The following is a 115343-nucleotide window of genomic DNA, read 5'->3' as shown; positions in this document are numbered from 1 at the left end:
AGTGTGGGCCGCAGGCCCAGCGAACCGACCAGGGCGTTCAATACGACGTCGGCGTCGGTGCGGCGCACGAGTTCGGTGCAGGCGTCCGGGCCGCTCAGGTCCACACCGAGAGCCGCGGCGGCGGCCGGGTCGGCGACCGCGACATTGCGGGTGCCGGTGGCGGCGATCTGTTCGGCCAGCAGCTCGGTGTTCCCGCCGCGCGCGGCCAGTCCGACGACCTCGAACCGGTCGGGGTTCGCGGCGATGACCTCCAGCGCCTGCGTACCAATGGAACCGGTGCTGCCCAGCAGCAGGACTTTCACGATGTCGGACACCGGTTCATTCTCCCGTAGCGCCGATCCCGCCGTACACGTGGGACACCCGGTTCACCCCGCTGGCTACGACGCACAGTCGTATGCCACCATAGGGACGAAACCGTATGCCGCGCGCTCGATGCGGCATCCTCGAACTGATGGGAGCGAACGTGGCCGCCACGGAACTGGAACCCGCCAAGAGCGCCGTCGTCACGAAGGTCGACCCCGCCGAGGTTCCGTCCGCCGCTTGGGGTTGGAGCGGCGAGTCCACGAAGGCCATGAACATCGCCGGCTGGGTGGTCGTGGTCATCCTGCTGTGCATGCTCAAGGGCAATCACAAGGGGCACGTCGAGGACATCTACCTCGTCGGCTTCGCCGCCCTGATCAGCATCATCCTGATCCGCGGCCAGATCCTGAAGCGCAAGCCGCGCTAGATTCGCTCGAACTGCTCCGATGGGGTGGCACCGCACTGCGGTGCCACCCCATCGGAGTATTCGGCTACCGGGACCGGCGCCGGGTGGATCTGGCGGGCTTGGCCCGCGTCGCCTGCCGGGGCTTGGCGGCCCGACGCGGCTGTTGCGTTTGGGCGCGCGGCTGCGGGGTGCGGGAGCTGTTCACCGTGCGGCCGCGGACGATCCCGATGAAATTCTCGGTGCGCTCGTCGTCGGACGCGGCCGGCCAGGCCAGTGCGATCTCGGTGGGTGCGACGTCGGTGACGGTGCGGTACACCAGATCCCGGCGGTGGTGCAGTCGGGCCAGCGAGTGCGGCACGATCGCCGCGCCGCCGACGGCGGCGACCAGGTCCAGGGTGGCGGCGATGTCGTCCAGGTCGGACGCGTCCTGCATGCGTTCGGCGGCCAGGTCCGCGGTGACCACTTCGTCGAACAGCGAGATCGGATGATCCTTGGGGACCACCGCGACGGCCAGTTCCTTGTACAGCGGAATGGCGTGCAGGCCCTCGCGATCGATGGGCAACCGCACCAGGCACATGTCGACCCGGCCGTCGCGCAGGGCGGCGAGCTGCTCGGCCTGCGGGATTCCGATCAGCTCCAGGGGCTCGTCGGGATAGCGTTCCGCCCAGCGGTCGGCCCACTTCGACATGGTCACGCCCGGCACGTAGCCGACCCGGAACGCACCCGGGCCCGCCGGAATGTCTTGGGCCACAGTCTCTTCCGAGCGGGCGAGGATTTCGCGGGCGGCCGCGAGGGCCTGCTCCCCCGCGGCGGTGAGCCGGGTCGACTGCGCACCGGGAACGAACAGCGGGCGGGCTAGTTCACTCTCCAGTTCGGTGACCGTGGCGCTCAGCCGCTGCCGCGAGATGCCGAGCGTCCGGGCGGCCCGGGCGAAATGCAATTCCTCGGCTACCGCGACGAACCAGCGCAGACGGGTCGTATCGATCGTTTCCAACTGGTCCATCCGGTAATACTACCGGCGAGTCACCCCGCCGTCCGACCCCCAGTCCCGGCGGTAGGCGGCCCAGTCGTCCGGGGTCGCGGTGTAGTCGACATACAGTGCGACACCGACATTCTGCCGATCCGGGGCAGTCCGGCCCAGGCCCAGCCGGATCCCACGCAGCGCGGCCGGCACGGTCTCGGCGGAACCGTGGTGGCCGTAGTCCTCGGCCCAGTAGGCGGGAACCCCCATCAGCAGGTCCACTCCCGGCGGGGTGACCGCGAGCGCGAGGGCGGTCTGGCGGGCCACGTAACCGCTGTACAGCTCGGGTGTCGGCATCCAGGTGTCGTAGGACATCACCGCGATCTGGTCGACCCGGCTCGCGACCTGCGCGAAATACCGCTGGGACCAGAACTTTCCGTGCGGGCCGAGCGCGGCGCCCACCAGATGCAGTCCGGGCAGCGGGTCCAGCTGCGGCGCCGACACCGACAGCCGGACGCCGCGGGCGCCGGTCAGGGCGTGCGCGCGATCCAGGATGGCAAGGTAGTCGGGCGATCCCGAGTGAACGGGCTCCAGATCGAAATGGACACCGTCGAATCCGAGGTCGAGCACCTGAGTCACCGCGCCCGCCACGTGGTTTCGCGTCTGCGGGTTCGCCATGTCGAGCGCGTCGTGGGTGGGCGCCACCAGGTCACCGAGCCACGCCTGCACCCGCAGCCCGGGCGCGGCCCGGTGTACGGCCGCGACGAACCAGCCGGCCCGCGGCGCGAGATCGGCGGGCAGGCTGCCGTCGTCGGCGAGCGGTCCGGTGTGCACGAAGACATCGGCGACCCCCGTCCCGGCGAGCTGGGCCGCGAGCGCGGTCACCTCGGCCTCGGTGGCACGGCCGTCGACCCAGCGGTGCCCGATCCAGTACGCATCGTGGCCGCGGGTCCGGACATCGGCGCGCGGCGTGCCCACATCCGCCAGCCGCAGCAGCACCACCGGCGAAGCGGCCGAGACCAGCACCAGCACCATGACCACACCCGCCACCCGGGCGGTCCGCGACCAGCGCGACCAGCTCCGCCACCGGGCGCGAAACCCGGCACCGATCCGCCGCACATCCCCCATCCGCATGCCCGGACCCTACCGGCGCCGACCCGGAACCGTTGCCGGGCAGAGCTTCCCGTGAGCCACGGTTCGCGGCCGGGGTGGTCAGTGGAGTGTGGCCGCGGGGGTGAGCAGGCGGTTGTAGCGGGTGGGGTCGACGGCGATCTCGGTGCAGAGGGCCAGCAGGATCTCGCGTTCGGTGCGGTCGAGGTCGCGGCAGATCACCAGGCGGGTGCCCAGGACGGGCACGGCTGGGGCGAGTCCGGTGCGGTCCCACCAGACGTAGGTGTGCCCGGCCGCGTCCACCGTGTGGCCGCGGGCCCAGCCGGCGGGGGTCCGCACGACCTCGGTGCGGGCGAATTCGGTTCCGCACGGGTCCAATACGGACAGGACGTCGACGTCGGGGGTTGCGGGGGCGGGGTCGGCGACGAGGTGGCACACGGTGCCGCCGGGCTCGGCGACGGCGGTGACGGACGTGCCGTGCAGCAGTACTCCGGCTTGGGCGCCGTTCTCGCGCAGGACCGTGGTGCGGGCGCGGTCGCGGCCGTCCAGTTCCAGGATCGAACCGTCGGCGCCGGTGATGCGGTGCCGCGCCGCCCGACCCCGCCACGGCAGCTTCGATTCCGGGCCGCGCTCACCGACCGCGAGTAGCTGGCCCGGGCCGGTGCGGAACAGGATCCGGACAGGGTGCGACGCGTCGCGCACCACCCGGCCTTCGACCATCCTCGACATGTTCCACGGCCCCGACATCCATGAATGGTAGTTCGGGTCCGATTGGGACCGTTGCCCTATCACCCCGGCGGCGTACCCGCCCGGTCAGGCGGAGGGGTCCAGCCAGGCGAGGGCGGCCGTGGTCATGGCCGTGACGCCGACGTCGATCGCGTCCAGGGAGGGCGCGTAGGTGGCGGAGTGTGGACTGGGGACGCTCTTGGCGTCGATCGTGCCGGTGAGCAGCGCGGTCAGGCCGGCGACCGGGTCCGGGCTGCCGAAGCGAGCCGGGTCCAGCACGCCGAACAGCCAGTAGCACAACGGAACTCCGGCCTCGGTCGCGAAGATCCCGGCATCCTCGCTGCCGGTCACCCGGCCCGGGTCGATGATCCGGTCCCTGCCGAAGACCGCGGCCAGGGCGGCGGAGGTCTTCTCGACGGCGGCCTCGTCGTTCGACAGCACGGGGAAGGTGGTGATCTCACTGATCTCGGGATCCCATTGGGCCCCGGACGCCACGGCCTCGGCCTTGACGATCCGGTGCACCGCCGCCAGGACGGTCGAGCGGACCGCGGGATCGAAGGTGCGGATGTTGAGCTGCAACTCGGCGTCGTCGGGAATGACATTGTGCGTAGTGCCGGCGTGCAGCGAGCCGACCGTCACCACCGCGGCGTCACCGGCGGGGATCTCGCGGGAGACGACGGTCTGCAGGCGCATCACGGTGGCCGCGGCCATCACCACCGGGTCGACGGTGGCCTCCGGGCGCGATCCGTGCCCGCCCTTGCCGTGCAGCACCACCCGCAGCGCGTCGGTGGCGGCGAAGAACGGCCCCGAGTGGGTGCCTACCACGCCGACCGGGAAGGGCCCGGTGTGCTGGGCGAGCACCACGTCCGGGGTGGCGAACCGATGGTAGAACCGGTCGTCGATCATCGCCTGTGCGCCCGTGCCGGTCTCCTCGGCCGGCTGGAACACCGCGAGCACGGTCCCGGACCAGCCGGAACGAGAGCCGGCGAGCAGTTCCAGCGCGCCGAGCAGGCAGGTGGCGTGCAGGTCGTGGCCGCAGGCGTGCATGACGCCGTCGGTCCCGGAGGCGTAGGACAGGCCGGTCGCCTCGGTCACGGGCAGGGCGTCGATATCGGCGCGCAGCAGGACGGTCGGCCCACTGCCGTTGGCCAGTACCGCCACCACCCCGGTACCGCCGACCCCGTCGGTCACCGAACAGCCCAGTGCCGCGGCACGATCGGCCAGGATGGCGGCCGTGCGATGTTCGGCGCCGGAGAGTTCGGGATGCGAATGCAGGTCACGGTAGAGATCGGCGAGCCGGTCGCGCAGCCCCGGCACGCCCGCGAGCGCAGTGGATAGGACCGAGGTCGCTGCCGTCATCCGAACTCCTGAGCCGCCGCCGTCGAGATAGGACGTACTACCACTACCACCCGACCAGGCAGGAACCGGACGAACGCGCCGGTGCGGCCGCCCGATGATTCGGACGGCCGCACCGGGGACGGCTCAGTCGTCGGCGAGGGTCAGCGTGACCTCGACGTTGCCGCGGGTGGCGTTGGAGTACGGGCAGACCTGGTGCGCCTTCTCGGTCAGCGCGAGGGCTTCGTCGCGAGTGACGTTGGGCAGCGAGACCTCCAGGGTGACGGCGAGGCCGAAGGCGCCGGTGTCCGCGGTGCCCAGCGAGACGCGGGCGCCGACGGCGGAGTCGCTGACATCGGCCTTCTCGGCGCGCGCGACCAGGCGCAGCGCGGAGTGGAAGCAGGCCGCGTATCCGGCGGCGAACAGCTGTTCCGGGTTGGTGCCGGCGCCGTCGCCGCCCATCTCGACGGGCATGGACAGGTCGACGTCGACCTTGCCGTCGGTGGTGCGCGCGTGGCCGTTGCGGCCGTCGCCGCTGGCCAGTGCTTCCGCGGTGTACAGGATTTTCATCGTTCGTCCCTTTCGGTTCGCTCCAGCGCGGCGGTCAACCGCACCAACAGGTTTCGCAATGTCTCGAGGTCCTGGGCCGGGAGGCCGACCTCGCGGGCCATGGCCGCCGGGATCGGGCACGCCTGCTCCCGCAACTCCCGGCCCTCGCCGGTGAGCCGGACCTCGACTCGTCGTTCGTCGTCGGCGCTGCGGGCGCGGGTCACGAACCCGGCCGCTTCGAGACGCTTCAGCAGTGGTGAGACGGTCCCGGAATCGAGGGCCAGTTCGCCGCAGATCTCCCCCACCGTGCGCCCGTCCCGTTCCCACAGCGCCAGCATGACCAGGTACTGCGGATAGGTGAGCCCGAGCGCTTCCAGCTTCGGCCGGTAGCGCGCGGTCATGGCGCGCGACGCGGCGTAGAGCGGGAAACACAGCTGCTCGTCGAGTGCCAGTGGGTTCGTCATGCACGATAATGTAGTACGCAATTAAGTTGTGCACAACCTATGTGTGAAACAGCACTCACACCGGAACCGGCGCTCCCGAGTGCCGAGGACATCACCGGTGTTCTCGATCCGCTCAGCGTCGCCGGATTTGCCACTTCGTCGTGTCGCACTGACCGTCGTCGTTGTTGCCGGCCGCGAGAACAACTCCGTCGCCCCGCAATCCGAGAGTGTGAGTCGACCCGGCGGCGACGGCCACGACGTCGCGCCACGACGACACATCGCATTGCCCATGGCTGTTGTGCCCGGCGGCCCAGACCCGGCCTCGGATGTCGACAGCGACCGTGTGATAGCTCCCCGCGGACACTCGTGACACGTCACGCCAGTCGGATACCGCCACGCCACCACACGACGGGTCTCCAGCGACATGCACCCGTCCGTCCTCGGTGACGGCCACGGTGTGGAGATAGCCCGCCGCGACCGCACGCACGTTGCGCCAGCCGGTTACCCGGCACTGTCCTCGTCTGTTGCTTCCCGCCGCCACGACGGTGCCGTCAGCTCGAAGACCCACGGAATGCCAATCGCCGGCGGCGATGTCGACGATCTCGCTCCACGTGCCGACGTCGGCCGCTCCCTCCTTGTCCCGTCCGACGGCACGGACCGTACCGTCGGCGAGGACCGACAACGTGCGACGCCAGCCGGCTGCGATGCCCACGACGCCTGCCCAATCAGCGACATCGCACTGACCGTCCCCGTTCCAGCCGACGGCAAGTACCGTGCCGTCCGCGCGCAGGCCCACCGTGTGCGAGCGGCCGGTGTTCGAGAACGTGTGCACATTCCCCGCGGCCACGGCCACGATGTTGTTCCAGGTGCCGACTCCGCACTCCGGCGCCTCGGGAATCCCCGCTGTCACCACCGACCCATCGGAGCGCACTCCGACCGAGTGGCGCCGCCCAGCGGCGATCGACGATCGAGTACTTGATGCCGTGCGTGACAAGGTCATTGCGGTCCTCGGGTCGAGTCACGCCGCAGCCGCGCGTCGAGTTCGCCCATCACCGAAGCAATCTCCCGGCCGCGGTGGCGGACGCGCGGGTAGCGCAGCAGCACCTCGATTACCTGCGCGGTCACGTACCCGAGGACGTTCTCGATTGCGTCCGGGCGCGTCAGGGGCTCCACAGCTCGGCGCTGTTGAGCAAGGACGCAGTGGGCGGGTCCCCGCAGAATGTGGCCTACCTGCGCGCCGTCCGCGAGCGGGTGCAGATAGGCGGACGCCGCTGCGTCGCCGGCGGCCATCGCAGCGTGTGCTGCGGGCGGTTCGGCTCCTTTCGCTGCGCGGTGGGCGGCAAGCGCGGCGACGCGCTGCTCGTTGGACCGAGACCCTCCGCGGACAAATGCCCGCGCCGCGTTCAGCGCGGCTCGTGGCCGGGCATCGGTGGGGTGCGCTTGCTCGAAGAGATCGATGACCTGTTCGGCGCAGGCGACATTGAAGGCGCTGACCGCTCTGAGCTCGTCCAAGGTCAGCACGAAGTCTGGTGCCCGTGGCGGGCGTGGATTCTCGGCTGTGCTCGGTGACATGCCTTGTTATCGTAACTCTGAATCAACGGTGGAAGGTTTGACACCGAACTGCCGTGAAAAATCCAGAAAACCTTCAAACTATGGAGCGATGAGACCGATCGATCTGGCACGCGCGGCGGGCGTGTCTCAACAGGCGGTGCGCAACTACGAGGCCCAGGGCATCATCGACTCGGCCGCTCGCACCGCGCACGGCTATCGCGTCTACGAGCAGCGGCATCTCGACCAGCTACGTGCATTCGTCGCGCTGTCCCGAGCGGTCGGCCACGCCACCGGCGCCTCGATCCTCACGGCCGTCGTCAGCGGCAGGACCGCCGATGCACTCGACGCGCTCGACCGCGCGCACGGTCGAATCGTCGCCGACCGCGAAACCATCCACCAGCTCGACGGTGTACTGCGGGCCGCCGCTCACTTGCCGCCCGACCCGGAGCCGGCTCGCGTCCCCCTGACCGTCGGCGAGGTTGCCCGCCACATCGGCGTCACCGCCGCGACGTTGCGGAGCTGGGAACGAGCCGGTGCGCTGCGACCCCGTCGGCACCACACCGGACACCGCGAGTACACGCCACGGGACGTCGCCGATGCGCGGCTCGTCCATCTACTCAGGCGCGGCCACTTCCCACTGCCACAGATCGCTCTGGCGATCTCCCGCATCCACGGCGACGGGGACGCGACGACGGCCCTGCAACAGACAGCAGACTGGCGACAACGCCTGAACGAGCAGTCCCTGGCACTACTGCATGCCTCCGCCGAACTCGCGAAGTGTATCGGTCCGAGGCACTTCGGGTCAGTGCCGCAGCACCTCGATCGAAGCCAGGGCTAGCTGACTACTCCGTGGCCCGACAGCGGGCGCTCCTCGGCAGCCGCCCGGACCAGACCGGCGAACCCCGGACCGAACAGCATGGTGTGCACCAGCGCGAGATGGAGTTGATGCACGCCGACGCGTTCCGCCCAGCCGTCGGCGAGCGGATACACCTCCTGATAGCCGGCCAGGATCCGGTCCAGGTGGGCCGGGCCACCGAACAGGTGCAGGGTGGCCAGGTCGGTTTCGCGGTGGCCACCATGCGCGGCCGGGTCGACCAGCCAGGCGGAACCGTTGCCCCACAACAGATTCCCGGGATGAAGGTCGCCGTGGATGCGGGCCGGTGGCTCCGGCGGCACGACCGTGCGGTCCAGGGCCGCCTCCACCGCGGCGGCGTCGGCGGCGGTGATCGCGCCACGGTCCCGGGACAGCCGCAGATACGGTTCGATGCGGCGCAGCCGGTACCAGCTGAGCCAGTCGAGACCGGCGCCTGCCGTGTTGTCCAGTGGTGCGGTGCCGATGAACCCGGGCTGCTCGCCACCGAAATCCGGGCACGGCGCACGATGCAGGGTCGCCAGCCGCCGCCCGAAATCCTCGGCCACGCTCGGCGCGGGCGCGCCGTGCTCCACCCAGGCCATCGCGATCACCTGCTCGTCCACCGCGATCAGCTCCGGAATCGCGGGACCACCGGGCACCGAGAGCCATTGCAGCCCAGCGGCTTCCGCGGCGAAGAACCCGTCCGGAGCCGACACCGGCAGCCGTTTGGTGAAGATCTCGCTGCCGTCGTCCAGGGTCAGCCGCTCGGCCACACAGATATCCCCGCCCGGCACCGGCGTCACCCGGATCCGCTGATGCGTCAGCATGATTCCCAGGTGCCGCGGGTTGGCACGCAGCCACTCGAGGTCCATGGATGCGACGCTACCGCCGGTTCCCCCACAGCGGATCCGGAATGCCGGAGGTACGGCCCAGTTCGGCAGCCTCGATCGCGACATGTCCGCCGGGGTGGCGATCAGCCCGGCCGCAGCGCACAATCATCGCCCGGAACCGGCAAGCCGAACATTGTGCACTCAGGCCGGATGCTCAGCGATCCCGGCGAGCAGACTGCGGGGACACCAGCCCAGGACGGCGCAGGCGGCGGACCGCGGCGGCCTGGATCCCGGCGAGTTCGGCGGCGATCCGATCCCAGGTCGTCGCCGCTGCCGCTGCGTGGTAGCTCGGGGTCCCCGGGCTGAGGTAGGCGTGCGGGACGCCACCCTCCAGCACGATCAGTTCGCCGACTCCACTGTCGGACAATGCTTTTCCGATCAGCTCGCGATCGACGGCGGAGACGACATGGTCGGCGTCGCCGACGAGGTAGACGAGCCGGCCGGAGATCTCCGGCGCCAGATCCAGTGTGGGGGTGGGTCCGCCGACCGGGAGCTCGGTGCCGGTCAGCCAGCCGCCGTACAGGACGACGGTGAGCGCGATCGGCAGCCGGGCGGCGGCCAGGAACGCCAGGTGGCCGCCCATGCTGACGCCGAGCGCCGCGATCGGTCCCTGGTGCTGCCCGGACAGCCAGTCCGTCACGGCCCGGAAGTCCGCCACCACGCCGTCACGGGTGAGCGTGCCCAGCAGCTCGAAACCCTGGGCACGCCCGGCATCGTCGACCGGCAGCGCGATGCCGGCACCGGCTCGGTGATAGAAGTTCGGCGCGATCGCCAGATACCCGTCGCCCGCGAGCCGGTCGGCGAATTCGCGGATGTCGGACGTGACACCGAACAGCTGATGCGCCACGATCACCGCACCCCGGACCGAGCCGGACGGACGGGCCACGTACGCGTCCAGCGGGCCGTCAGCCGTATCGAGCACGAGCGACTCCCCCGCGACGCGGTCCGCCCCGGCAGGCGCGGTCGCCATCTCCTCCGCTACGCGGTCCGAACCGGCGGGCGTAGCCACCTCCCCGGCCACACGATCCGAACCCGCAAGCGCGGCCACCTCCTCCGCCACGCGATCCGAACCTGCGGACGCGGCTCCCTCGGCCCGGTCGGAGCTGAGGGCGGCCACGACCTGCTCGGCTACCCCGCGGGCGGATGCTGGGTTCTGGCCGGTGATCAAGCGGCCGTCGGCGACCACGTGTGCGGCGAACGTGGCGGCTGGGCTGTGGTGGGCGCCGGCGGCTTCGAGTCGCTGGGCGAGCAGGAACGGGACCACGTCGGTGAGGCCGACGGCCGCTTCCTCCGCGTCGGTGAAGGCGGCGACCCGCTTGCCGGCGACCAGCGGTGTGCCGTCGGAGAGGGTGGCGCCGAGCAGGGCGGCCGGGCCGTGGCAGACGGCGGAGACGATGCCGCCGGCCTCGTAGATCTCCCGAGCCAGGCGGGCCAGCGCCGGGTTGTCCGGGAAGTCCCACATGGTGCCGTGGCCGCCGGAGAAGAACACCGCGCGGTAGCGGGTGGTGTCGATGCGGTCGGGGGTGGGGGTGTCGGCGAGCTGGGCGGCAATGTGCGGGTCGGTCAGGAAGCGTTGCTGCAGTGGGTCGGCGGGGTCCTCGCCGTCGCGCGGCGGGCGGCCGCCCGCGACGCTCACCACGTCCACCGCGTAGCCGGCGGCGGTGAAGACGGCCCACGGTTCGGCGGCCTCGGCGACGTAGAAGCCGGTCGTGCGGCCGGTGTGGCCCAGCTCGGCGTGGCTGGTCAGCGCGATCAGAATTCGTCCGGGCATCGGATCGATCTCCTTGTGACTGAAGCTCTTCCGCGCCCGGATCGGCGCGGTGCCCTCGATCCTGGACCGTCGTGCCATCGGAAACCAATAGACCGATAGGGGTGCCGCCATCGGAATCCTGATAGATATGAATTCATGCGCGGTGTGTCCCTGGATCTCCTGCGAACGTTCCTGGCGGTCTACCGCAGCGGTTCGGTCTCGACCGCCGCCGCGCTGCTGGGCCTCTCGCAACCGACCGTCACCGCCCAGGTGAAACAGCTCGAGACCCGGATCGCACGCCCCCTGTTCAACCGGATGCCGCGCGGCATGGCCCCGACCGCGGCGGCCGACGAACTCGCGGCGCGCATCGCGCCCGCCCTCGACGACCTGTGCGAGACCGTCGACACGAACCTGCTGGGCGGCACCGAACGCTACGGGCACACCGTGCATCTCGGCGGACCCGCGGAACTGCTGTGCACCCGGGTGCTTCCCGCGCTGGCCGAACCGGTCCGGCAGGGTCTGCGGCTGCGGGTCGAATTCGGTCTGCCCGAGGGCTTGCTGGCCGCCCTGATCGGCGGTTCGCTGGACCTGATCGTGTCCACGACCCGCCCGCGGGCCCGCGGCGTGCGCGTGATCTCGCTGCTGGACGAGGAATTCGCGCTCGTCGCCGCGGCCCCCTGGACGCTCGCCGATCTCGGTCACGCCCCGCTGATCGCGTACGCCGAGAATCTGCCCATCCTGCGCCGATATTGGCGGACGATCTTCGGCACCCGGTTGACGCGCAGTCCCGCCGTGGTGGTTCCGGATCTGCGGGGCGTGCTGGCCGCGGCGGTGGCGGGCGCGGGCATCACGGTCCTGCCCACCTACCTGTGCGCGGCCGAACTGGCCGACGGCCGGCTGTACCGGCTCGAGTCGCCGGAGGTGCCGCCGCTCAACACGCTGTTTTTGGCGGGCCGGGCCGGGCCGGAGCAGCCCGCGGTCACCGAGGTGCGCGATCGGTTGCGCGCCAGCGCAACCGGCTGGGGATGACGCGGCGACCCGGAGTGCGCCGGCCACGCTGCGTGCCGTGCCGGCGCCGACCGCACCCCTCCGGCGGTCGGAACAGATTCGGCGAACGCAGCGCGCCCGGGTCGCGGCCTCCGAGGACCGCTGCCAGAACCGTAAGTCCGTTTCCGCCGGATTCACAGCCGACGTCGCACTCGTACACCCTGTTTCGCCTGATCACGGCACTCGGTCCGGTTTTCCGGTCCGGAAAGCCGCACACCTCCGGTGGGCCGCCCCGCCCGACCTGCGGCGGCTCGGGGCTCGGCGCCGACGATCCGGAGCGGAGAGCGTTTTTCCGGTCCGGAAACGGTTCCGACCTGGTGGTCGGACCGGCCGCCCGGACCGCGCGCCTGACAGCGCCCGGCCACTGTCGCTACGGTTGCACGGTGTCGGGGTGTGGACGCGGTTCGGAGGTGGGGATGGCACTGGTCGGAGACCCGGCGCGGTTCGCGATCGAATTCGAGGTGGAACCGGCACCGGATCCGGAGGCCGCGCCGTGGATGTTCGGCCGGACCCGATGGTGGTGCGGCGGTACCGCGGTCGGGCGCTACGAGCCGCACACCGTCCTGCCGGACGTGACGCGGGCCCTCGAACTGATCCTCACCGGTGAGCCGGACCGGACTCGCCGCCCGGATCTGTTGGAGCTGCCCGCCGCCGACGTGGCCCGCATCGTCGGTCAGGCCCTGTACGCCGACAGCGAACGCAGCGACGCCCAGATCGCCGCGGACGGTTCGCACTACGGCCCGTTCTTCGTCAGCCCGCGGACCTCCACCTTCGACCTGTGGGACGTGTTCGTGGTGGAGGGCCTCCGCAGCGCCCGGCTGATGTGGTGTCCGGTCGGCAGCGCCGAGATCGGTGAATGCGAGCTGCGGCCTGGTGAATTCGCGGGTGTTTTGGCAGGATTCCTGCAGGCGATTCGGTCGGGCGAGTACGGAGGTGACCCCTGTGGGCAGACCGCCGTCCACCTCGCGTCTGGCCCGGGGGACGCAAATCGGCGGGGTGGTGGCGAATCAGGCCTGGCGTAAACGACGCGCCCGGCTCGCCATGATCGGCCGTTCCGCCGAGGTCCGGGCCCGCATCGCCGACGAACAGGTGCTGGCCATGGCCACCCAGATGGTGCGTGTGCTGGGCGATCTGAAGGGCCTGGCCATGAAGTTCGGCCAGTTCCTGTCCATGTTCGATCTGGAACTGGTGCCGCCCGAGCATCGGGAGGGTTTCCAGCAGCAGCTCGCCGCGCTGCGCGACCGGGCACCGGCCGTCGACTTCGCCGCGATCAGCGCTGTGATCGAGGAGGATCTGGGGGCGCCGACGGAACACTGGTTCGCCGACTTCGATCCGGTGCCGATCGCGGCCGCCTCGATCGGTCAGGTGCACCGGGCCCGGCTGGCCGACGGCACCGAGGTCGTGGTGAAGGTGCAGTATCCGGGCATCGATCAGGCCGTGCGCGCCGATCTGCGCAATATCGGCCTGCTGCGCGGCATGGTGGCCCAGCTGGTACCCGGATTCACGGTGGCGGTGTTCGACGAGTTCCGCACCCATATCGAGAGCGAACTGGACTATCTGGCCGAGGCCCGCACCCAGCAGCATGTGGCCGAGCTGTATCGCGATCATCCGTTCATCTGTGTGCCGCAGGCGTTTCCGGAGTTGAGCAGCCGTCGGGTGCTGGTCACCGAGTACGCGCCCGGGCTGGATTTCGCGGCGATGCGCGAACTGCCCGCGGCGGAACGTGATCGGATCGGCGAGATCGTCTACCGCTTCTATGTGGGCTCGCTGTTCGAGCTGTCGGAGTTCTGCGGTGATCCGCACCCCGGCAATATCCTGCTGCGCGACGACGGCCGGGTGGTCTTCCTCGATTTCGGGCTGTACAAGCGGATGGACGCGGCGGCACTGGATGTCGAGCGCACCTGTCTTCGGGCGGCGGCCGAGGAACGCGTGGCCGACCTGTACCGGCTGCTGGTGGCGGCCGGCATCGTCGACGAGTCCGCCGGCGTGAGTGCGGCGGAGGCGTTCGACTACGTGCTGTCGGCCTCACAGTGGTGCCTGGTCGACGACGAGCTGCCGATCACACCCGAACTCGCTTGCGGGGCAGTGCTGTTGGCGATCGACCCCCGACTGGCGCAGTTCGCGGGCATGAAACGACAGAACCTGCCGCCGGAACATCTGCTGTCCCGCCGCGCCGACCTGCACACCTTCGGGCTGCTGGGCCAGTTGCGCGCCACCGCCAACTGGCACCGGATCGCGCGAGAGTGGCTCTACGGCGACCCGCCGCAGACCGAATGCGGTGTGCTACACCAGAATTGGAAAGCGGCACGCACACCGCAGCCGGTGGACTGATCAGCGCTGAGTGTCGGGCACCGGCAGATCCCGCCAGACCCGCCGCTTCTTCCAGCGCACCTGAACCTCCCGAACCAGCCGCAGCGCATCGATATAGGCGACCACCGGACTGAAACCCTGTGCCTCCTCCCACAAGTCGCCGATGCGCGCGAACATGTCGGCTCGGCCGGGATGCTGGTCGATCTCGGCGAACAAGCCCAGCATCCGCTGCACCAGGTCGGCGGCACCCGAATAGTCGCCCGACTTGAACCGCACCAGACCGAGTCCCATGAACGCGTACGCCTCGCCGAGCCGGTCGCCGATCTCACGGAAGATCTCCGGGGCGCGCTCGACCAGTTCGGTGGCGGCCGCGTAGTCGCCGTCCTGATACCGCAGGATCCCCAACGCGATATAGGTGTAGGCCTGGCCGACGCGGTCGCCGATCTCGAGGAAGATGTCCGACGCCTGCTGGGTGGCGGCCACCGCCGCCGAGAAGTCGCCGGCGCCGTGGTGCAGCATGGCGCGGCCGCCGAGCGCGTAGGCCTGGCCGAACCGATCACCCACCGCCACATAGATTTCGAGGGCCTGTTCCATCAGGTCGGCGGCACCGGCCGGGTCGCCGCCGGTGAAGCACAGCCGAGCCAGGGTGGTCAGCGCGTACGCCTCCCCCACCCGGTCGCCGATCTCGCGGAACAGCACCAGCGCCTGACGCAGCTGGGCGGATCCGGCCGCCGCCGCGCCGGTGGCGCCGCGTAACCGGCCCAGGCTGCACAGCGCGTACGCCTCGCCGACCTGATCGCCGACCTCCCGGAACAGGGTCAGCGCCCGCGTGAACGCGGTATCCGCGTCGTCGAAATCCTCACCGGCGTAACGGATCAGGCCCACGACGATCAGCGCGTACCCCTGCCCGACGCGGTCGCCGATCTCGGTGAAGATCGCCAGTGCCCGGGTCATGCCCTCGGTGGCGGCGGTGTACTCGCCGGTCGAGTAGCTGACCATGCCGAGACTGTGGTGGGTGTAGGCCTCGCCGACCCGGTCGCCGATCTCGCAGAAGATGGTCAGCGCCTCGTTCATTCGGGCGACCGCGCCCTGCGAGTCACCGGTGGCCAGCCGGGTGACCCCGAGTTCGTTGCGCACGTACGCCTCGCCCAGCCGGTCGCCGATCTCCTGGTGAATCGTCAATGCCTGCTGGCGAATTGCCGCAGCACCACCGTAGTCGCCGACGGCGAACCGCACCGACGCCAGGTCGTGCAGGGCATAGGCCTCGCCGAGCCGGTCACCGAGATCGCGGTGGATGCTCAGGGCGTTTTCGAGCGCCTCAGTCGCCCCGGCGTAGTCGGCGATGGCGTGCCGGAGCACACCCAATTCGTTGACGGCGTACGCCTCGCCGAGACGGTCGCCGGTGTCGCGGAAGATCCGCAGCGCCTGCTCGAGCAAGATGGCCGTGCCCGGATAGTCGCCGGTGGCGTAGCGCACGACGCCGAGACCGGCCAGCGCGTAGGCCTCCCCGGTGCGGTCGCCGACCTCCAGATAGATGGCCGAGGCCTGCCGCATCAGGTCGGCGGTGCCGGGATAGTCGCCGGTGGCGTAGCCGAGCCGGCCGAGACTGCCCAGGGCGTGCGCCTGGCCGATCCGGTCGCCGGTCTCGCGGTAGATGGTGAGTGCCTGCCGGACCAGTTCCGCGGTGCCCGGGTAGTCGCCGAGCGCGTAGCGGATCATGGCCAGGTCGTTGAGCGAGTCGGCGGTGCCGATCCGGTCGCCGCTGTGTTCGGCGACGGTGGCGGCCCGGCGGTGCAGCCGAGTGGCCAGCGGCCACGGGCCGTCGAGGCGGAGCAGTCCGGACAGGATGGCGGTCAGGCCGACGACGCGGGCCGATTGATGTTGCGCCGCAGCCGATTCCAGGCAGGCCAGCAGGTTGCTGCGTTCGGTCCGCAGCCAGGTCAGGGCCTGGACGCGGTTGGCCAGCGCGGGCGCGCCGACCAGTTCCACGTCGTCGTCCGCGGCGCCGGGGCGCGCACCGAGCGCGAGGTGCCGGTCGGCGATCGCACCCAGATGCTGGTAGTGGTCGAGTAGCCGGTCGACGGCGTCGCGGCGGTCGTCGGCGGGGTCGGCGGCGGCGAGATCCTGGGCGTATTCGCGGAGCAGGTCGTGCATTCGGTAGCGGCCGCCGGACACCTCGTCGAGCAGGTGGTCGGTGAACAGCTCGTTCAGTTCGCGGCGGGCGTCCGCGGGAGTGATATCGGCGACCACCGCGGCCGCGTAGCGGTCGATCTCCGGTCCCGGATGCAGCCCCAGCCGCCGGAACAGCAGCTGCCGAGCGGGCGGCAGTTCGCGGTAGGACATGGTGAACGCGGCCTGCACCGCGCGCTGGCCCGCCTCCAATTCACCGAGCCGGTCGGAGGCGGCGGCCAGTTCGGCGGCGGTCTCGGCGATCGTCCAGGTGCTGTGATGCGCCAGCCGGCCCGCGAGCAGCACGATCGCCAGCGGCAAACAGCCACACAGCGCGACGATCTCGGCGACCGCGGCCCGGTCGGCGTCGGTCTGGGTGCGCCCGGCGAGCGCGAAGAACAGTTCGGTGGCCCGGTCCGCGTCCAGGGTCGGCAGCGCGGCCGAACGCGCCCCGTCCAATGCGACCAGCCGCCGGCGGCTGGTGATCAGGGTGAGGCAGCCGGGCCCGTTCGGCAGCAGCGGCTCGATCTGTTCCGGATCGGCCGCGTCGTCGAGCACCAGCAGCACCCGCTTGCCCACCAGCTGGCTGCGCCACAGGTTGCGCCGGTTCTCCGGGCTGTCCGGGATGTTGCGCGGGTCGAGGCCGAGGTCGATGAGCAGTCCGGCCAGTACGTCCGCGGAACGCACCGCGGGCTGCCCGGGCGAATGGGCGTGCATGCTGACGAAGAAACAGCCGTCGGGGAACCGGTCGGCGAGCCGGTGCGCGGCGCGGGTGGCGAGCGCGGTCTTGCCGACGCCGGGCATGCCGTCGATGGTGTAGATCGACGCCCCGCGCTCGACGGTCTCGATGATCCGCTCGAGTTCGACGTCCCGGCCGACGAGCAGGTTGACGTCGTGCGGCAGGGTATTGGTGACCACCGGCCGGGCCGAGGGGATCTCGCGGGCGGCCGGCGCGGGCTCGGCGCGCACGGCACTCTCGTCGGCCTCGGCCGCCGCCGCCGCCCACAGCTGATGCCAGACGGTGGTGCTCAACAGATCTCCCGGCTGCACGCCGGGACGTTGCCGCGCCTGATGATTCAAGGTGGTGAGCACCGGCTGCAGCGAGGCGAACTTGGCGGGCACGTTCCGCCCCGACCGCCAGTCACTCACCCGCTGAATCGTCGGCAGCCCACGGGTACCGGGCAGCCGCGCCCGCGTATTGCGCACAACCTGATTCAGCGTCGGACTCCCGGCCGCCACGAACAGCTCGGACAGCCGCCGCGCGAACTCCGCGCGCGCGGAACCACGCCTGACTTCTCCGCGCTCGACGGAACTCGTTGCCACCGAATCAGACTAACGGTACGGCAGAACACCGGTTCGTCGCCGCGGGGCTACTGCCTGGTCAGGGCGAATTCACCTGTGCGCCTGGGGACCGAAACGGTGCAGCGGACCGATGAACGCCGGGCGCGGCGCGCCGAGCGGCGCGCGGGTCAGCTCGCGCAGATGCGGGCGAAGCGCGACTTCGTGTGAGCCGGGCGATGCGCGGACGGGTGAAAACTCAAGCGGCCGAGCGCATCAGGCCCTGGGCGCTCACCGAGGCGACGAGGTCGCCGGCCTGGGTGAAGACCTGGATGCGGCCGTACATGCGGCCGGCGCCGGCGAACGGGCTCTCGCAGCGGAGCAGGAGCCAGTCGTGGACGGTGAACGGGCGGTGGAAGGTGACGGTCTGGGCGAGCATGGCCGCCTTGCCGCGGCCGCCGCGGTCGAGGATCTGCGCGCGCGGGTAGGGGCGGGTCGCGACCGGGCCCAGGAAGGCCTCCGTGCCGTGGGCCAGCAGCGCTCGGGACAGGACGGGCACGTCGGGGGCCTTGGTGCAGCGCATCCACACGTCCAGGGTCGGCGGGCCGGCGAGGTCGAAGGCGAGGGCGTCGGCACCACCGAGGGTGCGGACCTCCCAGGGCAGCAACGCGCACGGGAGGTCCGCGCAGTCCTGCGGGCCGGGCACGTCCGCGGGCAGGCGAGTGCCGTGGGCGAGGAAGTCGGGCTCGTCGACACTCAGCATGGCCAGCGCCCGGGCGTGTTCGCGGCCGTCCTGCCGGAATGTCACCTGCACGGTCGCCAGCGCGCGCCCGGACTGCACGACCTCGACCGCGACGTCGACGTCCCGGTCGGCGAATCCGCCGCGCGGGAACACGCCGTGCAGGGATTGCACGGCCATGTCCGGCACCACCCGCTCGGCGGCGACGACCGCCTGGGCGAGGGTCTGGCTACCGAGCGTGGTGGGCAGGGTCGAGGTGACGTTGCGCGCCCGGAACCACCGAGCGGGCTCGACCTCGGCGAGGTCGAGGACGTCGAGCAGGTCGGCCAGGTCGACGACCGGCCACATATCGGTTCCACCAGCCATGCCGCGATGCTCGCATACCGCCCGTAACCGGAGCGCGCACCCCCGGCGACACCGCAGCTACGGCGGGCGGCTACGTCCCCGCCATGGCGAACAGTTCGAGCTGCAGGCCGTCGGGGTCGCGGAAGCACAGCACCTTGCCGAACGGGGTATCGGCCACCGGCGACCAGGTGACCCCGTGCTCGTCCAGGAAGGTCGCCCACTCGTCCAGCGCCGCAGTGCTGTTCACGCTGAACGCCAGGTGATCGAGTCCGTGCCGGCTCGGATGGTAGGCCGCTCCGCCCTCGAGGTGCTGCTGGAACGCCAGGATCGTGCCGTTCGAGTCCATGCAGATGGTCTCCAGGTAGTCGTCGCAGTCGAGCGTGGCGACGGGCTGGAAACCGAGCAGCTCGCCGTACCAGGCGACGCTGTCGTCGCGGTTGCCGACGGAGAGGGACAGGTGGGAAATGCCGGTGATCTGACGGGACAAGGCGCACTCCAATACTCCGAATCGGAGCATTACGATACTCCGGATCAGAGTATCGTGACAAGACGTGGCGCTCACTACGACCTCGTACGCGATCCTGTCCCTGCTCGCCGTCCGCCCGTGGACCACCTACGAGCTCAAGCAGCAGATGGACCGCAGCCTGCGCGCACTGTGGCCGCGGGCGGGCAGCGTCCTCTACGACGAGCCCAAAAAGCTTGTGGCACATGGGCTCGCGGTCAGCCGGGTCGAGTACACCGGGCGGCGCAAGAGCACGGTGTACGAGATCACCGACGCGGGCCGGCAGGCGTTGCGGGACTGGCTCGACGTGCCCGGGGCCGGCCCGGTCCTGGAGTTCGAGGGCCTGCTCAAGGTGTCGTTCGCCGACCACGGCGACCTCGACCAGCTCCGCGCCAATATCGCCCGGATCAAAGCCGAAGCCGAATACCGGATGGACGCCGTCGACGAACGGATGGCCGAATACGCGGAAACCGGTGGCCCCTACCCCGAGCGGCTCCCGGTCATCGCACTCGGCGCGCGCTTCCTGCGCGAACAGAACGAACTCCTGCTCCGCTGGGCGGAGTGGGCCGAACAGGAGACCGGCCACTGGACCGGAACCACCCTGGCGACCGGCGCCCGCGTCCCACCGGACGCATTCACCGACCCGGAGTGAACAGCCCTGCCCCCAGGGGGCAGGGCTGTCCCCGATTCAGTTCTGCTCGAATTCGTAGGTGTAGAACATGATTCCGTCGCCGATCCGGTGGACGTCGGTCAGGCGCACGGCGTGGGCCGCGGTGAGTTCGCCGAACAGGCGACGGCCGCCGCCCAATACGACCGGGAACACCGACACCCGGAGCTCGTCGGCCAAGTGGTGTTCGAGCAGGGTGCGGATCAGGGTGTAGCTGCCGTAGACCAGGATCTCACCGTCCAGCTTCGCCTTGAGTTCCGAAATCCGCTGCACCGCATCACCTTCGAGAACGGTGGCATTCCGCCAAACGGGCGCGTCACCGGTGCTGGACACCACGTACTTCGGCATCGCGCCGGCGCGATCCGCCCACGCGCCCGGGCGCTCCCGGGTGCCGAACCAGATGTCGCTGTTCCGGCCCAGCAGTAGCGCTTCGGCGTTTTCGGCCTGCGCCGCCGATCGGGCATCCCATGCCGGGACATCGGCCGCAGCGAAGCGGTAGAACCAGCCACCGCGGTCGAAACCCTCCTGGCCGTCGGGGTCCTCGACGACGCCGTCGAGAGTTGTGTTGGCATTGATCACGATCTTGCCCATGGGTTCGTCTCCTGTGTCGGTTGCTGCCTTCACTCGGGTAGACGTCTGCGGCGCGGCGGATCGGGCGATCGGCGAGAATCGATGGATGTCGACTGCTTTCCTCACCTGTCCGCTGTGTGAGGCCACCTGCGGCCTGGAGCTCACGATCCGGGCGGAGGAGATCCGGGTCCGGGGTGATCGAGAGGACGTGTTCAGCCGCGGCTACGTGTGCCCGAAGGGGACGTCGATCGGCGCACTGCACAGCGATCCGGATCGGCTGCGGCGCCCACTGATCAAGCGCGACGGCGTGCACGTCGAGGTGAGCTGGGACGAGGCGTTCGCCGAGATCGAGGCCCGGCTGCTGCCGATCGTGCGCGAGCAGGGGGCCGACGCGGTCGGGGTGTATTTCGGTAATCCGACGGCGCATACGCTCGCGGGCGCGCTGTATCTGCGGGCGCTGCTGAAGGCGGTGGGCACGAAGAACGTGTTCAGCGCGGGCAGTGTGGATCAGATCCCGAAGGTCTTCAGCAGCGCCTACCTGTACGGCGATCCGGCGACGATCCCGGTTCCCGATCTGGACCGCACCGACCATCTGCTCGTGCTCGGCGGAAATCCGTTGGTGTCCAACGGGAGTCTGATGACCGCACCGGACATGCGCGGGCGGATCGCGGCGATCCGGGAGCGCGGCACGGTGGTGGTCGTCGACCCGGCCCGCACCCGCACCGCCGAGGCGGCGACCGAACACATCGCGATCCGGCCCGGGACCGATGCGCTCCTGCTGCTGGGGATGCTGCACACGATCTTCGCCGAGCGGCTCGACGACCTGCGCGACGCCGCCCCGCACGTCACCGGTGTCGACGAGGTGCGGCGGATCGCGGCGGACTACGCACCCGAAATCGTTGCCGCGCATACCGGTATCGACGCGGAGACGATCAAGCGCCTGGCCCGCGAGCTCGCGGCTGCCGAGCGGGCGGCGGTGTACGGCCGAATGGGCACGACCACACAGGAATTCGGCACACTGACCAGCTGGCTGGTGGACGTGCTCAATACCGTCACCGGCAATCTGGACCGTCCCGGCGGGATCATGTTCCCGCTCGCCGCGGCCGGTCAGCCGAATTCCCGCCCCGGACGACGTAAACCGTTCCGGCACGGCCGCTGGACGAGCCGGGTGACCGGGTTGCCGGAGATCATGGGCGAATTCCCGGTGGCGACCTTGGCCGACGAGATCGATACTCCTGGTGCCGGGCAGGTGCGGGCCCTGATCACCATGTACGGCAACCCGTGCGTGAGCGCCCCCAATGCCGGGCGCGTCGACGCGGCGCTGGCCGGCCTCGATTTCATGGTGAGCCTCGACGTCTATCTCAACGAGACGACCCGGCACGCCGACGTGGTACTGCCCGGTCCCACCCCGCTCGAGCGCGGCCACTACGACCTGCTGCTGTACCAGTACGCCGTGCGTAATATCGCCCGCTGGTCCGAGCCGGTGTTCGAGACCCCGGTCCCGCAGGAGTGGGTGACCATGGTGCGCCTGACCGGTGTGCTGCTGGGCCTGGGTCCCGATGCCGACGTCGCCGCGCTCGACGCCGCGATGGCGGCGCAGGTCGCCCAGCTCAGCGGCAAGTCACCGGCCGAGGGTCTCACCGGTCCCGAGCGCCTGCTCGACATCCTGTTGCAGGCGGGTCCTTACGGCCTGACGTTCGCCGAGGTGCGGGCCGCCGAGCACGGCATCGATCTCGGGCCGCTGCGGCCCCGGCTGCCCGGCGTGCTGGCCACGGCGTCGGGCAAGGTGGACCTGGCCCCGGCCGCGATCACCGCGGACCTCCCGCGGCTGGCCGCGATGCTGGCCGGGCCGCCGGCCGCGGGCATGGTGCTGATCGGCCGCCGTCATCTGCGCTCCAACAATTCCTGGATGCACAACCTGGCCGCGCTCAACGGCGGCAGCAACACCTGCACGGTCCACATTCACCCCGACGACGCACACCGCCTGGGCCTGTCTACCGGCGACCGGGCCGAACTGACCACCCGCACCGGGAAAGTGCTTGCGCCCGTGGAGGTCACCGACGGGATCCGGCCCGGCGTCGTCAGCCTGCCGCACGGCTGGGGCCACGACCTGCCCGACACCCGAACCGCGATCGCCACCGCACGGCCCGGTGTCAACAGCAACCTGCTCGGCGACGACGAGCGCCTCGACGTCCCCACCGGAACCGCCGCGGTCAACGGGATCCCGGTGCGGGTGGCCCCGGCGTAACTTTGTCGCCGGCGGTCGCCGATCGGCCGAACGCATGCGGGAGGTCGCGGTCTGACCGCCTCTTGTTTCGAATTGATACCAACGGGTAGATTTCCTCGGAATGCAGTGCCGGAGCCGGGTGAGACGCCGCAGCGCGGTTCACCGCGGCGCAGCACCGGCCGTCTCTTCCGATTGGAATCATTGAAGCATGCTCGACCCGATGAACCGTCTGACCGCCGACGACGATCTGTTCGTCAAGCTGCACCACATGTACCCGAACCTGCTCGCTACACAGGTCGCGTGGGTGTTCGACGAACCGCTCCCCCGCGAGTTCTGGCAGAAGTTCACCGACCACCTCGCGCACGGATTCGTGGCCCGGCGGGTGCGCAAGACCCGTATCCCGTTCGCGCGGCCGTGGTTCGACCAGCTCCAGATCCCGATCATCGTCAACGAGGACACCGAGCCGGTACCCGCCGACGGCTACCTGGACTGGCTGTGGCAGAAGGGTGACTTCGAGGTCGACCCGTACAACGGCGTCATCGCCAACGTCTGCATCGCGCCCACGACCGACGGCGGCCAGATCGTCACCTACGTCGTGTCGCACATCATCGCCGACGGCGGCGCCGGCCTGCGGGCCCTCAAGGACGCCATCGCCCGGTTCGACGCCGACCTGCCGGTCTCCTACGAGGAGAGCTCGGGCAAGCAGGTGGGCACCACACCGGACTCCAAGCTCGTCGAGGTGCGCGGTCACCTGGTCGACGCCGGCCGCCAGCTGCGGGCCGCCGGGATCGGCCTCGGCCGGGCCTGGAAGGCCCGCCATGTGACCGGCAAGCCGCGCAACCCGCGCCCGGCCGAACCCCGCCTGCACTTCGACGGCGAGTGGACGCCCGCCTCGGTCATCCTCGAGGTGCCGGTGGCCGACGTCGAACGAATCGCGGAGCAGCGCGGCGGAACCGTCAACGGCGTGATGGTCGCGCTGTGCACCGGCCTGCTCGGCCGCAGCGGCCGAGTCACCGAGGGCACCAAGGTGCGCGTCGAGGTCCCGCACGCCCTGCGCTCCGGCGACGGCGACGCGAGCGCCAACAACACCACCGCACTGCCGATCCAGGTCACCTACCGCTCCGGCGGCAAGATCGACCTCGTCGAGATCCGCGACGCGATCCGCACCGCCGGGCAGGCCTACAAGGACCCGTCGCGCACGCCCCCGATCCAGCACCTGCAGCCGATCCAGATGATGCTGCCCCTGCCCGTGCTCCGCTACCTGTCCCGGACCGCGAAGAACCCCGAGGCACTGGTCTCCAACATGGGCGAGGTCATCCAGAGCGTCTCCACCATCGGCGGTGTGAAGGCGCGCATCGTCGTGGGCCGTCCCCGTCTGGGTCTGGCTCCGGTGGACCTGTACCGCTCGCTCGAAGCCGGCGTGAACCTGTTCACCGGCAACGACGGCAAGACGATGATGCTCAACATCAACGGCTGCGACCCCGACCGTTTCCCGACCCGGGAATCGCTGCAGAAGATGATCGTCGACGAATTCAACGACTGGGGTCTGACACCCAATTTCTGGGGCTGCTGACGGTCGGCCCGTACATCGAGAGCCCAGGTCGCTTCACGTACCGAAGAGACCTGGGCTCAATGCATTCCGCTGCCTGCCGAGTATTCAGTCACTGACGGCGCTTCCCGTCCTCCGCGGTCACCAGACCGACCGGTTCCGCCCCCGGATAGGCGCGCGCCAAACGAAAGTCTGTCGTCAACAGCGGCACGCCGAGCTGATCGGACAGTTCGACGTAGATCGCGTCCGCGAAACGAATGTTCGCTCGACGCTGCCAGGCTCCGCGAATCAGATTCACCGGCAGGTGACGCTGAATCGGCGCGCGTGCCAGGCGGCCCAGGGCCACTTCGACTTCTTCGTCGGACAAAGTCCCGGCACGACCGAGTCGACCCAGGGCAGAGAGGACCTCGAGGTCGACGTGGGCCGGGGCATGCATCACCGTCTGCGCGATGCGGTCTCGCACCTGTGCGGCCAAGTCCGTGTTCGCCAGCAGATCGACCAGGCAGCTCGCGTCGATCACTACCTCTTCGGCAGACATGTATCACCAGCCCAGTTCGTCGCGGGCCGCGTCCAACGCGTCCAGAGCTGTCGCATGGGTACTGTTCGGACGGTCGGTGTGAACCGGGATTTCAGCCAACCAGTCCGCGGTCGCGTTCCGCGCGAGTTCCGCCGTAACCGCCGCCTGCGCCAGCGCGGAGATATTCAAGCCGCGCTCGCGAGCACGCTCTGCCAGCTCGTCGGGCATGTAGATATTCAACCTCGACATACACACCATGGTACACACATGCCATCGCCCGCATCGGGGCCTCTCCGGGCCGACTATTCGGCGACCAGTTCGGCTTCCGTGTCGAGGGCTCGCTGGGTGTCCTCGGGAACGCGGGTCGCGCCGGGACGGTAGGTGACAGCGCGCAGGTCACCGGTGTAGCGATAGACACCGTGGCGGGCGCGCAGGTCCCAGTCGACCGGGCCGCGGGCGTCGAGGCCGACCGAGATTCCGGTCCACGGGGACATGCCCACCAGTTGAACCCGGTTCGGCAGGTCGGCGACGACCTGTCCGTCGATGTGCAGGGTGAAGTCCCAGCGCAGCTGCGGACGGACCTCGGCCGAGACGGTCAAACGTTTACTGTCCGCGGGGATTTCGCCGGCGTCGACGGAGGTGTACCGGCCGTACGCGTTGTATCCGAAGACGAGGTGCCCGGATTCCACATACAGGAGGTAGCCGCCCAGCGGGTCACCGTGCGCGACCAGGACACCCTCGTCGCCCGGGCGGTAGCCGGCGAGTTCGATGTCGATCGTGAAGTCGCGGTAGGCGATCAGACGCTGCGCGCGGTAGCGCTCCAGGGTCGGGGTGCCCGGCAGGATCCGGACCGCCGCACCGAGGCGGGCCTCCTGGGGTCGGCGGACCGCGAGGTCCTTGCGGGTGACGAGCGGGAAAACCGTGTTGCGCCAAGCCGCTTCGTCCCAGGCCGCCGCGAGTTCGGCGACCTTGCCCGGCAGTCGCGCCGAAAGATCGTGCAGCTCGGTCGGATCGGAGCGTACGTCGAACAGCTGCCAGCGCGGGTTGTCGATGCCGCGCTCGGGTTCGAACAGCGACAACAGTTTCCATCCGTCCCGGTAGAAACCGCGGTGGCCGGTCATTTCGGAGTACTGCTCGACGTGGGTGGATACCGCGCCGGGATCACGGAACACGGCTGCCGCCGACGTCCCGTCGAATTCCTTGGCCGGCAGTCCGTTACGGCGCTCGGGGACCCGCAGGCCCGCCAGTTCCAGCAGGGTCGGAGCCAGATCGGTGACGTAGACGTACTCCTGCCGCACCCCGGAATCGCCGTGTGCGCGAGGCAATCCTCGGGGCCAGGACACGACGAAGGGTACCCGCACCCCGCCGGCGAACGTCTGTCCCTTGTAGAACCGGAACGGGGTGTTGGACGCCTGCCCCCAGCCGCGCGGATAGTGCACGCCCAGCCGTTCTGTCCCGATGAGTTCGTCGTCGTGGGGCACGTCGCGTTCCCAGCTCGGCTCGTCCACCTGGGCGAACTGGGCGAAATAGGTTCGGGTGCCCTCGGGTCCGCCCTCGGCGGTGCCACCGTTGTCCGAGGTGAACACGATGATGGTGTTGTCGAGTTCGCCGAGCTGCTCGAGGGTGTCGACGATGCGCCCCAGGCTCTGGTCGATGCTGTCGACCATGCCCGCGTAGACCTCCATGTAGCGCTCGAAGCGCGACCGCTGCTCGGGCGTCAGTGAATCCCATTCGGCGGCTTCGTATCCCGGCTCGGTATTGCGCGGTTTCTGCTCGGTGCCCGCCGGGAACAGACCGGCCGCCAACTGTGCGGCGAATCGGCTCTGCCGCAGGCGATCCCAGCCCTCCCGGTAGCGGCCGCGATATTTGGCGCGATCCGCCGGCTTCGCCTGCAGCGGCCCGTGCATGGCGGTGTGCGCGAAGTAGAGGAAGAACGGCTTGACCGGGTCGTGTGCGCGCAACTCCTTCAGATAGCCGACGGCTCGATCGGTGTAGTCGTCGGTCAGGTAGTAGCCCGGTGGATATTCGTCGATGTCCACCGGCGAGGAGTCCGACACGAGCTGATTCGGATGGAAGAACGAATTCAATCCCTCCAGCGATCCGTAGTAGCGGTCGAAGCCGCGGTTCGTCGGCCAGGAATCCCGTGGCGCGCCCGGGTGCATGGTGGCATCGCGGACCAGGTGCCACTTTCCGACCGCGTAGGTGGCATATCCGTTGGCACGCAAGATCTCCGGCAGCGTCAGTACATCGTCGGCGAGTTCCAGGCGCAGTCCCGGATATCCCGGGTCCGCGTTGGCCACGAACCCGAAGCCCGCACGGTGGGAATTGATTCCGGTCAGCAGGGCGGCACGCGACGGTGAGCACAGCGGGGTGGTGTGGAAGTTGGTGAGCCGCAGCCCGTTGCCGGCCAGCCGATCCAGGGTCGGCGTGTCGATTTCCGAGCCGAACGGGCCGATGTCGCTGTAACCCATGTCGTCGACGAGCACGACGACGATGTTCGGGGCACCGTCGGGAGCGGTCGGCGGGTGGATCCACTCCGGCGTCGACTCGGCCGTCGTGCGGCCGATCTCGCCGCCGAAGTCTGCATAGCCACGGGCATACGGTGGGACTGACATGCCGTCGAGTACACGAGGAAAAAGCATCCGTGACCAGGGTTTGGCTCGCGATGTACGCAACCGGAGCCCGACACCGTCGCGCCGAATCCCGCGATGAAGGGACAATCGACCGGTTTCCGGGGAGGATGCACTCCGTGGCCGATCAACAGAGCGGATCCGAAACGAACACCGCGGACGCCGTCCCGCTGAGCGGGCACCGGCCTGGGGCGGCCGAATCCGTGCGTCCCGCAGTGGTACTCGGTGCCCTGGGGGTCGTATTCGGTGATATCGGAACCAGCCCGATCTATACGTTCCAGACCCTGTTCGATCCAGCCGACCCCCACCCGGTGCCGGTGACATCGGACAACGTCTACGGCATGGTGTCGTTGATCTTCTGGTCGGTCATGGTGATCGTCACCGTCACCTATGTGCTGCTGGCCATGCGCGCCGACAACAACGGCGAAGGCGGGATCATGGCCCTGATCACGCTGCTGCGCCGCTGGACCGCGCCCCGGGGCAAACGGGTCGCCTTCGGGCTCGCGGCGGTCGGCATCTTCGGCGCGTCACTGTTCTTCGGCGACAGCATGATCACCCCGGCGATCTCGGTGCTCTCCGCGGTGGAGGGGCTCGAGGTGGTGCGGCCGGGACTGCACGAGCTGGTCGTGCCGATCACCGCCGTCATCATCGTGGTGCTGTTCCTAGTGCAGCGGCACGGGACCGCCGTCGTCGGCCGGATGTTCGGACCGGTGATGGTCGTCTGGTTCGCGGTCATCGGCCTGTGCGGGATCGGCGGCATCACCCGCCACCCGCAGATACTGCGGGCACTGTCCCCGACCTACGCCCTCGGCTATGCGGCCGGGCACCCGGCCACCGCGTTCTTCGCGCTGGCCGCCATCGTCCTCGCGGTGACCGGCGCCGAGGCGCTGTACGCCGATATGGGCCACTTCGGCCGGCGGGCCATCACCCGGGCCTGGCTGTGGTTGGTGTTGCCCGCCTGCGCCCTCAGCTATCTGGGTCAGGGTGCGCTGATCCTCGACGATCCCGCCAACATCCGCAGCCCGTTCTTCCTGCTCGTCCCCAGCTGGGGCCGGGCGGGCCTCGTACTGCTCGCGACCGCCGCCACGGTGATCGCCTCGCAGGCCGTGATCACCGGCGCCTACTCGGTCGCGTCCCAGGCCGCCCAGCTCGGCTACCTGCCCCGCTTGCGCATCACCCACACCTCCGAGCACACCATCGGGCAGATCTATGTGCCGTGGATCAACTGGATGCTGATGGTGTCGGTGCTGACGCTGGTGTTCGCGTTCCGCAGTTCGTCCGCGCTGGCATTCGCCTACGGCATGGCCGATATGGGCACCATCACCATCACCACACTGCTGTTCTTCTTCGTCGCGCACACCCGCTGGAACCGGCCGTGGTGGCAGCTCGGCCTGGTGGCGATCCCGTTGCTGACCGTCGACCTGCTGTTCGTCGCCGCCAACCTGACCAAACTGGTGCACGGCGCGTGGCTTCCGCTGCTGATCGGCCTCACCGCGTTCACCGTCCTGATCACCTGGCAGCGCGGCCGGCGGATCGTGACCGCGGAACGGCTGCGCCACGAAGGATCCCTGCGCGAGTTCATCGAGAGCCTGCACCACGACTCCTCGGAAACGACGCTCGTGCCCGGCACCGCGGTGTTCCTCAACCGCGGCAAGGAAACCGCTCCCCTGGCACTGCGAGCCAATGTGGAGCACAACCACGTTCGGCACGTGTACATCGTGATCCTGTCCGTGGAAACCGAACCCGTGCCCTTCGTCCGCCACGAGGACCGCGTCCGAGTCGATTACCTCGGCTATTCCGATGACGGCATCAGCCACATCTCGGCCCACTACGGCTATATGGAGGCGCCGGACATACCCGCGCTCCTGGCCACCGTGGACACCACGGCCCTGGCGACCGCCGACACCGCGGTCCCGGCGGAGCCGATCGACTTCGATCAGGCGTCGTTCTTCCTGTCCAAGATCGACCTGCGCGCCGGCAAGAAACCCACCATGCCGAGCTGGCGCAAACGCCTGTTCATCGCCACCTCGTATGTGACAGCCGACGCCACCGAGTATTTCGGGCTGCCCTACGACCGCACGGTCATCATGGGTGCGCGCATCGAGGTGTGAGGCGACCGGCTCAGTCCACCGACGCGGGGACCTCCGGCTCTCCGAGCGTGAGCATCAACCGGTTCGCCCAGGTGAACGAGGCGGCCGACAGCGTCAGATCGTAGATGTCGGAGTCGGAGAAACCCTGGACCCGTAGGGAATCGATGTGCCGCTCGGTGGCACGCGGTGGCGTCGCCGCGAGCGCGTCGACGAAGTCGATGATCGCGTCCCAGCGAGCATCGATGCGGACGGTGTTCCCCTCGTCGAGCAGGCGTTGCACATCGGCCTCCCGCTTGGACAGTGCCGAGGTCAGCCGCGAGTGCACGGACGCGCAGTAGGCGCAGCCGGTGTGCCGCGACGTGACGGTGGCGGCGAGTTCACGTTCGGCGCGGCCGAGCCCGGCCTTCCCGTAGAAGATCTCCTTGTCGTTGGCGCTGCGCGCGGCCAGCACGCGCGGATTGCGTGCCAGCAGGCGGAAATACGGCCCCTCGCCACGGAATCCTTCGAGCAGCGGCAGCTGCTCGTCGTCGGCGTCGGCCAGCAGGATCGGCTCGACCCAGGCGGCCCACCCGAGCACATCCTGGGTGAACCCGGCGGGCCGCCGATCCGCGTCGACACTGCGAACCTCAGTCATGGGATGCTCCGATCAGGGTGAGGCCGGCCAGCAACCGAACCTGGTAGTTGACGTAGCCGATCAGCTGGGACAGCGTCACGATGTCGGCCGTGGACAGTCCCGCGGCCGTGAGCGCGTCGATGTCGACGCGGGTCGCCGCACTCGGCTGTGTCGTGACGAGCAGTGCGTGGCGCAGGAGGACGGCGAGCACCGGATCGCCGGACACCGGCGCGGCGGCCTGGCGCCGATAGAAGGCCGCGAGATCGGGTGCACCGGCCAGCTCCGCCACCGCCGCCGCCACGGCCGTCAGCCGCTGCGGTCCGAGTCCGTCGGCCGCAGAGCCGGTGAACAGGGCCTCGAACACCTCTTGGGTGTGGGTGGCGACGGCCGGCCTGGCCGCGCGCAGGTCCCGCACGGTCGCCGCCCGGTCGCCGAGGACGGACTCGATGACGTCGGTGTCGCTCACTGGAAATCTCCTGTCGGGATGCTCGATGTCCCCCGCAGCCGCGGGACGACCTCGGTGGCCAGTAGTTCGATCGACCGCAAGGTGGCCGCCTGGCCCGGATCGATCGGATGGACCTGGACGATCAGGTCCGTTGCTTGCGCGACCACGGTGTCCGCGGCCAGTTGCTCGGCGACCTCGTCCGGTGTGCCGATGTAGGAGTCACGCAGGACCTCGTCGACCGTGCCGGCCAGCGCGGTCGCACCGGTGTCCCGGAGGTGGTCGAGAAATCGCCGGGCGCCGTGCTGCGCCGCGGCCCACGCGGTGTGGTGGTCGTCGGCCACGAAGACACTGCGCGAGGCTCCGATCCGGGGGGTGACTCCGGCGGGCAGGGCCGCACGGTAGGCCGTGAGCAAAGGCTGTTGGATCTCCACCAGGGTGGCGGCCTGCCCGTGCGGATCGCGCGGCTGGCTGCGTGACAGCAGCAGGCCGTCACCGGCCGCGCCGGCCCGGACCGCACCGGAGCCCGAGAAGGTGGCCTGCCAGGTGCGGGCCCGCAGTCCGGCCGCCGGCGGATGCAGCGTGCGCGCGCCGGCCAGTGGTTCACCGGCGAACGCGGCGGTCACGCGTTCCAGCTTGGTCGCGTAGGTCCGCGTCCGGCTGTAGCCGTCGACTCCGAACAGTTCGAACGAACTCGCGGAACCTCCTGCCCCGAAACCCAATTCGAGCCGACCGTCCGAAAGCGCGTCCAGGACCGCGGCATCCTCGGCGACCCGGATCGGATCCTCCAGCGCCAGCGTGACGATGGCGGTACCCAGCCGGATCCGGTGGCAGCGGGCCGCCACGTGAGCGAGGAAGACGAACGGGGAGGGCAATCCGCCCTCGGCCGCATCGATGTGATGCTGGGCCACCCAGGCGGTGTCGTAACCGAGGCGTTCGGCCAGGGCGATCTGTTCGAGTGCGTCGCGGTAGACCGACGCGGCGTCCTGCGTGTCGTTCGGGCGCACCAGCCTGCTGAACAGACCGAGACGCGACGGGCCGGCCGTCATTGCGTTTCTCCCTTCTCCGGTTGTGCCGCACCGAGATAGGCATCCCGGACGGCGGGGTCGTCGATCAGGTCGGCGGCGCGGCCGCGCAGTACTATCTCACCGCCGCGCAGCACATTCGCGGTGTGCGCGATGCTCAGCGCCAGCTCGGCCTGCTGTTCGACGATGAGGATGGCCAGGCCCAATTCCCGGTTCAGCCGCGAGATTTCGTCGAGTACCCGGTCGACGAACAGTGGCGACAGTCCCATGGTGGGTTCGTCCATGCAGATCAATCGCGGCCGCGACATCAGGGCGCGCGCGAAGGCCAGCATCTGCTGTTCGCCGCCGGACAGCGTGCCGGCATGCTGACGGCGGCGCTGCGCCAATCGCGGGAAGTGCTGGTACAGCTCGGCGGCGCGGGCAAGTGACACCTTCCGGCGCTCGGCCCGGATATGGGCGCCGACCAGCAGGTTCTCCTCGACCGTCAGGGCCGGGAACACGCGCCGAGCCTCCGGCACCGAGGCCAGTCCCGCGGCGATGCGGGCCGCGGGGGTGGTGCCGGTGACGTCGATCCCGTCGATCCGGACCGTTCCGGCGGTCGGCCGCAGCAGTCCGAGCGCGGTCTTCATCGTGGTGGACTTGCCCGAGGCGTTGCCGCCCAGCAGCGACACGATCTCCCCCGGCCGCACGACGAGGGAGACCTGGTTCAGTGCCGACGACGGCCCGTAATGCACGTCTACGCGGTCGAATTCGAGGATCGGCGGCTCAGCGGCCGGAACCGTCGCCGTGATGTTCACGGCCGGGGTTCGGATCTCACTGTCCAGCATGCGCGGGCACCTCCCGTTCGGCCGCGTCCGCCACTCGGTTTGCGGCCGAACCGGTTTCGGTCCGGCGCCCCAGATAGGCCTCGACCACCCGGGGATCGTCGAGGACCTGATCGGGGCTTCCCTCGGCGATGACGCGCCCCTCGTCGAGCACGATCACCCGATCCGACAGTGCTCGCACCAGCGTCATCTTGTGCTCGATCAGCACGATCGTCTGCCCCTGCGCCTTCAATTCGGCCAGCTGCGCACCGATTTCGGCGGTCTCGGTCTGGTTCATGCCGGCGGCCGGCTCGTCGAGCAGCAACACCACCGGGTCGGCGATCAGCGCCCGGGCGATCTCGGTGCGCCGGCGGTTGGCGTAGGACAGGGTGTGGGTGGCGTGGTCGGCGCGCGGGGTCAGCCGGTCGCCGAATCGGGCGAGTTCGGCGTCGATGCGGCCGGCCGCCCGTGCACGTTCGGCCCGCACCCCGGGCAACGGAACCAGGGCCACGAACAGTTCGGCAAGCAGCCCGGCCCACCGCAGCACCGGGACGCCGGCCAGGGCGCGCAGCGGGAGCGCGGCCCGCACCGTCGTCTGCAGGCCGACGTCGACGTTCTCCCGGATGCTCAGGTCGCCGAACACGCGGCCGTTCTGGAAGGTGCGCGCGATGCCCGCCCGGGCCGCCGCCTCGGGCCGGCCGGGCCGCACCACCGTCGATTGCACCCGCACCGTCCCGCTGTCCGGGCGGAGCACGCCGGACACGAGGTTCACCGTGGTCGACTTCCCCGACCCGTTCGGACCGATGATCGAAACGAATTCGCCTGCCGCAACATGGAATTCGACACCGTCGACGGCCTGTACGCCGCCGAACGAACGCCGCAGGCCGGTGACGGTCAGCACTGGTTCACGCTGGGATTGCGACACGATGACTCCTCGTCAGAAGGCCCTGCGGACGGAACCGGATGATCACCAGCAGCACCGCACCGTAGAGCAGAATCCGGGCGGACGGGGCGAGGCGCAGCGCCTCCGGCAGGCCGATCAGCACCACCGAACCCAGGACCGCACCGTATGGGGACGCGGTGCCACCCAGTACCAGGATCGTCACCGCCAGCAGCGACATCGGCAGGTTGAAGACGGTCGGGTCGATGTAGCCGTACTGGTGGGCCAGCAGGGCGCCGCCGATACCGGAGAAGAACGCCGCGACCGCGAAGGCGAGTGCCTTGTAGTCGCGGGCACGGATCCCGGCCGCCCGCGCCGCTGTCTCGTCGGCTCCCACCGCGCGCAGCACGAGTCCGAGCCGGGACCGCGTGACGGCGAGGACCACCAGCAGCGTGAGGCCCAAAAACACCAGATCGAGCCGGAAAAGTGCACGGCTGGTGTCGAATTCGATGCCGAACAGTCGCGGTGCGGGAATTCCGAAGATGCCGTAGCTGCCGCGTGTGACCGGCTCCCAGATCCGGATCAGCGCGACGGTGACGATCCCGATGCCGAGCGTGGCGATCGCGACGTAGTGACCACCGAGCCGCCACAGCGGCGCCGCCAGGACCGACGACAGCACGGCGGCCAGCACTCCCGCCGCGACCACAGCCGGCAGGAACGACCACCCGTGGCCGACGGTCAGGACGGCGCTGGTGTAGGCGCCGATCGCGATGGGCCCGGCCTGGCCGATGACCAGCTGCCCGGCCGCACCGGCCACCAGCGTCATCGACACCGCGATGACGGCGTAGGCGAGGATCTGCGTACCCACCGACATCGCGTAGCTGTTCGACACGACCGGCAGCACGGTCAGCGCGAGCAGGAACACCACCCCGGCCTGCCAGTCGCGCACCGGCAGCTGCCGTCCGGAACCCAGGAAGGTCCCGGTCATCGGCTCGGACTCGACGGCCGGCGGCCGGGTCAGCAGTCCGCCCGGGCGCAGCACCAGGAACAGCACCAGCAGACCGAAGGTCAGCAGATCGCGGTAACCGTCACCGAGCCAATAGATTCCGAAGGCCTCCACCAGGCCCAGAACGAAACCGCCCAGTACCGCGCCGGGAATCGAGCCCAGCCCGCCGACGGTCGCGGCGACGAAACCGGTCATCCCCACGACGCTGCCCGAGGTCGGCGAGACGTTGGAGTTGTAGAGGCCGACGAAGATGCCCGCCAGTCCGCCGAGCCCGGACGCCACCGCGAACGCCAGTGAACGCACCCGGGCCACCGGAATTCCCATCTGCGCCGCGGCATCGGGATCCTGCGCGGTCGCCCGGATCGCCAGCCCGTAGCGCGCGAACCGCAGGAAGCCCCACAGCCCGGTCATGACCGTGAGGGTGATCACGAACATCACCAGGTCGGAGGTGCCCAGCCGGATCCCGCCGACCGGAATGTCGTCGGTGGCCAGAACTTCCGGGAACGGCCGGGTGTCCGGCCCGAACCCGATCGCGGCGAGATTCTCGATGATCAGGCCCGCCGCGACCGTGGCCAGTAGTGCCGCGACGGCCGGGGCCCGGCGCAGCGGCTGTACCGCGATCACGTCGATCAGCACGCCCACCAGTGCGGTGGCGGCGACCACCAGTACCGAGGCGAGCCACCAGGGCAGATGATGCTGGGCGATGAGCCACCAGCCGAGCACGGACCCGAGCGCGAACACCGAGCCGTGCGCGAAGTTGACGACGTTGGCGACCCCGAAGATCAGGGTGATGCCGACCGCGACGAGCGCGTACGCGTTGCCGTGCACCAGCCCGGAGACGAGGGTGTCGAGCATCAGCGGTTACCGGTCGGCGTGAATTTGCCGTCCTTCAGGGCCAGTTCGAACGGCTTCACGCCGGTGGGCCGGCGGGTCTGCTGATCGAAAGCGAAGGTGCCCAGGCCGATACCGTGGAAGTCCTTTATCTCGCGCAGGCCCTTCAGGATTCCGTCGCGGGTCGCGCCTTCCTTACGTGCGGCCTGCACGACCACCTGGACGGCGTCGTAGGCGTAGACGTTGAAATCACCGGGGTCGGCACCGAACCGGTCGCGGAACTTGGCGACGAAGTCCTGGACTTCGGGTCGGCTGTCCTGCGGGGAGAAAGTGCCGTTGACGATGTCGCCCTCGGCGGCCGCGCCGGCCAGTTGGACGAATTGAGGGGTGTTCTGGCCGCCGAGGAACGGGCCGGTGAAGCCGACGTCACGCAGTTGCTTGACCACCAGCGCACCGTCGGGACCGTACCCCAGGTGCACGACCGCGTCCGGTGCCGCGTCGCGGGCCTTGATGAGCACGGGCCGGAAATCGGTGGAGTCGGGCAGGATCGACGACGAGTAGGCGATGTCGATCCCCTTGTCCTTCGCCGACTGCTGGAAGTCCCGGAATGCTTCCTTGCCCCAGTCGGTTTCGAGATAGACGACCGAGACCTTCCGGTAGCCGCGCTGCGCCGCCCACTGTGCGGTGCGCTCCTGGTAGATGTCCTGCGTGATCGACGGGCTCCACGAATAGTCCCCGCCCTTGGTGAATTCGCCCGAGGAGTTGGTGAATCCGTACTGCACGAGCTTGCCGCGGTTGTACACCGGGGACGCCGCGATGGAAGCCGGCGAGGAGAAGTCGCCCAGCTCCGCGATGATCGACGAATCGGCGACGAACTTGGTCGCGATCGGGACCGTCTGCTTCGGGTCGGACTGAGAATCCTCCCATTTCAACGCGACCTTCTTGCCGTCGATCCCGCCCGCGGCATTGATCTGTGCCAGTGCCAGGTCGAAACCCTGCTGCCACAACCGGCCGTACTCGGCGTTCGGGCCGGTACGCGGCCCGGACACGCCGAGGTACACGGTGTCGCCGGCGCCCGCGGATCCGCTGTCACTGCAGGCGGTGAGCACTCCGGCCACCGCCGCCACCGAGAGCACCCCGGCGAACACCCGGCGTCCCCGCCACGACCCGAACCACGAAGTGCTCATCAACTCATCCTTCAAAACCGGGTGCCTGGGCACGCGAAACTTCCGGCACGCGGTTGCGTGCCGGTTCATCTGCGGCGGTTCGCTCCGAGAACTCGGAAACCACAGCGCTTGCGTACCGGGGAATTCCGGTTCGCCGGGTCGTCACCCGGGGCACCCCACCGCTGGGAGGGTTGCCGATCAGCAAGCCGGGGCTACAGAACGCTGATACTCGTGACCTTCACCGGGGAAATTACGCAGCGCCGCGTTGCGACGCACCGGTTGCACTCAGGTTGACGCCAACTCGGAGGTCAGGACCACCCGGCCGAAATGAGCCGACATCGCGAACCGGTGAGCTCGGGACGGCGAACGGTTATGCGCCCCTTGGCTGTTCGAGTATCCCGGTCTGCCGCTCGATCCCGGCGAGATCACACGGCGCGAAGTACGCGTTATCCGGTGGTCAACTCGGGCGAGTGGGCTGTGGCGGTCGTCGAGCGGTACTGGTGACTCGGCTTTCCCAGGTTCGGATGGCTCAGAGCCCAGGCGGCACCGTCGAGGATCGACGACTTGACGCGTGCGGCCGTCCGGCCACGCAGGGGCCGCGGCTTCGTTTGCCCGGCCCGGTCGACGAATTGGTAGATCGCGTCCTTGCGGCCGAGGCTGATGTGGTTGCCGGTGTACGACATCGTGATCGCCGGGATCTTGCGCCCGGTCAGGTCCCCGATGATCGCGGCCGTCGCCTGCTTGGCGGTCGGTGCCGTCGACGCGCAGGACATAGGCAACGGCAGACCGCTCTCGGCGATGACGAAGGCACTGTCACCGGCGACGTAGACATTCGGGTGCGAGACCGATCGCATCTGACGGTCGACCGTGATCCGGCCGTCGGTTTCGACGGCGAGGCCACTGGCGGCGACGATCGGGTGGACGGCGAAGCCGGCGGCCCACACGGTTGCATCGGAGGCGAACCGGGTGCCGTCGGCGGTGAACGCCGCCGCCTGCTCGACACGTTGGATGGTGGTGTGCTCGTGGACCGCGATGCCGAACCGGTCGAAGGCACGCAGTAGGTGACGGCGGCCCTTGGTGCTCAGCCAGCCGCCCAGTTCGCTCCTCGTGACGAGGCTGACCCGAAGTCCTGGACGGGATTCGGCGATCTCGGTGGCGGCCTCGATCGCGGTCAGGTTGCCGCCGACCACCAGAACCTCACCGTCCGTGCCGAGTTCGTCCAGGCCTGCGCGCAGACGCAGCGCGGCCGGCCGCGCTGCGACATGGAAGGCGTGCGCACCGACGCCGGGAACGCCGTGGTCGGCGACGGTGCTACCGAGGGTGTAGAGAAGAGTGTCGTATTCGAGCCGGTCGATGCCGTCGCCGTCGGTGACGGTGACCGCCCGGTGCGCGGTGTCGACGCCGGTCACCCGCGCCACTCGCAGCCGGATGCCGGTGCCCGCGAACACCTCCGGCAGCGGCCGGTGCCGCAGATCCTGCCCGGCGGCGAGCTGATGCAAGCGCAGCCGCTCGACGAAATCGGGTTCGGCGTTGACGACTGTGATCTCGAAGTCGTCGGCGTGCAGTTGGCGTGCCAGGTATCCGGCGGAGAAGGTTCCGGCGTATCCGGCTCCGAGGACGACGATGCGGTGCTTCATGGTTCGCTCCTGAATGGATTGCGTATTTCCTGAACGAGACGGCCGCCGAAATCCCTACGGCCGCAATCAGTGACGTGGATCTCCGGAGGCTCGCTCGACGAGCTCCGGTTTCACCGCAGGGTGAGCGGCGTTTCGGATTCGATGCGGGTCAGGCTTCTGCGGGTTGCGGACGAAGTAGACAGCAGCGATGCGGGTGTTCTCGACATGCAGTGCCATGACGCCGTCGAATACTCCGTCGACGTGCAGCGCCAGTGCTGGGCTGCCGTTGACCGTCGTCGGCTCGACGGTGAGTGCGATGTCGCTCTTGGCGAGACCACCGACGATGAAGCGGGCCACTCGGTCGGCGCCGATGACCGGGCGGGGTGTGGCCTGTTTGATCCCGCCGCCATCGCTGGTCGCCACGACGTCGGGTGCGAGCACCGCGAGCAGGCCGTGCAGGTCCCGCGTCTCCAGTGCGCGCCGGAAGGCCACGACAGTGGCCTCGGCCTGGCTCGCGGTGACCGCTCGGCGGGGCCGGCGGGCTTCGACATGGCGGCGGGCGCGGTGGGCTATCTGATGTACGGCGGCAGGGGTCTTGTCGACCGCGACCGCGATCTCGTCGTAGCCGAACCCGAATGCCTCCCGCAGCACGAACACCGCACGTTCGGTCGGGGTCAGTGTTTCGAGCACGAGCAGCAGCGCCATCGATACGCTTTCGGCGAGTTCGACGTCGGCCGCCACATCCGGGGTGGTGAGCAGTGGCTCCGGCAGCCAGGAGCCCACGTAGGTCTCTCGGCGGCGCTTCAGCGACCGCAGCCGGTTGATCGCCTGGCGGGTCGCGATCTGAACCAGATAGGCGCGGGGCTCGTCGACGACGGCCGCGTCGACCGTGATCCATCGCAGCCAGGTTTCCTGCAGGATGTCGTCGACGTCGGCCACCGATCCGAGCAGTTCGTAGGCGACGGTGAACAGCAGCTTGCGGTGTGCGAGAAACGTTTCGGTCGCCTCGACCGCGGCGTGCTCGCCACCTGCGGGGTCCGCCGGCCGGCCGTCGGCCCGCCGCTGTGCACCGAGTTCGCGTGTGTCCATGGAGTGCCTCCTTCACTCGACCGCGAGGGTTCGAGCACTAGACACCGCACCGGAGAATTTCCTGACAGTAGGTGACGCAGATCACTCATGCAGCCCGGATTCGGCTCGTGTCCCAGTGCCCATCGCGGACAAGCGCGTACTCGATCGACCGGTTCGGCCGACCGGTCGCCGATGGGCTCGGTGATGGCGAACGGTATTGCGCCCCTCGACTATTCGAGGATGCCGGTGGGCCGCTCGATCCCGGCGAGATCACACAGCGCGAAGTACGCGTCCCGGATCGTCGTCGAATCGACGACGCCGGTGACATTGCCGTCCGCGTCGAGATCGACGAAGGCGCCCTCGACGATGAACAGAACGTCGGAATCCGCTGCGACAGTGAGGGTATGGACGGAACCGGCGGGTTCGTGGATGAACGTGCCCGCGGTGTAGTGGATCCCCTGCTCGGCATAGAACCAGTCACCGGAGAAGGTGTAGGCGTTCACCGCCCCGGTGTGCTTGTGCGTGGGCAGACTGAACCCCGCCTTGAACCGATTGCGCAGCACGAAGCCCGAGGGCGAGACCCGCAGCAACTGCAGACCGACATCACCGGCCCACACCCACGGGATATCGGCTTCGTTGACATGCCCGACCAGCGGTTGTTGCAGCATGAAGCAAACGCTAGGTCAAGAACCCTTGCGGCGCAGGGAAACCCCTGATCCGGCGTCGAGGGTCGATGGCACCGACATTGCCCGGGCACTGGGGCGGACGGGTACTGCCGCGATGGAAGCGCGGGTTGCGCGCTGTCGCGGATGGGGTCGAGCGGGATCTGGACGACCTCGGACTTTCCACCTGTCACATCGTCGGCAACTCACTGGGTGGGCGGGTCGGCTTCGAACTCGCCCGCCGTGAACGCGCCGAGTCGCTGGCGACGATCAACTCCTCCGTCGGATCCCGACGGTTCGACTACGACATGTTGCGGCTGGGAACCGAATTTCTGAAGCAGTACCGCATCGCCCTGCGGGCCCGCTTGCACGGTGAACACATCGTGGCGGACCGACGGCTGCAGGCACCGGTGCTCGCCAACTGCGTTCGAGATGTCACCGCTGTCGCACCGGAAGACGCCGAGACCATGCTGCGCGCCATCGCACGCTGCCCGACCTACCTGTCGTCACTGGCCGCCTTCGGCTGGGACGAAATGGCCATCGACCTCGACTGGGCCCAGGTCCCGACGTCGATCATGATCTCCGAGTTCGACGTCTACCCGAATCACGCACGCCACGTCCGCCGGGTTCTCGACGATCTGCCGGACCACATCCGGGAGGTGACTCCGCCGGGTGTCGGGCATATTCCCTGGCTGGAGGACGCCGAGCCTGGTCGCGAGCGCGCTGCGCGAACATCTCGCGACTGCCACAGCGGCCACATAGCCCGTTACGTCCGGAGGACGACCACCCACACCGCGATGCAGTGGCTGGCCGCGGCGGCGACGGTCGCGGCATGGAAGAACTCGTGATGGCCGAAGCTCCGCGGCCACGGGTTGGGCCATTTCGTCGCGTAGAGAATCGCGCCGGCCGAGTAGAGGACGCCACCGACCGCGAGGAGCACCAGCGGCGCGGCGCCGATGGTGTGCAGGACCGCCGGGACGAACGGCACTATCGCCCATCCGAGCAGAAGATAGAGCAGCACCCCCACCCAGCGAGGAGCGGTCGGCCACAACAGTTTCAGCAGTACGCCCGCCAGTCCGCCGAACCACACGACGTCGAGCAGAGCGGATCGGCTCGCTCCCGGCAGGCCACCGAGCACGACGATCGGCGTATAGGTCCCGGCGATGAGCACGAAGATCATCGAGTGGTCCGCCCGTTTCATCCACATGCGGTGGCGCGGGTCGGTCCAATACACGCGGTGATAGACGGCGCTAGTGCCGAACAGACCCGTCACGGACACGCTGTAGACGGCTGTCGCAACGGTCGCGGACAGCGAAACGCCGGCCGCTACCGCGACCAGAACGATCCCGGCAACGGCCGAAATCGCGCACGCCCAGACGTGTATCCAGCCCCGAAACCGAGGCTTCGACGGTGATTCGCATTCGATGGTGGCTGTTTCCGGCACCAACCTACGGTAGCGTAGGTTGGTGCCGTCCAGGCTGGCCGACAGGTGAATCGGTGGCGAGCATCACCCGGCCGAGCGGTGCCTACACCGGCCGCGACATTCGAGCATCCAAGCTAGACCTCCGATCAAGTAGTAACATTGCTACTAAGGAGGGCGTCATGACCATCACCACGTTCAGCAGTCGCGAGTTCAACCAGGACACCGGACAGGCCAAGACCGCCGCGAAGCTCGGCCCGGTCTTCATCACCGACCGCGGCCGGCCGGCTCACGTTCTGCTCAGCTACGACGACTACCTTCGTATCGCAGGCGGGGGGCCGAGCATCGTCGATCTGCTGGCAGCCCCTACCGACGCCGGCACCCTGGATGTCGAATTCCCGCGTATCGCGGACCTGCCACGCGCCGCGGACCTGGACTGAGCATGTTCATTCTGGACACCAACGTCGTATCGGAGCTCCGCAAGGCACGACACGGGCGTGCAGATACCAACGTCGTCGCATGGGCTGCCGACGTACCGGCTGCCGCCCTGTTCGTCTCGGCGATCACCGTCCACGAGCTGGAACTCGGAGTTCTGCAACTCGAACGCAAAGATCCGACCGCAGGCGCAGCGCTGCGCCACTGGCTCGACAACCAGGTCATGAGCGCCTTCGCCGACCGCATCATCGATATCGGCCCGACGATCGCCCGACGCAGCGCGGCACTCCACGTGCCAGTCACCAGACCCTTCCGAGACTCATTGATCGCAGCCACCGGACTGGTCCACTCGATGCCGGTCGTCACCCGCAATACCGCAGACTTCGAGCACACCGGCGTCGAGGTCATCAATCCGTGGCTCCGAAACGGGTAGCCGTGCCGTCCGGGTCGAGGCCGACCAGGACGGTACACAGCGACTCAGGCCGGAAATGCGAGGGTGGTCAGCCGAAAGAGATCGACCGGACCGGCGGGGTCGGTCATTACTCCCAGCAGGCCCTGGCAGGAGTGCTCGTCGTAGAAGAAGATGCCGGTTCCGCCACCCAGTGACCGAAGCCCGTGCCAGAACTCGAGTTCGGGGATGCAGATGGTCGGCTCGTTACCCGGTGGCCGATCCCAACCGCGCGTCTGCGCGATCTGCTCGATTGCCGCGTCGATTAGCGGACTGGTAGCCCAGCCACCCGTGCTCAGGAAGTTCGGATTCATCGCCAATTCATCGTGGAAATACCTCCACGGGACGACGAAATCCTTTGCTGTTCGCAGAATTTCCCGCAGCTGGACAACTCGGTCTTGCAGGGCGGTGAAGGATTCACCAACCATGATGCGGCCCCCCTGGTTATCGATGGACTCCCCTTGGTCAACCTCGATCGCCACCATAGCTCGGCCCACCGACACCAACTGTGCACCGGCAACCAGCCGCACAGGTCTACCCCCGCTTCGCCGCCTTCCTGAATTCACCGGCCTAATCCCGAATTCCCAGGATCGAAACAGACGTAGCCGGGCGAGGTAGCAGAAGTTCTCAGCCCTCGACGGCCCGATGACGAAGACCTGGCAGACGTGAAGCTCCTCGTCGAAACGGTCACTCTTGGTGCCGACGGGCCACCAACAGTGCGGTTCGCCCTTGATCGGCCAGATGTCAAGAAGCGATTGGAGATTGCCGATCTAGGCCGGAGGAGTTGCGGCAGTTGCCATCGATCCACCCCACCGACACATCCACGATTCGACGGTAGACGATGCCGTATGCGGCCGAGAGCCTGAGCCATGGAACGATCCGCTCCGTACATCTGTACTGGAGAGCATGAACAACAGCTACCGCATCGCCACCCTCGTCGCGGCCGTCGTCACCACCGGCTTGCTCGCCGGCCTGTACTATGGTTACGCCTGCTCCGTCATGGGCGCGCTCGGCCAGTCCGACGACAAGACCTTCGTCGAGGTGATGAATCGCATCAACGTGGTGATCGTCAACCCGTGGTTCATGATCAGCTTCCTGGGTTCGGCCGGCCTCTCGGTGCTGGCCGCGATCTTCTATCGCGCACCCGACCAGCGGCGAGTTCTCCTGTGGATCGCTATCGGGCTGGTGCTGAATGTCCTGAGCTTCCTGATCACGTCCGGCATCAACGTGCCGCTGAACAACCAGCTGGCCGCCACCGGCGCGCCGAACCAGGTGCCCGATTTCGTCGCCCTCCGGAGCCAGTTCGAGTCGTCCTGGGTGCGCTGGAATATCGTGCGGATGGCCGCCAACCTGGGTGCGTTCGGCGCCCTCACGTGGGCGGCGGTCATGTCCGGCCGCCGGTAGCCTGCGCCGCGAATTTCACGCCGCTCTCCCTGAATTCACCGGCCCCATCCCCGAATTCCCGGGAGTGAAACAGTTGTAGCCGAGCGAGGTGGAAGATCTCAGCCCTCGGCGGCCAATTGCCCACAGGCAGAGGCGATTTCGCGGCCGCGAGTGTCGCGGACCGTGCACGTGACGCCCTGCGCGATCACACGGCGGACGAACTCGCGCTCCACCGGCTTCGGGCTGGCGTCCCACTCGCTGCCCGGGGTCGGGTTCAGCGGGATCAGGTTCACGTGAACCAGGGAACCCAGGGCCTTGTGCAGCTTCTGACCCAGCATGTCCGCACGCCAGGGCTGGTCGTTCACATCGCGGATCAACGCGTACTCGATCGACACCCGCCGCCCCGACTTGTCCGCGTAATACTGTGCGGCGTCGAGAACTTCGGACAACGACCAGCGATTGTTGACCGGTACCAACGTGTCTCGCAGCTCGTCGTCCGGAGCATGCAGGGAGACAGCCAGAGTCACCGACAAGTCCTCGTCCGCCAGCTTGCGGATCGCGGGCGCCAAACCCACCGTCGACACAACAACATTCCGCTGCGAGATACCGAAACCGTCCGGCGCCGGCGACGTGATCCGGCGGACCGCGGCCACCACCCGCTTGTAGTTGGCCAAGGGCTCACCGCTCACCACCGTTTTACAGACGCGTTGGCCTGGGAAAATAGCGACTCCACACCGAGCGGACCATCTCTGCCGTGACCCAAACCACCCACCATTTTGGGCGGATGGCCCAAAATGGCACGGCAGCAGTGCGATTCATGACGCACCCTTGCCACCTCGCGCCAGCACCGATCCGCTCCGAAAACCATTGCTGATACCTGCAATCCACATACCCGACATGAGGTTGCGGGACCCAGTCGCATGGTTGAAGCTACCGGGCTCCCCGAGAACGGACACAATGGTGAGCCGACCGCTCAGGCACCAGCGAGGTCGCGATCACGGGCAATCAGGAGGGAACCGATGTCCGAAGTTAGCTTCTCCGTGGCGATCCGCGCCTTCAGCTCGGTCGAGCGTGGTGGGAGCGGAGCCGATCCGGGTCCACTGACCACGATCACCGCGACCGTCGCGGTTACCGGCACAGGGACTGTCCATATGCCTGACTGCAGAAGCCTCGGAAAAGCCAAGCCGCGCAACTACACCTTCGCGGAACTCACAGCTTCCGGCATCCAGCGAGGCTGCAAGGCGTGCAGAGTCGACCAACGGATGCCGCTGACAGAGGAACAATCGGCTTATGCGGTCACGACGACGGACTCATGGCGAAAGGCTACCGCGGCAAGAGAAGAGGCCGACCACCTGCGGGCGCAGCGGGCAGACCTGAAGAAAAGGATCAGGTCAGCCGAAGATCAGCTCAACGCACTGACTCGTAGTTGGGGACACGAACGACTCGCTCAGGGCTCATGGCCGCCAGCCTCGACTGCGACGACCGTGACCGGACCATGTCATGACATCCTGCGTGATGCCGATCCTGTCGCGTTCTGCGAGGTCGAGGCCGTCGCCGCTTATGACGCCGACGCAGGCACGCTCACCATTCGCTGCCCTGCTGACAGCAGCCACGACTCTTATACGCTACGCGAGAAGGCGAAGACCTTGGTCGCCAACGACCATCCCCACCGTGCCGCCCGCGGGTTCGACCGGTGGATGTCATGGAAGGCTGATCGGTCTGCCGCCCTAGCTGCATTGGAAGCGATCAATCGCCAGTATGCAAACGTCCGGCCGCTGCGACCCGTCCCAGATTGCGAGATCTGCGGCGAATCTCTCCAGGTCCGTCATTCTGACGAGGAGGATATCTGGTTCTGTCGCGGAAGCGAGGGACAGCGGCGGCACCTGTTCCGACAGGACAAACGCTCCGATCCAGCCTCAGTGTTGGGGGTTATCCAGCACCTCGCTGGGCGTTACCTCGAATCCTTCCGCCGCCCAGCGTTCCACCAGCTTTGGCCGTTTGCGCCCGACCTTGCTAGTCGGCTCGGGGACGAGTCTCTCACCCCCGACACAGAGCTCCTTGACGAGCATCACCGGCGACTGCGGGCCACTATCGCAACCATCGACGGCGCCGGGCTCGCCAGCGATGACGAAGACCTAGCGGACATGAAGCAGCACTGCCAACAGACACTCGACGATATCGAGACCCTTCAATCGGACGGCTCGGCCGACCGGGTGCTCGCGTCAGCGATTTCTGGCGGCCCTCTCTCCGAGCTCCAGCAGTGGCTCCTCATCGAAACGATCACTCTCGGTGCATACGGGTCACCAACGGTGCAGTTCACCCTTGATAGGCCAGATGTCAAGAACCGACTGGAGATTGCCGATCTCCGTCACGCAATCTCGGCAGCACGCGAATGGGCTGACGAACGAGAAGCGGAACTCCACGAGAGAGAAACGTCAGGCGAGGGCAGTCAACCGGCGGGGTAGCTGATTCCGTGGGCGGCGAGTCGCCGGCCCAGGTTGGCCGCCAACGACAACGATCCGCTCGGTCTCGTCAGTCGTCCGTGCCGACCAGCAGCGTGACAGTGTTCGCTGCCCGGTCGATGAGAACCAGCTCGCAGAACCCGACGTGCACATCCCCGTAGTCGTACACCGCGTCTGATGAGAGCGGCCCGAGCACATAGCAGTTCGTTGCCGTCCGAGTCGGCGCGTAGACATGAGCCTCCAGTCGTTTCCGAAAGCGCGCCGGCATTTCGTCGACCTCGCCCGCCCACTCGTCGAAGATTGCGATCGCACGATCCGCGTCGACCTGTTGGTAGGTATCCGGTCCGATGCGGTGACGCCACCACTTTCCATGCACCGGCTTCGATTTCGTGGCCGAGTCGGGCCCGAGGTAGTCGTCGCCGAACTGCGGGTGGGCAATCACTGCGGCCAGGATCATTCGGTCGGTGATCGCCTCCGACTGCAGCCGGAAGTGCTTGGTGTGGACCCATTGGCAATCGTGCGCGAAGACACCCTCGTCATACTCCGCGAAGTTGGTGAATTCGAATCGCAGGTAGTCGAGGGCCGCCGGCCGGTCTGTCACGTCCTGTCGCCGAACCGACTCCGTCGGCCGCGGATAGCCCGCTTCTGGACCGTACTGGATGAACGCGTCGACCCGATCTCCCTCCCGTAACTCGAGGACGTCCCGGAATGCGAGGTCGGCCAGATGAAACCAGGCCGGCGAACCGTCGGCCCGGGTCAGGGACCCCGTCCCGGTTCGGATGTTCCAGCGGTGAACCGTGGCCGTTTCCAGCACCGAGTCCGGCTTCTCCGTGATCCATCGGTAGGCGACGCCCGGGGTGCTGTCGTGGACGACAAATACCCTCTCGACGGATATCACCTGATAGTGCTGGGCCCGCAGCGCCGCGACCAGTGCCGCGCATCTGGCGGCGGCGACCTCATCGCCGACGAACCGGCAGCGCTGGGTGACATACCGTTCGAGCTGTCCGTCGGCGCGAACCGGCCGGGCATTCGCGGACAGGTGTGCCGTGTGCGCCATGGCGAGGTCGGCGAGACCATCTGCCTCCGTGGTGTCGGAAAGCAGCAGTTCGATGTGGTGTTCGAAGTAGTAGGCCTGCCCCAGCTCCCGGGCAGCTGTATCCGATTCGGGCACCCCGACCGTTTGCGGTGACGCCCCGATCTTGATGCGCGCCAACCAAATACCCAGCGCACGAACGTCCGCGACCAACGCGAAGATCGATGCTTCCACCTTCGGGTAGTTGCCCGCCGCCGACCAGGTCAGCTTCGGCTGGTCCCGCACCCGCCCCCGGTCCAGCATGATGCGCGTGAACATGAGCCCACGCTCGGCCGCGAACCGTTCCAGCTGCTCCGCGTCGGCGGGCTGCGTCGTCAGCTCGGCCTCGAATTCGCCATGAAAGATGGGCGCCGGTTTCCACACCGAGCCATCCTCGCAAACTCGGCCCGGACCAGCCCGCATCGGTTCAGGACGCTGCTGTCCAGGCTGCGCCGACAGAGACGACCTGGGCAGGACTTAAAAGAGATCAGCCTTCGGCGGCGAGTTGCCCACACGCCGCGGCAATCTCACGGCCACGCGTATCACGGACCGTGCACGGCGCACCCTGCGCGATCACCCGACGCACGAACTCGTCCTGCACCGGCCGCGGACTCGCATCCCACTTACTACCCGGCGTCGGGTTCAACGGGATCAGATTCACGTGCACCCGGGAGCCGAGAGCCTTGTGCAGCTTCTTACCCAGCATGTCCGCACGCCACGGCTGGTCATTGATGTCACGGATCAGGGCGTATTCGATCGATACTCGGCGGCCGGACTTGTCGGCGTAATACCGTGCGGCGTCGAGGACTTCGGCGACCGACCAGCGATTGTTGACCGGTACCAACGTGTCTCGCAGCTCGTCGTCCGGAGTATGCAGCGACACAGCCAGAGTCACCGACAGGTCCTCGTCGGCCAGCTTCCGGATCGCGGGGGCCAGACCCACCGTCGACACCACCACGTTGCGCTGCGAGATGCCGAAACCGTCCGGGGCCGGTGAAGTGATCCGGCGTACCGCGGCCACCACCCGCTTGTAGTTGGCCAGCGGCTCGCCCATGCCCATGAACACGACGTTGGACAGCCGCCCCGGGCCACCGTGCACGTCGCCGTCGCGCAGCGCCGCCGCGGCCGCGCGGACCTGGTCGACGATCTCGGCGGTGGACAGGTTGCGGTTGAGGCCGCCCTGGCCGGTGGCGCAGAACGGGCAGGCCATACCGCAGCCGGCCTGGCTGGAGATGCACAGCGTGTTGCGGTCGGTGTAGCGCATCAGGACGCTCTCGAGGAGGGTGCCGTCACCGGCCTTCCACAGCGTCTTGCGGGTGTCGCCGTCGTCACAGGCGATGTGCCGGACCTCGGTGAGCAGCGGCGGGAACAGGGTCTCGGCGATCTTCGCGCGCACACCGGCCGGAAGGTCGGTCATCTGCTCCGGGTCGGCCTGTAGCCGCGCGTAGTACTGGCGGGCGATCTGGTCGGCCCGGAACTTCGGCAGCCCCAGCTCCTCGACCGCCTTACGGCGCTCGTCCGCGTCGAGATCGGCGAGATGCCGCGGCGGCATGCCACGGCGCGGAGCATCGAAGACGAGCGGGAGAGGGGTAGCCATAACTTGCCCAGTCTACGGGGCCGGGACAGCGCCACGAACACCAGCCGGGATCACCGCGAGCCGGTCCGGAGCGCAGCGCGGATCAGGCACCGGCCGGATCATCGCGCCGTCGGACCGGCCGCCCGCAGTGTCAGAGCAGCGCGGTGAACACCAGCCAAGACACCATCGCCGCGGGCAGCATCGAGTCCAAGCGGTCCATGATCCCGCCGTGCCCCGGCAGCAGCGTCCCCATGTCCTTGATCCCCAGGTCCCGCTTCACCTGCGACTCGATCAGATCCCCGCAGGTCGCGATCAGCACCAGGCCGATGCCCAGCACCACACCGATCATCGAATTCGCCTGCAGCAGGAGCGTTACCGTCAGCAGACCGCCGATGACACTGAACACCAGCGAACCGCCCAGCCCCTCCCAGGACTTCTTCGGGCTGATCGCGGGCACCATCGGATGCCGGCCGAACAGCACGCCGGCCGTGTAGCCGCCGACGTCGGAACAGACCACCAGGATCATGAACGTCAGCACCCGCATATTGCCGTGCGGCTGCTGCAGTTGCAGCACCGCGAACGACGCCAGCAACGGCACCCAGGTCAGCACGAACAGCGAAATCGCGGTGTCGCGCAGATAGTTTCGCGGCTGGGCGGACAGTCCCCGATCGAACAGCCGCCACGCCATGCAGACCAGGGCGGTGGCCGCGAACGCGCCCACCACCCCCTGGGTTCCGTACGGCCAGGCCAGCCACAGCACGGACTGCCCGCCGAGCAGCAGCGGAATCCGCGTCACCTGGACGTCGGCCTCCCGCAGCCGCTTGGTGATCTCCCAGGTCGCGATCGCCACCGCGATCGCGACCTCGCCGATGAGCAGCTTCGGCGCGAACAGCAGCGAACCGACGAGCGTCAGGCCCAGCGCGAAGCCCACCGCGAGCGCGGCAGGCAGGTTGCGGCCGGCGCGCGAGGATTTGGCACTCGGCTCGGGAGCCGGTGCTGCATCGGGCACCTCACTGTCCGGAGCGTCCCGCCCGGCCACGACGTCGTCGGCCACTGTTGTCCCGTCGATCAAAGTTCGTCCGTATCTATTCGCCTGATCCGGGCGGCCTGCGTGGTCACGCCGCGCTCACGCCTCCGGCCGGATCAGGCAGTCGTACTCCAGGTCCTCAGACCTCGAGTAGCTCCGCTTCCTTGTGCTTCACCAGCTCGTCGATGGAGGCGACATACTTCGCGGTGGTCTTGTCGAGTTCCTTCTCGGCCCGGCCGACCTCGTCCTCGCCCGCCTCGCCGTCCTTCTGGATGCGGCTCAGCTCGTCCATCACCTTGCGCCGGACGTTGCGGATCGCGATCTTGGCGTCCTCGCCCTTGCCCTTGGCCTGCTTCACGAGTTCGCGGCGGCGTTCCTCGGTCAGCTGCGGCACCACGATCCGGATGATGTTGCCGTCGTTGCTGGGGTTCACGCCCAGGTCCGAGTTGCGGATCGCGGTCTCGATCTCCCGCAGCTGTCCCGCCTCGTACGGCTTGATGACGACCATGCGCGGCTCGGGCACGGTGATGCTGGACATCTGGGTGATCGGCGTCGGCGTCCCGTAGTAGTCGACGACGATGCGGTTGAACATGCCCGGGTTGGCGCGGCCGGTCCGGATGCCGCCCAGGTCGTCCTTCGCTACCGAGACGGCCTTCTCCATCTTCTCCTCGGCATCGAAGAGCGCTTCTTCAATCACGACCGTTTCCTCCACAGCATTCGTTGTTGTCCACCGCTTCGCCACGACCGCGGCGATCAGGATCGAACCAGTGTTCCGATCTTCTCACCGGCAACCGCCCGGGCGATATTGCCCTTCGTCAACAAATTGAACACCAACATCGGCATCTGGTTGTCCATGCACAGACTGAACGCGGTCGAATCGGCCACTTTGAGACCGCGCTCGATCGCCTGCTTGTGGGTGATCTCGGAGAACATGGTGGCGTCGGCGTTGACCTTCGGGTCCGCGTCGTAGACGCCGTCGACCGCCTTGGCCATCAGCACCACCTCGGCACCGATCTCCAGCGCCCGCTGCGCGGCCGTGGTGTCGGTGGAGAAGTAGGGCATGCCCATGCCGGCGCCGAAGATGACCACGCGGCCCTTCTCCAGGTGCCGCTGGGCGCGCAGCGGGATGTAGGGCTCGGCGACCTGGCTCATGGTGATCGCGGTCTGCACCCGGGTGTCGACGCCCTGCTTCTGCAGGAAGTCCTGCAGCGCAAGACTGTTCATCACGGTGCCGAGCATGCCCATGTAGTCCGAGCGGGCCCGTTCCATGCCGCGTTCCTCGAGTTCGGCGCCGCGGAAGAAGTTGCCACCACCGATGACGACGGCGACCTGCACACCCGTGGCGACCACCTCGGCGATCTGCTCGGCGACGGTCTGCACGACATCCGGGTCGAGTCCGACACGGCCGCCGCCGAACATCTCGCCACCCAGTTTCAGGAGTACGCGGTGATATCCCTTGCGGGCCGGTTCCGGGTCGGACATGGATCTCCTTCTCCTCGGCGACAGGGCGCCTGCCGGCCAGCGTGGTGATGCTCCGAACCGCCTCCCGCCCGTTGGCCCCGCAGCCTCGTCGACGACGATCGCGGCGCCCGCCAGAAGACCACCCGGTGACCGGATGGGCACGGGCCGGTGACGAAATTCCGGCTTCTATCCTGCCCTATCGGTGATCGAGACCGCTCGCCGACCCCTCGCCCAGTCCCCGGTTCACCGCCGGCAACCTCGCGGCGGGCCAGGTCACCGCCGCCTCACCGCGGGATCACAGAGTTTCCCGGCTCCGGCGTGCTCGATGAACCGCGTGACGACACCTGCGGACGCCCGGCCGCGCTCGGGCCGCAACCATCCAGCGATCGTTTCGGCGCGATTCGGTAGTTCCGTTCGGCAACCTCGCCACCGCACTCGGCCCGACCGGCACCGTCGGTAGCGCATAAGAGACATCTAACGCCCGATATGACCGAAAAGCCCCTCACACCAACGGGTGAGGGGCTTTTGTGTTCACAGGAAGTTCACAGCACAACAATCGAACAGGAGTACCCATGACCGTCACCCGATCGCTCGCTCTCGCGAGCCTCACCGTGGCCGCCTGCGCGGTCGCCGCCGCGCCCGCCACCGCGCTCACCCTGGACCCGGCGCCGGCCCCGGCCGAGAACATCGCCACCGGCACCGGTGCGACCGGCAGCGCGTCCGGTTCCGCGGGCAACCTGGTATGCCAGATCCTCGCCGGCACCTACTCCGGTGTGGTGTACGTCCAGAACCCCTGCCCGTAACCCTGCGCGGCAACGAAAAAGCCCTTCCCCCAGCGATATCCGCTGGGGGAAGGGCTTGTTTCGGCTCGGATCAGGCCTGGCCGACCTCGAAGCGGGCGAAGCGGGTCACGGTGACACCGGCCTCGTCCAGCAGCTGCTTCACGGTCTTCTTGCTGTCGGTGACCGACGACTGCTCCAGCAGGACGACGTCCTTGTAGAAGCCGTTGACGCGACCCTCGACGATCTTCGGCAGCGCGCCCTCCGGCTTGCCCTCCTCGCGGGCGGTCGCCTCGGCGATGGTGCGCTCCTTGTCGACGACCTCGGCCGGCACCTCTTCGCGGGTGACGTACTTGGCCTTCAGCGCGGCGATCTGCATGGCGGCGGCGCGAGCGGCCTCGGCGGCGGCGTCACCCTCGCCCTGGTACTCCACCAGCACGCCGACAGCCGGCGGCAGGTCCGAGGAACGCTTGTGCAGGTAGGTGGCGACCGGACCCTCGAAGGCCACGACGCGACGCAGCTCCAGCTTCTCGCCGATCTTGGCGGCGAGCTCCTGGACGATCTGGTCGGCCGGCTTGCCGTCGACGGCCACAGCCTTCAGCGCGTCCAGGTCCGCCGGGCGGGTCTTGGCGGCCGCGGCGACGATCTCGCCCACGACGCTCTGGAACTCGGCGTTCTTGGCGACGAAGTCGGTCTCGGAGTTGATCTCGATCATGACGCCGTCCTGCGCGGCGACCATGCCCTCGGCGGTGGCGCGCTCGGCGCGCTTGCCGACATCCTTGGCGCCCTTGATGCGCAGCACCTCGACGGCCTTGTCGAAGTCGCCGGCCGCCTCCTCGAGGGCCTTCTTGCAGTCCATCATGCCGGAGCCGGTCAGCTCACGGAGCCGCTTCACGTCGGCAGCGGTGTAGTTCGCCATGTCGGCGAGCCTCCTGTTTCTACAGAGTCTGGGTCAGAAGTTTCCGGTGCGCTTACGCACGTTGTCCTAGCAACACCATGCCGACCGCTTCCGAACAGGAAGGGCCGGCATGGTGAACACTGCGGTGACGAGGATCAGGCGTCGGCCGTGGTCGCGGCGGACTCCGCCTCGACAGCGGCTTCCTCGGCGGCCGGCGCGGCCTGCGCGAGAAGCTCCTGCTCCCACTCCGCCAGCGGCTCGCCGGCGCCGGCCTCGGGCTTGGCGTCGCCACCGGCGCGCGCGGCCCGGGCCTGCACACCCTCGGCCACCGCGGAGGCGACGACCTTGGTCAGCAGGGCGGCGGAACGGATCGCGTCGTCGTTACCCGGGATCGGGTAGTCGACCAGGTCGGGGTCGCAGTTGGTGTCCAGGATCGCGATGACCGGGATGTTCAGCTTGCGAGCCTCGCCGACGGCGATGTGCTCCTTGTTGGTGTCGACGACCCAAATGGCCGAGGGGACCTTGGCCATGTCCCGGATACCGCCGAGGGTGCGCTCGAGCTTGTTCTTCTCACGCGTGAGCATGAGGATTTCCTTCTTGGTGCGACCCTCGAAGCCACCGGTCTGCTCCATGGCCTCCAGCTCCTTCATCCGCTGAAGGCGCTTGTGCACGGTGCCGAAGTTGGTGAGCATGCCACCCAGCCAGCGCTGGTTCACGTAGGGCATGCCGACGCGGGTCGCCTCGGAGGCGATGGACTCCTGCGCCTGCTTCTTGGTGCCGACGAACAGCACGGTCCCACCGTGGGCGACGGTCTCCTTGATGAACTCGTACGCCTTGTCGATGTAGGTCAGCGTCTGCTGCAGGTCGATGATGTAGATGCCGTTGCGGTCGGTGAAGATGAACCGCTTCATCTTCGGGTTCCAGCGCCGGGTCTGGTGTCCGAAGTGTGCGCCGCTGTCGAGCAGCTGCTTCATGGTTACGACAGCCATGGCTGCGTACCCGCCTCTCATTGCCGGTTGACGCAGGGATCGGCGACCCCTGCCCTGGCGCCCGCATGCCATCGGACCCCTCGGGGACCAGCCGGTGGCAGAAGTGCGAACGGGCGCGCGAAGTCGGTCACACGTGTGTGAACCGCTGATCCAGTCTACGAGTCTTCGGCCCGCAACAGAAATCGCCCTGGTCAGCGCGCCCGAACCCGCACGTCAGACCAGGGAGGCGACCGTCAGGAATGCCGCCGCTCCGACCACCGCGACCGACAGCGCGACGGCGCCGACCGAGCGGCGGCTGTCCGTGACCCGGTGTGCGCCCGGACCCCGCAGGTCGTAGCTGCGGCGGACCGCGATCACGGCCACCGTCAGCAGCGCCACCACCCCGACCAGCGGGACAACCAGCGCCGCCCGATGATCGGCGCCGACCGCGTTGCGCAACAGCAGCACCACGTTCGCCATGGCCGCCACCGCTGTCCGCCGCCAAGCCAGGACGGTCCGTTCCGCGGCCAATCCGGTGGCCGGATCCGGCCGCACCATGTTCACGACATCAGGCTCGCCACGACGGCCAGCACCGCGACGATCGCGATCCCCGCGGCCAGGATCGGGACCATCACCGTGCGCGGCAGCGGGCGACCGGCCTGCATCTCCGCCTCCACGTGCCGCCAGCGCGCGTAGGCGCCGACCGCCACGATCGTGGCCAGCACGATGCAGCTGACACCCAGCGCGGTGCGCGCGCCGTGCCGCCGGAACGGCTGGACGAGTTCGTGCACGGCGACACCACCGGCGAGCAGGCCCAGCGAGGTGCGGATCCAGGCCAGAAAGGTGCGTTCGTTGGCGAGGGTGAACCGGTAGTCCAGCCGTACGCCCGGCTCACCCGGATCCTGATCGGTCACCGCACCATTGTTCCGTCCTGGCAGGGGTATCCGCACGCCGACATGCGCGTACCCGGAATCCGGCACAGGAGATATCCACAGTGCACCGATTCATCCACACTCGCCGGTGGGGCTCTTCCGACACGCGCTCGCCGGGCGGACAGTCGCTGTCATGCGCTGGTCGATTCTGCTTCTGCTGCTCCCCCTGCTGCTGTCGGCGGCCCCCGCCGCGGCCCGTCCGGTGCCCGCCCGCTTCGAGTGGCCACTGCGGCCGCGGCCGGCCGTCGTCCGGCCCTTCGACAAGCCCGACCACGATTGGCTACCCGGCCATCGCGGCGTCGACCTGGCCGGTGCGCCGGGCCAGCCGGTGTTCGCGGCCGGACCGGGCGATGTCGTGTACGCCGGTCCGGTCGCCGGCCGCCCGGTCGTCTCGATCGAACACCCCGGCGGCCTGCGCACCACATACGAGCCGGTCCGAGCATCCGTCGCAGTCGGCCGACGCGTCGACCGCGGCAGCCCGATCGGCACACTCGAGTCCGGCCACCCCGGCTGCACCGGCACGTGCCTGCACTGGGGTGCGCGACGAGGTCGCGACTACCTCGACCCGCTGGGCCTACTGCACCCGGTCCCGTTGCGACTGAAACCCGTTGAGACCGCGGAGACATCCGGCGTAGCGGCGGAGCCGGGCAGTGCCACGGCGGAACCGGTCGGCGCGCCGAGGGAACCCGTCGCCACGACGACCGAATCGGTCGGCACCACAGCGGACGCGGTCGGCACCACCACGGAGACGGTCGCAGCGACAACCGAACCGGACACGCCAACGAGCGAAGCAGTTGACGCGAAAACGAACACGGTCGAGGCGAGACGAGCCGAGCAGTGTGACAGCAGAAACCGCACGGCGACAACCGAACCGGCGACGACCGCACTCGCCGGGTCGACAGCCGCGGCGGTCGAGGCGAGGGCGGAGAAGGTTTCGGCGCCAATGGAGTTGGATGGTGTGGCGGCGGAGGCTATCGGCGTCAGGGCAGCGACAGGACGGCGGGCGGCGGGCAAGATGGCGGCATGTCGCCATCGTATCCGACGCCTCCGTTCACTTATGTCGAGGTCGGCGCCACGCGGGAGCCGGATGGTCCGGTGCCTGCGGGGTATCACCGATTCGAGCTCCGGCGGCGGCTCGGATCGGGGCGCGCGCTCTTCGAGACCGCGGCCGAGCAGATCCTCGCCTACCGGATGCAGCGCGCCGCGGGAATCTTCGCGCGGGCGAGCACCCCCGTCGCGAGCCCCGGCACCCGGCTGACGGTGCGTCTCGGCGTGGGCCCGATCGGCATCGAGGCGCCCTGCCAGGTGGTGTACGTCCTCGACGAACCGGACCGGCGGGGTTTCGCCTACGGCACGCTGCCGGGGCACCCGGAGATCGGCGAGGAACTGTTCGCGGTCGAGTACGACCCCGCCGACGACAGCGTCCACGGTGTGATCGCCGCGTTCTCGCGCCCCGGGACCTGGTACGCGCGGCTCGGCGGGCCGGTCACCCGAATGCTCCAGCACGCCATCGGTCGCCGCTACCTCGACGCCATCACCCCCGCACGCTGACATGCTGTCGCTAGCTGCGAGGTACGCGGCAAGCGTGACGGCGCTCCCGCCGGCCGCTCGACCCGGCAGACCCCTATCGCGTCAAGTGCGCCGCGAGGGTGTCGGCCTCGGCGCGAAGCTGTGCGGTGCGGGAGGTCCGGCCGAGGCGCTCGTATTCAGCTGCGGCCGTGCGGCGTTCGTCGATCTCGGTGCCGACGATCCGCTCGACGTCGGACTCGGCGAGCTCGCGGCGCCGCACCTCGGCGACACCGAGGCCGACGGCGCTGGTCTTCACCGCACCGGCGCCTAGGGTGGCGGGGTCGACGGCTTCGGCGTTGTCGACGGCAGCGAGCGCGGACCGCAGTGCGGCGGCGGCCACCCGGTCGCGGGCCTTCATCGCGGCGGGCAGCGCAGCGCGCAAACGCTCGCGCAGCGGACTGACGGACTCCTGCTCGGACATGCGGCGAAGCTGACGAATTCGGGCCGCAGCGGCGAGGACATTTCGCCGCCGATGCACGTAGGCCGGCGCCGCGCGCAGCCGCGATCGGCGCCGATTCGGTTGGTTCAGTGCAACTTACGGAGAATGGCGGCCAGCGTCGACAGGTCGTCGGACGTGAGTGCGCGCACTGCTTCCGGCGCCGGGTCGGGGGTGGTCATGGCTCGTTCCACCGCGGCTCGGCCGGCGGGGGTGATCGAGACCAGTTTGGTGCGCCGGTCGTTCGGGTCGCATTCGCGCACGACCAGGCCGCGTTCCTCCAGATCGTTGACCGCGACCGTGGCGGCGGGCGCGTCCATGGCGGCGGCGTGCGCGAGCTGCTTGACGCTCAGCGGCCCGGCATGCAGCCGGCGCAGCACCCGGACCCGGCTGAACGGCAGTCCGGTGCGCTCGGCCACCGCCCGCTTCCACCCGTCGCGGGTGTCCATCACGGTCGCGGTGATCAGCTTCCAGACCTCGTCCGGGGTGGGTGGGTCAGCGGACATCGACGGGCGCTTTCTGTTCGAGCAAGGGGGCGACGCGGTCCCGGGAGCGAACCGCCCAGCCGGTCGAGGACACGATGCCCAGCACGGCGACCCCCACGGCCAGTACGGCGATTATCCACCAGACGTCGCTGCCCACCGGATCCACCGAGGTACCGCACAGTGCCACACCGACACTCACGCCCACCTGTCGGCTGGTCGAGGCCACCGCCGACGCGGCACCCGCACGGTCCAGCGGCATACCGCTGACCGCCGCGGTGGTGATCGGCGCGTTGACCGTCCCGAAGCCGATCCCGAACACCGCGAACGCGATCACCAGCTGCCACTGCGGAGTGTCGGTGCCGATAGTCGTGAGCACGACGCCCGCGACAGCCATGCACAGTCCCGCGACGACCAGCGACGGTCGGGTGCCGAACCGGCCGACCAGGCGCCCCGACAGCGGCGAACAGACCAGAACCGCGGCGGCCATCGGCAGGTACAGCAGCCCGGTGTGGACGGCCGAATAGTGCCGCACCTCTTGCAGATACAGCGAGCACAGGAACAGGAAGACCCCGAATCCGGCGAACGCCATGACCGCCGTGGCGGTCGCGGCGGCGAACGGGACGCTGCGGAAGAAGCGCAGGTCGACGAACGGATCCCGGTGCCGCGATTCGTAGCGCAGGAAGCCCGCGAAGGCGACCGCGGACACCACGAGGACCGTGGGCCGCTGCTCGATCATGGCGAAGGTGAGACTGAGCAGAAAGACCATGGCCAGCAGCTGCCCGACCGGGTCGATGCCGCGCGCCGTCGCGGACTTGGACTCCGGAACGAACAGCGCGGTCCCGAGCAGCGCCAGGGCGCAGATCGGCAAGTTGATCCAGAACACCGACTGCCAGCCCAGCGTGTCGATCAGCCCGCCGCCCACGATCGGGCCGAGCGCCATGGACACCCCGACGACCGCGCCCCAGATCCCCACGGCCCGAGCCCGTTCCCGAGCGCCCGTGAACGTGTGCGTGATGATCGACATCGCCACCGGATTCAGCATCGAGCCACCGACCGCCTGCACGAACCGCGCCCCGATCAGCATGTCCACCGAGGTCGCCAGGCTGCACAGCAGCGACCCGAGCGCGAACACGACCAGCCCGATCCGGAACACCCGCCGCCGCCCGAACCGATCGGCGAGCCCACCGGCCAGCATGAGCAGCCCGGCCAGCGTGAGGGTGTAGGCGTCGATGATCCACTGCAGCCGCGACAGCGGCGCATGCAGATCCGCGCGAATCGCCGGAATCGCAACGTTCACGATGGTCGCGTCCATCGACACGATGAGCAGGCTCAGACAGCACGTCGCCAACACCATCGACGCCCGCCCACGATTACTTGTAAGCATACAATGATTGTAGATTTACAACTATCCCGGAGCAACCCCTTGCATCTGCGTCCGCGCCGGCCACCACGAGCCGCTCGAGCGGCACCTCAAGCCCGCGGATGAGCCTGGTTGTGGACGGCTTTGAGGCGTTCGATCGACACCTGGGTGTAGAGCTGCGTCGTTGCGAGACTGGCGTGGCCGAGGATCTCCTGGACCACCCGGAGATCGGCACCCCCTTCGAGCAGGTGCGTCGCGGCCGAGTGCCGTAGCCCGTGTGGGCCGAGGTCCGGCGCGCCGGGAACGGCCGCCACCACCTCGTGCACCACGCTGCGGGCCTGACGCTGGTCGAGGCGGCCGCCCCGCCGCCCGAGCAGCAGTGCCGCACCGGAACGGTCGGTCGCCACCGTCGGCCGTCCCACCTGGAGCCAGGCATCGAGCGCGGCTGCGGCCGGTACCCCGTACGGCACCGAACGCTCCTTGTCCCCCTTGCCCAGCACCCGGACCAGCCGCCGCTCGTGATCGACGTCGTCTAGATCGAGACCGCACAGCTCACCCACCCTAATCCCGGTGGCGTACAACAACTCCACGATCAACCGGTCCCGTAACGCCATCGGATCCTGTTCCGCCGCACCGGACTCCGCCGCATCCATCGCCGCATCCGCCTGCTCGCGGCCCAGCACCGCCGGCAACGCGCGCTGCGGCCGCGCCGCCACCAGGCGCGGCCCGGGATCCACTGCCAGCCGCCCGGTTCCGGTCAGCCAAGCCGTGAACGCCCGTGCCGCCGACGCCCGCCGCGACATCGTGCTCCGCGCCGCCCCCGCCGCGGATTGCTCGGCCAGCCACGACCGCAGCAGCGCCAGATCGATGTCCTCCACCTCCGCATCCGCCGCCCGCGCCCGCAAATGCCGCAACAGCGACCGTGCGTCCCCGAGATACGCCCGAACGGTATGCGCGGACCTGTTGCGCCCCAACCCCAACTGCCGCCCGTACTCGTCGAGCAGTTCTTCCCACTTCACCGGCAGATCGTCCACATCCCCACGGTCACCCGCCGTCCCCACCTCGAGCAAGTCCCCACGCCGCCCACACCTCCCGCCCGTCTCAGCACGACAGTCGTCAGCCGGCCTGGGCCGTGCGGTACCAGCCGCTGTGGTCGGAGCCGACATAACCGGTCAGTTCCAGCCCGGCCAGCGCCGCTCGGGTGGCCGGCACCGAGAGGCCGGCGGACTCGGCGACCTCGGCCGGTTGGCGTGAACCCACCTGCGGCAGTACCGCATACACCGCGGCCTGCGGGCCGTCCAGGTGGTCGGCGGCGGAGGTGCCGGTCGGCATCGAGAGTCGCAGCGGACCGGCCTCGTCGACGACCTGGGCCGCTTCCGAAACCAGCAGCGCCTCCCCCTCCCGGATCATGCGGTGACAGCCGGCCGAGGCCGCGGCGGTCACCGGGCCGGGGACCGCCATGGCCGGGCGCCCGAGGCAGCGGGCCCATTTCACCGTGTTGCGCGCTCCGCTGCGCAGACCCGCCTCCACCACCAGAACTCCGTCGGCGAGGGCCGCCACCAACCGGTTCCGTTCCAGGAAGCGGTGTTTCAACGGCGCCACGCCGGGCGCGTATTCGCTGACCACCGAACCGGTTTCGGCGATCCGCTCCAACATCCGGTGATGCGCGGCCGGATACGGTCGGTCCAGACCACACGCCAGGACCGCCACCGTCAGGCCCTCGACCGCCAGTGCCGCCCGGTGCGCGCAACCGTCGATGCCGAACGCGGCCCCCGACACGATCGTCCAGCCGCGGCCCGCCAGCTCGCCGGCGATCTCGGCGGTCACGTGCTCGCCGTAGCCGCTGCTGCACCGGGCGCCGACCACGGCCAGAGCCAGCTCGGTCGCATCGGCGAGCGGCACGGCACCACGTACCCACAGGGCCAACGGCCCGGTCGCCGCCGGATCCCGCCCAGGGTCGAGCTGCCCCAGGCCGAGCAGGCGCCAGGCCGGCCACTCCGGATCGTCGGGAGTGACCAGGCGGCCGCCCAGGCGCGCCATGAGCTCCAGATCCCTTTCGGCGCAATCGGTTCCGCGCCGCTGTGCGGTGGCACTCAGCAGCGAGGCGGGCAGGTCGCACTGCCGGACCGCGCGGGCCGCCTCCAGCACGCCGACCCGCGAGATCAGGTCCGACAGTGCCGCGCTCGGTCCTTCGGCCACGCGCGACAGATACGCCCACGCCAACCGCCGCTCGTCGGCACCGGCGGTCACGACGTGCCTCCACGCTGCCGAAAATTGAGTGCCTGCAACACATCCTCGGCGCCGGGCACCTCACCGCCACGCAGATCGCAGATCGTCCACGCCAACCGCACGGCCCGGTCCGCACCGCGTGCGGAGATCCGCCCCAGCCGCAGCGCGCTCTCGATCGGCGTCACCGCCTCGCGCGGCAATCGCTGGCGCCGACGCAGAATATGGCCCGGCACTTCGGCATTCGTGGCCCAGCCGAATTCACCCCACCGCGCCGCGGCCGCCGCCCGCGCCACAGCCACCCGGGCCCGCACCGTCGCGCTGCTCTCCACCTCGGTGGCGGCGAACGTACCACTGGCTTGGCCGTGCATCTGCACCCAGATATCGATGCGGTCCATCAGCGGCCCCGACAGCTTGCCCAGATACCGCCGCCGCGCCAGCGGCGCACAGATGCAGTCCACATCCCGCGCCGGCGCGCACGGGCACGGATTGGCGGCCAGGATCAACTGGAACCGCGCCGGATAGCAGGCCACCCCGTCGCGGCGGGCGATGCGAATCTCACCCTCCTCCAACGGCGTTCGCAGGCTCTCCAAGACCTTCGTGCCGATCTCGGCGGCCTCGTCGAGGAACAGCACGCCGCGATGCGCCCGGCTCACGGCGCCCGGCCGCGCCGAACCCGAACCGCCGCCCACCATGGCCGTCACCGAGGTGGAATGGTGCGGTGCCACGAACGGCGGGACGGTGATCAGCGGATCATCGCCCGGGAGGGTTCCCGCCACCGAGTGGATCGCGGTGACTTCCAACGCCTCGGTCGGGCTGAGCAGCGGCAACAGTCCCGGAAGCCGTTGGGCCAGCATCGTTTTGCCGATCCCCGGCGGACCGGTCAACAGCAGATGGTGCCCACCGGCTGCCGCGACCTCGAGCGCCCAGCGGGCCTCGTCCTGCCCCACCACCTCGTCCAGGTCGGCGCAGACCCGCTCGGCCGGCGGGGGCGCCGCGGCGGGCACGAGCAGGGCACCGTCGCCGCGCACCCAGTCGATCAGCTCGCGCAGCGTCCGCGTGCCCAGCACCCGAATCCCGTCCACCAGACCGGCTTCCGGTAGCGCCGCCTCCGGCACCACCACGGTGTCGCGGCCCGCCGCGCGCGCCGCGAGCACCGCCGGCAGGATGCCGCGCACCCGCCGCACCCGGCCGTCGAGCGCCAGTTCGCCGAGCAGCACCGCGCCGGCCAGCCGCGCCGACGGGACGGCGCCGGCGGCATCGAGTACCGCGATCGCCAGGGCGAGGTCGTACACACTGCCGACCTTGGGCAAAGTGGCCGGGGACAACGCCAGGATCACCCGCCCGTCCGGCCACTTCTCGCCGGAATTCTGCACCGCCGCGCGGACCCGGTCCCGGGATTCGTGCAGGGTGGTGTCGGGCAGCCCGACCAGGTGCACCGACGGCAGCCCCTGGCCGATATCGGCCTCGATTTCCACCAACTGCCCGGTGACGCCGGTGACCGCCACGGAAAACGCCCGCCCGAGTGCCATCAGAAGACCGCCTTCAGGTGGGTGATCTCGGGTTCACCGCGCGGTCGCACCAGCACCGACACCACATCGAACCGGATCCGCCGGTACGGTCCGCCCTGCTCGTCGAGCCACAGCAGCGCCAATCGGCGTATTCGCTGCTGTTTGGCGAAAGTCACTGCCTCCGCGGGTGTTCCGTACCCCAGTCCGGATCTGGTCTTCACCTCGACGAAGGCCGTGACCCCGGCTTCGTGCCCGATCAGATCCAGCTCGCCGTAGCGGCAGCGCCAGTTCCGTTCGACGATCTCGATCCCGGCCGCCCGCAGGAACCGCGCGGCCAGCTCTTCCCCGTGTGCGCCGAGCGCCAGATTGTTTGCCACCCAACGATAGTCGCGCCCGCCGCCGATTCAAGATCGAATCCACCTGCGGGAACACAAGTCTGTGGACAACTCGGAAGATGTGGACAACCCGCCCGAATCCGGGCGGGTCGTCGGTACTCGGAGGCTACTCCGGCAGCCGGAGGTCCGGCTTCTCCAGCTCCTCGATGTTCACGTCCTTGAACGTGATCACCCGGACATGCTTGACGAAGCGGGCGGGCCGATACATGTCCCACACCCAGGCATCCGACATCCGCACCTCGAAGTACACCTCACCGTCGGCGTTCTGCGGGCGCAGTTCGACGGAGTTGGCGAGATAGAAGCGGCGCTCGGTCTCCACCACGTACGAGAACTGACCGACGATGTCCTTGTACTCGCGATACAGCGAGAGTTCCATCTCGGTTTCGTACTTCTCGAGGTCCTCGGCGCTCATCGGGTGGGACATCCTCCTCTTCGCGGGTGTGCAAACATCATCGCGCATGCACCGGATCAGGGGCCACTCGCGGTCCGTCCGAGGCGGACGTGTCGGCATCCCCGCCCAGCTCACGGACATTTCGCCAGCTCCGGCGGTGTTCCGCGGTGGGACCGAGCCGGCGCAGCGCCTCGATGTGCTCGGTCGTGTTGTAGCCCTTGTGGGCGGCGAAGCCGTACCCGGGCAGCTTGCGGTCGAGGTCGACCATGATCCGGTCCCGGGTGACCTTCGCCAGAATGCTGGCCGCCGCGATACAAGCGGCCGTGGCGTCGCCGCCGATCACCGGCAGCGACGGCACCGGGATCCCGGGCACCCGGAACCCGTCGGTCAGCACGTATCCCGGCTGGATGTCCAGGCCCGCCACCGCGCGCCGCATCCCCTCGATATTGGCGACGTGGATACCGATCGCGTCGATCTCCCAGGCGGGGATCACGATCACCTGCCAGGCCAGTGCCCGCCGCTGGATCACCGGGAACAGCCGCTCCCGGGTCGCCTCGGTCAGGCGCTTGGAATCGTCGAGATCCGCGAGCGAGTCGTAGGCCTTCGGCGCGAGCAGGCACGCGGCGACCACCAGCGGACCGGCGCAGCAGCCGCGCCCGGCTTCGTCGACCCCGGCCACCGGGCCGAGACCGTTGCGGATCAAAGCGGCCTCGAGCGTGCGCAGGCCGCCCGCGCGTCGCATGACGACGCGCGGCGGCCAGTCACCGGTGTCGAGGGCAGTCCGGCGACCCCTCATGTCAGTGCTGGGGGTTGTGCGCGCTGACCGGTCCGATCCGGCTCGGCGGCCAGATCTTGAACACGGCCTTGCCGCGGATGTCCTTCACCGGCACCGTGCCCTGGAGTTCGTCGAAGACGTGGGCCCGCGAGTCGGCGGAGTTGTTGCGGTTGTCGCCCATCACCCAGACGTTGCCTTCGGGCACCTTGATCGGCCCGAATTCGCGGCCCGCCCGGTTGATGGCACCGCCCTGGATGCCCGGGGTCTGCACCATGAACGACTGCCCGGGCTGGTACGGGAACTGATAGTTCGCATACGGCTCGTCGATCGGCTTGCCGTCGACGATCACCCGGCCCTGCGGGTCACAGCACTGCACGGTCTGGCCGCCGACCGCGATGACCCGCTTGACCAGGTCGTTCTCGTCCGGCGGCACCAAGCCGAAGAAGGAGAAGAAGTTCTGGATGCCGCGCGTAACCGCGTTCTTCGAGCGGTTGGAGCGGTAGGAGGCGTTCCACGACGACGTCGGGCCGACGAAGACGACGACGTCACCGGGCTGCGGGTCGCCGATGTCGTAGCTGAGTTTCTCGACGTAGATCCGGTCACCGGTGCAGGTGGGGCACCCGTGCAGGGTCGGTTCCATCGACTCCGACGGGATCACGTACGGCCGCCCGATGAAGGTCACCACCAACGCCGCGATGATCGCCGCGATACCGATCAGGATCGGCAGCTCCTGCCAGAACGGGCGCTGCTTACCTTCTTTCTTCGCGCGCTTCGGCTTGCGCTTCGGCTCGGACTCACCAGCCGGTTCCTCATTGGGTCCGGATACCTTCACCGATTCGCTTTCGTCAGCCACGCCGAACAGGTTAGCCCCAGTAGCTCAGAAAAACAGAAAACCCCCGGCTGCTGCCAGGGGTTCCCGTTTCGCGACGACCTGAGGGTCAGCGCTTCTCCTTGATCTTGGCCTTCTTGCCGCGCAGGTCGCGCAGGTAGTACAGCTTGGCGCGACGCACGTCACCGCGGGTCACGACATCGAGGTGGTCGATGTTCGGGGTGTGCACCGGGAAGGTGCGCTCCACGCCGACACCGAACGAGACCTTGCGGACCGTGAAGGTCTCGCGGATGCCGCCACCCTGGCGACGGATGACGACACCCTTGAAGACCTGGATGCGCTCCTTGTTACCTTCGATGACCTTCACGTGCACGTTGACGGTGTCACCCGGGCGGAACTCGGGGATGTCGGTGCGCAGCGACTTTTCGTCGACGAAGTCGAGGGTGTTCATGTCCGTCCTTAGGAAGTTCGCGTGAACAGAGGAACCTGGCTCTGGTGGCTGCGGTCGCGACATCGCCGCTGACCCAGCTCGGCCGGTTCGTGCTCCGGATGTGGGCGGTGCGCTGAGCGCAGTTCGCCCAGGCAACCCGGATATTGTGCCAGACAAAAGCGGACACCTGTTAATCGGGTGGCTCGTCGGCAACCTTCCTGCCACTCAGATGCAGATGCGGCGGCGGAGCCGGCGGTGCGGGCACCACCGTGCGGGCGAGTTCCGCTTCGGTGGCCTGCAGAATATGCGCCACATCGGGTTTCCCGGCGATCAGGTCCTGCACGAAGATCTTCGCCCGGATGACCGGGCGCCGGTAGCGCCGCTCCCGCACGATCGCCCGGCGCATGAGCTGTGGCCGGCTGCCGTAGCGCCAGCGGGCCCAGGGCGCGCCCGGCCGGCTCAGCCGCAGCGCGCCGACCACCAGCAAAGGCGGGAAGAACAGGCCGAACAGACCGGTCCAAATCTTGCCCTTGACGATCACCACCGCCGCCAGAAGCAGGTTGACCAGCGCGAACACGCTGAGCACGACCCGACCGCGGGTATCCGCGGCGTGCCGCAGCCCGTTGATATCCAGCAACCACAGCGGATGCACACCGAGCAGCAGCAACCCGGTGACGGCCAGCGCCACGAAGACCGCGTCCACCGAGGTACGGCCCTGTTCCTCCCAGTAGACGTCGCGCAGGTAGTAGATGAGGGCGAACTCGTCGAGGACCAGCGCGGCGCCGATCCCGAAAACCGCCGCCAGCGCGCTGACCACGCCGGTGCCGCTGCGGTAGGCGGTCAGCAGGCCCATCCCCGACGACAGCACGAGCACCACCCCGAACACCATGTGGTGGATGTGCACGTCGCCGGCGCGCAGGTTGCCCGGCCACCAGCGGACCCGCTTACGGATCAGCCGCACACTGAGCCGGATCAGCAGGAAGCCGCCGATGAAACCGAGCAGGAAGCACAGCAGTGGCAGTCGCCCCTGGGCGATCACGGAGTCGTCGAGCCAGTGCCGCATGCTCATCGAGTCTCCCCCACCGCTGTGCCTCCGATGCTCCTACTTGCCGAAGCCCGCCCGCCGCAACGCATCCGCCATCGAACCGCTCGGCGCGGGCGCGCTGCGGCGCTGCCCGTTGCCGCTCTGGCCGCCGCGGCCCTGGCCACCGGGCTGCCCGCCGCGACCTTGACCACGCGGCTGACCCGAACGCTCGCCGCGAGCGCCGCCGCGCGCACCCCGGTCGGCGCCCTTCTCCGGCTTGCCGGGTTCGTCGTCCAGGCGCAGGCTCAGGCCGATGCGCTGGCGGGCGACGTCGACTTCGAGCACCTTGACCTTCACCACGTCACCGGACTTCACCACCTCGCGCGGTTCCCGCACGAAGTTGTGCGACATGGCCGAGACGTGGACCAGGCCGTCCTGGTGCACGCCGATGTCGACGAACGCGCCGAACGCCGCCACATTGGTGACCACGCCCTCGAGCACCATGCCGGGCTGCAGGTCGGCGACCTTCTCGATGCCGGCCGCGAACACCGCGGTCTTGAACTCGGGGCGCGGGTCGCGGCCCGGCTTCTCCAGTTCGGCGATGATGTCGCTGACGGTCGGGACACCGAAACGCTCGTCGGTGAACTCGTCCGGGCGCAGACCGCGCAGCACCGAGGTGTTGCCGATCAGTTCGAGCACGCCGCTCCCGGTCCGGTCCAGGATTCGGCGGACCACCGGGTAGGCCTCCGGATGCACCGAGGAACTGTCCAGCGGGTCGGTGCCGCCGCGGATGCGCAGGAAGCCCGCACACTGCTCGAAAGCCTTGGGACCCAGCCGCGGTACATCCTTGAGCGCGGCACGGCTGCGGAACGGGCCGTTGCTGTCGCGGTGCGCGACAATGGATTCCGCGATCGAGGTGGAGACGCCCGAGACCCGGGCCAGCAGCGGCACCGAGGCGGTGTTGACGTCGACACCGACCGCGTTCACCGCGTCCTCGACCACCGCGCCCAGCGAACGGGCCAGCAGCGTCTCGGAGATGTCGTGCTGGTACTGGCCGACACCGATCGACTTGGGCTCGATCTTCACCAGCTCGGCGAGCGGGTCCTGCAGGCGGCGGGCGATCGAGACCGCTCCGCGCAGTGACACATCCAGGTCGGGCAGCTCCGCCGAGGCGTAGGCCGATGCGGAGTACACCGACGCGCCGGCCTCCGAGACCACGATCTTGGTGGGCTTGCGGTCCGGGATCCGGGCGATGAGTTCGGTTGCCAGCGCGTCGGTTTCGCGCGAAGCGGTGCCGTTGCCGATGGCGATGAGCTCGACGTCGAAGCGGGCGACGAGCGCCGCCAGCACCGCCAGCGACTTCTCGGTCTGGCCCTGCGGCTTGTGCGGGTAGATCACCTCGGTGGCGACCACCTTGCCGGTGGCGTCGACGACCGCGACCTTCACGCCGGTGCGATAGCCCGGGTCCAGCCCCATGGTGGCGCGGGTGCCGGCCGGGGCGGCCAGCAGCAGATCGCGCAGGTTGGTGGCGAACACCTCGACGGCATCCTTCTCCGCCGATTGCCGCAACCGCATCCGCACATCGATACCAAGGCTGACCTGCAGTTTGGTCCGCCAGGCCCAGCGCACGGTGTCGAGCAGCCACCCGTCGGCCGCACGGCCCCGGTCGGCGATGCCGAACCGGTGCGCGATGCGGCCCTCGTAGACCGTCCGCTCGCCCTCGACCGGTTCCTCGGTGTCGGCCTCGAGGTGCAGGGTCAGCACCTCTTCCTTCTCGCCGCGCAGCAGGGCGAGGATGCGGTGGCTGGGCAGCTTCTCGAACGGTTCGCTGAACTCGAAGTAGTCGGCGAACTTCGCGCCGTCCTGCTCCTTGCCGGGCCGCACCCGCGAGCTGACCTGGCCGCGGCTCCACATGAGTTCACGCAGCTCACCGACCAGGTCGGCGTCCTCGGCGAAGCGCTCGACCAGGATCGCGCGGGCGCCGTCGAGCTGTTCGGCGGTGTAGCCGGCCGGGTCGGTGGTGGGGTCGCCGATCAGCGCGTCGGCGACCGGCTCGTGCCCGGCCTCGCGCGCGATCTGGGCCTTGGTCCGCCGCTTCGGCTTGTACGGCAGGTAGATGTCCTCGAGCCGGGCCTTGGTGTCGGCGAGCATGATCTGCTGTTCCAGCGCGGCGTCCAGCTTGCCTTGCCCACGAACCGATTCCAGGATCGAGGCCCGGCGGTCGTCGAGCTCGCGCAGGTAGTGCAGGCGCTCCTCGAGCTGGCGCAGCTGCGCGTCGTCGAGGCCGCCGGTCACCTCCTTGCGGTACCGGGCGATGAACGGCACGGTCGACCCGCTGTCGAGCAGTTCGACGGCGGCGCGCACCTGGTCGTCGCGCACGCCGAGTTCGTCGGCGATACGCCGGCCGACACTGGCCAGGCGTACGGCTCCGACGGTGGGCTGGGCGGTGGTGCCGGTTTCGGTGGTGTCGCTAGGCGAGGCTGTCACGCCCGCAGACACTACAACCGCCCGCCGACAAACGGCCACAGCCCCGTGCGGAACCCCACCCGATTCGGACGGCTACGCAGGTCGGCCGGTGTGCCGGAGCGGCAACGAGTTCCACAGCCGCACAGCTACGATCGAGCTAGCCGGTCTCCGGGGGCAGCAGATCTGGGCGCCGCTCGCGCGTGCGGGCCAGCGACTGTTCGCGCCGCCACTGCGCGACCTTCGCGTGATTCCCCGACAGCAGCACCTCGGGCACCTCGAGGCCGCGCCACGAGACCGGGCGCGTGTAACTGGGCCCCTCCAGCAGTCCGAGCCCCTCCGGCCCCTGCGCACCCACGGAGAACGAATCCTCTTGGTGGGACTGCTGATTGCCGAGCACACCGGGAATCAGCCGGACCACGGCCTCGGTCATCACCAGCACGGCGGCCTCGCCGCCGATCAGCACATAGTCGCCGATGCTGACCTCCTCGACCCGGACTCGGCGCGCCGCATCGTCGAAAACCCGCTGGTCGATGCCCTCGTAGCGGCCGCACGCGAAAACCAGGTGCCGCTCCCGAGACCACCGCCGGGCGGTCTGCTGGGTGAACGGCACCCCGGCCGGGGTCGGCACCACCAGCAGGGCGTCGTCCGGGCACACCTCGTCCAGCGCCGGCCCCCACACCGAGGGCTTCATGACCATGCCCGGCCCGCCGCCGTAGGGCGAATCGTCGACCGCCTGGTGCACGTCGTGGGTCCAGGCGCGCAGATTGTGCACCCCGAGTTCGAGGATCCCCTTGTCGATCGCCTTGCCCAGCAAGGCGGTTCGCATCGGCTCGAGATACTCGGGGAAGATGGTGACCACGTCGATCCGCAACGCCGGATCCGGCGTGGTGGGTTCGCTGTCGTCGACGCTCATGCACTCCCTCTCGATACCGTCGGCCGGCCCGGACGACATCACCTCCATCCGCGCGGAAAGCGGTGGAGGTGACGATTGTTCAGATCTACGTCCGGGGACCGGTGTCGGGCAGGCTGTCGGGATCCAGCAACCCTTCGGGCGGATCGATGACCACCAGTCCGTCGGCGATCGATACCGTCGGCACGATCGCGGTGACGAACGGGACCAGGATCTCGCGGCCGTCGTCGGCGCCGCGGACCGCCAGCAGCTCGCCGGCGGCGGAGTGCAGTACCTCGGTGACGGTGCCGACCACGGTCCCGTCCCCGAGTTCGACCCGCAGGCCTTCGAGCTCATGGTCGTAGTACTCGTCCGGGTCGTCCGACGGCGGCAGATCGGCGGAGTCGATCACGAACAGCATGCCGCGCAGGCCGTCGGCGGCCGTACGGTCGCCGACGCCGCGCAGGCAGACGAGGAGCCGGCCCTGGTGTTCCCGGACCGACTCGATCGTGAAGTTCTGCAGGGAGGTGCCGCGCGGCATGCGGCCGTGCAGCACGGCTCCCGGCGTGAACCGCAGTTCCGGCTCGTCGGTCCGCGGTTCGACGACGAGTTCGCCACGCACGCCGTGCGATTTGGCGACTCGTCCGATGAGCAGTTCCACTATTGGTCCGTGTCGACCACGTCGACGCGGATCCCCCGGCCACCGATCCCGGCTACCAGGGTGCGCAGTGCGGTCGCGGTGCGACCACCGCGACCGATCACCTTGCCCAGGTCGTCGGGGTGCACGTGCACCTCGACGGTGCGCCCGCGCCGGCTGGTGATCAGCTCGACGCGGACGTCGTCCGGATTGGCCACGATGCCGCGCACCAGGTGCTCGACGGCGTCGGCCACCACGACACTCATGCTCAGGCCTCGGCCTCGGTGGCCTCGGCAGCAGCCTCGGCGGCCTCGTCCTTCTTGGCGGCCTTCTTCTTCGGGGTGACGGCCTCGGTGACCGGCTCGTTGTCGGCGGCGGCGAGCGCGGCGTTGAACAGGTCCAGCTTGGACGGCTTCGGCGCCTTCACCTTCAGGGTGCCCTCGGCGCCCGGCAGGCCCTTGAACTTCTGCCAGTCGCCGGTGATCTCCAGCAGGCGCTGCACGGGCTCGGTCGGCTGCGCGCCGACGCTCAGCCAGTACTGGACGCGCTCGGAGTTGACCTCGATCAGCGAGGGCTCTTCCTTCGGGTGGTACTTGCCGACGTTCTCGATGGCCCGGCCGTCGCGGCGGGTGCGCGCGTCGGCGACCACGATGCGGTACTGCGGGTTGCGGATCTTGCCGAGGCGGGTGAGCTTGATACGAACAGCCACAGCTGTTCCCCTTTCGATGGCGGCTACCCGAAGGCAACCTGAGTGGTCACGACGCAATTCAGCGACCCGCACGGCATGCGGGCCCGGTTTTGCGTTGAGTGTGTGACCGCCGCGCGGTACGTAACCGGAGACGGGCTGACACTGTCCGGGCACAGCGGGCGCCCAGGACGAGGGTTCATTCTGCCAGACCGCTCCCAGCCGCTGAAATCGGCCGGTCAACTCCACCGCAGTCGGGAGGTGACGACATGGACCGGAGCCGGCCCGGGCGCGATCACGGTCTCACCGTCGGCGGCGTACACCTCGACCCGATAGCCCGATTCACGGAGCCGGTAGGCCTGGAAGACAACCGGAACGTCCGAGCCGAACACCTCGCACGTCCAGAGGTAACGAATCCCGGCAGCCGCATACGCCGCCATCTTGGTCTCACGTTCACCAGCAGTGTTTTCCGCGGACCACACCTCGGCGACAGCTTGCAGGGAATGGCCCTCCGGCCAGCGGCCGGCCATTTCGACCATCGCATCGAGCCGCACAGCCAATTCCGCCGACGCCCACTGGTGAGCCGGTGTCGGGCAAGCCGTTCGATGCGGGTGGCCGTAAATCATCCTAGACGGATCGATAAGCGGTGACCGGATCACGCCGGTCGTAGACTCGTCCCCTCAGGACGACCCACGGCGGCGTCGCCAGCACGTCCTTCCCCGACCGCGGATCCGCTTCGTACACAACGAAATCCGCTGGCGCCCCGTGCTCGATCCCCGGGTGTCCCAGCCAGGACCGCGCCTTCCACGACGACGCCGCCAGGGCTTCGTGCCGGCTGAAACCCGCCCCCGCGAGCGCGTCGATCTCGTCCGCGATCCGCCCGTGGTGGATGCTGCCGCCCGCGTCCGTACCGGTGTAGATCGGGATCCCGGCCGCGTGGGCGGCCGCGACCGTCTCCCGCGACCGTCGGTGCAGATCGCGCATGTGTGCCGCGTAGATCGGGTATTTACCTGCGCCCGAGGCGATCTCGGGAAACGTGTCGATATTGATCAGCGTCGGCACCAGCGCCGTCCCGTGCTGGACCATCAGCTCGATGGTCTCGTCGGTGAGTCCGGTCCCGTGCTCGATGCAGTCGATTCCCGCGCCCAGCAGGCCCGGCAGCGCGTCCTCACCGAAGACGTGGGCGGTGACCCGCGCACCCTCGCGGTGGGCGGCGTCGATGGCCTCCTTCAGCACCGCGTCGCTCCACAGCGGCGCCAGGTCGCCCACGGAACGGTCGATCCAGTCGCCGACGATCTTCACCCAGCCGTCGCCGCGCCGGGCCTGCTCGGCGACGATCTCCGGCAGGTCGCGTTCGTCGTCGAGTTCGATGCCGAGTTCGCGGATGTAGCGCTTGGGCCGGGCGATGTGGCGGCCGGCCCGGATGATGCGCGGCAGGTCGTCGCGGTCGTCGATGAACCGGGTGTCGATCGGCGAGCCGGCATCGCGCAGCAGCAGCGCGCCCGCGTCCCGCTCGGTCTCGGCCTGGGCGACGGCTCCCGCGTCGGTTTCGTCTCCGCCGCCGTAGCGGATCCCGACGTGGCAGTGCGCGTCCACCAGGCCGGGCACGATCCAGCCGGACGTGCTCAACGTGTCGGCGCCGGCGACCGGCTCGAACGAGATCACCCCGTCGTGCACCCACAGATCGCGGACGTCGTCGCCCGGCAGAACCACTCCCCGCAGATGCAGCCGCATACCGCCTCCTGGTCGCGTCGAGGTGACACCCCCAAACCTAGCGCGCGGTGGCCCGCCCGAGCGCCGCGATCTCCGCCAGATCGCGGACCAGCGAGGTCTCGCCACCGCGGCGCCAGACCAGCGCCCAGCGGGCGGGTGGGGCATCCGGCAGCGGGAGGTAGCGCACGTCCGGCCGTGCGTAGTAGGCGGCCGCATGGGCGTGGACCGGGGTGATCGCCTTTCCGGTGGCGACGAGCAGGATCATGTCCTGGAAGTTGGCGGCGTGGGCGGTGCGCGGGATGGGGCGGCCGCTCGGGGCGGTGGTCGGGACTGCCGCCTCGATCCAATAGCCGGGTGGTCCGTCGGCGGTCCCGGAGGTGGAGATCGCGAAGACGCCGTAATCGGCCAGGTCCTCGTATGAGGCCGATTCCCGTTGCGCCAGTGGATGGTTCGCGCCGACCAGGATCAAGTACGGCTCGGTATAGAGCGTCGGGCCGACCACCAGGTCCGGTTCCTCGATGGGCAGCCAGCTCACCAGCACGTCGATCTCGTCGTTTCGCAGCGCACCGAACGGGTTGCCGAAGTGCACGTGTTCGATGTGCACAGCGCAGTCGGGGTGCCGGCCGCGGAAGCCCTCGAGCAGTGGGCGGAGTTCCTCGAGGCTGCTGCCGGTGACACCCAGTCGCAGCAGGCCCGCGGCACCGTATTCCGCGGCGCGCGCCGCCCGGCCCAAGCCGGCGCGCAGGTCACGATAGGAGGTCCGCAGATCGTCGCGCAGCTGCGCGCCGATCGGAGTCAATGCCACCGTGCGGCTGGATCTTTCGAACAGTTTCGCGCCGACCCCGCGTTCCAGTTTCCGGATCACCTGACTGACCCGCGCCTGCGACACATACAACCGCTCGGCGGTGCGCCCGAAATGTAGCTCCTCCGACAGTGTCAGGAAGATCTCCACATCGCGCAGATCCAGATCGCGCAGGTCCATGCGGTTTTCCCCTCGATCACAATGGCTTATCGGATCATACGCAGCGGCCCGTTGATCCATTCCCGGCTCCGCCGGAGGCTGAGTTCATGCCCCACACACCATTGCGCGCAAGTATGCGCGGCCGGGTACTGCTCCCTGGCGCCGACGGATTCGACGCGGCCCGTACACCGTGGAACCTGACCGTCGACCAGCCCGCCGCGGCCGTGGTCTACCCCGAGGACGCGGCCGACGTCGCCGCGGTCGTCGCCCACGCCCGCCGCGCCGGTGTATCGGTCGCCGCGCAACCCAACGGCCATGGCGCATCCGGCAACACGGCGGGCAGCATCCTGGTCCGCACCCGGCACCTCGACCGGGTGGAGGTCGACCCGGTGCGGCGCTGCTGACCGGTCCGACCGACCCCCTGTTCGGCGTGCAGATCCGGCAACTGGGCGCGGCCCTCGCGGAACCCACGACCGGCGCCGCACCGTCGTTCGCCGCGCCCTATGCGCTGTACCTGCAGGCGAGCGGCGCCGATCCCGGCGTCGCCGCCGACGTGCGCGCGACCCAGAAACGCCTGGTCACCGAGCTCGGTGCCCGTGTGAGCGATCGCAAGCCGTACACCGTCCTGTCGGCCGGGGACACCGTGGCGCAGGTCTTCGACCCCGACACCCTGACCCGGCTGCGGGCGCTCGAGCGCGCCCGCGACCCGCACGGCGTCTTCCGCGCCAACTTCCCGATCCTCCCCTGAAGTCCCGCGAACAGAATCGAAAAGACACATGCTGCAGAAGAACTCACACCGCCCCGACGCACCCTGGCTCGGCACCGCGCTGTCGCTGATCGGGGCGGGGTTCATCACCTTCGTCGGCGTCCGCTACCTGGTGACCCCCGAATCCATGGCCGCCGAGTTCGGGCTGCCGGCCGCCCCCGAGGGCCCGGCCGCCGGTTTCCTCAACGTCAAGGGCGTCCGGGACATCGGCACCGGTGCCGTAATCCTGGCCCTGCTGGCTGCCCGAGAGCGCCGGGCGCTGGGTATCGCCACGCTGGCGATCGCGCTGATCCCGGCCGGCGACATGGTGACCGTGCTCGCCCGGCGCGGCTCACCGGGCACCGCGGTCGGCGTGCATGGCGTGACCGCGGCGCTGGTCGCGGCGACCGGCGGCCTGCTGCTGCGCGAGTCGCGCGCGAAATGACACCCGACGGGCCCGGTCGACGCCGACCGGGCCCGCTGGGTACGCACCGTCAGTTCTTGGGGAACTTCAGCTTGCTCAGATCGATTCCCTCCAGGCCCGGGGGCAGTTCGTTCAGGCCGGCGGGCATGTCGGACAGGTCGGGAAACCCTTCCGGCATGCCGGGCATACCCATGCCGGGCATCATGCCGGGGAATCCGCCGCGCATCTTGGGCGGGGTCGGGCCGCGCCCGCCCTTCTTGCCCTTCTTGCCGCCCTTCTTCTTGCTGCCGCCGCGACCACCGGGCATGCCCATCTGACGGCCCATCATGGCCATCATCTTCTTGGCCTCGAAGAACCGGTCGACCAGCTGGTTGACATCGGTGACGGTCACACCGGAACCGTTGGCGATGCGCAGTCGGCGGGAGGCGTTGATGATCTTCGGGTTGTCCCGTTCGGCGGGGGTCATGCCGCGGATGATCGCCTGCACCCGGTCGAGCTGCTTGTCGTCGATCTGGCTGATGACGTCCTTCATCTGCCCGGCGCCGGGCAGCATGCCGAGCAGGTTGCCGATCGGGCCCAGCTTGCGGATGGCCAGCATCTGCTCGAGGAAGTCCTCCAGCGTCAGCTCACCGGAACCGATCTTGCGCGCGGCCTCCTCGGCCTGCTGCGCGTCGTAGACCTGCTCGGCCTGCTCGATCAGGGTGAGCAGGTCACCCATGCCGAGGATGCGGCTGGACATGCGGTCCGGGTGGAAGACGTCGAAGTCCTCGAGCTTCTCACCGGTGGACGCGAACATGATCGGCATGCCGGTCACTTCACGCACGCTCAGCGCCGCACCACCGCGGGCGTCACCGTCGAGCTTGGTGAGCACGACACCGGTGAAGCCGACGCCGTCGCGGAACGCCTCGGCGGTGCTGACCGCGTCCTGACCGATCATGGCGTCGAGCACGAACAGCGTCTCGTCGGGCTGCACGGCGTCGCGGATGCCGGCGGCCTGCGCCATCAGCTCGGCGTCGATACCGAGCCGGCCGGCGGTGTCGACGATGACCACGTCGTACTGCTTCTGGCGCGCCTCGTCGACACCGGCGCGCGCGACCTCGACCGGGTCGGCCGCCGAGATGCCCAGTGGGTTGTCGCCGCCACCGACGGACGTGCCCGGGTGCGGCGCGAACACCGGCACACCGGCCCGCTCACCGACCACCTGCAGCTGGGTGACCGCGCCCGGACGCTGCAGGTCACACGCCACGAGCAGCGGTGTATGTCCTTGGTCCTTCAGCCATTTCGCCAGCTTTCCGGCGAGGGTGGTCTTACCGGCACCCTGCAGACCGGCGAGCATGATCACCGACGGCGGGTTCTTGGCGAACTTCAGCCGTCGCGTTTCCCCGCCGAGGATGCCGATGAGCTCCTCGTTGACGATCTTGACGACCTGCTGCGCCGGATTCAGCGCACCCGAGACCTCGGCGCCCTTGGCGCGCTCCTTGACCCGGTTGATGAAGCCCCGGACGACGGGCAGCGCCACGTCGGCTTCCAGCAGCGCCAGGCGGATCTCCCGCGCCGTCGCGTCGATGTCGGCCGGCGACAGCCGTCCCTTGCCACGGAGGTCGGAGAGTACACCGGTCAACCGGTCGGAAAGGGATTCGAACACCGATGGCGCTCCTGATTCTCGAGAGGCGGTCACTCGATGTACCAGGGTACGGGGAATCGGTGTCGCTACGGATTCAGGCCTGTTTTTCGGCTCGAAACGCCGCCGTCGTCAGGCCGGCCGCGACCGCGGTGGCAGTCGTAGGTCGTGGCTCGACAAGGCGACCAGCCCCGCGGCCTCTCGTCCGGTCAGTCCCAGCTCCAGTGCCAGTCCGTCGAGCCGGACCCAGGCGGTGTCGTCCTGCGGGTGCCGGCTGACGGTGACGGCGATGGTCATGGCGGCCGCCGCTTGCCGCTCGGTGAGAGTGCGGCCCGGTAACCACGACACCACCCAGAAGTCACCCCCGACGCAGCGGGCGAAATGTCGGGTGGATGTGCTGGTCATCGTCGAAGCGGATTCCATATCAATTGCCACCGAAATTGCTCCCCTCATGCTTGACAGCTCGAGACGGCACTAGCGACAGCTGGAATTGCGATTCGATCGTAAAGTGATATTCGTCATATCGCGCATCGGATAACGCACATTCCTCGCAACGATCTGATCACCGGACGAAACGGTAATCCGGTACACGCCGGGCGACACGGGGAGTTCGCTCAATTACGGGCCGAACTCACCCCATCGGCGCCTGTTTCGGCGGGTTTCTTCGGTTCCGGATGTGGGACCACCGCGAGCAGCGCCGCCTCGATCTCGGCACGCCGTGCCGGTGTGTCGGTTTCGCCGAGTTCGAGGCAGAACGAGTCGACGACAACGGTTCCCATCGTCACCACCTTCGCCCAACGCACATCCGCCCCCGTCGCCACGAGCGCCGCGGCCAGCCGGGACAGCATCCCGATCCGGTCCTCGGCCCGCAGCTCCAGCAGCACCTGTCCGGCGGTGGCGGTCTCGGTCCAGATGACCCGCGGCGCCGCCTGGGCGAACCGGCTCATCGGCACCCCGGCGTCACGTTCCTTGCGCGCCAACGATTCCGGCAGATCCAGCGCACCGTCGAGCGCCCGGATCAGGTCCTGGCGCAGCAGGCCCGCGTGCGGCGGATCACCGAATTTCGGTGTGACCACGAAGGTGTCGATCGCCACGTCGCCCGCGCCGCCGAGCGAGGCCGACAACACTCGCAGCGAGTGCATGGCCAGCACACCGGCCGCGTCGGAGAGCAGGCCCGGGGAATCGGGCGCGACCACGGTCACGAGGTGGATGTAGCGGCCCGGCCCAGGCCGCAATTCCACATGCACCCCACCGTCTTTCGCCCGCTCGAGCAGCGCCGGATCGATCGGGTCCGGCTGCGGTTGCTCCTCCCCCGCCATGGCCAGTCCGCAGCGGCGCACCAGTTCGCCGATCAGCGAGGCCTTCCAGTCGTTCCAGACGCCGGGGCCGGTGGCCAGCGAGTCGGCTTCGGCCAGCGCCGCCAGCAGTTCCAGCAGCAGGGCGTTGCCGTCGAGGGTGTCCACGACGCGGGCGATGGTGTCCGGGTCGGCGAGATCGTGCCGCATAGCGGTCTCGGGGAGCAGCAGATGATGGCGGACCATCTCGCGCAGCACCTGGGTGTCGGCCTCGGCCAAGCCCAGCCGGTCACCGACCTGCACCGCCAGGTCCGCCCCGACCACACTGTGATCCTCGACGCGGCCCTTGCCCAGGTCGTGCAGCATCGCCCCGAGCAGCAGCAGGTCCGGGCGCGACACCCGGGTGCTGATCGCGCCGGCGTAGGCGACGGTCTCCATCAGATGCCGGTCGACGGTCCAGGTGTGGATGGCGTCGCGCGGCGGAAGGTCGCGCACCGCACCCCATTCCGGGAACAGCCGCCCCCACAGCCCGGTCCGGTCCAGTGCCTCGACCGCGTCGATGGCGCCGCGACCGGCACCGAGCAGGACCAGCAGATCGTTGCGGGCTTCGGCCGGCCACGGCGCGCGCAGCTCGGGCGCGTCCTCGGCTAGCCGGGCCAGGGTGGTCGCGGCCATCGGCAGTCCCGACTGCGCCGACGCCGACGCCACACGCAGGACCAGACCGGGATCGCGCTGCGGGTTCGTGTCCCGGGCCAGCACCACCTCACCGGAATGCTCGACCACGCCCTCGGTCAGCGGCCGGCGCACGGTGGGCCGGCGCAGCCGCTGTAAACCCCGGCGCGGCAACGCGTTCCCCGCGGTACGCAGTCCCACGTCGACCGAATAGCTCACGGTGCGCGCGGAATCGGACAGGGTGCGCAGCAGATCGAACCGGTCGCCGATGCGCAGGGCCGCGCCGATCTCGTCCGCGTCCTGGGCTCGCAGCTGGTCGCGGGCCCGGCCCGCCACCCGATGCAGTTCGGTGCGCACATCCAGCAGCCGCCGATGTGCCTGCCGCAGGCCACCTCCCGGCCCCGGCAGCCCCAATCCCGGTACCGCATCGGTCAATTGGGCCAGCGACAGCGCCTCGAGCAACTGGACGTCACGCAGCCCGCCGCGGCCGTTCTTCAGATCGGGTTCGGCCCGGTGCGCGATGTCGCCGCTGCGCTTCCAGCGCGCCTGCGACTGCTCCACCAGTTCGCCGAAACGGGAACGAATTCCGGTGCGCCACTCGCGCCGCACCCCGCCGATCAGCAGGGTGCTCAGTTCCTCGTCCCCCACGATGTGGCGGGCCTCCAGCAAGCCGAGCCCGGCGGTCAGGTCGTCGGCGGCCACCTGCAGGGCCTGCGGCACGGTCCGCACACTGTGGTCGAGCTTGATGTGGGCGTCCCACAACGGGTACCAGATCTTGTCGGCGACCTCGGCGACCTGAGCGGGATCGACCCCGTCGTGCAGCAGCACCAGATCGAGATCGGAATAGGGCAGCATCTCGCGCCGGCCCAGGCTGCCCACCGCCACCAGCGAAAGTCCGCTCTCGGGCGTGATGCCCACCTCGGCGCCCTTGCCGGTCAGCCACAGTTCGAACAGATCGGCCAGAGCCACCCGCAGCGTCGGCGCGTCCAACCGCGGCTTGCGCGGGTCACCGCCGTCGTCGAGCAGTTGGTCCCGGGCGCGGACCAGGTCCTTCGCCCCGCTCGATAGCTCACCGTGCGACCGTTCCGTACCCAAACCGACCTTCCCCTCGAACGGGGCAGCCCCACCCGGCCCGTCTCGCTACGGGTCCGGGCGGGGCCGCCGCGGGTGTTACTCGTGTACCTCGATTACAGCGCGTCGGTGCCGCGCTCACCGGTGCGGACCCGGATCACCGAGTCGACCGGGGAGACCCACACCTTGCCGTCACCGATCTTGCCGGTACGCGCGGCCTCGACGATGACGTCGACGACCCGGTCCACCGAGGCGTCGTCCACCACGACCTCGACCCGGACCTTCGGCACGAAGTCGACCGAGTACTCGGCACCGCGGTAGACCTCGGTGTGACCCTTCTGTCGGCCGTAGCCCTGGACCTCGCTGACGGTCATGCCCAGCACGCCGGCCTGCTCCAAGCCCGCCTTGACGTCTTCGAGCGTGAAGGGCTTGACGATTGCGGTGATCAGTTTCATAGGGATCATGCCTCCTTGACGGCGGTCCGGGCCGTGCTACCCACAGCAGCGAAATCGTAAGCGGTTTCCGCGTGCTCGGATTCGTCCAGGCCCTCGAACTCGGCTTCCTCGGAGACCCGCAGGCCGATGGTGAACTTGATCGCGAACGCCAGGATCAGCGACACGATGAACGAGAACGCCAGCACGGAGGCCGCGCCGATCGCCTGCTTGCCCAGCTGGTCGAAGCCGCCGCCGTAGAACAGGCCCTTGACACCCGCGGGGCTGTTGTCGGTGGCCACCAGGCCGACCATCAGGGTGCCCGCGATACCACCGATGAGGTGGACGCCGACCACGTCGAGCGAGTCGTCGAAGCCGAGCTTGTACTTCAGGCCCACAGCCAAGGCACACACCGCGCCGGCGACGATACCGATCGCCAGCGCACCCGCCGCGTCCACCGAGGAGCAGGACGGGGTGATGGCGACGAGGCCGGCGACGATACCGGAGGCGGCACCCAGCGAGGTGGGGTGGCCGTCGCGGATCTTCTCCACGACCAGCCAGGCGAGCATCGCGGAGCAGGTGGCCAGGGTGGTGGTGAGGAAGGTGGTACCCGCGGCACCGTTCGCGGCACCGGCGGAACCGGCGTTGAAGCCGTACCAGCCGAACCACAGCAGACCGGCGCCGAGCATGACGAAGGGCAGGTTGTGCGGACGCATCGGCGTCTTCGGCCAGCCCTTGCGCTTGCCGAGGACCAGGCAGAGCGCCAGACCCGCGGCACCGGCGTTGATGTGGACCGCGGTACCACCGGCGAAGTCGATCGCGTGCAGCTTGTTGAGGACCCAGCCACCGTGATCACCGGTGGTGTTGTCGGCGGAGAACACCCAGCCCGCGACCGGGAAGTACACGATCGTGGCCCACAGACCCGCGAACACCAGCCAGGAACCGAACTTGAGGCGGTCGGCGATCGCACCCGAGATCAGCGCGACGGTGATGATCGCGAACATCAGCTGGAACATCACGAAGACGGTCAACGGGATCGTGCCCGCCAGGGGCACCCAGACCTTGGTGGCGTTGCCCGCGGAGTCGGTACCGGCGGCGAAGTGGCCGGCGTCGCCGAACACATTCTTCATGCCGAAGTACTGCCCCGGGTCACCGAAGACCTTGTACTTGCTGCTGTCTCCGAAGGCCATCGAGAAGCCGTACAGGCACCATAGAACGCCGACCAGGCCCATGGCACTGATACTCATCATGATCATGTTCAGGACGTTCTTGCCACGGACCATGCCACCGTAGAAGAAGGCCAGTCCCGGCGTCATCAGCAAGACCAACGCCGAACTCGCCAGCATCCATGCAGTATCACCGGAATCCGGTGTACCGAAAACGGGAAACGCCAACTTAGTTCCTCCTCATCTGGGGCCCGGCCCAACCTCGGCAACGAGCCTGCACGCAAGGGTCCTCACTTGGTGTTTCCTGTAGACCGCTTTCCTGTTTCACTCGAGTTAATGGATCCGGGTGCTTTGTTGCCACTACGTTTCGTCGCCCGGAGATCACTGTCCTCATCACGGTGAACGCAGCCCGGTGATGAGGTTTTCCGAGACTGAAACCGCAGGTAGGAGGTGGTTCAGCCGAGCAATGCGGCGACGAATGCGGCCGGCTCGAAGGGCGCGAGATCGTCGGCGCCCTCACCGAGTCCGACCAGCTTGACCGGTACGCCGAGCTCGTGCTGGACCTGGAATACGATGCCGCCCTTGGCCGTTCCGTCCAGCTTGGTGAGGACCACACCGGTGATGTCGACGACGTCGGCGAACACGCGGGCCTGCATCAGCCCGTTCTGGCCGACGGTGGCGTCGAGCACCAGCAGGACCTCGTCGACCTCCGCCTTCTTCTCCACGACCCGCTTCACCTTGCCGAGTTCGTCCATCAGACCGGTCTTGGTGTGCAGGCGGCCGGCGGTGTCGACGAGCACGGCGTCCACGCCCTGCTCGATGCCGGTGCTGACGGCGTCGAAGGCGACCGAGGCGGGGTCGGCCCCTTCACGCCCGCGCACGGTCGAGGCGCCGACGCGCTCGCCCCAGGTCTGCAGCTGGTCGGCCGCGGCGGCCCGGAAGGTGTCCGCGGCACCGAGCAGCACCCGGCGTCCGTCGGCGACCAGGACGCGGGCCAGCTTGCCGGTGGTGGTGGTCTTGCCGGTGCCGTTCACGCCGACGACCAACAGGATCGCGGGATGGTCGGCGTGCGGCAGCGCGTGGATCGAACGGTCCATCTCGGGTCGCAGGGCCTCGACCAGCACATCGGTGAGGACCTGACGGGCCTCGGCGCTGGTGCGCACGCTGTGTGACGCCAGCTCCGCCCGGAGGCGGTCGACGATCTTGGTGGTGCTGGCGGTACCGAGGTCGGCGAGCAGCAGGGTGTCCTCGACCTCCTCCCACGACTCCTCGTCCAGGTCACCGCCGCCGAGCAGACCCAGCAGGCTGCGGCCGACCGCGTTCTGGGAGCGGGCCAGGCGGCCGCGCAGCCGGGTCAGCCGGCCGTCGGTGGGTTCGATGTGCTCGATCGGGGCGGTGGGCGGCGCGGTCGGCGTCTCGGCCGGGGCCGGTGCGGCGGCGACGGCGGCCGTCGCGGCGTCCGCGGCGGCGGCCGCGGCTGCGGCTGCCTCGATCGCGGTGGCCTCGGTGGCCGTGCCGTCGGTCTCGACCGCGGCGGTGGCCTCCGCGGCGGCGCCGTCGGCCGCGTCCGCGGCGGCATCGGCGGCGGCCTCGGCCGGGGCGGTGTCGATGGTGGCGTCGGCCGGGGCGGTTCCGGCGGTGTCCGGCGCCGGAGCGGTGGTCTCCTCGGCCGCGGCACCGGCCTCGACCTCGGCGAGCAGTGCGGCGTCACCGGTTTCGGCGACGGGCTCGGCGGCGGGGTCGGCGGGCGCTTCGCTGTCTGTCTCGGTCTCGGTCTCGGGTAGGGGGACGTCGGTGATCGAGCGCCGCGCCGAGTCGCGGGGAACGGCGGCGTCGTCACCGACGTGCGGCTGCCCCTCGTCGTCGGTACGGACCACCGGCGGCGCCGGCACGTTCCCGCCACCACCCTGACTGAAGTTGAACCCGCCTGTCGCGGTGTAGCCGCCGGAACGGTCGGTCAGCTCCTCGGCGGCCGGAGCGGCGGTCAGGCTCACCCGCCGGCGGCGGTAGAGCACGAAGCCGGACACGAACGCCACCAGCACCAGGGCAGCGATCACGGCGAGCAGGATCCACACTTGCGCGTTCACGCCACCATCCAAGCAGAACGGCCGGCCGGAGCGTTCGCACCGTCACGTGTCGAAGGTCGCACGCGGCACCGACAGCCCGCGCGGCTGCTGCGGTTCGGGCCCGCGCAGGGTCACCGGGGACGCACATCGGCCGGGCGTGTCGCAAATGTCGGCAGTATCCGGACGCAGGTGGCGTTAGCACGCCGGACCAGCACCGACGTGTGCGACACGCCGTAAATCGGCAGGGAAAAATATGGGCGGACCGGCCAGTTCGATTCATTGCACACCACGCTGCCGAAGGGGCGGCGAATCTGTCACCGAGACAATAGGATCGGCGATGTGACCGATCGAAATGTGCTTGGGGGGCCGCTGGAAGAGTGTGGCACCGATCCTCTCACCGGCTTCTACCGGGACGGCTGCTGCAGCACCGGCCCCGAGGACCTCGGCTCGCACACGGTGTGCACCGTCGTGACCGCCGACTTCCTCGAGCACCAGAAATCGATCGGCAACGATCTGAGCACTCCCCGGCCGGAGAACAACTTCCCCGGCCTGCAGCCCGGTGACCGGTGGTGTGTGGTGGCGGTGCGCTGGCTGCACGCCCATGAGGACGGCGTCGCGGCCCCGGTGATCCTGGCCGCCACGCACGAGAACGCACTCGAGGTCATCGCCATGGAGACATTGCGCAAGTACGCCGTCGATGTGCCCGACGACGTGAGCGACCTGCTCTAGCCGGCCGGGCGCGGGGCCCGGCCGGACCGGTCAGCGCACCGGGGTCAGCCGCAGCACCAGCCCCTCCGGCGCAGCGGCGAAGGTGAACACCTCCTTCGGCGCCGGCGCACCGTCCGGTATCGACACCTCGAAGTCCCGCAGCACCATTCGAACCACCGCCTCGATCTCCAGCAGAGCCAGGTTCCGGCCCGGGCAGAACCGCGGGCCGGTACCGAACGGGATCGACGCCTTCGCCTGATGGGTCCCGGTGTGGCCGGGCAGCCAGCGTTCGGGCCGGAACTGTTCCGGATCCACGAAATTGGCCGCGTCGGCCGCCGACCGGCCCTGCGCGGTGACCACCGCGGTCCCGGCCGGGATCTCGATCCCGTCGACGACCACGTCTTCGAGCGCCTCCAGATACAGGAACGCCGCGACCGGCTGCACCCGCATCGACTCCTGGATCACCGCGTCGAGATAGGTCCGCTCGGTCCCGTCGGTGACCTCGGCCCGCAGCCGCTGCTGCACGTGCGGGTGCTGCGCCAGGTGATACAGCAGCCAGGCGATCGAATTGGCGGTGGTGTCCTGACCGGCGACCAGCACGGTGAGGGCTTCGGCGTACAGCTCGTCGGCGGTGAGCGGGTCGTCGCCGTCCTGCGCCCGCAGCATGGCTTCGATGAAGTTCGACGGCTCGGCGCCCTGGTTCGCGCGCGCCTTCTCGATCACCTCGCCGACCTCGCGGCGCAGGTCGGCCAGCGCCCGGTCCAGGCGCCGATCGGCGGGCAGTTTCACCCAGCGCCAGTACGGGATCGGTGCGGTGACGCGCCGGCCCAGCGCGGGAAACAGTTGCTGCAGCCGCTGTTCGATCGCGTCACCGCCGCCTTCGAGGGTGTTGAGGTCGTAGCCGAAGGCGATATTGGCCATGACGTCGAGCGTGTAGCGCATCAGGTCCGCGTGTACGTCCTGCGGTTCCCGCTGCCAGCGCTGCCGCAGCCGCTCGGTGATCAGGTCCAGGGTGCCGCCGAAGCCGCGCAGCGCACCGGGATTGAACGCCGGGGTGACCAGGCGGCGCCGCCGCTTCCATTCGGCGCCCTCGACCGAGAACAGGCCGCCGATCCCCATCTCGGCGAAGACGGATTCGATGGCGCTCATCCGCTTGAACTGGGCCGGCCGGTCGCGCAGGATCTGGTGCACGGCAGCCGGGTCGCCGAACACCACCATCTTGGTGCCCAGCACCGAGAGCCGGTAGCGGCGGCCGTGTTCGGCGTCCCAGTTCTTGAAGTGCGCCAGAATGTCCTTCGGATTCAGCACCAGGCGCAGGCCGTCGGCCGCGGGCAGGGTCTTCACGTTCATTCCCCTCCGGTGGCCCCCCGATCACCGGATCAGCCACCCGCACAACGAGATACGAGTCCACGACATCGAAACGACGTCGTGGACAGCGTATCCCGCTCAGGCGGTGACCACGATCGCGCGCCGCACCCGCTCCGGCGCGGTCGAGATCCCCTTGTAGTAGATGCGGGCCGCGACGAACCATTCGATCGAGGAGTGCACCGCCTCCGCGGTGGGTGCCGCGTCGGCGGGCACCGGGATCACGAACGGCAATTGCACCGCCTGGCCGGCCCGGATCGGAATTCGTTTGCCCAGCTCCACGATCGGTAGCGAGAACACCTCGCCACCGCCCGGTGTCCGGTGCAGCGGGTGCGAGAGCCGCGCCCGCTGCAGGTACACCGCGATGTCGGCGTCCGGGAGATCGCCGGCCGCCACCACGGTCAGTTTCCCGCGCACCGCTCCCCCGGCCGGCACCACCGGCGCCCCCAGCTCGATTCCCAGCTGAGAAGCATTGCCCAGCAACCGGATCAGTCGATCCGAGGGTGCCTCGGTCACCGGACCGGACCCCACCCGGAAGGTACCGTCGACGTGCAGGTCGCGGCCGTGCCGGTCCAACTCCAGCCGGCACGTCCACTGCACCAGCTCCGGCGACGAAGCGGGCGCCCAGGAGGGCACCCGGAAGTGGACCTCCGCCGTCCGGAATACGCCGTCGGACAACTCGATCGGGACCGTCTGCACCGAAACCCGGTCCGAGGTGGACCGTTCCGCGCCGTAATTGGTGCCGACCTCGCCCAGCATCGAGAGCGTGTCGGTGACGGCGGCCGCCGCCGCGTCGGCCCGGCCGGCCCAGCGGTAGCTGTAGAAGTTGGTGTAACCCAACTCCACTCGCGCCGCGACCACCTTGTCGACCGGCTTGTCGGCGGAAAACCGCACCGTGATCGCGTCGCCCGGCCGGACCGTGTCGGGGGTCACCAGGCACCGGGTCTGCTCACGCTGCCACAACATCGGAGGTCCTCCCTCGAGTGGGTCAGCTCTTCGGGTTGTCGTCCACCTTGATGTCGAACAGCGCCTTGTCGCCGTCGACACCGGTGACGTCGACGTGGACGTCGTACTGGGTCGTGCCGTCGGTCAACGTGCACACCAGGGTCGCGCCCACTTTGGCCGGCAGGTTGCCGGGGCATTCCACCTTGTCGGGCTGCTTACCGACCTGCTCGGTCAATTTCTGGCTGATCTCGTTCGCGACGTCGTTCTTGTCCACCGATTTACCGCCGACGGAGACCGAACACCCGGCCAGGGCTACCACCGACGCGGCGGCGGCGATTGCGGTGACAATTCGAATCATTCTCATCTGTCCGTTCTTTCCTCAGGGTGTAATGCGAATCTGGTCGTCGATGGTGTGGATGGCGGCCTGCAGCACGTCGGCCTGGTTCTCGTTTCCGGTCGCGTTCAGCTGCATCACGTACAGCCCACCTGCCCCGGGAATGACGATGGTCTCCTGCGCCGTCACCGCCGGCAGGCCCTCCAGGTCGTAGGTGCCCGCGATCCGATAGGCCGGATATCCGGATACCTGGGTCACCGCTCCCTGGCCGATCTCGCTGAAGCCGGGCAGATTCTTCATCTCACCGCCGGCGTTGCCGATGATCTGCTGCGGATCCACCTGGCCCTGCAGCTGCGACATCAGCAGCACGATATTCGGCGTGTAGTTCGAGTTCTGGGCCTCGGGGCCGGTGTAGGTGATGGCGTCGGTCGCGTAGTCGGGGGTGTCGGGTCCCGCGTCCTGCCAGCCCGCCGGCATGGGTAGGCGCACCGACGGCACCCCGGCGTCCCCGTTGTGCACCGGGATCTCGGTGATGTGCTGGTCACGGATGTAGTCGGCGATCGTGTAGTTCGGGCCCGACGAATCGGGCATCGACGGCGGCGCCAATTTGTTCGGCCCGCTCGCCGCACTCGACGGGCTCGCGTGCGCCGCGACCGACGACACGCTGGCCGCGTGGTCCTTGGTGTTGCTGTTGCTGCTGCAGCCGGACACCGCCAGGGCCGTCACGGCCGCCGCGGCGGCGACCACTGCGGGCATTTTCTGCGCGTACTGCATGACTACCTCCTCGGGACTCGACGACACAACCGCGAACTACTCCGATGACGGAGTCGCGACCATAACCACCGGTGATTGCGAATCGATTGGAACCGGATTCGGAGCGAGCGCGCGGCTCGCCGCCACACCCCTTCCGAGCCCTTCGAGCTACATTTCGGCTATGCACCGGACCTGCCGTGCCGCCGCTGTCGTGACCCTCGTCCTGGCCGCTGCGGCGTGCTCGGCGCATATCGGCGGACCGGCGCAGCGCACCACCCCCGCGACCGTCCACGGCGACCCGCACGACCCGGTCAACGTGATCGCCGCGCAGGCCATCGACGATCTGCAGCATTACTGGTCCGAGCAGTTCCCGGCGGTGTACGGCCGGCCGTACACCCCGGTCGAGGGCGGTTTCTACGCCGTCGACCCATCGACCGGACCGTTGCCGCCGTGCGCGAAGTCGGCGGCCGACATCGCCGGCAACGCCTTCTACTGCGCGGACTCCGACGACGTGGCCTGGGACGTGGCGGGCCTGCTCCCGGACCTGCGCCGGAAGTTCGGCGATTTCGTCGTCCCGGTGGTGCTCGCCCACGAATGGGGACACGCGGTCCAGGCCCGCGCGCATTTCCAGGGCATCACCGTGACCCGCGAGATCCAGGCCGACTGCTTCGCCGGTGCCTGGGCCGCGCACGTGGCCGCCGGCGACAGCGTGTTCCACCTGCAACCCGGCGACCTGGACAACGCGTTGGCCGGCTTCCTGTCCCTGCGCGACGAACCCGGTACCGACCGCACCGATCCGTCCGCGCACGGCAGCGGATTCGACCGGGTGAACTCCTTCCAGACCGGTTTCGACGGCGGCCCGGGCGCGTGCAAGGACTACCGCGACGGCTCCCCCGGCGTCGTCGAGCTACCGTTCCGCTCCCAGCAGGACGCCGCCGAGGGGGGTAACGCCCCGTACGACCAGGTGCTGCAGCTGGCGCCCGCCGACCTCGAGGACTATTGGCACGCGGTCTATCCGGAACTGACCGGCACACCGTGGACCCCGGTGCGGCAGTTGCGCGGATTCGACGCCCACGACGCCCCGGCCTGCGGTGGCGCCCCGACCACCGGTTACAGCCTGTTCTACTGCGTCCCCGACAACTACATCGGCTACGACGCCACCGGCGCGATGCCCGAGTTCTACACCGAGGGAGGCGATTTCGCGGTCGCCACGCTGCTCGCGACGCAGTACGGCCTGGCCGTCAACGCCCGCGACGGCGACACCTCTGACGATCGCACCGCCTCGCTGCGCGGCGACTGCTACGCCGGCGCCTGGGCCGCCAGCGTGCTGCTGGAGAACCGCCCGCGCAGCACACTGCGCATGTCGCCCGGCGACCTCGACAAGGCACTGACCGCGCTGCTCACCTTCCGCGGCAACGGCGACACCGATCGCCAGGGCTCGGGCTACACCCGCGTCGAGGCCTACCGGGCCGGTCTGACCGACGGCGCCGACGCCTGCAAGGGCCCGATGCCGACCCGGTGAGTCAGGACGCCGAACCGAAACCCAGCGCGGACGCCGCGCCGACCAGGCCGGCCACGCAGCCCACCACGCAACCGGCCAACACGATCGCGGCAATCGGCCAGGCGCGACGCCGCCGGACCCCCTGTACGACCACCCCCGCGGTACCGCCCACCAGCAGCACCCCGACCACTCCCGCCGCGACCAGCAGGCGACCGAAAGCCCGGTCGGTACTACAGGTTTCGGGTGGGCAGTAGTCGGCGAAGGCGAAGACGAACAGTCCGGCGACCCCGGCGCCCAGCGTGCCCGCCCAGGCGACCACGAGCAGCACGGCCGCCACCACGACATCGGTGGTGGACGGTTTCCGCGGCGCGCCGTCAGGATTCGCCCCGCCCCCTGGATACTGCCCCGGAGCACCGTATGCCATGGCCGGACCGTAGCACGTGCCCGAACCGAACGGACCGGCTCAGGCTTGCGCGCCGACCAGGTTCTCCCCGCGCAGCCGCTGCGAGATCACCTGGGTGATCCCGTCGCCCCGCATGCTGACGCCGTAGAGCGCGTCGGCGATCTCCATGGTCGGCTTCTGGTGGGTGATGACGATCAGCTGGGACTTCTCCCGCAGCTGCTCGAACAGGCTGATCAGCCGGCGCAGGTTGGTGTCGTCCAACGCCGCCTCCACCTCGTCCATCACGTAGAACGGGGACGGGCGGGCACGGAAGATGGCCACCAGCAAGGCAACCGCGGTCAGCGACTTCTCGCCACCTGAGAGCAGCGAGAGCCGCTTCACCTTCTTGCCCGGCGGCCGGGCCTCGACCTCGACGCCGGTGGTCAGCATGTCGGCGGGGTCGGTGAGCACGAGCCGCCCCTCGCCGCCGGGGAACAGCGTGGTGAACACCTGCACGAACTCACGCGCCACATCCTCGTAGGCCTCGGTGAACACCTGCAGGATCCGGGCGTCGACCTCGGCCACCACGTCCAGCAGGTCCTGGCGGGCCTTCTTCACGTCCTCGAGCTGGGTGGCCAGGAAGTTGTAGCGCTCCTCGAGGGCCGCGAACTCTTCCAGCGCAAGGGGATTCACCTTGCCGAGGGTGGCGATGTCCTTCTCGGCGCGCTTGGCTCGCCGCTCCTGGGTGGGCCGGTCGTAGGGCATCGGCTGCGGTTCGGTGACCTGCTCGCCACGTTCGCGGGCCTGCTCGTATTCGGCGAGTTCCTGCGCCGACGGCGGCATGGGGACGTCCGGGCCGTATTCGCTGATCAGGTCGTCGAGCGCGATTCCGAACTGGTCGGAGATGGTGCTCTCCAGCTGTTCGATCCGCAGTTTCGCCTCCGCGCGGGCGACCTCGTCGCGATGCACGGCGTCGGTGAGCTGGGCGAGCTGGGCGGTCAGTGCCCGGCTGCGTTCCTTGACCTGTTCGACGGCGGCGGCGACGTCGGTGCGGCGGCGCACGAGTTCGTCGCGGCGCGAAGCCGCCTGCGCCACCAGGGTTTCCAGCTCGGCGGCCACCTGTGTCGCCGATTCGGCGACGGTGGCGGCGACCTCGGCGGCGAGCCGGCGGGCGCTCTGCGCGCGTTCCGCGCGGGCCCGGTTCTCCCGTTCCGCGCGGGCGGCGCGGCGCAGCGAATCTGCTTTGCCGCGAACCGATTCCGCGCGTTCCTCGGCGGTGCGGACGGCCAGCCGGGCCTCGACCTCCACGGCGCGCGCCTCGGCGAGCGCGGCGGCGGCGTCCTCCCGCTGCTGCCCGGCGGTCTCGGTTCCGGCGTCGGCATGCGAATCCTGCTGGGACTGCAGCGATTCCGCATGGGCGAGGCGGTCCTCGAGTTCGGCCAGCTGTTCCAGCATGGTGGTCCGGGCGGCTTCGGCCTCGGTCCGCTGTTCGGCGAGGCGTTCGGCCTCGGTGTGCGCGCGGCGGGCGGTTTCGCCGAGCCGGCCCAGGCGGTCGTAGATGCCGAGCAGCGACTGGTCGGATTCGTGCAGGGCCAGCAGCGCGTGGTCGGCGGCCTCCTTGCGGTCGGCCTGCTCGGCGACCGCACCCGACAGCGCGGCCTCGAACTCCGCGGCCTGCCGCTGCCAGGACTCCAATTCGACTGTGGCGGCGTCGATATCGGCTTGGATCTCCAGCCGGCTGGGCACCCGATCGGAGCCGCCCAGTACCCAGCCGGTCCCGGCCAGATCACCCTGGCGGGTCACCACCCGCAGGTGCGGCCCGGTGGCCAGAACCTGGTGCGCCGCTTCGAGATCGGCGACCACCACGGTGCCGGCGGCGAGCGCGTCGAGGGCGCCGCGCAGGTCGGCGGGACAGTCCAGCACCTCCCGCAACCACTGCGATCCGGCCGGCGCGGGACCGGCGTCGCGGGCGGCGCCCGGCGTGGAGCCGAACACCAGCGCCGCGCGCCCGCCGTCGCCGTCCTTGAGCGCCTGCACCGCCGACCGGGCCGACGCCGCCGACTCCGCGGTCACCGCGTCCGCCAGCGGTCCCAGCGCGGCGGCCACCGCGACCTCGAAACCGTTGTGTACCTTCAACTCTCCCGACAGCGGGCCGAGCAGACCGGCGGTCGCGTGCTCGGCGAGCCAGGCGCCGCCGTCCTTGCGCACCGCGCCCATGGCCAATGCCTCGATGCGAGCGGACAGCGAGGCCACCTTCTTGCTGGCCTCGCGGTCGGCCGCACGCAGCTCGGCCACCCGGGCCTCGGCCTGCTCCAGCGCGGAGGCGGCGTGCTCGTAGGCGGTGTCCAGGCTCTCCTCGGCGGCCTCGAGTTCATCGAGTTCGCCCTGCACCGACTCGAATTCGGCGTCGGCCTCGGCGCCGCGGCGCCGGGACTCGGTGAGTCCGGCCGACATCCGGGCGATCTCGGTGTCGGCGGACTGCGCGCGGCTGCGCAGCGTGTCGACCTGTCCGGCCAGCCGCGCCATGCCCTCGCGGCGGTCGGCGATGGCCCGTACCGCGGCCAGATGCGCCTGCTCTGCGGCCCGGGCGGCCTGCTCCCGCTCGTGCAACATGTCACGCGCGGATTCCAGTGTCTCCGTGGCGATTTCGACCGCCTCGAGCAGTTCGGCCTCCTCGGCCTGCACCCGGTCGGCCTCGGCCTCGAGCTGTTCGGGGTCGCGGCCGGAACCGACCTGCTGCACGACGGCGAGGTTGCGGGCGCGGTCCTGCGCGATCCGGATCGTGGCGTTGACCCGTTCCACCAGCGCCGAGAGCTGGAACCAGGTCTGGGCGGCCGCCTCGGCCCCCGGGTTCAGCCGGGAGAGCTCGTATTCCTGGTGCGCGAGTGCGGCATTGGCCGCGTCCAGCTCCGCCTGCACGGTGACCTGCTGTTCGCGGGCGTAGGCCTCCTTGCTCTGCTGACTCTCCAGGTCGCGGCGGCGGGCGACCAGGTCGTCGGCCGCGAGCCGGAGGCGGGCATCGCGCAGTTCGGCCTGCACCGTGGCCGCCCGGCGGGCCACCTCGGCCTGCCGGCCCAGCGGCTTGAGCTGCCGGCGCAATTCGGAGGTCAGGTCGTTGAGCCGGGCGAGATTGGCCTGCATGGCCTCGAGCTTGCGGACCGCCTTCTCCTTGCGGCGCCGGTGCTTGAGCACGCCCGCCGCCTCCTCGATGAAGGCGCGGCGGTCCTCCGGCCGCGATTCCAGAATTGCCGAAAGCTGTCCCTGGCCGACGATCACGTGCATCTCGCGGCCGATTCCGGAGTCCGACAGCAGTTCCTGGACGTCCATCAGCCGGCAGGTGCTGCCGTTGATCTCGTATTCACCGGCGCCGTCGCGGAACAGGCGACGGGTGATCGACACCTCCGCGTAGTCGATGGGCAGCGCGCCGTCGGAGTTGTCGATGGTGAGGGTGACCTCGGCGCGCCCCAGCGGCGCCCGGCCGGAGGTCCCGGCGAAGATGACGTCCTGCATCTTGCCGCCACGCAGGGCTTTCGCGCCCTGCTCACCCATCACCCAGGTCAGCGCGTCGAGCACGTTCGACTTACCCGAGCCATTGGGACCCACGACACAGGTGATCCCCGGCTCGAACCGGAGCGTGGTCGCGGACGCGAAGGACTTGAACCCCTTCAACGTCAGGCTCTTCAGGTGCACAGTCGGCCAGGCTACCGGCAAGCAACGAAAACGGCGGCATTGTCGTTCGCTCGCGTGGGCGGGCGGTGTACCTCGAATGCCGGATGGCCCAAACGCGCCGTAGACTGACTTCGAATCACGTGTCGAATGGTGTGCGGCCGATCACAACCGGCCGTACACGAGGGGAAGCGCAGGAGAAGATGTCAGGTCGTCGCCACCGTCTCGGTGTCGCGTTGGTGTCCGTCGTCCTGGCGGTGACGATGGCGGCGTGCTCGTCGTCGAAGGCTCCGTCACACCCGGCACCCGTCGCCGCCAAGCCCGGCCCCACCATCACCGTGACACCCGGGGACGGCAACACCGATGTCGACCCGCTCGGGAAGATCCAGGTCAGTACGTCCGATGGCATCCTCACCGATGTGTCCCTGACCAACGAGCAGGGCAAGTCGGTCGACGGCATCCTCACCCCGGACAAGACGGTGTGGAAGCCCACCGCGCCCCTCGGGTACGGGCACACCTACACGGTGAAGGCGTCGGGTCTGTCGCTGACCGGGACGACCGGTCCGTCGACGACGACGTTCACCACGATCACCCCGCGCAACCAGACCAAGGCCTACCTGACGCTGACCAGCACGTCGCTGATCGCCGACGGCGGCACCTACGGTGTCGGCACGGTCGTGGTCGCGCACTTCGACGAGCCGATCGCCGACAAGGCCGCCGCGGAGCGCCGGCTCGCGGTGACCTCCGATCCGCCGCAGGGCGGGTCCTGGTACTGGGTGGACGACCGCAACGCGCACTTCCGCCCGGAGAAGTACTGGGCGCCGGGCACCAAGATCACCGCGGCCGCCAACATCTTCGGCGCAGAGGTCGGCCCGGGCATGTACGGCCAGGAGGACTCGAAGGTCTCGTTCCAGATCGGCAACGCGCACGTGGCCATCGCCGACGACAACACCCACCAGGTCGAGGTGTACGACAACGGCCAGCTGGTCCGCACCATGCCGACCTCGATGGGCCGCGGCGGCACCGAGGTGATCGCCGGCAAGACCTTCAGTTTCTGGACCATGCCCGGCACCTACACGGTGATGGACAAGGGCAACCCGGTGATCATGGACTCGTCCTCCTACGGCCTGCCGGTCAATTCCCGGCTGGGCTACAAGGAGGCCATCCCGTGGGCCACCCGGATCAGCAACGACGGCATCTACCTGCACGAACTCGACAGCACGGTGGGTGCGCAGGGTAGCTACAACACCTCGCACGGCTGCCTGAACCTGAACCAGGACAACGCGAGCTGGTTCTACAACTGGTCGATCCCCGGCGACGTGGTCGAGGTCCACAACACCGGCGGCCCGCCGCTGCAGGTCTGGGACAACGGCGACTGGACGCTGTCGTGGGACGACTGGAAACAGGGCAGCGCGCTGAGCAGCTAGCGGCGAACGCATGGTGGCCACCCGAATTCGGGTGGCCACCATGCGTTTTCGGGTTATCCCGCGACCGGGACGATCACCGAGATCTTCGTCTCCGACTCCGCGACCTGACTCGGGTCGTTGAGGTAGACGTTGTAGTGGTGGGTCGCCGGGTCGTCGTCGATCCGGTCCCGCTTCAGCCCGTGCTCGGCCACGAAGCGGGCGATCCGCTCGTGAGCCTGCGGAATGACCTCGGCGAACGGCCCGGTCACCGTCGCCGATACGGCCCGGCGGGCCGGGAAGTGCAGCGCGGTGAGCGGCGCGGCGGCCTCGGTGCCGGCCGGGACCTCGACGAAGACCGATTCCTCGACCTCGCCGTCGCGGAATTCTCCGTCGTGCTCGATGCAGCCACCGGGGCCGTGCCCGGTGATGCCCTGCCGCTGGAGTTCGGGCACGAACCGCGCCCAGAGCTGCCCTTCGGCGGCGTAGCCGGGCAGGGTGCCGCGCAGGGTCACCAGCGTCTGCGCGGGCAGGTCGACGAGTTGGATGTCGATGTCGGACATGTCGTTCTCCCAGATGTCTCGGTCGAGCATGCGCTCGATCAGGGCCAGCCGGTGCTTGGCCGCGGCGGCTTCGTCGACGAGTGCCGCGCGCTGCGATCGCAGCGCGGCGGCGTACGCGGGTGTGCCGTGGACGGCGAGCAGGGCTCCGATGGCGGACACGCCGAAGCCGACGTCCCGTAGCTGCCGGATCCGGCCGGCGGCGCCGAGTTGATCCGGCGAGTACCAGCGGTATCCGCTGACACTGTCGACCGTCGCCGGGGTGAGAACTCCGGCGGCGTCGTAGTGCCGCAGCATCCGGACGCTGATCCTGCTGAGCGAGGAAAAGCTTCCGATGGACATCAGTGTCGAGGTGTCGGCCACGGCCCCGAGTCTGCGCCCTCACATGATGTGAGAGTCAATCCGTGGCTCAGGCGGCGAGTTCCGCGGCGAGGCGCGCGGTGATGGTGCTGAGCACCCGGGCCGCGACGGCCAGTTCTTCCGGTGCGACCGCACCGTAGGCGCGCGTGACGATGTCGCCGGAGACGGCGCGAATCCGGCCGACGGTCTCGCTGCCGGCGGCGGTGACCTCGACCCGGTCGCGGTCGCGGCGCATCAGATCGGCGTCGACCAGGGCGTCCAGCGCCGCCGCGACATCGGCGGGAGCGATTTGCGTCATGGTGGCGACCTTCGCGGTGTGCGCGACCGCGTCGATCGGTTCGCCGGCCGCCGAGGCGACGTTCAGGGTGATCCACTGCTTCTCGTCGAGGGTGGTGCCGGCCAGGGCACGAGCCAGGACCGCGGTGTGGTGCTTCTCGGCCTGGCCGATGATCGACGGGTTCAGGGTGATGGTCATGTCGGGCTCCTTGTTCGATTGCTGCCATCATTTTGACACTCAGTCTCAAAAAGTTTCAAGTCCCAAATTGAACCTAGTTTCGTTCGATACTTGAGCTCGTTCGAGATAGGATCTCGCGTATGGAGCCCGACGACCGATCACTGCCCCTGCGGGAACGCAAGCGACTGCGCACCCGCCGCGCGCTGGCCGACGCGGCCTTGCGGCTGTTCACCGAGCACGGTTTCGATCGCACTACCGTGGAGCAGTTGGTCGACGAGGCCGAGGTGTCGCGCAGCACCTTCTTCCGCGTCTTCGCCACCAAGGAGGCCGCCGCCGTCGAGGCCGAGACCGAGCTGTGGGCGAACTACCTTGCCGCGCTGGATGAACGGCCACCGAACGGACCGGTCCTGGATCATCTGCGGGACGCGCTGATCGCGGGAGCCGAAGCACTGCCGCCGGATTGGGATTCCCGCTATATCGCCACGCGCCGCCTGGCACTCACCGCGCCGGCGCTGCTCGGCGAGATCGATTACCGGCGTTCGGGTATCGAGCAAGAGGTGGTCGCCAGGCTCATCGGCGCGACGGGCCCGGATCCCGCGGACCTGCGCCCGCGCATACTCGCCGAGCTCACCACCACATGCTGGAGTGTCGCCGCGCGGCACTGGGTGGCGGGCGACGGGGCGGGCGGGCGCGGGGCGTTGATCACCGGGATCCACAACGCCTTCGACGCCGTACCGGGTGCCCTGCAGCTGACGGTGCCCGAACCTCACGGCAGCACATCCGAATCGGTGTGACCGGACACAGGCGGCGGATATTGAAGTATTAACACTTCACAATTGCGCCCGGGTGCCCGAAACCTCCCCTATGTACCGCCGGACCGCATTACGCTGCTGCCTGCCGACCCCGAACACTCGGCCGGATATCTTCGAAAGGCAAGCATGCGCCACGGCAACACCCTCACCAAGACCCTGGCGGCCACCGCCGGCTGCGCTGCCGCAGCCGCCGCGCTGTGCGCTTCCACCCCCGCGAACGCGGTACCGACCGCTACCACCGCCGCCGTATTGCCGAGCACCTCGATCGGACCGGCGGGTGACAACTTCTCCGCCCAGTTGTTCGGCGGGCTGACCGTCAACGTCGGTGGCATCGTCGGCAGCTGCACGCTCTCCGCCGCCGCCGGCACCATTCCCGTCGCGCCAGGGAACTCCAACCCGTCCGGCCCGGTCACCGTGTCGCTGGGTTCGCCTGTCGCGCAGAACTGTTCGGCCAACCTCGGCATCGCGAAGCTCTCCTTCGCGACCTCCGGCAACTGGACCATGAGCTTCCAGAACGGCAGCCCGATCGTCGGCACCCTGACCATTCCGCAGAACGGCGCGGTCGCCACCGTATCCGGCCTGGTCAACTGCACCATCACCACCGCGACGAACGGCCCCGCCTCGCTGAACGGCACCTGGTCGAACGGCACCAACTCGACCAGTAGCCCGTCGACGCTGTCGATCACCAACGCCCAGCTTCCGGTGCAGGTCAGTGGCAGTGGCGGCGCCGGCAGCTCCAACCTGGGCAGCAGCCTCAGCTCCGGCGGCAGCAGCGGGTGCCCCGGCGCCGGCACCCTGTCGCTGACCGCGACCTACAACGTGCTCGACACCTCGAACCCGGCACTGCCGGTCACCGTCGGGGCCTGATCTCCGCGAAGGCCGCTGTTCGGCAACGCTTGCGCCGGACGGCGGCCGCACCGGCGGTGAATCCCGTTGCGCCGCTCACACAGTCGCGGTGACCGGCTGCCGCAGGACGGTCCGCAACCGGCTGGGATCGGTCTTGCGGAAGTCGCTGAAATAGATCTCGTGATGCTTGCCCGTCATCGCCAATCCCGCGGCGGGAATGAACTCGTGGTGCATCCGCTCCAGGATCGCGGCCTCGGCGTCGAAGGGGCCGATGTGCAGCGTCTGCACGCACTGCCCCTCGCGCAGGGTCTCCAGCCGCAGCCGGTCCAGCCGCGCGGGCGGATTCCGGGCACCCACCTTCGCCACCGCCGCTTCGAACATCTCGCCGGTGATCCAGTCCGGCACCATCGACATCATCGTCCAGTCCCAGCGTGACTTGTCCCGCGCCCCGGTGAAACTCGCCATATCGGAAGACCACCACAGCCCCTCCAGCGGCATGACGACATAGTCGCGGCCGAGCTCCTGCTTGCTGGCGAACTTCACCTTGTAGGCCACCGGATACAGCGCCTCGACCGTGTCGGCGAAGTCCTGCGCCGAGTTCGGATCCCCGTGCCCGTCGATCATCAGGTATTGCATCGGCGGCACGTCCAGAATGCGGATCCGATTCCGCTCGGCCCGGTAGGCATCGAGCGTCTTCTTGAAGTCCGTCTTGGTCATCGTCACACCCATGTCCGATTAGACCGCTTTGTCGTATTCAGTGTCCCACTTCGGCCGCACCCACCGCTGCACTACCCGCGCCCACGGATTCCCCGCTCCGCTCACACGTTCGACCGGGGTAGGCTGACCGCGGGCTGAAACGGCCGCTGGTGTACCGACGCAGGGATCCAGGAGTGACCGTGAAGTACTTCAATACCACCGGAACGTGCTGGCCGAACCGGCATTACATGCTGCCGGCCGCTGAGCGACTCGTCGGCGCGCGCGAATACATCACCTACGGTGAGTATTTCGTGATCCACGCGCCGCGTCAGTCGGGGAAGAGCACGAGCCTGCTGCAACTCGCGTCCCAGCTGACCGCTGAGGGAGAAGTCGCCGCACTGTACATCAGCTGCGAGGTCGCGGAGCCGCTCGGAGACGACTATACGGCCGTCGAGAATCTGCTGCTCGACGTTCTGCGTCGAGAGGCCGCGCACTCGTTGCCCGACGATGCGCAGCCGCCACACGAGTGGCCGGCCGCCGAAGCAGGCTCGGCCTTGCTCTGGGCTCTGCGGGCCTGGGTGGAAACATGCCGACGCCCACTGGTCCTCTTCCTCGACGAGATCGATTCGATCCAGGGCGAGAGCCTGCGAAGTGTCCTTCGCCAGCTGCGTGCCGGGTACAACACCGCACGTGATCGTTTCGTTCATTCGATCGCCCTGTGCGGCCTGCGCGACGTGCGCGACTACAAGGTCGCCTCCGGCGGCGAAGAACCCCGGCTGGGTTCCGCGAGCCCGTTCAACATCAAGGTCGAGTCCATCCGCCTCGGCGACTTCACCTACGACGAAGTGGCCGCCCTCTACGGCCAACATACCGCCGCAACTGGCCAGGAATTCAGTACCCGCGCAATCGATCTAGCGTACTACTACACCAAAGGCCAACCCTGGCTGACGAACGCGCTTGCCTCCGAGGTGATCCGCCGCATGAAGATCGCGGGCACCATCACCGACGACCATATCGACGAGGCCAAGGAACGGTTGATCCTTGCCCGCGCAACCCATCTCGACTCCTTGGTCTACAAGTTGACCGACACCCGGGTCCGACAGGTCCTCGAACCGTTGCTGGCCGGAACCGAACTTGACGTCGACGACATCTACGACGACTCGGTGAGCTATGTCCGAGACCTGGGACTTATCGCCCCCGGCAAGACGATTCGGATCGCGAACCCCATCTACAACGAGGTCATCGTCCGCGTCCTCACCGCGACCCTCGAACACAACATCTTCGTGGAGCCCAGCGCCTTCCGGCTCCCCGACGGCCGCCTCGACCTGCACAAGCTGCTCACCGAATTCATCGCCTTCTGGAAAGAGAACGGCGAGATCATGCTGATCAAGAAGGGCTACCACGAGGCCGCCGTCCAGTTGGTCGTCATGGCCTACCTGCAGCGAGTCGTCAACGGCGGCGGTTACATCGGCCGCGAATACGGTCTCGGCTACAAGCGCGTCGATCTGCTGGTCCGCCAGCCCTACACCGATGCCGACGGCCGACGGGCCTGGCAGCGCGAGGCCATCGAGCTGAAGGTCCGCCGCGACGGTGAACCGGACCCGCTCGACGACGGCCTGATCCAGCTCGACTCCTACCTCGACCGCCTCGACCTCGACCACGGCACCCTCGCGATCTTCGACCGCCGATCCTGCGCCGCGCCACTGGCCGAACGCACCGGCTACACCGACACCACGAGCCCGGCCGGCCGCAAGATCCTCCTCATCCGCGGCTGAGCTGGCCCCGGTGATCGCGACCGGCTCGTCGAACCCGCCCATCGGAGTCCATTCACTCAGCGGGTGTAACGTTCACCGGCACAATCGCTTTCGCAGCAGGAGTCCGCATCTTGTCGTTCCCGCCTGTCCCCGCCGTCGAAGTGCGTCCCATTGGGCGCGTTCGTTCCGTCCTGGCCGCCCGCGCCGACGCACCCCGGCAGGCCGACGAGGGCGCCCCACCCGCCGAGCTGCTCCTCGATCCGGAGTACGCCGCGGCCGCCGCCGACCTCCGGCCGGGAATGCGGATCGTGATCCTCACCTGGTTCGACCGCGCCGATCGCACCACCCAGGCGGTCCACCCCCGCGGTGACCGCGAACGCCCACCGACCGGCGTCTTCGCCACCCGCTCCCCCGACCGCCCGAACCCCATCGGCCTGCACGAGGTGACCGTGACCGCTGTCGCGGGCACCACGATCACGGTGGACGGCCTCGAAGCCTTGAACGGCACCCCGATCCTCGACATCAAACCGGTGCTCGACGCCGTCGCGGACCGCTGAACGGTTGCGCCACAGCACTGTACGGCCGCAGGCCGCCCTCGAGACCGGAGGACGGGCTGCCGCGCAGCAAGCCGAATGAGCGCAGTGCGCCACCGTGAACGAACGGCGGCAGCCCGCCCTCGTGGCCGGAGGACGGGCTGCCGCTGCGAACGACCTAGCGAGTGGTCGGAGTCGCAGCAGGAGTGGCGGTCTTGGACGCCGACGGCGTCGCAGCTGCCGACGTCGAGGGAACCGTCGTCGGTGCAGGAGACGTCGTCGGTGCCGCCGACGTGGAAGGCGCTGCGGTGTAAGGGAGCTGGTTGTCCAGATCCGCATTCAGCTCCACCACGTTCACCGCGGGCTCACCCATGAACCCCAGCGCCCGCCCGGAGGTGTGCCCGGCGACCAAAGCCCGGACCTTGTCCTCCGACACGCCACGGGCCGAAGCCACCCTCGCCACCTGGATCTCCGCGTACCGCGGCGAGATCTGCGGGTCCAGACCCGAAGCGGAAGCGGTGACCGCGTCGGCCGGTACCGGAGTGTCCACCGAGGCGTTTCCCTTGATCGGCACGATCAGCCCCGCCGAATAGTCCTGTCCCCGCGTGGCACACACGACCTTCACGCCCGCGTAGGTGTCCAGGAACGGTACCGTGGCGGGCTTCCCGTCGGCGGCGCACGCCTGGTTGACGCTCACCACCTGGGTCGGGGCCGTCACGTTGCCCTTGCTGTCGCGCGGGCCGAGCACCGCCAGCACCGAGCCGAACGCGTTACCCGACCCGCTGTCGACCGCGCAGAACGGCCGGCTGCCGTCCACGTTCTCCAGCGCCGCCACCGCCGCGCTGCGCTGGCACACTGTGGTGAGCAGCGCGAACTTGTCCTTGGCCGGGTCCGACGCGTCGAGGGTGTCGACCACGCTCTCCGGGCCCTGGTTGCCGAAGCTGGAGTTGGTCGGGTCGTAGCCGTCCGGGATCGCACTCGACGTGGCGGGTGCGACAGCCGCAGGCTGCGCGTTGGACGGACGGGTCTGGAAGTACTGCGGCAGCGCGGTGCCCTTCCCGTCGGTGTAGGCCTGGCCGATCAGGCTGGACCCGACGATCTGCCCGTTCGCGGTGATCAGCGAACCGTTCGCCTTGTCCCGCAGGCCGGGCAGTTGCCCGATCCCGAAAACCACCAGCGGATAGATGATTCCGGTGATCACGGTAAGTACGAGCAGTGCCCGCACGGCCGCCAGGTGCTGGCGGATCCAACTAGACATACGCATCAGGACATCCCGGGGAAGAATTGGATGACGAGGTCGATCAGCTTGATGCCGACGAACGGGGCGACGATGCCGCCGAGACCGTAGATGTAGAGGTTGCGGCTCAGCAGTTTCGACGCGCTGGACGGGCGATAGTTCACACCGCGCAGCGCCAGCGGGATCAGCATGACGATGATGATCGCGTTGAAGATCACCGCGGACAGGATCGCCGACTGCGGACTGTGCAGCCGCATGATGTTGAGCACGTCCAGACCCGGGAACATGGCCACGAACATCGCCGGAATGATGGCGAAGTACTTGGCGATGTCGTTGGCGATGGAGAACGTGGTCAGCGCACCGCGGGTGATCAGCAATTGCTTGCCGATCTCGACGATCTCGATCAGCTTGGTCGGGTCCGAGTCCAGATCGACCATGTTGCCGGCCTCTTTGGCCGCCGAAGTGCCGGTGTTCATGGCCACACCGACGTCGGCCTGGGCCAGCGCGGGTGCGTCGTTGGTGCCGTCGCCGGTCATCGCGACCAGCTTGCCGCCCTCCTGCTCCTTGCGGATCAGGGCCAGTTTGTCCTCGGGGGTGGCCTCGGCGAGGAAGTCGTCGACGCCTGCCTCCTCGGCAATCGCCTTGGCGGTCAACGGGTTGTCACCGGTGATCATCACCGTGCGAATTCCCATCCGGCGCATCTCGTCGAAACGTTCCCGCATACCGGCCTTCACGACGTCCTTGAGGTGAATCACCCCGAGCAGGCGCGCCTTTCCGCCCTTCACCTCGGCGACCACCAGTGGTGTCCCGCCGGAGGCCGAGATGCCGTCGACGATGCCGTGCACCGAGGTCGGGACCGAACCGCCCTGTCCCCGAACCCATTCCACGACCGCACCGGCCGCGCCCTTACGCAGCTGATGCCCGTCGGCCAGGTCCACACCCGACATGCGGGTCTGCGCGGTGAATTCCACCCAGGTGGCACCGGGCAGTTCACCGGTCGTGCGTTCCCGCAGGCCGTAGGCCGACTTGGCGAACACCACGATCGAGCGACCCTCCGGGGTCTCGTCCGCGAGGCTGGAAAGCTGTGCGGCGTCAGCCAATTCGGCGGCATCCACACCGGGCACCGGGACGAAGTCGCCCGCCTGTCGGTTACCGAGCGTGATGGTGCCGGTCTTGTCCAGCAGCAACGTGTTCACGTCACCGGCGGCCTCGACGGCCCGCCCGGACATGGCCAGCACATTGCGCTGCACCAGCCGGTCCATGCCGGCGATCCCGATCGCCGACAGCAGTGCGCCGATCGTGGTCGGGATCAGGCACACCAGCAGCGACACCATGACGATGCCGGTCACACCGTGCGAGTCCAGCGCGAGGCTGTCCGGCACACCCGGGTTGCTCGCCTTGGCGAAGATCGCCAGCGGCTGCAGGGTCGCGACCGCGAATACGAAGATGATGGTCAGCGCGGCCAGCAGGATGTTGAGCGCGATCTCGTTCGGCGTCTTCTGCCGGCTCGCGCCCTCGACGAGCGCGATCATCTTGTCGATGAAGCTCTTTCCGGGCTCCTGCGTGATCCGCACGACGATCCGGTCGGACAGCACCGTGGTGCCGCCGGTGACCGCGGACCGGTCACCACCGGATTCCCGGATCACCGGCGCGGATTCACCCGTGATGGCCGACTCGTCCACGGACGCAATGCCTTCCACCACGTCACCGTCACCAGGGATGACCTGGCCGGCTTCGACCACGACGTGATCGCCCCGCTGCAGTTCCACCGCGGCGACTTTCAGCTCGACCGGGGTCGCGATACCCGGATGCCATTCGGCGAACTTGCGGGCCACGGTGTCGGTCTTGGCCTTGCGCAGGGTGTCGGCCTGCGCCTTGCCGCGACCTTCGGCGACGGCCTCGGCCAGGTTGGCGAACACCACGGTCAGCCACAGCCAGATCACGGTTGCCCAGCCGAAGAAGGTCGGCTTCTGGACCGCCAGGATCGTCGACCACACCGCGCCGATCTCGACGATCAGCATGACCGGGTTGCGCCACAGCGTGCGCGGGTCGAGCTTGCGCAATGCGTCCGGTAGCGACTTCACCAGCAGCTGCGGGTCGAACAGACCCGAGGACACCTTGTTCCCCGAGCGTGTGGGTTCCTGTGCCGAAGGCACGGAATCGATTGTCGGAGTGGACATGTCAGTGAATTCCTTCGGCGAGCGGCCCGAGCGCCAGCGCGGGCAGGAAGGTGAGGGCGACCAGGATGACCGTCACACCCGCGACCAGGCCGACGAACTGCGGCTTGTGGGTGGGCAGCGTCCCCGCCGATTCCGGCGTGTGCCCCTGTGCGGCAAGCGATCCGGCCAGCGCCAGGACAAAGATGATCGGCACCAGACGGCCGAAGACCATGGCCAGACCGAGCGCGGTGTTCCACCACACGGTGTTGGTGGACAGACCCGCGAACGCCGAGCCGTTGTTGTTGGCGGCGGAGGTGAAGGCGTACAGCACTTCCGAGAATCCGTGCGCCCCCGTGTTCGCCATCGCGGCCCGCTCACCGGGCAACGCCATGGCGACCGCGGCACCGGTCAGTGCGATCAGCGGCGTGGTCAGGAAGTAGGCCGCGGCCAGCTTGATCTCCCGCGGGGTGATCTTCTTGCCCAGGTACTCCGGGGTCCGTCCGACCATCAGACCGGCGACGAACACGGTGATGACCGCCAGAATCAGCATCCCGTAGAGACCGGAGCCGGTACCACCGGGCGCCACCTCACCGAGCTGCATGTTGAACATCGCCATCATGCCGCCGGTGCTGGTCATCGAGTCGTGCGCGGAGTCCACCGCACCGGTGGAGGTCAGCGTCGTGGCGGTGGCGAAGGTCGCCGAATCCGAGACACCGAACCGGGTTTCGACACCCTCCATGGCGGCGCCGACCGCGGTGGGCACGGTGCCGTGGTGGTGCAGCTGGAAGAAGTTGGTCAGAAATACCGAGAACAGCGCCAGCGTCCCCATCACCGACAGGATCGCGTAACCCTGCTTCTTGCTCCCGACCAGCCGGCCGAAGGTGCGCGGCAACGAGAAACTGATCGCCAGCAGCAGGAAGATCTCGATGAAGTTCGTCCAAGCCGTCGGGTTCTCGAACGGGTGCGCGGAGTTCACGTTGAAGAACCCACCACCGTTGGTGCCGAACAGCTTCGGCGCTTCCTGGCTCGCGACCGGGCCAGCCGGCAGGGTCTGCGTGCCGCCGTTGCCGACGGTGTGCGCCACCTGGTCGTAGAGGTGGAAGTTCTCGATCACGCCGCCCGCGATCAGCACGACCGCGGCGATCAGGCAGAAGGGCAGCAGGATGCGGATCGTGCCCCGCACCAGGTCCACCCAGAAGTTGCCCAGGTCCGAGGTGCGCTTGCGGGCGAAACCGCGGACCAGCGCGACCGCCACCGCTATACCGACCGCAGCCGACACGAAGTTCTGCACGGTCAGGCCGACCATCTGAACCAGGTGGCCCATGGTCTGCTCGCCGGCGTAGCTCTGCCAGTTGGTGTTGGTCATAAAGCTGATCGCGGTGTTCCAGGCCAGGTCCGCGGTCATCGTGGTGCCCGGGTTGGTCAGGTGCAGCGGCAGCTTGTCCTGCAGCAACTGCAGGAAGAAGAGGAGCAGGACACTGATCGCCGAGAACGCCAGCACGCTGCGGGCGTAGGTGGACCAGTTCTGCTCGACCTCCGGTTTCACACCGATGAGCTTGTAGACCACACGTTCGACGCGTGAGTGCTTGTTACCGGAGTAGACCCGGTACATGTAGTCGCCCAAGGGGATGTGTACCAGCGCGAGCGCGATGATGAGGGCCGCCGCGAACACGACCCCCGCAGTAGTGGAGTTCACCTAGAACCTCTCCGGGAACAGCAGCGCCGCGACCAGATAGACAGCGACGCCGACCGACAGCACCAATCCGATGATGTTCTGCGTCACAGCCGTTCCACTCCCCGCTGGATGAGGCCGAGCAGGGCGAAAATCGCCACAGTCACGACCGTGAAAACTACGACAGACATGTGTCCCTCTCCTCAAGACCGCAGCGCATACGAAATGCGCCACCTGGTGAGTGAAGCTCTCGAAACGGTCGAACTCGATATCCTTGACGGGTTGTCAGCATGAGAGTGCACGTCCCTTACGGCACGTTTACGGACATTCAGCGTGTGTTGCGCAAGCCACATCAAGAAGGCCCGCGTTCTCCGTCAAGAAATCGTCAACGACGCGATCCATACCCCTGACTGCGGAGACAGTGAACAGCTCGGGAAAATAGCCAGTGACAGGAGAGACGGTGTCGCCACGCGCCATGATGGACCGGTGAAGCGCGGGAGACTACGCATCTATCTCGGTGCCGCGCCGGGGGTGGGCAAGACGTACGCCATGCTCGGCGAGGCGCATCGCCGGCTGGAACGCGGCGGGGACGTGGTGGCCGCGGTCGTGGAGACCCACGGCCGGACGAAGACCGCCGAACTGCTGGCCGGGATCGAGCAGGTTCCGATGAAGGAGATGGTGTACCGCGACACCACCCTGCCCGAACTCGACGTGGAGGCCGTGCTGCGCCGGCACCCGTCTGTGGTCCTGGTCGACGAACTCGCGCACACCAACGTGCCGGGTTCGAAGCACGAGAAGCGCTGGCAGGACGTCCACGAACTGCTCGACGCGGGGATCGACGTGATCTCCACGGTCAACATCCAGCACCTGGAGAGCCTCAACGACGTGGTCGAGGAGATCACCGGGGTGGTCCAGCGCGAGACCGTGCCCGACTCGGTGGTGCGCGGCGCCGATCAGGTGGAACTGGTCGATATCACGCCCGAGGCGCTGCGCCGCCGCCTCTCGCACGGCAACGTCTACGCCGCCGAGAAGGTGGATGCGGCGCTGCGCAATTACTTCCGCCCCGGAAATCTCACGGCCCTGCGCGAATTGGCGCTGCTGTGGGTGGCCGACCAGGTCGATGCCGCGTTGGCGAAATATCGCGCGGACCATCGGATCACCACCCCCTGGGAGGCGCGGGAACGAGTCGTGGTGGCGGTCACCGGTGGGCCCGAGTCGGAGACGATCCTGCGCCGAGCCAGCCGCATCGCGACCAAGGCCAGTGCCGAGTTGACCGTGGTGCACGTGGTCCGCGGCGACGGTCTGGCGGGCCTGTCGGCCGAACGGATGAACCGGTTGCGCGAGCTGGCCGCCGGCCTGGGCGCGAGCCTGCACACCGTCACCGGCGAGGACGTGCCGACCGCACTGCTCGACTTCGCCCGTCAGATCGACGCGACCCAGCTGGTGCTGGGCACCTCGCGGCGCTCGCGGTGGGCGCGGATGCTCGACGAGGGCATCGGGTCGGCGACGGTCCAGGCCTCGGGCAAGATCGACGTGCACATGGTGACCCATGAGCATTCCCAGCGCGGGTTCCGGTGGTCGGCGGTGACTCCGCGCGAACGGCGGCTCACTGCCTGGCTGAGCGCATTCGTGGTGCCGATCCTGGTGACGGTGGTCTGCTACTTCTGGCTCGACAGCTACCTGGACATCTCCGGCCTGAGCGCGCTCTATTTCATCGGGGTGATCGCGGTCGCCCTGTTGGGCGGCGTCGCGCCCGCCACGCTGTCGGCGGTGCTCGGTGGCCTGCTGCTCAACTGGTTCTTCGTCTCCCCGCGCTACAGCCTCACCATCGACGAACCCAACAACTTCTTGACCATCGTGGTGATGGCCATGGTGGCGGTGGCGGTGGCCGCGCTCGTGGACGTATCCGCGGGACGCCGGCGCGAGGCCCGGCGCGCGTCCCGTCAGGCCGAGTTGCTGACCGTGTTCGCCGGTGCGGTGCTCTCCGGCGCCGACCTGGCGGCGCTGCTCGAGCGGGCGCGCGAGACCTTCCGGCAGCGGGCGGTCACCCTGTTCGAGGACGGCGAGGCGCTGGCCTCGGTCGGCGAGGATCCGCCGCTGCGACCGGCCGACGCCGACAATGTCGTGGAGGCCGGCGACGACCGGTACCAGCTGCTGCTGTCCGGCCCGAATCTCACCGCGGGGGACCGTGCGGTGCTGCGCGCGCTGGCCAGCCAGGCGGCGAGCCTGGAGAACCAGCGCGCGCTGGCGGCCGAGGCGCAGGCCGCCGCCGGGCTGCTCGAGGCGGACCGCCTGCGCCGCGCGCTGCTGTCGGCGGTCAGTCACGATCTGCGTACCCCGCTGGCCGCGGCGAAGGCGGCGGTGTCCAGCTTGCGCAGCGACGACGTCGAGTTCTCCGCCGCCGATACCGCCGAATTGCTGGAAACCATCGAGGAATCGGTGGACGCGCTGACCGGCCTGGTCGGAAATCTGCTGGACTCTTCCCGATTGGCCGTCGGCGTGGTGAAACCCCAACTGCGGCAGGTATATCCGGAGGAGATCATCAACCGGGCGATCGTCGGTATCGGGGCCCGAAATCTGCGCCGCGCCGCGGTGGAACGAATCGAACTCGACGTGCGGGCCGGCTCGGTGTACGCCGACCCCGGCCTGCTCGAGCGGGTGCTTGCCAATCTGCTGGAGAACGCGGTCCGCTACTCCCCCGCCGACACACCCATCCGGGTCACCGCCGAAACCACCGGCGCCCGGGTGTCGCTGGCGGTCATCGATCACGGCCCCGGCGTACCGGCCGGGCAGGAGGAACAGGTCTTCGAGCCGTTCCAGCGGCTCGGCGACCGCGACAATTCGACCGGTGTGGGGCTGGGACTGTCCGTGGTCCGCGGTTTCGTGGAGGCCATGGGCGGCACCGTGCACGCCGAACCGACCCCCGGCGGGGGGCTCACCATGGTGGTGGACCTGCCCGCGACCAATGAATCGGAGGACTTGTGACCGCAGAGGCACCGGCGACGAAGGTCCTCGTCGTCGACGACGAACCACAGATCCTGCGGGCGCTGCGGATCAATCTGTCGGTCCGCGGCTACGAGGTGCTCACGGCCGCCACCGGTGCCGCGGCGCTCAAGGCGGTGGCCGACAAGCATCCCGAGGTGGTGGTGCTGGATCTGGGCCTGCCGGACATGGACGGCATCGACGTGCTGGCCGGGATCCGCGGCTGGAGCCGGATCCCGGTGATCGTGTTGTCGGCCCGCACCGACTCCGGCGACAAGGTGGAGGCGCTGGACGCCGGCGCCGACGACTACGTCACCAAACCGTTCGGCATGGACGAGCTGCTGGCCCGGCTGCGCGCCGCGGTCCGGCGCGGCAGTGTGATCACCGCGACCGGTGAGGCGGTGATCGAGACCGACAGCTTCACCGTCGACCTCACCACCAAGACCGTGACCCGCGACGGCGCGGCCGTGCACCTGACCCCCACCGAGTGGGGTGTGCTGGAGATGCTGGTCCGCAACAAGGGCAAGCTCGTCGGCCGCAAGGAACTGCTGCGCGAGGTGTGGGGGCCGGCCTACGCGACGGAGACCCACTATCTGCGGGTCTATCTGGCCCAGCTCCGGCGCAAGCTCGAGGTCGACCCGTCGAACCCGAAGCACCTGCTCACCGAGGCGGGCATGGGGTACCGGTTCAAGGAGTGAGACGCAGGGTCGCGGAATGTCCGGAACCGGCCGATGGTTGGATCGGGACATGGCTGAACAGATCGCATCCACCACCGGGCAGACCAAGCTGTGGGTCGAGCGCACCGGAACCCGCCGCTACACCGGGCACAGCTCGCGTGGCGCCGAGGTCCTGGTCGGCTCGGAGGACGTCCCCGGCGTGTTCACCCCCGGCGAGCTGCTGAAGATCGCCCTCGCCGCCTGCACCGGGATGGCCTCCGATGCGACCCTGGCCCGCCGCCTCGGTGACACCTACGACGCCACCGTCCACGTGTCCGGCGCGGCCGACCGTGAGAACGAGGTGTACCCCGAACTCACCGAGACCCTGGAACTGGACCTGTCCGAGCTGGACGAGGCAGCCCGCGAACGACTGCTGGTCACCGCGCAGCGGGCCATCGACCGCGCCTGCACCGTGGGCCGCACGCTCAAGGCCGGGACCAAGGTGACGTTGTCGTTCTCGGTGCAGTGAGCGACACCGGCAGCGTCCGGCTCGTCGCGTGGGTGCACGGGCATGTGCAGGGTGTCGGGTTCCGCTGGTGGACTCGTTCGCGCGCACTGGAACTCGGGCTCACCGGGTACGCCCGCAACACCGCCGACCGCCGGGTGCACGTCGTCGCCGAGGGACCGCGGGATCGATGTGAACAGCTGCTCGCCCTGTTGCGCTCCGGTGACACGCCCGGCCGGGTGACACTGGTTGTGCAAGACTGGGGGCCCGCGCAGGGCGGACTGGTCGGATTCGACGAACGGTAATCTCGGAAGTAGGAGTCGGCGGGGTGGTAACGGAGGAACCCGGAAAGGATCGCGACGACGCGAATTCCGGTGATGAGGGCCGTATTTCGCATCCGTTCGCCGGGCACCGTGGTCCGCTACCGCCGTTCCCGCCGGGCACACCCGGTTCCGATCCGGCGCAACCCGATCCGTTCGCCGCGCTCTACGACGAGCACCCCGCCGGTTTCGGCGAGAGCGCGATCCCGCAGGACGCCCCCGAGCCGGGCGCCGCGGCGGAGCCGCCCAAGCGGGGCACCCCGCCGGGCGGTACCGCGCGACCGCGCGGCCGGGTCACCGTGCAGAAGCCGGGCAGCACCCAGAAGAAGCCGCCCACCCTCGCCGAATCGCGTGCCCGTGATCAGGCGCGCAAGCGCGAGGCGGACGCGGCGCGGGCGGCCGAAGCGGCCGCGGCCGCCAAACAACTCAAGCGCAAGCGGATCCTCATGGGCGGCGCCGCGATCGGCGGCGCCGCGGCCATCGTGGGCGCCGGCTATCTGGTGTACGACGCGGCCGCCGCGCAGGACGTCACCGCGTACTGCGTGTCGAGTTCGTCGACCGAGTTCGGTGCCCCCGCGCCTTCGGCGGCCCCGCCGACCACGGCCGCCCCGATCGCGCCACCCGGCCCGGGCGACACCCCTGCCCCGACCGCGGCGCCCGGCGCGACCGATGCCCCCAACCCGAGCGCGGGCCCCGCCCCCACCGCCGCGCCGGCCACCGACGTCCCCACCGACGCGCCCACGCCCACCGGCGCGGTCCCGCCCGGGGACCCCAGCGTCGAGACCGTGGTCGACGACAGCCAGTGCGACACCGCCCAGCAGTTCGCCGGACCGGGCACGCCGTACTACCATTCGCCGGGCATCTTCATCTACCAGGGCCATCAGTACCGGTACTACTACGGCGGGCACAATACGATCGGCTCCCATCCGCGCGGTGGGAGTTTCAGCGCGCCCAGCCACGGTACGGCGAAGACCAGCAGTGGCAGCGTGGTTCGTGGTGGCCTGGGCAGCAAGTCCGGCGGAAAATCGGGTGGTTCGTAGTGAAACGCGTTCGCGGCGGCGTTCGGAACAACTGGCAGCGCATCATCATCGAGCAAGGCCTGGTGTACGGCTCGCCCGGAGCGGAAGTCGACGGCCGGGCCCGCCCGTACTGGGACGAATCGGTGCACTACGAGTTCGAGATGGACGAGATCCTCGGCCTGGAAGCGCAGGTCGAGGTGCTGCACTCGATGTGCCTGGACGCCTGCGAACATATCGTGCTCACCGAGCGGTTCGCCGAATTCGGTCTGCCGGAATGGAGTTGGGGTCCGATCAAGGAGTCCTGGCACCGCGGCGATCCCTACATCTACGGCCGCTTCGATCTCCGCTACGACGGCCGCGGCCCGGCGAAACTGCTGGAGTACAACGCCGATACGCCGACCTCGCTGCTGGAAGCGGCAATCGTGCAGTGGCACTGGCTGACCGACGTGTACCCCGACGACGACCAGTGGAACTCGTTGCACGAGAAGCTGGTCGACCGCTGGACCGAGATGCGCACCACGTTGGCCTCCAGCGATCTGCACTTCACCTGGTCGGGCGCGGACTCCTCGGGTGAGGACAACGTGACTACCGCGTACATGCAGGAGACGGCCGCCGAGGCCGGCTGGAACACCGTGGCGCTGCCGATCGAGGAGATCGGCTGGGACACCGAACTGCACCGTTTCGTGGATCTCGCCGACGCGACGGTCCACTCGATCTTCAAGCTGTACCCGTGGGAATGGGTGCTGGAGGACGACTTCGGCAAGCAGGTGGCCGGGTCGCTGCCCAAGACCACATGGATCGAACCGCTGTGGAAGACGCTGCTGTCCAACAAGGCCCTGCTCGCGGTGCTCTGGGAGATGTACCCCGGGCACCCGAACCTGCTGCCCGCCTATGTCGACGACCCACACGAGCTCACCGACTACATCCGCAAACCCAAACTGGGCCGCGAGGGTGCCAATATGACCATCGTGAACGCGGGCCACGAGACCGCGACCGGTGGCGTGTACGGCGCGGAAGGCTATGTCTACCAGCTCTTCGACCCGCTGCCCGCGTTCGACGGCATGCACCCGGTGGTGGGCGCCTGGATGGTGGGCGACAGCGCCGCGGGCATGGGCATCCGGGAAACTCCCGGCTTGATCACCGATGATTCCTCTACGTTCGTCCCCCACCGGATCCCGACCGAATAGCGGTCCGCACACCTACGAAGGCCATCGATGACCACGACCACACTCGCTCTCACCCCCGGCTACTGGAGCAACCTCGGCCACGGCGTCGGCGCCATCCTGGCGTACGCGGCGCTGGGCCTGGCACTGATCCTGATCGGCTTCCAAGCGATCGATTCGAGCACCCCGGGGCCGCTGCGCAAGATGATCGCCACCGGTAACCCGAATGCCGTGATCATCGCCGCGGCGGGCGTGACCAGCATGGCGCTGATCGTGGTGGTGGCGATCTGGGCGTCCTCGGGCCGCCTCACCGAAGGCCTGATCTCGACCGCCGTCTACGGCCTGGTCGGGATCGTCGCCCAGGTGGTGGCGATGCGCCTGCTGGAACGCGCCCTGGGCCTGAACATCGGCAACCTGCTGAAGGCGCACCACCACGAACTGCAGTCCTCGATCGTCGCCGCGGCGCACCTCTCGATCGGCCTGATCGTGGCGGTGTCCATCATCTGATCACTTCAGCGCGCGCCGCGCGCCGTCGTGCACCTCCACCGGATCGAGCACGCCGGTGCGGCGGGCACAGAGTCCCGCCGCACCGGCTGTCCTTCGGCTCAGCCCGCCCCGCCGGACTCCCCTGCTCCCTCGACCGCACCGGATTCGCTTGCCGCTCCGGCATCTTCTGCCGCGCCGAGCTCCACAGCGGCGCCGACCACCTCGGCCGCAACGGGTTCCGCAGCGACATCGACCACCTCGGCCGCACCGGATTCCTCGACCGCATCGGCCTCGTCGTCCGCACCGGCCTCATCGTCCACACCGGATTCCTCGACCGCACCGGCCTCGTCGTCCGCATCGGCCTCGTCGTCCGCACCGGATTGTTCAGCCGCACCGGCCTCGTCGTCCGTATCGGGTGATGCCGCACCCGCATCGTCCGCGGCCGCCTCCGCGTGCAGTGCGGCGATCCCCGCCGCGACCTCCGCTTCGTGCGCCGCCGTATCCGCCGCCGCGAGCTTGGGGCTCCACCGTCCCTTCACAAGGAAAATCGTGGGCAGGAACATCAATTGGGCCACCACGCACACCCACCACCACCGCTGCCACTGCCGCGGATTGTCGTGCTGGGCCTGCTGGACCGGTCCGGCGTGCTCCTTCAGGTAGGCCAGATCGGCCGGCGGGACGGGGTCGGTCTGCAACTGGGTCAGCCGCGCCACCGCCGCGGCCGGGTCGGCGGCCAGACCGGCCTTGATCAACTGGCCGACCGCGGCCGCGCCCGCCGCGCGATCGGTCGGCGACTGTTGCAGTGCGGCCAGTGTGGCCGGGTCGACGGCCTGCAGGGTCGCGAGCTGCGCCGGATGCGCGGCCGCGATCGCCTGAACCCGCGGCCCGTCGTCCACCAGCGTCGACACCCCGGTCACGACCAGCGTGAACGACGCGAGGGACACCGTCACCACGATCCGCACGATCCAGCCGAAGATCGCCAATCCCGTTGCGGTAGCGGCGGGATTGCGGCGTTCGACGGTCTCGGTGAATCCGGCCATCCACGCCGCGTACCCGACCCCGAGCCCGATCGCGCTGAGCGCCATGACGGTGGCGAGCTGGTAGTACGTGGTCCCGGAGTGGGTCGCCATCGCGGCGAAAACGGCTGTGGCACAGACATTGATCACCACGCCCAGCACCATGAACGGCTTGCGGACCCGAATCCGGTCCGAGACCGGCCCGGCGATCAGCAGCGCGAGCGCGTTGGCGCCCCAATACCAGTTGGCGAGTGCGTTCGCCCGCGCCTCGGAGAAGCCGAACACCGTCTCGAAGTAGACGACGAAGAAGGCGACCGCGATGTAGTAGAAGAACAGGAACAGCGAGATCCCGAGCGCCGGACCGATCACATCGGCCTTCAGCAGCTGCCGCCACTGGTGCCGCAACGCGTCCTCGGGGTCGATGCCCGCCGCCCGCGCCTCGATCAGTTCTCGGTCGCGCACGCTGACCATCAGCTGATCGCGCAATTGCGGTGAGAGTTCCCGTAATCCGAAGAAGGCGATGACCGCGACCACGAATCCCGCGATCCCGCAGACGGTGAACTGGAACTGCCAGCGCGGGTGTGCGTCCAGGGTGTGACTGGAGATCTCGGTGACCACGAGGCTGCCGAGCACCGGCCCCATCGCCCAGAAGGCCATCGCGGACGCGCGGCCCAGCTGCGGCGAGAAGTCGCGAATCAGGGCGGGTGTGGCCACCAGCATGATGCCTTCGACGATCCCGAGTGCGCAGAGCATGACGACGTAGCTCTGCTTGTCCGGCGCGTTAGGCAGCCCGAAGAGCACCAAGGCCGCGGTGACGAACAGGCCGCCGGCCACGAGATTCGCTCTGCCCCAACGGTCCGCCAGCCCGGCGGCGAGTGATCCGAAGGCGCCGACCAGGTTCGAGGCCGCGATCATCAGCACGAATTGGGTGAAACTGAAACCGAATCCGTAGATGATCTTGGTGGCTACCGCACCTTGGACGTAGAGCTCGTAGTACAACATGATCGTGGCGAGCACTGTGATCGCCAGATAGGTGTACCGGGGACCGGCATTCGGATAGTGCGCCAGCGAGCGACGCCAGATCCATTGCAGCGGAGCGGGAGCGGGGGCCGAATCGATCACGATAACCTCGATACCCGAGCGGTCCGGACTCCCACCGGGCCGTCCCGGTCACCATCGCCCACCGCTCTGTTGTGATGTGCAACACAGTATGGGCACGCGCGGTCGCGGAAACTGGCAAATGACCCAATCAGTTACGCGTGAAGTCCAGCAGGCCCGATAGCGGCAGGGTATTGATGATCCGTTCCGGTGGAACGCCATTGGCCACCGCCCGCGCGCAGCCGTAGCTCAGCCAGTCGAGCTGGCCGGGCGCGTGCGCGTCGGTGTCGATACTGAACCAACACCCGATCTCGATCGCCTGCCGCAGCAACCGGCCGGGCGGATCGCGACGCTCGGGCCGGCTGTTGATCTCGACCGCGGTGCCGTACTGCCGGCACGCCTCGAACACCACCTCGGCGTCGAACTGCGATTCCGGCCGGGTGCCGCGCGCCCCCTCCACCAGCCGGCCGGTGCAGTGCCCGAGGATGTCCACGGCCGGATTCGCCACCGCGTACACCATGCGGCGGGTCATCGTCTCGGCGTCGGCCCGCAGATCGGAGTGCACACTCGCGACGACGACGTCGAGCTCGGCGAGCAGGTCGGCCTGCTGGTCCAGGCCGCCGTCGTCGAGGATGTCGACCTCGATCCCGGTCAGGATCCGCATCGTCACCCCCTCCCGCTCGAACCGGTCGTTCAGCCGCCGCACCTCGTCGAGCTCGCGGCGCAACCGGTCCGCCGACAGCCCGTTGGCCACCTTCAGCCGCGGGGAATGGTCGGTGAGCGCACAGTATTCGTGCCCGAGCGCGGCGGCGGTACGCATCATCTCCTCGATCGGGCTGCCGCCGTCCGACCAATTCGAGTGGGTGTGCAGATCACCGCGCAGCAGCGTCCGGATCGGTGTCCCCTCGGGCTCGATCGGCCGTGCCGCACTACGCAATTCGGCCAGTTTGACCGGTACCTGCCCCGCGGCGGCCTGCGCGATGGCAGCGGCAGTCTTCGGCCCGATCCCCGAAAGCTCCTGCCAGCGGCCGGTTTCCACCATCGTGGCGTACTCGTCGTCGGGCAACTCCGCGACGACGTCGGCCGCGCGGCGATAGGCCTGCACCCGATGGGTTTGTGCGCGATCACGTTCCATCCAGAACGCGATCTCGCGCAGCGAGACCACCGGCTCCCGGGTCATCTACCGGATCCGGCTGTA

General features: G+C 68.9%; 113 protein-coding genes, 3 pseudogenes and 1 riboswitch (2 of these 117 running past the window's edge). Of the genes and pseudogenes, 34 read left to right on the top strand and 82 right to left on the bottom strand.

Annotated features, from left to right (window positions below; genetic code table 11):
- Window positions 1–314, bottom strand: the start of a protein-coding gene (dxr, locus tag EBN03_RS05235) for a 1-deoxy-D-xylulose-5-phosphate reductoisomerase (protein WP_122186611.1). Its footprint begins 850 nt before the window's first position; the window shows 314 of its 1164 coding nt (coding positions 1–314); its start codon is at window positions 312–314; its stop codon lies beyond the left edge, outside the window.
- A gap of 149 nt (window positions 315–463) precedes the next feature.
- Between dxr and EBN03_RS05230 the strand changes: the two genes are divergently transcribed.
- Complete coding sequence (locus EBN03_RS05230) at window positions 464–727, top strand: DUF2631 domain-containing protein (protein ID WP_199742623.1); 264 nt, start codon at window positions 464–466, stop codon at window positions 725–727.
- A 64-nt stretch (window positions 728–791) separates the two neighbouring features.
- Here the strand turns inward: EBN03_RS05230 and EBN03_RS05225 are convergent, their stop codons facing one another.
- The 8 genes from EBN03_RS05225 to EBN03_RS33610 form a co-directional block, all read right to left on the bottom strand.
- Window positions 792–1709 carry a LysR family transcriptional regulator gene (locus EBN03_RS05225; protein ID WP_122186610.1) on the bottom strand — a complete coding sequence of 306 codons (918 nt, stop codon included), beginning with the start codon at window positions 1707–1709 and terminating at the stop codon, window positions 792–794.
- 9 nt (window positions 1710–1718) lie between these two features.
- Window positions 1719–2801, bottom strand: a complete 1083-nt coding sequence (locus tag EBN03_RS05220) for a glycoside hydrolase family 18 protein (protein ID WP_122186609.1) — start codon at window positions 2799–2801, stop codon at window positions 1719–1721.
- Between the two features lie 78 nt (window positions 2802–2879).
- Window positions 2880–3524: a hypothetical protein gene (locus EBN03_RS05215; protein WP_147471468.1), complete on the bottom strand. Its 645-nt coding sequence runs from the start codon at window positions 3522–3524 to the stop codon at window positions 2880–2882.
- A 66-nt stretch (window positions 3525–3590) separates the two neighbouring features.
- Window positions 3591–4862: an amidohydrolase gene (locus EBN03_RS05210; protein ID WP_122186607.1), complete on the bottom strand. Its 1272-nt coding sequence runs from the start codon at window positions 4860–4862 to the stop codon at window positions 3591–3593.
- Between the two features lie 123 nt (window positions 4863–4985).
- Complete coding sequence (locus EBN03_RS05205) at window positions 4986–5408, bottom strand: organic hydroperoxide resistance protein (protein WP_122186606.1); 423 nt, start codon at window positions 5406–5408, stop codon at window positions 4986–4988.
- On the bottom strand, window positions 5405–5851 hold the full coding sequence (locus EBN03_RS05200; RefSeq protein ID WP_122186605.1) for a MarR family winged helix-turn-helix transcriptional regulator: 447 nt from the start codon (window positions 5849–5851) through the stop codon (window positions 5405–5407). The genes EBN03_RS05205 and EBN03_RS05200 overlap by 4 nt, the downstream gene beginning before the upstream one ends.
- A gap of 112 nt (window positions 5852–5963) precedes the next feature.
- Window positions 5964–6743, bottom strand: a complete 780-nt coding sequence (locus EBN03_RS05195; protein ID WP_233608131.1) for an RCC1 domain-containing protein — start codon at window positions 6741–6743, stop codon at window positions 5964–5966.
- An 83-nt stretch (window positions 6744–6826) separates the two neighbouring features.
- Complete coding sequence (locus tag EBN03_RS33610) at window positions 6827–7402, bottom strand: putative immunity protein (protein WP_147471467.1); 576 nt, start codon at window positions 7400–7402, stop codon at window positions 6827–6829.
- A gap of 28 nt (window positions 7403–7430) precedes the next feature.
- Here EBN03_RS33610 and EBN03_RS05185 point away from each other — a divergent pair, with 28 nt between their 5' ends.
- The gene (locus EBN03_RS05185) at window positions 7431–8219 is read left to right on the top strand and encodes a MerR family transcriptional regulator (protein ID WP_199742593.1); all 789 of its coding nucleotides are present in this window, start codon (window positions 7431–7433) and stop codon (window positions 8217–8219) included.
- On the opposite strand, the gene EBN03_RS05180 is transcribed toward EBN03_RS05185, so the two are convergent.
- Entirely contained in the window at window positions 8216–9106 is an 891-nt protein-coding gene (locus EBN03_RS05180) for a fructosamine kinase family protein (protein ID WP_122186601.1), read from the bottom strand. The two genes, EBN03_RS05185 and EBN03_RS05180, sit on opposite strands and share 4 nt — an antisense overlap.
- Window positions 9107–9278: 172 nt before the next feature.
- Window positions 9279–10895 carry a dienelactone hydrolase family protein gene (locus EBN03_RS34900; protein ID WP_233608130.1) on the bottom strand — a complete coding sequence of 539 codons (1617 nt, stop codon included), beginning with the start codon at window positions 10893–10895 and terminating at the stop codon, window positions 9279–9281.
- Between the two features lie 135 nt (window positions 10896–11030).
- Here EBN03_RS34900 and EBN03_RS05165 point away from each other — a divergent pair, with 135 nt between their 5' ends.
- From EBN03_RS05165 to EBN03_RS05155, 3 genes are all read left to right on the top strand, one after another.
- Window positions 11031–11903 carry a LysR family transcriptional regulator gene (locus EBN03_RS05165; RefSeq protein WP_122186600.1) on the top strand — a complete coding sequence of 291 codons (873 nt, stop codon included), beginning with the start codon at window positions 11031–11033 and terminating at the stop codon, window positions 11901–11903.
- Between the two features lie 434 nt (window positions 11904–12337).
- Window positions 12338–12943, top strand: a complete 606-nt coding sequence (locus EBN03_RS34020) for an Imm42 family immunity protein (protein ID WP_158675539.1) — start codon at window positions 12338–12340, stop codon at window positions 12941–12943.
- On the top strand, window positions 12864–14252 hold the full coding sequence (locus tag EBN03_RS05155) for an ABC1 kinase family protein (protein ID WP_233608129.1): 1389 nt from the start codon (window positions 12864–12866) through the stop codon (window positions 14250–14252). Before EBN03_RS34020 ends, EBN03_RS05155 begins: the two co-directional genes overlap by 80 nt.
- Here the strand turns inward: EBN03_RS05155 and EBN03_RS05150 are convergent, their stop codons facing one another.
- The 3 genes from EBN03_RS05150 to EBN03_RS05140 all read right to left on the bottom strand — a co-directional run bounded on the left by EBN03_RS05150 (window position 14253) and on the right by EBN03_RS05140 (window position 19249).
- Window positions 14253–17723 (bottom strand): tetratricopeptide repeat protein, encoded by a 3471-nt coding sequence (locus tag EBN03_RS05150; protein ID WP_233608128.1) that lies wholly within the window; start codon window positions 17721–17723, stop codon window positions 14253–14255.
- 214 nt (window positions 17724–17937) lie between these two features.
- Window positions 17938–18783, bottom strand: coding sequence for an acyl-CoA thioesterase (locus EBN03_RS05145; protein ID WP_122186597.1), 846 nt, complete (start codon window positions 18781–18783; stop codon window positions 17938–17940).
- A 70-nt stretch (window positions 18784–18853) separates the two neighbouring features.
- A complete protein-coding gene (locus tag EBN03_RS05140) occupies window positions 18854–19249 on the bottom strand; it encodes a VOC family protein (RefSeq protein ID WP_158675538.1) in 396 nt (131 codons plus the stop codon).
- A 64-nt stretch (window positions 19250–19313) separates the two neighbouring features.
- Between EBN03_RS05140 and EBN03_RS05135 the strand changes: the two genes are divergently transcribed.
- The gene (locus tag EBN03_RS05135; RefSeq protein ID WP_122186595.1) at window positions 19314–19916 is read left to right on the top strand and encodes a PadR family transcriptional regulator; all 603 of its coding nucleotides are present in this window, start codon (window positions 19314–19316) and stop codon (window positions 19914–19916) included.
- A gap of 36 nt (window positions 19917–19952) precedes the next feature.
- Here EBN03_RS05135 and EBN03_RS05130 read toward each other — a convergent pair whose 3' ends face one another.
- Entirely contained in the window at window positions 19953–20522 is a 570-nt protein-coding gene (locus EBN03_RS05130) for a dihydrofolate reductase family protein (protein ID WP_122186594.1), read from the bottom strand.
- 85 nt (window positions 20523–20607) lie between these two features.
- Here EBN03_RS05130 and EBN03_RS05125 point away from each other — a divergent pair, with 85 nt between their 5' ends.
- Together EBN03_RS05125 and EBN03_RS05120 are read left to right on the top strand one after the other, a co-directional pair.
- The gene (locus tag EBN03_RS05125; protein WP_122186593.1) at window positions 20608–22749 is read left to right on the top strand and encodes a molybdopterin-dependent oxidoreductase; all 2142 of its coding nucleotides are present in this window, start codon (window positions 20608–20610) and stop codon (window positions 22747–22749) included.
- A 199-nt stretch (window positions 22750–22948) separates the two neighbouring features.
- Window positions 22949–24301, top strand: coding sequence for a hypothetical protein (locus EBN03_RS05120; protein ID WP_147471466.1), 1353 nt, complete (start codon window positions 22949–22951; stop codon window positions 24299–24301).
- A gap of 88 nt (window positions 24302–24389) precedes the next feature.
- Here the strand turns inward: EBN03_RS05120 and EBN03_RS05115 are convergent, their stop codons facing one another.
- The 3 genes from EBN03_RS05115 to EBN03_RS05105 are packed head-to-tail and all read right to left on the bottom strand — an operon-like array spanning window position 24390 to window position 27409.
- Complete coding sequence (locus tag EBN03_RS05115) at window positions 24390–24797, bottom strand: type II toxin-antitoxin system VapC family toxin (protein WP_233608127.1); 408 nt, start codon at window positions 24795–24797, stop codon at window positions 24390–24392.
- Between the two features lie 21 nt (window positions 24798–24818).
- Complete coding sequence (locus EBN03_RS35760; protein WP_122186835.1) at window positions 24819–25043, bottom strand: type II toxin-antitoxin system CcdA family antitoxin; 225 nt, start codon at window positions 25041–25043, stop codon at window positions 24819–24821.
- A 53-nt stretch (window positions 25044–25096) separates the two neighbouring features.
- On the bottom strand, window positions 25097–27409 hold the full coding sequence (locus EBN03_RS05105) for an arylsulfatase (protein WP_122186590.1): 2313 nt from the start codon (window positions 27407–27409) through the stop codon (window positions 25097–25099).
- 185 nt (window positions 27410–27594) lie between these two features.
- On the opposite strand from EBN03_RS05105, the gene EBN03_RS05100 reads away from it, so the two are divergent.
- Window positions 27595–29535 (top strand): potassium transporter Kup, encoded by a 1941-nt coding sequence (locus tag EBN03_RS05100; protein ID WP_233608185.1) that lies wholly within the window; start codon window positions 27595–27597, stop codon window positions 29533–29535.
- A gap of 10 nt (window positions 29536–29545) precedes the next feature.
- Here the strand turns inward: EBN03_RS05100 and EBN03_RS05095 are convergent, their stop codons facing one another.
- From EBN03_RS05095 to EBN03_RS05050, 10 genes are all read right to left on the bottom strand, one after another.
- Entirely contained in the window at window positions 29546–30148 is a 603-nt protein-coding gene (locus EBN03_RS05095; RefSeq protein ID WP_122186588.1) for a peroxidase-related enzyme, read from the bottom strand.
- A complete protein-coding gene (locus EBN03_RS05090; protein WP_122186587.1) occupies window positions 30141–30593 on the bottom strand; it encodes a hypothetical protein in 453 nt (150 codons plus the stop codon). The genes EBN03_RS05095 and EBN03_RS05090 overlap by 8 nt, the downstream gene beginning before the upstream one ends.
- Complete coding sequence (locus tag EBN03_RS05085) at window positions 30590–31618, bottom strand: putative FMN-dependent luciferase-like monooxygenase (protein ID WP_122186586.1); 1029 nt, start codon at window positions 31616–31618, stop codon at window positions 30590–30592. The genes EBN03_RS05090 and EBN03_RS05085 overlap by 4 nt, the downstream gene beginning before the upstream one ends.
- Window positions 31615–32421, bottom strand: coding sequence for an ABC transporter ATP-binding protein (locus EBN03_RS05080; protein ID WP_122186585.1), 807 nt, complete (start codon window positions 32419–32421; stop codon window positions 31615–31617). The genes EBN03_RS05085 and EBN03_RS05080 overlap by 4 nt, the downstream gene beginning before the upstream one ends.
- Window positions 32408–33322, bottom strand: coding sequence for an ABC transporter ATP-binding protein (locus tag EBN03_RS05075; RefSeq protein ID WP_122186584.1), 915 nt, complete (start codon window positions 33320–33322; stop codon window positions 32408–32410). The genes EBN03_RS05080 and EBN03_RS05075 overlap by 14 nt, the downstream gene beginning before the upstream one ends.
- Window positions 33303–35138 carry an ABC transporter permease gene (locus tag EBN03_RS05070; RefSeq protein ID WP_122186583.1) on the bottom strand — a complete coding sequence of 612 codons (1836 nt, stop codon included), beginning with the start codon at window positions 35136–35138 and terminating at the stop codon, window positions 33303–33305. Before EBN03_RS05070 ends, EBN03_RS05075 begins: the two co-directional genes overlap by 20 nt.
- Window positions 35138–36301, bottom strand: coding sequence for an ABC transporter substrate-binding protein (locus tag EBN03_RS05065; RefSeq protein ID WP_122186582.1), 1164 nt, complete (start codon window positions 36299–36301; stop codon window positions 35138–35140). The genes EBN03_RS05070 and EBN03_RS05065 overlap by 1 nt, the downstream gene beginning before the upstream one ends.
- Before the next feature lie 99 nt (window positions 36302–36400).
- A riboswitch (SAM riboswitch) is annotated at window positions 36401–36517 on the bottom strand.
- Between the two features lie 209 nt (window positions 36518–36726).
- Window positions 36727–37917: an NAD(P)/FAD-dependent oxidoreductase gene (locus tag EBN03_RS05060; RefSeq protein WP_122186581.1), complete on the bottom strand. Its 1191-nt coding sequence runs from the start codon at window positions 37915–37917 to the stop codon at window positions 36727–36729.
- Window positions 37918–37983: 66 nt separating this feature from the next.
- Window positions 37984–38985, bottom strand: a complete 1002-nt coding sequence (locus tag EBN03_RS05055; RefSeq protein ID WP_325052049.1) for an RNA polymerase sigma-70 factor — start codon at window positions 38983–38985, stop codon at window positions 37984–37986.
- A 209-nt stretch (window positions 38986–39194) separates the two neighbouring features.
- Complete coding sequence (locus EBN03_RS05050) at window positions 39195–39632, bottom strand: 2,4'-dihydroxyacetophenone dioxygenase family protein (RefSeq protein WP_122186580.1); 438 nt, start codon at window positions 39630–39632, stop codon at window positions 39195–39197.
- Between the two features lie 65 nt (window positions 39633–39697).
- On the opposite strand from EBN03_RS05050, the gene EBN03_RS05045 reads away from it, so the two are divergent.
- The gene (locus tag EBN03_RS05045; protein ID WP_122186579.1) at window positions 39698–40474 is read left to right on the top strand and encodes an alpha/beta fold hydrolase; all 777 of its coding nucleotides are present in this window, start codon (window positions 39698–39700) and stop codon (window positions 40472–40474) included.
- On the opposite strand, the gene trhA is transcribed toward EBN03_RS05045, so the two are convergent.
- The gene (gene trhA / locus EBN03_RS05040) at window positions 40393–41052 is read right to left on the bottom strand and encodes a PAQR family membrane homeostasis protein TrhA (protein WP_122186834.1); all 660 of its coding nucleotides are present in this window, start codon (window positions 41050–41052) and stop codon (window positions 40393–40395) included. The genes EBN03_RS05045 and trhA overlap by 82 nt on opposite strands.
- Window positions 41053–41228: 176 nt before the next feature.
- Between trhA and EBN03_RS05035 the strand changes: the two genes are divergently transcribed.
- On the top strand, window positions 41229–41486 hold the full coding sequence (locus EBN03_RS05035; RefSeq protein ID WP_122186578.1) for a type II toxin-antitoxin system prevent-host-death family antitoxin: 258 nt from the start codon (window positions 41229–41231) through the stop codon (window positions 41484–41486).
- A gap of 2 nt (window positions 41487–41488) precedes the next feature.
- Entirely contained in the window at window positions 41489–41914 is a 426-nt protein-coding gene (locus EBN03_RS05030; protein WP_122186577.1) for a type II toxin-antitoxin system VapC family toxin, read from the top strand.
- Window positions 41915–41958: 44 nt separating this feature from the next.
- Here the strand turns inward: EBN03_RS05030 and EBN03_RS05025 are convergent, their stop codons facing one another.
- Window positions 41959–42459, bottom strand: a complete 501-nt coding sequence (locus tag EBN03_RS05025; RefSeq protein ID WP_147471465.1) for a hypothetical protein — start codon at window positions 42457–42459, stop codon at window positions 41959–41961.
- A 376-nt stretch (window positions 42460–42835) separates the two neighbouring features.
- Here EBN03_RS05025 and EBN03_RS05020 point away from each other — a divergent pair, with 376 nt between their 5' ends.
- Complete coding sequence (locus EBN03_RS05020) at window positions 42836–43333, top strand: anthrone oxygenase family protein (RefSeq protein WP_122186575.1); 498 nt, start codon at window positions 42836–42838, stop codon at window positions 43331–43333.
- Between the two features lie 98 nt (window positions 43334–43431).
- On the opposite strand, the pseudogene EBN03_RS05015 reads toward EBN03_RS05020, so the two are convergent.
- Window positions 43432–44067 (bottom strand): annotated as a pseudogene (locus EBN03_RS05015) (radical SAM protein); the annotation flags it as partial.
- Between the two features lie 264 nt (window positions 44068–44331).
- Here EBN03_RS05015 and EBN03_RS33605 point away from each other — a divergent pair.
- On the top strand, window positions 44332–45777 hold the full coding sequence (locus EBN03_RS33605) for a hypothetical protein (RefSeq protein WP_147471464.1): 1446 nt from the start codon (window positions 44332–44334) through the stop codon (window positions 45775–45777).
- Window positions 45778–45844: 67 nt separating this feature from the next.
- Here the strand turns inward: EBN03_RS33605 and EBN03_RS34465 are convergent, their stop codons facing one another.
- The 5 genes from EBN03_RS34465 to pyrH form a co-directional block, all read right to left on the bottom strand.
- Window positions 45845–47230, bottom strand: coding sequence for a hypothetical protein (locus EBN03_RS34465; protein ID WP_199742591.1), 1386 nt, complete (start codon window positions 47228–47230; stop codon window positions 45845–45847).
- A gap of 103 nt (window positions 47231–47333) precedes the next feature.
- On the bottom strand, window positions 47334–48443 hold the full coding sequence (gene rlmN, locus EBN03_RS05000) for a 23S rRNA (adenine(2503)-C(2))-methyltransferase RlmN (RefSeq protein WP_122186572.1): 1110 nt from the start codon (window positions 48441–48443) through the stop codon (window positions 47334–47336).
- A gap of 130 nt (window positions 48444–48573) precedes the next feature.
- Entirely contained in the window at window positions 48574–49476 is a 903-nt protein-coding gene (locus EBN03_RS04995; protein ID WP_122186571.1) for a phosphatidate cytidylyltransferase, read from the bottom strand.
- 112 nt (window positions 49477–49588) lie between these two features.
- Window positions 49589–50146, bottom strand: coding sequence for a ribosome recycling factor (frr, locus tag EBN03_RS04990; protein ID WP_122186833.1), 558 nt, complete (start codon window positions 50144–50146; stop codon window positions 49589–49591).
- 56 nt (window positions 50147–50202) lie between these two features.
- Complete coding sequence (pyrH, locus tag EBN03_RS04985; RefSeq protein ID WP_122186570.1) at window positions 50203–50931, bottom strand: UMP kinase; 729 nt, start codon at window positions 50929–50931, stop codon at window positions 50203–50205.
- A 551-nt stretch (window positions 50932–51482) separates the two neighbouring features.
- Here pyrH and EBN03_RS04980 point away from each other — a divergent pair.
- A complete protein-coding gene (locus EBN03_RS04980; protein ID WP_122186569.1) occupies window positions 51483–51713 on the top strand; it encodes a hypothetical protein in 231 nt (76 codons plus the stop codon).
- Between the two features lie 70 nt (window positions 51714–51783).
- On the opposite strand, the gene tsf is transcribed toward EBN03_RS04980, so the two are convergent.
- The 4 genes from tsf to EBN03_RS04960 all read right to left on the bottom strand — a co-directional run bounded on the left by tsf (window position 51784) and on the right by EBN03_RS04960 (window position 54469).
- The gene (gene tsf / locus EBN03_RS04975; protein WP_122186568.1) at window positions 51784–52608 is read right to left on the bottom strand and encodes a translation elongation factor Ts; all 825 of its coding nucleotides are present in this window, start codon (window positions 52606–52608) and stop codon (window positions 51784–51786) included.
- Between the two features lie 134 nt (window positions 52609–52742).
- The gene (gene rpsB / locus EBN03_RS04970; RefSeq protein WP_122186567.1) at window positions 52743–53576 is read right to left on the bottom strand and encodes a 30S ribosomal protein S2; all 834 of its coding nucleotides are present in this window, start codon (window positions 53574–53576) and stop codon (window positions 52743–52745) included.
- Between the two features lie 213 nt (window positions 53577–53789).
- Complete coding sequence (locus tag EBN03_RS04965; protein WP_122186832.1) at window positions 53790–54113, bottom strand: DUF202 domain-containing protein; 324 nt, start codon at window positions 54111–54113, stop codon at window positions 53790–53792.
- Between the two features lie 2 nt (window positions 54114–54115).
- Complete coding sequence (locus EBN03_RS04960) at window positions 54116–54469, bottom strand: YidH family protein (protein WP_199742588.1); 354 nt, start codon at window positions 54467–54469, stop codon at window positions 54116–54118.
- Window positions 54470–54620: 151 nt separating this feature from the next.
- Between EBN03_RS04960 and EBN03_RS04955 the strand changes: the two are divergent.
- Together EBN03_RS04955 and EBN03_RS04950 are read left to right on the top strand one after the other, a co-directional pair.
- Window positions 54621–54995, top strand: a pseudogene (locus tag EBN03_RS04955) (murein hydrolase activator EnvC family protein); the annotation flags it as partial.
- A 515-nt stretch (window positions 54996–55510) separates the two neighbouring features.
- Window positions 55511–56038, top strand: coding sequence for a DUF1990 family protein (locus EBN03_RS04950; RefSeq protein ID WP_122186566.1), 528 nt, complete (start codon window positions 55511–55513; stop codon window positions 56036–56038).
- A gap of 73 nt (window positions 56039–56111) precedes the next feature.
- Here EBN03_RS04950 and EBN03_RS04945 read toward each other — a convergent pair whose 3' ends face one another.
- From EBN03_RS04945 to EBN03_RS04850, 20 genes are all read right to left on the bottom strand, one after another.
- Window positions 56112–56477 (bottom strand): GatB/YqeY domain-containing protein, encoded by a 366-nt coding sequence (locus tag EBN03_RS04945; RefSeq protein ID WP_122186565.1) that lies wholly within the window; start codon window positions 56475–56477, stop codon window positions 56112–56114.
- 104 nt (window positions 56478–56581) lie between these two features.
- Complete coding sequence (locus tag EBN03_RS04940) at window positions 56582–56998, bottom strand: MarR family winged helix-turn-helix transcriptional regulator (RefSeq protein ID WP_122186564.1); 417 nt, start codon at window positions 56996–56998, stop codon at window positions 56582–56584.
- A complete protein-coding gene (locus EBN03_RS04935) occupies window positions 56988–58361 on the bottom strand; it encodes an MFS transporter (RefSeq protein ID WP_122186563.1) in 1374 nt (457 codons plus the stop codon). Before EBN03_RS04935 ends, EBN03_RS04940 begins: the two co-directional genes overlap by 11 nt.
- 86 nt (window positions 58362–58447) lie before the next feature.
- Window positions 58448–59371, bottom strand: a complete 924-nt coding sequence (locus tag EBN03_RS04930) for a tyrosine recombinase XerC (protein WP_407671078.1) — start codon at window positions 59369–59371, stop codon at window positions 58448–58450.
- 82 nt (window positions 59372–59453) lie between these two features.
- A complete protein-coding gene (dprA, locus tag EBN03_RS04925) occupies window positions 59454–60587 on the bottom strand; it encodes a DNA-processing protein DprA (RefSeq protein ID WP_233608121.1) in 1134 nt (377 codons plus the stop codon).
- On the bottom strand, window positions 60584–62095 hold the full coding sequence (locus EBN03_RS04920) for a YifB family Mg chelatase-like AAA ATPase (protein ID WP_122186561.1): 1512 nt from the start codon (window positions 62093–62095) through the stop codon (window positions 60584–60586). Before EBN03_RS04920 ends, dprA begins: the two co-directional genes overlap by 4 nt.
- Entirely contained in the window at window positions 62095–62451 is a 357-nt protein-coding gene (locus tag EBN03_RS04915) for a YraN family protein (protein WP_122186560.1), read from the bottom strand. The genes EBN03_RS04920 and EBN03_RS04915 overlap by 1 nt, the downstream gene beginning before the upstream one ends.
- 124 nt (window positions 62452–62575) lie before the next feature.
- Window positions 62576–62881 carry a DUF2469 domain-containing protein gene (locus EBN03_RS04910; protein WP_011210678.1) on the bottom strand — a complete coding sequence of 102 codons (306 nt, stop codon included), beginning with the start codon at window positions 62879–62881 and terminating at the stop codon, window positions 62576–62578.
- A gap of 37 nt (window positions 62882–62918) precedes the next feature.
- Entirely contained in the window at window positions 62919–63656 is a 738-nt protein-coding gene (locus tag EBN03_RS04905) for a ribonuclease HII (RefSeq protein WP_122186559.1), read from the bottom strand.
- A 1-nt stretch (window position 63657) separates the two neighbouring features.
- Window positions 63658–64488, bottom strand: a complete 831-nt coding sequence (gene lepB, locus EBN03_RS04900; protein WP_122186558.1) for a signal peptidase I — start codon at window positions 64486–64488, stop codon at window positions 63658–63660.
- 85 nt (window positions 64489–64573) lie between these two features.
- On the bottom strand, window positions 64574–64915 hold the full coding sequence (rplS, locus tag EBN03_RS04895; protein ID WP_122186557.1) for a 50S ribosomal protein L19: 342 nt from the start codon (window positions 64913–64915) through the stop codon (window positions 64574–64576).
- Window positions 64916–65084: 169 nt separating this feature from the next.
- On the bottom strand, window positions 65085–65957 hold the full coding sequence (locus EBN03_RS04890) for a hypothetical protein (RefSeq protein WP_122186829.1): 873 nt from the start codon (window positions 65955–65957) through the stop codon (window positions 65085–65087).
- Between the two features lie 39 nt (window positions 65958–65996).
- Window positions 65997–68336: a Tex family protein gene (locus EBN03_RS04885; protein WP_233608182.1), complete on the bottom strand. Its 2340-nt coding sequence runs from the start codon at window positions 68334–68336 to the stop codon at window positions 65997–65999.
- Between the two features lie 205 nt (window positions 68337–68541).
- Window positions 68542–69255, bottom strand: coding sequence for a tRNA (guanosine(37)-N1)-methyltransferase TrmD (trmD, locus tag EBN03_RS04880; RefSeq protein WP_122186828.1), 714 nt, complete (start codon window positions 69253–69255; stop codon window positions 68542–68544).
- Window positions 69256–69382: 127 nt separating this feature from the next.
- On the bottom strand, window positions 69383–69934 hold the full coding sequence (gene rimM, locus EBN03_RS04875) for a ribosome maturation factor RimM (protein WP_122186555.1): 552 nt from the start codon (window positions 69932–69934) through the stop codon (window positions 69383–69385).
- Window positions 69934–70176, bottom strand: coding sequence for an RNA-binding protein (locus EBN03_RS04870; protein WP_122186554.1), 243 nt, complete (start codon window positions 70174–70176; stop codon window positions 69934–69936). Before EBN03_RS04870 ends, rimM begins: the two co-directional genes overlap by 1 nt.
- A gap of 2 nt (window positions 70177–70178) precedes the next feature.
- Window positions 70179–70619 (bottom strand): 30S ribosomal protein S16, encoded by a 441-nt coding sequence (gene rpsP / locus EBN03_RS04865; protein WP_122186553.1) that lies wholly within the window; start codon window positions 70617–70619, stop codon window positions 70179–70181.
- 215 nt (window positions 70620–70834) lie between these two features.
- Window positions 70835–71149, bottom strand: a complete 315-nt coding sequence (locus EBN03_RS04860) for a PDDEXK family nuclease (RefSeq protein ID WP_158675537.1) — start codon at window positions 71147–71149, stop codon at window positions 70835–70837.
- Between the two features lie 73 nt (window positions 71150–71222).
- Entirely contained in the window at window positions 71223–72329 is a 1107-nt protein-coding gene (locus EBN03_RS04855; RefSeq protein WP_122186551.1) for an amidohydrolase family protein, read from the bottom strand.
- A gap of 37 nt (window positions 72330–72366) precedes the next feature.
- On the bottom strand, window positions 72367–73290 hold the full coding sequence (locus tag EBN03_RS04850; RefSeq protein ID WP_122186550.1) for a LysR family transcriptional regulator: 924 nt from the start codon (window positions 73288–73290) through the stop codon (window positions 72367–72369).
- 86 nt (window positions 73291–73376) lie between these two features.
- Between EBN03_RS04850 and EBN03_RS34895 the strand changes: the two genes are divergently transcribed.
- From EBN03_RS34895 to EBN03_RS04835, 3 genes are read left to right on the top strand one after another with little or no spacing between them, the layout of a single operon-like run.
- A complete protein-coding gene (locus tag EBN03_RS34895; RefSeq protein ID WP_122186549.1) occupies window positions 73377–73673 on the top strand; it encodes an FAD-binding protein in 297 nt (98 codons plus the stop codon).
- Between the two features lie 26 nt (window positions 73674–73699).
- On the top strand, window positions 73700–74017 hold the full coding sequence (locus EBN03_RS34890) for a hypothetical protein (protein WP_122186548.1): 318 nt from the start codon (window positions 73700–73702) through the stop codon (window positions 74015–74017).
- Window positions 74018–74045: 28 nt separating this feature from the next.
- Window positions 74046–74459, top strand: coding sequence for a DUF4267 domain-containing protein (locus EBN03_RS04835; protein ID WP_122186547.1), 414 nt, complete (start codon window positions 74046–74048; stop codon window positions 74457–74459).
- A 49-nt stretch (window positions 74460–74508) separates the two neighbouring features.
- On the opposite strand, the gene ffh is transcribed toward EBN03_RS04835, so the two are convergent.
- From ffh to ftsY, 6 genes are all read right to left on the bottom strand, one after another.
- Entirely contained in the window at window positions 74509–76083 is a 1575-nt protein-coding gene (gene ffh, locus EBN03_RS04830; protein ID WP_122186546.1) for a signal recognition particle protein, read from the bottom strand.
- A gap of 108 nt (window positions 76084–76191) precedes the next feature.
- Window positions 76192–76464 (bottom strand): hypothetical protein, encoded by a 273-nt coding sequence (locus EBN03_RS04825; RefSeq protein WP_233608119.1) that lies wholly within the window; start codon window positions 76462–76464, stop codon window positions 76192–76194.
- 209 nt (window positions 76465–76673) lie between these two features.
- Window positions 76674–79121, bottom strand: a complete 2448-nt coding sequence (locus EBN03_RS04820; RefSeq protein ID WP_122186544.1) for a [protein-PII] uridylyltransferase — start codon at window positions 79119–79121, stop codon at window positions 76674–76676.
- Window positions 79122–79213: 92 nt separating this feature from the next.
- Complete coding sequence (locus EBN03_RS04815; protein ID WP_122186543.1) at window positions 79214–79552, bottom strand: P-II family nitrogen regulator; 339 nt, start codon at window positions 79550–79552, stop codon at window positions 79214–79216.
- 5 nt (window positions 79553–79557) lie between these two features.
- Window positions 79558–80874 carry an ammonium transporter gene (locus tag EBN03_RS04810; protein WP_199742587.1) on the bottom strand — a complete coding sequence of 439 codons (1317 nt, stop codon included), beginning with the start codon at window positions 80872–80874 and terminating at the stop codon, window positions 79558–79560.
- A gap of 275 nt (window positions 80875–81149) precedes the next feature.
- The gene (gene ftsY / locus EBN03_RS04805; RefSeq protein ID WP_122186541.1) at window positions 81150–82781 is read right to left on the bottom strand and encodes a signal recognition particle-docking protein FtsY; all 1632 of its coding nucleotides are present in this window, start codon (window positions 82779–82781) and stop codon (window positions 81150–81152) included.
- A 318-nt stretch (window positions 82782–83099) separates the two neighbouring features.
- On the opposite strand from ftsY, the gene EBN03_RS04800 reads away from it, so the two are divergent.
- Window positions 83100–83489: a DUF2237 family protein gene (locus tag EBN03_RS04800; RefSeq protein ID WP_122186540.1), complete on the top strand. Its 390-nt coding sequence runs from the start codon at window positions 83100–83102 to the stop codon at window positions 83487–83489.
- 30 nt (window positions 83490–83519) lie between these two features.
- Here EBN03_RS04800 and EBN03_RS04795 read toward each other — a convergent pair whose 3' ends face one another.
- From EBN03_RS04795 to EBN03_RS04780, 4 genes are all read right to left on the bottom strand, one after another.
- A complete protein-coding gene (locus EBN03_RS04795) occupies window positions 83520–84818 on the bottom strand; it encodes a cytochrome P450 (RefSeq protein WP_122186539.1) in 1299 nt (432 codons plus the stop codon).
- A 96-nt stretch (window positions 84819–84914) separates the two neighbouring features.
- On the bottom strand, window positions 84915–85799 hold the full coding sequence (locus tag EBN03_RS04790; protein ID WP_122186538.1) for a hypothetical protein: 885 nt from the start codon (window positions 85797–85799) through the stop codon (window positions 84915–84917).
- Window positions 85800–85821: 22 nt separating this feature from the next.
- The gene (locus tag EBN03_RS04785; RefSeq protein WP_122186537.1) at window positions 85822–86142 is read right to left on the bottom strand and encodes a DUF4333 domain-containing protein; all 321 of its coding nucleotides are present in this window, start codon (window positions 86140–86142) and stop codon (window positions 85822–85824) included.
- 15 nt (window positions 86143–86157) lie between these two features.
- Window positions 86158–86886 carry an LpqN/LpqT family lipoprotein gene (locus EBN03_RS04780; protein ID WP_122186536.1) on the bottom strand — a complete coding sequence of 243 codons (729 nt, stop codon included), beginning with the start codon at window positions 86884–86886 and terminating at the stop codon, window positions 86158–86160.
- A gap of 160 nt (window positions 86887–87046) precedes the next feature.
- On the opposite strand from EBN03_RS04780, the gene EBN03_RS04775 reads away from it, so the two are divergent.
- On the top strand, window positions 87047–88387 hold the full coding sequence (locus tag EBN03_RS04775; protein WP_122186535.1) for a neutral zinc metallopeptidase: 1341 nt from the start codon (window positions 87047–87049) through the stop codon (window positions 88385–88387).
- 1 nt (window position 88388) lies between these two features.
- Here the strand turns inward: EBN03_RS04775 and EBN03_RS04770 are convergent, their stop codons facing one another.
- Both EBN03_RS04770 and smc read right to left on the bottom strand, forming a co-directional pair.
- Window positions 88389–88790 carry a hypothetical protein gene (locus EBN03_RS04770; protein ID WP_122186534.1) on the bottom strand — a complete coding sequence of 134 codons (402 nt, stop codon included), beginning with the start codon at window positions 88788–88790 and terminating at the stop codon, window positions 88389–88391.
- Window positions 88791–88829: 39 nt separating this feature from the next.
- Window positions 88830–92438, bottom strand: coding sequence for a chromosome segregation protein SMC (smc, locus tag EBN03_RS04765; RefSeq protein WP_122186533.1), 3609 nt, complete (start codon window positions 92436–92438; stop codon window positions 88830–88832).
- A 179-nt stretch (window positions 92439–92617) separates the two neighbouring features.
- On the opposite strand from smc, the gene EBN03_RS04760 reads away from it, so the two are divergent.
- On the top strand, window positions 92618–93841 hold the full coding sequence (locus tag EBN03_RS04760) for a L,D-transpeptidase (RefSeq protein WP_122186827.1): 1224 nt from the start codon (window positions 92618–92620) through the stop codon (window positions 93839–93841).
- A gap of 53 nt (window positions 93842–93894) precedes the next feature.
- Here EBN03_RS04760 and EBN03_RS04755 read toward each other — a convergent pair whose 3' ends face one another.
- Both EBN03_RS04755 and EBN03_RS04750 read right to left on the bottom strand, forming a co-directional pair.
- Window positions 93895–94740 (bottom strand): MerR family transcriptional regulator, encoded by an 846-nt coding sequence (locus EBN03_RS04755; RefSeq protein ID WP_122186532.1) that lies wholly within the window; start codon window positions 94738–94740, stop codon window positions 93895–93897.
- Between the two features lie 46 nt (window positions 94741–94786).
- On the bottom strand, window positions 94787–95212 hold the full coding sequence (locus EBN03_RS04750; protein ID WP_122186531.1) for a hypothetical protein: 426 nt from the start codon (window positions 95210–95212) through the stop codon (window positions 94787–94789).
- 119 nt (window positions 95213–95331) lie between these two features.
- Here EBN03_RS04750 and EBN03_RS04745 point away from each other — a divergent pair, with 119 nt between their 5' ends.
- Both EBN03_RS04745 and EBN03_RS04740 read left to right on the top strand, forming a co-directional pair.
- Entirely contained in the window at window positions 95332–95985 is a 654-nt protein-coding gene (locus EBN03_RS04745; protein ID WP_122186530.1) for a TetR family transcriptional regulator, read from the top strand.
- A gap of 144 nt (window positions 95986–96129) precedes the next feature.
- Window positions 96130–96870, top strand: a complete 741-nt coding sequence (locus EBN03_RS04740) for a hypothetical protein (protein WP_122186529.1) — start codon at window positions 96130–96132, stop codon at window positions 96868–96870.
- Between the two features lie 75 nt (window positions 96871–96945).
- Here the strand turns inward: EBN03_RS04740 and EBN03_RS04735 are convergent, their stop codons facing one another.
- On the bottom strand, window positions 96946–97566 hold the full coding sequence (locus tag EBN03_RS04735; protein WP_122186826.1) for a GyrI-like domain-containing protein: 621 nt from the start codon (window positions 97564–97566) through the stop codon (window positions 96946–96948).
- A 179-nt stretch (window positions 97567–97745) separates the two neighbouring features.
- Between EBN03_RS04735 and EBN03_RS04730 the strand changes: the two genes are divergently transcribed.
- Complete coding sequence (locus tag EBN03_RS04730) at window positions 97746–99320, top strand: ATP-binding protein (protein WP_199742586.1); 1575 nt, start codon at window positions 97746–97748, stop codon at window positions 99318–99320.
- Between the two features lie 110 nt (window positions 99321–99430).
- A complete protein-coding gene (gene tsaA, locus EBN03_RS04725) occupies window positions 99431–99856 on the top strand; it encodes a tRNA (N6-threonylcarbamoyladenosine(37)-N6)-methyltransferase TrmO (protein WP_199742585.1) in 426 nt (141 codons plus the stop codon).
- Between the two features lie 286 nt (window positions 99857–100142).
- On the opposite strand, the pseudogene EBN03_RS04720 reads toward tsaA, so the two are convergent.
- From EBN03_RS04720 to kdpF, 4 genes and pseudogenes are all read right to left on the bottom strand, one after another.
- A pseudogene (locus EBN03_RS04720) lies at window positions 100143–101096 on the bottom strand (potassium-transporting ATPase subunit C); the annotation flags it as partial.
- Complete coding sequence (kdpB, locus tag EBN03_RS04715) at window positions 101096–103249, bottom strand: potassium-transporting ATPase subunit KdpB (RefSeq protein ID WP_122186526.1); 2154 nt, start codon at window positions 103247–103249, stop codon at window positions 101096–101098. The gene kdpB and the pseudogene EBN03_RS04720, both read right to left, overlap by 1 nt.
- Window position 103250: 1 nt before the next feature.
- Window positions 103251–104924: a potassium-transporting ATPase subunit KdpA gene (gene kdpA, locus EBN03_RS04710; RefSeq protein ID WP_122186525.1), complete on the bottom strand. Its 1674-nt coding sequence runs from the start codon at window positions 104922–104924 to the stop codon at window positions 103251–103253.
- Entirely contained in the window at window positions 104925–105011 is an 87-nt protein-coding gene (gene kdpF / locus EBN03_RS35755; protein WP_122186524.1) for a K(+)-transporting ATPase subunit F, read from the bottom strand.
- Window positions 105012–105386: 375 nt separating this feature from the next.
- Here kdpF and EBN03_RS04695 point away from each other — a divergent pair, with 375 nt between their 5' ends.
- From EBN03_RS04695 to EBN03_RS04665, 7 genes are read left to right on the top strand one after another with little or no spacing between them, the layout of a single operon-like run.
- Window positions 105387–107885, top strand: a complete 2499-nt coding sequence (locus EBN03_RS04695) for a sensor histidine kinase (RefSeq protein WP_122186522.1) — start codon at window positions 105387–105389, stop codon at window positions 107883–107885.
- Window positions 107882–108580, top strand: coding sequence for a response regulator (locus tag EBN03_RS04690; protein WP_122186521.1), 699 nt, complete (start codon window positions 107882–107884; stop codon window positions 108578–108580). The genes EBN03_RS04695 and EBN03_RS04690 overlap by 4 nt, the downstream gene beginning before the upstream one ends.
- Window positions 108581–108629: 49 nt before the next feature.
- Entirely contained in the window at window positions 108630–109067 is a 438-nt protein-coding gene (locus tag EBN03_RS04685; RefSeq protein ID WP_122186824.1) for an OsmC family protein, read from the top strand.
- On the top strand, window positions 109064–109348 hold the full coding sequence (locus EBN03_RS04680) for an acylphosphatase (protein ID WP_122186520.1): 285 nt from the start codon (window positions 109064–109066) through the stop codon (window positions 109346–109348). Before EBN03_RS04685 ends, EBN03_RS04680 begins: the two co-directional genes overlap by 4 nt.
- A gap of 23 nt (window positions 109349–109371) precedes the next feature.
- Window positions 109372–110403, top strand: coding sequence for a hypothetical protein (locus EBN03_RS04675; protein WP_122186519.1), 1032 nt, complete (start codon window positions 109372–109374; stop codon window positions 110401–110403).
- Complete coding sequence (locus tag EBN03_RS04670) at window positions 110403–111569, top strand: glutathionylspermidine synthase family protein (RefSeq protein WP_122186518.1); 1167 nt, start codon at window positions 110403–110405, stop codon at window positions 111567–111569. The genes EBN03_RS04675 and EBN03_RS04670 overlap by 1 nt, the downstream gene beginning before the upstream one ends.
- A 27-nt stretch (window positions 111570–111596) precedes the next feature.
- Window positions 111597–112052 (top strand): DUF350 domain-containing protein, encoded by a 456-nt coding sequence (locus EBN03_RS04665; protein WP_122186517.1) that lies wholly within the window; start codon window positions 111597–111599, stop codon window positions 112050–112052.
- Window positions 112053–112150: 98 nt separating this feature from the next.
- On the opposite strand, the gene EBN03_RS04660 is transcribed toward EBN03_RS04665, so the two are convergent.
- From EBN03_RS04660 to EBN03_RS04650, 3 genes are all read right to left on the bottom strand, one after another.
- A complete protein-coding gene (locus EBN03_RS04660; RefSeq protein ID WP_233608117.1) occupies window positions 112151–114169 on the bottom strand; it encodes an MFS transporter in 2019 nt (672 codons plus the stop codon).
- 127 nt (window positions 114170–114296) lie between these two features.
- Window positions 114297–115325, bottom strand: coding sequence for a PHP domain-containing protein (locus EBN03_RS04655; RefSeq protein ID WP_122186516.1), 1029 nt, complete (start codon window positions 115323–115325; stop codon window positions 114297–114299).
- A protein-coding gene (locus EBN03_RS04650) for a dihydrofolate reductase family protein (RefSeq protein ID WP_122186515.1) crosses the window boundary here: on the bottom strand, window positions 115326–115343 show its 3' portion. It continues 567 nt past the right edge of the window; only the last 18 of its 585 coding nucleotides appear in the window; the start codon falls outside the window, past its right edge; its stop codon occupies window positions 115326–115328.

This window comes from Nocardia stercoris, assembly GCF_003696265.1.
Taxonomy (GTDB): Bacteria; Actinomycetota; Actinomycetes; order Mycobacteriales; family Mycobacteriaceae; genus Nocardia; species Nocardia stercoris.
The sequence above is the reverse complement of the archived record's forward strand: the minus strand, read 5'-3'. Positions and strand labels throughout refer to the sequence as shown.

Coding starts and splice junctions, on each gene's coding strand:
- EBN03_RS05225 (WP_122186610.1), bottom strand. CDS start 1,709: ATGGACCAGTTGGAAACGATCGATACGACCCGTCTGCGCTGGTTCGTC.
- EBN03_RS05220 (WP_122186609.1), bottom strand. CDS start 2,801: ATGCGGATGGGGGATGTGCGGCGGATCGGTGCCGGGTTTCGCGCCCGG.
- EBN03_RS05215 (WP_147471468.1), bottom strand. CDS start 3,524: ATGTCGGGGCCGTGGAACATGTCGAGGATGGTCGAAGGCCGGGTGGTG.
- EBN03_RS05210 (WP_122186607.1), bottom strand. CDS start 4,862: ATGACGGCAGCGACCTCGGTCCTATCCACTGCGCTCGCGGGCGTGCCG.
- EBN03_RS05205 (WP_122186606.1), bottom strand. CDS start 5,408: ATGAAAATCCTGTACACCGCGGAAGCACTGGCCAGCGGCGACGGCCGC.
- EBN03_RS05200 (WP_122186605.1), bottom strand. CDS start 5,851: ATGACGAACCCACTGGCACTCGACGAGCAGCTGTGTTTCCCGCTCTAC.
- EBN03_RS33610 (WP_147471467.1), bottom strand. CDS start 7,402: ATGTCACCGAGCACAGCCGAGAATCCACGCCCGCCACGGGCACCAGAC.
- EBN03_RS05180 (WP_122186601.1), bottom strand. CDS start 9,106: ATGGACCTCGAGTGGCTGCGTGCCAACCCGCGGCACCTGGGAATCATG.
- EBN03_RS34900 (WP_233608130.1), bottom strand. CDS start 10,895: ATGCCCGGACGAATTCTGATCGCGCTGACCAGCCACGCCGAGCTGGGC.
- EBN03_RS05165 (WP_122186600.1), top strand. CDS start 11,031: ATGCGCGGTGTGTCCCTGGATCTCCTGCGAACGTTCCTGGCGGTCTAC.
- EBN03_RS34020 (WP_158675539.1), top strand. CDS start 12,338: ATGGCACTGGTCGGAGACCCGGCGCGGTTCGCGATCGAATTCGAGGTG.
- EBN03_RS05145 (WP_122186597.1), bottom strand. CDS start 18,783: ATGGCTGGTGGAACCGATATGTGGCCGGTCGTCGACCTGGCCGACCTG.
- EBN03_RS05130 (WP_122186594.1), bottom strand. CDS start 20,522: ATGGGCAAGATCGTGATCAATGCCAACACAACTCTCGACGGCGTCGTC.
- EBN03_RS05125 (WP_122186593.1), top strand. CDS start 20,608: ATGTCGACTGCTTTCCTCACCTGTCCGCTGTGTGAGGCCACCTGCGGC.
- EBN03_RS05120 (WP_147471466.1), top strand. CDS start 22,949: ATGAACCGTCTGACCGCCGACGACGATCTGTTCGTCAAGCTGCACCAC.
- EBN03_RS35760 (WP_122186835.1), bottom strand. CDS start 25,043: ATGTCGAGGTTGAATATCTACATGCCCGACGAGCTGGCAGAGCGTGCT.
- EBN03_RS05105 (WP_122186590.1), bottom strand. CDS start 27,409: ATGTCAGTCCCACCGTATGCCCGTGGCTATGCAGACTTCGGCGGCGAG.
- EBN03_RS05095 (WP_122186588.1), bottom strand. CDS start 30,148: ATGACTGAGGTTCGCAGTGTCGACGCGGATCGGCGGCCCGCCGGGTTC.
- EBN03_RS05085 (WP_122186586.1), bottom strand. CDS start 31,618: ATGACGGCCGGCCCGTCGCGTCTCGGTCTGTTCAGCAGGCTGGTGCGC.
- EBN03_RS05080 (WP_122186585.1), bottom strand. CDS start 32,421: ATGCTGGACAGTGAGATCCGAACCCCGGCCGTGAACATCACGGCGACG.
- EBN03_RS05070 (WP_122186583.1), bottom strand. CDS start 35,138: ATGCTCGACACCCTCGTCTCCGGGCTGGTGCACGGCAACGCGTACGCG.
- EBN03_RS05065 (WP_122186582.1), bottom strand. CDS start 36,301: ATGAGCACTTCGTGGTTCGGGTCGTGGCGGGGACGCCGGGTGTTCGCC.
- EBN03_RS05060 (WP_122186581.1), bottom strand. CDS start 37,917: ATGAAGCACCGCATCGTCGTCCTCGGAGCCGGATACGCCGGAACCTTC.
- EBN03_RS05055 (WP_325052049.1), bottom strand. CDS start 38,985: ATGGACACACGCGAACTCGGTGCACAGCGGCGGGCCGACGGCCGGCCG.
- EBN03_RS05050 (WP_122186580.1), bottom strand. CDS start 39,632: ATGCTGCAACAACCGCTGGTCGGGCATGTCAACGAAGCCGATATCCCG.
- EBN03_RS05045 (WP_122186579.1), top strand. CDS start 39,698: ATGGCACCGACATTGCCCGGGCACTGGGGCGGACGGGTACTGCCGCGA.
- EBN03_RS05035 (WP_122186578.1), top strand. CDS start 41,229: ATGACCATCACCACGTTCAGCAGTCGCGAGTTCAACCAGGACACCGGA.
- EBN03_RS05030 (WP_122186577.1), top strand. CDS start 41,489: ATGTTCATTCTGGACACCAACGTCGTATCGGAGCTCCGCAAGGCACGA.
- EBN03_RS05020 (WP_122186575.1), top strand. CDS start 42,836: ATGAACAACAGCTACCGCATCGCCACCCTCGTCGCGGCCGTCGTCACC.
- EBN03_RS33605 (WP_147471464.1), top strand. CDS start 44,332: ATGTCCGAAGTTAGCTTCTCCGTGGCGATCCGCGCCTTCAGCTCGGTC.
- rlmN (WP_122186572.1), bottom strand. CDS start 48,443: ATGGCTACCCCTCTCCCGCTCGTCTTCGATGCTCCGCGCCGTGGCATG.
- pyrH (WP_122186570.1), bottom strand. CDS start 50,931: ATGTCCGACCCGGAACCGGCCCGCAAGGGATATCACCGCGTACTCCTG.
- EBN03_RS04980 (WP_122186569.1), top strand. CDS start 51,483: ATGACCGTCACCCGATCGCTCGCTCTCGCGAGCCTCACCGTGGCCGCC.
- tsf (WP_122186568.1), bottom strand. CDS start 52,608: ATGGCGAACTACACCGCTGCCGACGTGAAGCGGCTCCGTGAGCTGACC.
- rpsB (WP_122186567.1), bottom strand. CDS start 53,576: ATGGCTGTCGTAACCATGAAGCAGCTGCTCGACAGCGGCGCACACTTC.
- EBN03_RS04965 (WP_122186832.1), bottom strand. CDS start 54,113: ATGGTGCGGCCGGATCCGGCCACCGGATTGGCCGCGGAACGGACCGTC.
- EBN03_RS04950 (WP_122186566.1), top strand. CDS start 55,511: ATGTCGCCATCGTATCCGACGCCTCCGTTCACTTATGTCGAGGTCGGC.
- EBN03_RS04945 (WP_122186565.1), bottom strand. CDS start 56,477: ATGTCCGAGCAGGAGTCCGTCAGTCCGCTGCGCGAGCGTTTGCGCGCT.
- EBN03_RS04940 (WP_122186564.1), bottom strand. CDS start 56,998: ATGTCCGCTGACCCACCCACCCCGGACGAGGTCTGGAAGCTGATCACC.
- EBN03_RS04935 (WP_122186563.1), bottom strand. CDS start 58,361: ATGCTTACAAGTAATCGTGGGCGGGCGTCGATGGTGTTGGCGACGTGC.
- EBN03_RS04920 (WP_122186561.1), bottom strand. CDS start 62,095: ATGGCACTCGGGCGGGCGTTTTCCGTGGCGGTCACCGGCGTCACCGGG.
- EBN03_RS04910 (WP_011210678.1), bottom strand. CDS start 62,881: ATGAGCGCCGAGGACCTCGAGAAGTACGAAACCGAGATGGAACTCTCG.
- EBN03_RS04905 (WP_122186559.1), bottom strand. CDS start 63,656: ATGAGGGGTCGCCGGACTGCCCTCGACACCGGTGACTGGCCGCCGCGC.
- rplS (WP_122186557.1), bottom strand. CDS start 64,915: ATGAACACCCTCGACTTCGTCGACGAAAAGTCGCTGCGCACCGACATC.
- EBN03_RS04890 (WP_122186829.1), bottom strand. CDS start 65,957: ATGCGGCACTGGCTCGACGACTCCGTGATCGCCCAGGGGCGACTGCCA.
- EBN03_RS04870 (WP_122186554.1), bottom strand. CDS start 70,176: ATGAGTGTCGTGGTGGCCGACGCCGTCGAGCACCTGGTGCGCGGCATC.
- EBN03_RS04855 (WP_122186551.1), bottom strand. CDS start 72,329: ATGCGGCTGCATCTGCGGGGAGTGGTTCTGCCGGGCGACGACGTCCGC.
- EBN03_RS04850 (WP_122186550.1), bottom strand. CDS start 73,290: ATGGACCTGCGCGATCTGGATCTGCGCGATGTGGAGATCTTCCTGACA.
- EBN03_RS34895 (WP_122186549.1), top strand. CDS start 73,377: ATGCCCCACACACCATTGCGCGCAAGTATGCGCGGCCGGGTACTGCTC.
- EBN03_RS04835 (WP_122186547.1), top strand. CDS start 74,046: ATGCTGCAGAAGAACTCACACCGCCCCGACGCACCCTGGCTCGGCACC.
- EBN03_RS04825 (WP_233608119.1), bottom strand. CDS start 76,464: ATGACCAGCACATCCACCCGACATTTCGCCCGCTGCGTCGGGGGTGAC.
- EBN03_RS04815 (WP_122186543.1), bottom strand. CDS start 79,552: ATGAAACTGATCACCGCAATCGTCAAGCCCTTCACGCTCGAAGACGTC.
- EBN03_RS04810 (WP_199742587.1), bottom strand. CDS start 80,874: ATGCTGGCGAGTTCGGCGTTGGTCTTGCTGATGACGCCGGGACTGGCC.
- EBN03_RS04795 (WP_122186539.1), bottom strand. CDS start 84,818: ATGAACGTGAAGACCCTGCCCGCGGCCGACGGCCTGCGCCTGGTGCTG.
- EBN03_RS04790 (WP_122186538.1), bottom strand. CDS start 85,799: ATGTTGTGGCAGCGTGAGCAGACCCGGTGCCTGGTGACCCCCGACACG.
- EBN03_RS04785 (WP_122186537.1), bottom strand. CDS start 86,142: ATGAGAATGATTCGAATTGTCACCGCAATCGCCGCCGCCGCGTCGGTG.
- EBN03_RS04780 (WP_122186536.1), bottom strand. CDS start 86,886: ATGCAGTACGCGCAGAAAATGCCCGCAGTGGTCGCCGCCGCGGCGGCC.
- EBN03_RS04775 (WP_122186535.1), top strand. CDS start 87,047: ATGCACCGGACCTGCCGTGCCGCCGCTGTCGTGACCCTCGTCCTGGCC.
- EBN03_RS04770 (WP_122186534.1), bottom strand. CDS start 88,790: ATGGCATACGGTGCTCCGGGGCAGTATCCAGGGGGCGGGGCGAATCCT.
- EBN03_RS04760 (WP_122186827.1), top strand. CDS start 92,618: ATGTCAGGTCGTCGCCACCGTCTCGGTGTCGCGTTGGTGTCCGTCGTC.
- EBN03_RS04750 (WP_122186531.1), bottom strand. CDS start 95,212: ATGACCATCACCCTGAACCCGTCGATCATCGGCCAGGCCGAGAAGCAC.
- EBN03_RS04745 (WP_122186530.1), top strand. CDS start 95,332: ATGGAGCCCGACGACCGATCACTGCCCCTGCGGGAACGCAAGCGACTG.
- EBN03_RS04740 (WP_122186529.1), top strand. CDS start 96,130: ATGCGCCACGGCAACACCCTCACCAAGACCCTGGCGGCCACCGCCGGC.
- EBN03_RS04735 (WP_122186826.1), bottom strand. CDS start 97,566: ATGACCAAGACGGACTTCAAGAAGACGCTCGATGCCTACCGGGCCGAG.
- kdpB (WP_122186526.1), bottom strand. CDS start 103,249: ATGTCCACTCCGACAATCGATTCCGTGCCTTCGGCACAGGAACCCACA.
- EBN03_RS04685 (WP_122186824.1), top strand. CDS start 108,630: ATGGCTGAACAGATCGCATCCACCACCGGGCAGACCAAGCTGTGGGTC.
- EBN03_RS04665 (WP_122186517.1), top strand. CDS start 111,597: ATGACCACGACCACACTCGCTCTCACCCCCGGCTACTGGAGCAACCTC.
- EBN03_RS04655 (WP_122186516.1), bottom strand. CDS start 115,325: ATGACCCGGGAGCCGGTGGTCTCGCTGCGCGAGATCGCGTTCTGGATG.